98 protein-coding genes, 4 tRNA genes and 2 pseudogenes are annotated in these 113,943 nt (G+C 65.8%); 41 read left to right on the top strand and 63 right to left on the bottom strand.

The annotated features are described in order from the left end of the window. The 10 genes and pseudogenes from XcuCFBP2542_RS00005 to XcuCFBP2542_RS00050 all read right to left on the bottom strand — a co-directional run. Nucleotides 1–341, bottom strand: a pseudogene (locus XcuCFBP2542_RS00005) (xylose isomerase); the annotation flags it as partial. Nucleotides 342–377: 36 nt separating this feature from the next. Next, the gene (gene xylB, locus XcuCFBP2542_RS00010) at nt 378–1,871 is read right to left on the bottom strand and encodes a xylulokinase (RefSeq protein WP_104601604.1); all 1,494 of its coding nucleotides are present in this window, start codon (nt 1,869–1,871) and stop codon (nt 378–380) included. Then, nucleotides 1,868–4,240, bottom strand: coding sequence for a glycoside hydrolase family 95 protein (locus XcuCFBP2542_RS00015; RefSeq protein WP_170066929.1), 2,373 nt, complete (start codon nt 4,238–4,240; stop codon nt 1,868–1,870). Before XcuCFBP2542_RS00015 ends, xylB begins: the two co-directional genes overlap by 4 nt. A 91-nt stretch (nt 4,241–4,331) precedes the next feature. Further along, nucleotides 4,332–7,235 (bottom strand): TIM-barrel domain-containing protein, encoded by a 2,904-nt coding sequence (locus XcuCFBP2542_RS00020; protein WP_104601606.1) that lies wholly within the window; start codon nt 7,233–7,235, stop codon nt 4,332–4,334. Between the two features lie 179 nt (nt 7,236–7,414). Then, a complete protein-coding gene (locus XcuCFBP2542_RS00025; protein ID WP_104601798.1) occupies nt 7,415–9,082 on the bottom strand; it encodes a DUF5597 domain-containing protein in 1,668 nt (555 codons plus the stop codon). A gap of 83 nt (nt 9,083–9,165) precedes the next feature. Beyond that, a complete protein-coding gene (locus XcuCFBP2542_RS00030) occupies nt 9,166–11,082 on the bottom strand; it encodes a sialate O-acetylesterase (RefSeq protein WP_104601607.1) in 1,917 nt (638 codons plus the stop codon). A 106-nt stretch (nt 11,083–11,188) separates the two neighbouring features. Then, nucleotides 11,189–13,447: a sialidase family protein gene (locus tag XcuCFBP2542_RS00035; RefSeq protein ID WP_104601608.1), complete on the bottom strand. Its 2,259-nt coding sequence runs from the start codon at nt 13,445–13,447 to the stop codon at nt 11,189–11,191. 111 nt (nt 13,448–13,558) lie between these two features. Continuing rightward, nucleotides 13,559–16,282 (bottom strand): TonB-dependent receptor, encoded by a 2,724-nt coding sequence (locus XcuCFBP2542_RS00040; protein ID WP_104601609.1) that lies wholly within the window; start codon nt 16,280–16,282, stop codon nt 13,559–13,561. A 333-nt stretch (nt 16,283–16,615) separates the two neighbouring features. Continuing rightward, nucleotides 16,616–19,549: a TonB-dependent receptor gene (locus tag XcuCFBP2542_RS00045; protein ID WP_104601610.1), complete on the bottom strand. Its 2,934-nt coding sequence runs from the start codon at nt 19,547–19,549 to the stop codon at nt 16,616–16,618. Between the two features lie 259 nt (nt 19,550–19,808). Further along, nucleotides 19,809–20,780, bottom strand: coding sequence for a LysR family transcriptional regulator (locus XcuCFBP2542_RS00050; protein ID WP_104601611.1), 972 nt, complete (start codon nt 20,778–20,780; stop codon nt 19,809–19,811). 415 nt (nt 20,781–21,195) lie between these two features. Here XcuCFBP2542_RS00050 and XcuCFBP2542_RS00060 point away from each other — a divergent pair, with 415 nt between their 5' ends. The 5 genes from XcuCFBP2542_RS00060 to fdxA all read left to right on the top strand — a co-directional run bounded on the left by XcuCFBP2542_RS00060 (nt 21,196) and on the right by fdxA (nt 25,294). Beyond that, complete coding sequence (locus XcuCFBP2542_RS00060) at nt 21,196–21,828, top strand: 2-dehydro-3-deoxy-6-phosphogalactonate aldolase (RefSeq protein WP_104601613.1); 633 nt, start codon at nt 21,196–21,198, stop codon at nt 21,826–21,828. After that, complete coding sequence (gene dgoD / locus XcuCFBP2542_RS00065) at nt 21,825–22,973, top strand: galactonate dehydratase (protein WP_104601614.1); 1,149 nt, start codon at nt 21,825–21,827, stop codon at nt 22,971–22,973. Before XcuCFBP2542_RS00060 ends, dgoD begins: the two co-directional genes overlap by 4 nt. Further along, nucleotides 22,967–23,878 carry an SMP-30/gluconolactonase/LRE family protein gene (locus tag XcuCFBP2542_RS00070; RefSeq protein WP_104601615.1) on the top strand — a complete coding sequence of 304 codons (912 nt, stop codon included), beginning with the start codon at nt 22,967–22,969 and terminating at the stop codon, nt 23,876–23,878. Before dgoD ends, XcuCFBP2542_RS00070 begins: the two co-directional genes overlap by 7 nt. Beyond that, nucleotides 23,875–24,753 (top strand): 2-dehydro-3-deoxygalactonokinase, encoded by an 879-nt coding sequence (locus XcuCFBP2542_RS00075; RefSeq protein WP_104601616.1) that lies wholly within the window; start codon nt 23,875–23,877, stop codon nt 24,751–24,753. Before XcuCFBP2542_RS00070 ends, XcuCFBP2542_RS00075 begins: the two co-directional genes overlap by 4 nt. Before the next feature lie 217 nt (nt 24,754–24,970). Then, nucleotides 24,971–25,294 carry a ferredoxin FdxA gene (gene fdxA, locus XcuCFBP2542_RS00080; RefSeq protein WP_006453280.1) on the top strand — a complete coding sequence of 108 codons (324 nt, stop codon included), beginning with the start codon at nt 24,971–24,973 and terminating at the stop codon, nt 25,292–25,294. 106 nt (nt 25,295–25,400) lie between these two features. Here fdxA and XcuCFBP2542_RS00085 read toward each other — a convergent pair whose 3' ends face one another. Both XcuCFBP2542_RS00085 and dapA read right to left on the bottom strand, forming a co-directional pair. Beyond that, nucleotides 25,401–25,919, bottom strand: a complete 519-nt coding sequence (locus XcuCFBP2542_RS00085; protein ID WP_104601617.1) for a hypothetical protein — start codon at nt 25,917–25,919, stop codon at nt 25,401–25,403. A 16-nt stretch (nt 25,920–25,935) separates the two neighbouring features. Continuing rightward, the gene (gene dapA, locus XcuCFBP2542_RS00090) at nt 25,936–26,844 is read right to left on the bottom strand and encodes a 4-hydroxy-tetrahydrodipicolinate synthase (protein WP_104601618.1); all 909 of its coding nucleotides are present in this window, start codon (nt 26,842–26,844) and stop codon (nt 25,936–25,938) included. Between the two features lie 92 nt (nt 26,845–26,936). Between dapA and XcuCFBP2542_RS00095 the strand changes: the two genes are divergently transcribed. From XcuCFBP2542_RS00095 to XcuCFBP2542_RS00135, 9 genes are all read left to right on the top strand, one after another. After that, nucleotides 26,937–27,563 (top strand): glycine cleavage system transcriptional repressor, encoded by a 627-nt coding sequence (locus XcuCFBP2542_RS00095; RefSeq protein ID WP_104601619.1) that lies wholly within the window; start codon nt 26,937–26,939, stop codon nt 27,561–27,563. A gap of 14 nt (nt 27,564–27,577) precedes the next feature. Beyond that, nucleotides 27,578–27,928: a ribonuclease E inhibitor RraB gene (locus tag XcuCFBP2542_RS00100; protein WP_104601620.1), complete on the top strand. Its 351-nt coding sequence runs from the start codon at nt 27,578–27,580 to the stop codon at nt 27,926–27,928. A gap of 41 nt (nt 27,929–27,969) precedes the next feature. Next, nucleotides 27,970–28,452, top strand: coding sequence for a peroxiredoxin (locus XcuCFBP2542_RS00105; protein ID WP_104601621.1), 483 nt, complete (start codon nt 27,970–27,972; stop codon nt 28,450–28,452). Nucleotides 28,453–28,534: 82 nt separating this feature from the next. Then, a complete protein-coding gene (locus tag XcuCFBP2542_RS00110; protein WP_104601622.1) occupies nt 28,535–29,932 on the top strand; it encodes a PhoH family protein in 1,398 nt (465 codons plus the stop codon). Next, complete coding sequence (locus XcuCFBP2542_RS00115; RefSeq protein WP_104601623.1) at nt 29,932–30,414, top strand: hypothetical protein; 483 nt, start codon at nt 29,932–29,934, stop codon at nt 30,412–30,414. The genes XcuCFBP2542_RS00110 and XcuCFBP2542_RS00115 overlap by 1 nt, the downstream gene beginning before the upstream one ends. A gap of 82 nt (nt 30,415–30,496) precedes the next feature. Beyond that, a complete protein-coding gene (thiD, locus tag XcuCFBP2542_RS00120) occupies nt 30,497–31,306 on the top strand; it encodes a bifunctional hydroxymethylpyrimidine kinase/phosphomethylpyrimidine kinase (RefSeq protein WP_170066924.1) in 810 nt (269 codons plus the stop codon). Next, nucleotides 31,303–32,184 carry an alpha/beta hydrolase family protein gene (locus XcuCFBP2542_RS00125; RefSeq protein ID WP_104601625.1) on the top strand — a complete coding sequence of 294 codons (882 nt, stop codon included), beginning with the start codon at nt 31,303–31,305 and terminating at the stop codon, nt 32,182–32,184. The genes thiD and XcuCFBP2542_RS00125 overlap by 4 nt, the downstream gene beginning before the upstream one ends. 40 nt (nt 32,185–32,224) lie before the next feature. Next, nucleotides 32,225–32,301 (top strand) — tRNA-Arg (locus XcuCFBP2542_RS00130). A 98-nt stretch (nt 32,302–32,399) separates the two neighbouring features. After that, a tRNA-Arg gene (locus tag XcuCFBP2542_RS00135) sits at nt 32,400–32,476 on the top strand. 163 nt (nt 32,477–32,639) lie between these two features. Here XcuCFBP2542_RS00135 and XcuCFBP2542_RS00140 read toward each other — a convergent pair. Together XcuCFBP2542_RS00140 and XcuCFBP2542_RS00145 are read right to left on the bottom strand one after the other, a co-directional pair. Continuing rightward, complete coding sequence (locus tag XcuCFBP2542_RS00140) at nt 32,640–33,632, bottom strand: DedA family protein/thiosulfate sulfurtransferase GlpE (RefSeq protein WP_104601626.1); 993 nt, start codon at nt 33,630–33,632, stop codon at nt 32,640–32,642. Next, nucleotides 33,620–34,621 carry a LysR substrate-binding domain-containing protein gene (locus tag XcuCFBP2542_RS00145; RefSeq protein WP_249027587.1) on the bottom strand — a complete coding sequence of 334 codons (1,002 nt, stop codon included), beginning with the start codon at nt 34,619–34,621 and terminating at the stop codon, nt 33,620–33,622. Before XcuCFBP2542_RS00145 ends, XcuCFBP2542_RS00140 begins: the two co-directional genes overlap by 13 nt. Nucleotides 34,622–34,757: 136 nt before the next feature. On the opposite strand from XcuCFBP2542_RS00145, the gene XcuCFBP2542_RS00150 reads away from it, so the two are divergent. Next, complete coding sequence (locus XcuCFBP2542_RS00150; protein WP_104601627.1) at nt 34,758–35,459, top strand: pirin family protein; 702 nt, start codon at nt 34,758–34,760, stop codon at nt 35,457–35,459. Between the two features lie 60 nt (nt 35,460–35,519). Here XcuCFBP2542_RS00150 and XcuCFBP2542_RS00155 read toward each other — a convergent pair whose 3' ends face one another. The 15 genes from XcuCFBP2542_RS00155 to rlmE all read right to left on the bottom strand — a co-directional run bounded on the left by XcuCFBP2542_RS00155 (nt 35,520) and on the right by rlmE (nt 52,981). Further along, a complete protein-coding gene (locus tag XcuCFBP2542_RS00155) occupies nt 35,520–37,463 on the bottom strand; it encodes a methyl-accepting chemotaxis protein (RefSeq protein WP_104601628.1) in 1,944 nt (647 codons plus the stop codon). A gap of 290 nt (nt 37,464–37,753) precedes the next feature. Beyond that, nucleotides 37,754–37,846, bottom strand: a tRNA-Ser gene (locus tag XcuCFBP2542_RS00160). A gap of 83 nt (nt 37,847–37,929) precedes the next feature. Further along, nucleotides 37,930–38,142, bottom strand: a complete 213-nt coding sequence (gene csrA / locus XcuCFBP2542_RS00165; RefSeq protein WP_003481884.1) for a carbon storage regulator CsrA — start codon at nt 38,140–38,142, stop codon at nt 37,930–37,932. Between the two features lie 139 nt (nt 38,143–38,281). Continuing rightward, complete coding sequence (gene alaS / locus XcuCFBP2542_RS00170; RefSeq protein ID WP_104601629.1) at nt 38,282–40,930, bottom strand: alanine--tRNA ligase; 2,649 nt, start codon at nt 40,928–40,930, stop codon at nt 38,282–38,284. A 101-nt stretch (nt 40,931–41,031) separates the two neighbouring features. After that, nucleotides 41,032–41,520 (bottom strand): recombination regulator RecX, encoded by a 489-nt coding sequence (gene recX, locus XcuCFBP2542_RS00175; RefSeq protein ID WP_104601630.1) that lies wholly within the window; start codon nt 41,518–41,520, stop codon nt 41,032–41,034. A 258-nt stretch (nt 41,521–41,778) separates the two neighbouring features. Then, nucleotides 41,779–42,813 (bottom strand): recombinase RecA, encoded by a 1,035-nt coding sequence (recA, locus tag XcuCFBP2542_RS00180; protein ID WP_104601631.1) that lies wholly within the window; start codon nt 42,811–42,813, stop codon nt 41,779–41,781. Between the two features lie 172 nt (nt 42,814–42,985). Further along, a complete protein-coding gene (lexA, locus tag XcuCFBP2542_RS00185) occupies nt 42,986–43,630 on the bottom strand; it encodes a transcriptional repressor LexA (protein WP_104601632.1) in 645 nt (214 codons plus the stop codon). A gap of 79 nt (nt 43,631–43,709) precedes the next feature. Beyond that, complete coding sequence (ubiB, locus tag XcuCFBP2542_RS00190; RefSeq protein ID WP_104601799.1) at nt 43,710–45,386, bottom strand: 2-polyprenylphenol 6-hydroxylase; 1,677 nt, start codon at nt 45,384–45,386, stop codon at nt 43,710–43,712. A gap of 514 nt (nt 45,387–45,900) precedes the next feature. Continuing rightward, the gene (locus tag XcuCFBP2542_RS00195; protein ID WP_104601633.1) at nt 45,901–46,395 is read right to left on the bottom strand and encodes a CinA family protein; all 495 of its coding nucleotides are present in this window, start codon (nt 46,393–46,395) and stop codon (nt 45,901–45,903) included. 233 nt (nt 46,396–46,628) lie between these two features. Beyond that, nucleotides 46,629–47,948: a ribosome rescue GTPase HflX gene (gene hflX / locus XcuCFBP2542_RS00200; RefSeq protein WP_104601634.1), complete on the bottom strand. Its 1,320-nt coding sequence runs from the start codon at nt 47,946–47,948 to the stop codon at nt 46,629–46,631. A gap of 11 nt (nt 47,949–47,959) precedes the next feature. After that, entirely contained in the window at nt 47,960–48,238 is a 279-nt protein-coding gene (hfq, locus tag XcuCFBP2542_RS00205; RefSeq protein WP_005915027.1) for an RNA chaperone Hfq, read from the bottom strand. A gap of 77 nt (nt 48,239–48,315) precedes the next feature. Continuing rightward, nucleotides 48,316–49,299, bottom strand: a complete 984-nt coding sequence (gene miaA, locus XcuCFBP2542_RS00210) for a tRNA (adenosine(37)-N6)-dimethylallyltransferase MiaA (protein WP_104601635.1) — start codon at nt 49,297–49,299, stop codon at nt 48,316–48,318. Next, nucleotides 49,299–50,201, bottom strand: a complete 903-nt coding sequence (gene folP, locus XcuCFBP2542_RS00215; RefSeq protein WP_104601636.1) for a dihydropteroate synthase — start codon at nt 50,199–50,201, stop codon at nt 49,299–49,301. The genes miaA and folP overlap by 1 nt, the downstream gene beginning before the upstream one ends. A gap of 146 nt (nt 50,202–50,347) precedes the next feature. Further along, entirely contained in the window at nt 50,348–52,288 is a 1,941-nt protein-coding gene (gene ftsH, locus XcuCFBP2542_RS00220; protein ID WP_014089977.1) for an ATP-dependent zinc metalloprotease FtsH, read from the bottom strand. 60 nt (nt 52,289–52,348) lie between these two features. Then, entirely contained in the window at nt 52,349–52,981 is a 633-nt protein-coding gene (rlmE, locus tag XcuCFBP2542_RS00225; protein WP_104601637.1) for a 23S rRNA (uridine(2552)-2'-O)-methyltransferase RlmE, read from the bottom strand. A gap of 65 nt (nt 52,982–53,046) precedes the next feature. Here rlmE and yhbY point away from each other — a divergent pair, with 65 nt between their 5' ends. Further along, the gene (gene yhbY, locus XcuCFBP2542_RS00230) at nt 53,047–53,352 is read left to right on the top strand and encodes a ribosome assembly RNA-binding protein YhbY (protein ID WP_104601638.1); all 306 of its coding nucleotides are present in this window, start codon (nt 53,047–53,049) and stop codon (nt 53,350–53,352) included. Between the two features lie 16 nt (nt 53,353–53,368). Next, nucleotides 53,369–53,743, top strand: a complete 375-nt coding sequence (locus XcuCFBP2542_RS00235; RefSeq protein ID WP_104601639.1) for an Mth938-like domain-containing protein — start codon at nt 53,369–53,371, stop codon at nt 53,741–53,743. Nucleotides 53,744–53,962: 219 nt separating this feature from the next. Here XcuCFBP2542_RS00235 and XcuCFBP2542_RS00240 read toward each other — a convergent pair whose 3' ends face one another. From XcuCFBP2542_RS00240 to surE, 4 genes are read right to left on the bottom strand one after another with little or no spacing between them, the layout of a single operon-like run. After that, nucleotides 53,963–54,736, bottom strand: a complete 774-nt coding sequence (locus XcuCFBP2542_RS00240) for a peptidoglycan DD-metalloendopeptidase family protein (protein WP_167526861.1) — start codon at nt 54,734–54,736, stop codon at nt 53,963–53,965. After that, nucleotides 54,733–55,347, bottom strand: coding sequence for a YqaA family protein (locus tag XcuCFBP2542_RS00245; protein ID WP_104601641.1), 615 nt, complete (start codon nt 55,345–55,347; stop codon nt 54,733–54,735). The genes XcuCFBP2542_RS00240 and XcuCFBP2542_RS00245 overlap by 4 nt, the downstream gene beginning before the upstream one ends. Before the next feature lie 18 nt (nt 55,348–55,365). Next, nucleotides 55,366–56,043, bottom strand: a complete 678-nt coding sequence (locus XcuCFBP2542_RS00250; RefSeq protein ID WP_104601642.1) for a protein-L-isoaspartate(D-aspartate) O-methyltransferase — start codon at nt 56,041–56,043, stop codon at nt 55,366–55,368. Beyond that, entirely contained in the window at nt 56,040–56,819 is a 780-nt protein-coding gene (gene surE / locus XcuCFBP2542_RS00255; RefSeq protein WP_104601643.1) for a 5'/3'-nucleotidase SurE, read from the bottom strand. The genes XcuCFBP2542_RS00250 and surE overlap by 4 nt, the downstream gene beginning before the upstream one ends. A gap of 99 nt (nt 56,820–56,918) precedes the next feature. On the opposite strand from surE, the gene XcuCFBP2542_RS00260 reads away from it, so the two are divergent. Further along, nucleotides 56,919–57,458, top strand: coding sequence for a Smr/MutS family protein (locus XcuCFBP2542_RS00260; protein ID WP_167526860.1), 540 nt, complete (start codon nt 56,919–56,921; stop codon nt 57,456–57,458). Nucleotides 57,459–57,507: 49 nt separating this feature from the next. Next, nucleotides 57,508–57,738, top strand: a complete 231-nt coding sequence (locus tag XcuCFBP2542_RS00265; RefSeq protein WP_425477971.1) for a Smr/MutS family protein — start codon at nt 57,508–57,510, stop codon at nt 57,736–57,738. A gap of 90 nt (nt 57,739–57,828) precedes the next feature. Here XcuCFBP2542_RS00265 and truD read toward each other — a convergent pair whose 3' ends face one another. The 8 genes from truD to XcuCFBP2542_RS00305 form a co-directional block, all read right to left on the bottom strand. Then, nucleotides 57,829–58,935, bottom strand: coding sequence for a tRNA pseudouridine(13) synthase TruD (gene truD, locus XcuCFBP2542_RS00270; protein ID WP_104601645.1), 1,107 nt, complete (start codon nt 58,933–58,935; stop codon nt 57,829–57,831). A 102-nt stretch (nt 58,936–59,037) separates the two neighbouring features. Then, the gene (ispF, locus tag XcuCFBP2542_RS00275; protein WP_104601646.1) at nt 59,038–59,529 is read right to left on the bottom strand and encodes a 2-C-methyl-D-erythritol 2,4-cyclodiphosphate synthase; all 492 of its coding nucleotides are present in this window, start codon (nt 59,527–59,529) and stop codon (nt 59,038–59,040) included. Nucleotides 59,530–59,536: 7 nt separating this feature from the next. Continuing rightward, nucleotides 59,537–60,349: a 2-C-methyl-D-erythritol 4-phosphate cytidylyltransferase gene (gene ispD, locus XcuCFBP2542_RS00280; RefSeq protein ID WP_104601647.1), complete on the bottom strand. Its 813-nt coding sequence runs from the start codon at nt 60,347–60,349 to the stop codon at nt 59,537–59,539. After that, the gene (gene ftsB, locus XcuCFBP2542_RS00285) at nt 60,346–60,711 is read right to left on the bottom strand and encodes a cell division protein FtsB (protein WP_104601648.1); all 366 of its coding nucleotides are present in this window, start codon (nt 60,709–60,711) and stop codon (nt 60,346–60,348) included. The genes ispD and ftsB overlap by 4 nt, the downstream gene beginning before the upstream one ends. Before the next feature lie 3 nt (nt 60,712–60,714). Then, on the bottom strand, nt 60,715–62,007 hold the full coding sequence (gene eno, locus XcuCFBP2542_RS00290; RefSeq protein ID WP_104601649.1) for a phosphopyruvate hydratase: 1,293 nt from the start codon (nt 62,005–62,007) through the stop codon (nt 60,715–60,717). A gap of 94 nt (nt 62,008–62,101) precedes the next feature. Next, nucleotides 62,102–62,935, bottom strand: a complete 834-nt coding sequence (kdsA, locus tag XcuCFBP2542_RS00295) for a 3-deoxy-8-phosphooctulonate synthase (protein ID WP_104601650.1) — start codon at nt 62,933–62,935, stop codon at nt 62,102–62,104. Nucleotides 62,936–63,154: 219 nt separating this feature from the next. Further along, nucleotides 63,155–64,819 carry a CTP synthase gene (gene pyrG, locus XcuCFBP2542_RS00300; RefSeq protein ID WP_104601651.1) on the bottom strand — a complete coding sequence of 555 codons (1,665 nt, stop codon included), beginning with the start codon at nt 64,817–64,819 and terminating at the stop codon, nt 63,155–63,157. 172 nt (nt 64,820–64,991) lie between these two features. Next, nucleotides 64,992–65,234 carry a hypothetical protein gene (locus XcuCFBP2542_RS00305; protein ID WP_170066925.1) on the bottom strand — a complete coding sequence of 81 codons (243 nt, stop codon included), beginning with the start codon at nt 65,232–65,234 and terminating at the stop codon, nt 64,992–64,994. 162 nt (nt 65,235–65,396) lie between these two features. Between XcuCFBP2542_RS00305 and parE the strand changes: the two genes are divergently transcribed. Further along, on the top strand, nt 65,397–67,286 hold the full coding sequence (parE, locus tag XcuCFBP2542_RS00310) for a DNA topoisomerase IV subunit B (RefSeq protein ID WP_104601652.1): 1,890 nt from the start codon (nt 65,397–65,399) through the stop codon (nt 67,284–67,286). 414 nt (nt 67,287–67,700) lie between these two features. Beyond that, complete coding sequence (locus XcuCFBP2542_RS00315) at nt 67,701–69,215, top strand: S10 family peptidase (RefSeq protein ID WP_104601653.1); 1,515 nt, start codon at nt 67,701–67,703, stop codon at nt 69,213–69,215. Between the two features lie 77 nt (nt 69,216–69,292). On the opposite strand, the gene XcuCFBP2542_RS00320 is transcribed toward XcuCFBP2542_RS00315, so the two are convergent. The 3 genes from XcuCFBP2542_RS00320 to XcuCFBP2542_RS00330 all read right to left on the bottom strand — a co-directional run bounded on the left by XcuCFBP2542_RS00320 (nt 69,293) and on the right by XcuCFBP2542_RS00330 (nt 71,925). Continuing rightward, a complete protein-coding gene (locus tag XcuCFBP2542_RS00320) occupies nt 69,293–70,054 on the bottom strand; it encodes a YdcF family protein (RefSeq protein WP_104601654.1) in 762 nt (253 codons plus the stop codon). A 107-nt stretch (nt 70,055–70,161) separates the two neighbouring features. Then, entirely contained in the window at nt 70,162–71,289 is a 1,128-nt protein-coding gene (locus XcuCFBP2542_RS00325) for an inorganic phosphate transporter (protein ID WP_064508361.1), read from the bottom strand. Nucleotides 71,290–71,298: 9 nt separating this feature from the next. Further along, a complete protein-coding gene (locus XcuCFBP2542_RS00330; RefSeq protein ID WP_104588294.1) occupies nt 71,299–71,925 on the bottom strand; it encodes a DUF47 domain-containing protein in 627 nt (208 codons plus the stop codon). 274 nt (nt 71,926–72,199) lie between these two features. On the opposite strand from XcuCFBP2542_RS00330, the gene XcuCFBP2542_RS00340 reads away from it, so the two are divergent. Together XcuCFBP2542_RS00340 and XcuCFBP2542_RS00345 are read left to right on the top strand one after the other, a co-directional pair. Continuing rightward, nucleotides 72,200–73,540 carry a hemolysin family protein gene (locus XcuCFBP2542_RS00340; protein ID WP_104601800.1) on the top strand — a complete coding sequence of 447 codons (1,341 nt, stop codon included), beginning with the start codon at nt 72,200–72,202 and terminating at the stop codon, nt 73,538–73,540. Continuing rightward, complete coding sequence (locus XcuCFBP2542_RS00345; protein WP_167526859.1) at nt 73,524–74,195, top strand: exopolysaccharide biosynthesis protein; 672 nt, start codon at nt 73,524–73,526, stop codon at nt 74,193–74,195. The genes XcuCFBP2542_RS00340 and XcuCFBP2542_RS00345 overlap by 17 nt, the downstream gene beginning before the upstream one ends. Before the next feature lie 236 nt (nt 74,196–74,431). On the opposite strand, the gene XcuCFBP2542_RS00350 is transcribed toward XcuCFBP2542_RS00345, so the two are convergent. Together XcuCFBP2542_RS00350 and XcuCFBP2542_RS00355 are read right to left on the bottom strand one after the other, a co-directional pair. Next, nucleotides 74,432–74,932 carry a pyridoxamine 5'-phosphate oxidase family protein gene (locus XcuCFBP2542_RS00350; protein ID WP_104601656.1) on the bottom strand — a complete coding sequence of 167 codons (501 nt, stop codon included), beginning with the start codon at nt 74,930–74,932 and terminating at the stop codon, nt 74,432–74,434. Nucleotides 74,933–74,992: 60 nt separating this feature from the next. Beyond that, complete coding sequence (locus XcuCFBP2542_RS00355) at nt 74,993–75,994, bottom strand: LLM class flavin-dependent oxidoreductase (protein WP_104601657.1); 1,002 nt, start codon at nt 75,992–75,994, stop codon at nt 74,993–74,995. Nucleotides 75,995–76,291: 297 nt separating this feature from the next. Here XcuCFBP2542_RS00355 and XcuCFBP2542_RS00360 point away from each other — a divergent pair, with 297 nt between their 5' ends. Next, nucleotides 76,292–77,695: an MFS transporter gene (locus XcuCFBP2542_RS00360; protein ID WP_104601801.1), complete on the top strand. Its 1,404-nt coding sequence runs from the start codon at nt 76,292–76,294 to the stop codon at nt 77,693–77,695. 25 nt (nt 77,696–77,720) lie between these two features. Here the strand turns inward: XcuCFBP2542_RS00360 and XcuCFBP2542_RS00365 are convergent, their stop codons facing one another. Next, nucleotides 77,721–79,445 carry an ATP-binding cassette domain-containing protein gene (locus tag XcuCFBP2542_RS00365; protein WP_104601658.1) on the bottom strand — a complete coding sequence of 575 codons (1,725 nt, stop codon included), beginning with the start codon at nt 79,443–79,445 and terminating at the stop codon, nt 77,721–77,723. 55 nt (nt 79,446–79,500) lie between these two features. After that, on the bottom strand, nt 79,501–80,556 hold the full coding sequence (locus XcuCFBP2542_RS00370; protein ID WP_104601803.1) for a phosphoenolpyruvate carboxykinase (ATP): 1,056 nt from the start codon (nt 80,554–80,556) through the stop codon (nt 79,501–79,503). 209 nt (nt 80,557–80,765) lie between these two features. Here XcuCFBP2542_RS00370 and XcuCFBP2542_RS00375 point away from each other — a divergent pair, with 209 nt between their 5' ends. After that, nucleotides 80,766–82,256 (top strand): B12-binding domain-containing radical SAM protein, encoded by a 1,491-nt coding sequence (locus tag XcuCFBP2542_RS00375; RefSeq protein ID WP_167526999.1) that lies wholly within the window; start codon nt 80,766–80,768, stop codon nt 82,254–82,256. A 109-nt stretch (nt 82,257–82,365) separates the two neighbouring features. After that, on the top strand, nt 82,366–83,580 hold the full coding sequence (locus tag XcuCFBP2542_RS00380) for a nucleotidyltransferase family protein (protein WP_104601659.1): 1,215 nt from the start codon (nt 82,366–82,368) through the stop codon (nt 83,578–83,580). Nucleotides 83,581–83,792: 212 nt separating this feature from the next. Here XcuCFBP2542_RS00380 and XcuCFBP2542_RS00385 read toward each other — a convergent pair whose 3' ends face one another. The 11 genes from XcuCFBP2542_RS00385 to XcuCFBP2542_RS00435 all read right to left on the bottom strand — a co-directional run bounded on the left by XcuCFBP2542_RS00385 (nt 83,793) and on the right by XcuCFBP2542_RS00435 (nt 95,142). Then, nucleotides 83,793–84,905 carry a glycosyltransferase family 4 protein gene (locus XcuCFBP2542_RS00385; protein ID WP_104601660.1) on the bottom strand — a complete coding sequence of 371 codons (1,113 nt, stop codon included), beginning with the start codon at nt 84,903–84,905 and terminating at the stop codon, nt 83,793–83,795. Further along, nucleotides 84,902–86,032 carry a glycosyltransferase family 4 protein gene (locus XcuCFBP2542_RS00390; RefSeq protein WP_104601661.1) on the bottom strand — a complete coding sequence of 377 codons (1,131 nt, stop codon included), beginning with the start codon at nt 86,030–86,032 and terminating at the stop codon, nt 84,902–84,904. Before XcuCFBP2542_RS00390 ends, XcuCFBP2542_RS00385 begins: the two co-directional genes overlap by 4 nt. A 133-nt stretch (nt 86,033–86,165) precedes the next feature. Further along, nucleotides 86,166–86,864 (bottom strand): class I SAM-dependent methyltransferase, encoded by a 699-nt coding sequence (locus tag XcuCFBP2542_RS00395; RefSeq protein ID WP_104601662.1) that lies wholly within the window; start codon nt 86,862–86,864, stop codon nt 86,166–86,168. Beyond that, nucleotides 86,861–88,081 carry an amidohydrolase family protein gene (locus XcuCFBP2542_RS00400; RefSeq protein WP_104601804.1) on the bottom strand — a complete coding sequence of 407 codons (1,221 nt, stop codon included), beginning with the start codon at nt 88,079–88,081 and terminating at the stop codon, nt 86,861–86,863. The genes XcuCFBP2542_RS00395 and XcuCFBP2542_RS00400 overlap by 4 nt, the downstream gene beginning before the upstream one ends. Before the next feature lie 12 nt (nt 88,082–88,093). Continuing rightward, nucleotides 88,094–88,936 (bottom strand): class I SAM-dependent methyltransferase, encoded by an 843-nt coding sequence (locus XcuCFBP2542_RS00405; protein ID WP_104601663.1) that lies wholly within the window; start codon nt 88,934–88,936, stop codon nt 88,094–88,096. A gap of 270 nt (nt 88,937–89,206) precedes the next feature. Further along, nucleotides 89,207–90,061, bottom strand: coding sequence for a Wzz/FepE/Etk N-terminal domain-containing protein (locus XcuCFBP2542_RS00410; RefSeq protein WP_104601664.1), 855 nt, complete (start codon nt 90,059–90,061; stop codon nt 89,207–89,209). Nucleotides 90,062–90,104: 43 nt separating this feature from the next. Then, nucleotides 90,105–91,238, bottom strand: a complete 1,134-nt coding sequence (locus XcuCFBP2542_RS00415; RefSeq protein ID WP_104601665.1) for a hypothetical protein — start codon at nt 91,236–91,238, stop codon at nt 90,105–90,107. Continuing rightward, on the bottom strand, nt 91,231–92,184 hold the full coding sequence (locus XcuCFBP2542_RS00420; RefSeq protein ID WP_104601666.1) for a glycosyltransferase: 954 nt from the start codon (nt 92,182–92,184) through the stop codon (nt 91,231–91,233). The genes XcuCFBP2542_RS00415 and XcuCFBP2542_RS00420 overlap by 8 nt, the downstream gene beginning before the upstream one ends. After that, the gene (locus XcuCFBP2542_RS00425; RefSeq protein ID WP_104601667.1) at nt 92,181–93,434 is read right to left on the bottom strand and encodes an O-antigen translocase; all 1,254 of its coding nucleotides are present in this window, start codon (nt 93,432–93,434) and stop codon (nt 92,181–92,183) included. The genes XcuCFBP2542_RS00420 and XcuCFBP2542_RS00425 overlap by 4 nt, the downstream gene beginning before the upstream one ends. Beyond that, a complete protein-coding gene (locus XcuCFBP2542_RS00430; RefSeq protein ID WP_104601668.1) occupies nt 93,434–94,558 on the bottom strand; it encodes a DegT/DnrJ/EryC1/StrS family aminotransferase in 1,125 nt (374 codons plus the stop codon). Before XcuCFBP2542_RS00430 ends, XcuCFBP2542_RS00425 begins: the two co-directional genes overlap by 1 nt. Nucleotides 94,559–94,719: 161 nt before the next feature. Beyond that, nucleotides 94,720–95,142 (bottom strand): sugar 3,4-ketoisomerase, encoded by a 423-nt coding sequence (locus XcuCFBP2542_RS00435; RefSeq protein ID WP_104601669.1) that lies wholly within the window; start codon nt 95,140–95,142, stop codon nt 94,720–94,722. A gap of 307 nt (nt 95,143–95,449) precedes the next feature. Between XcuCFBP2542_RS00435 and XcuCFBP2542_RS00440 the strand changes: the two genes are divergently transcribed. The 14 genes from XcuCFBP2542_RS00440 to XcuCFBP2542_RS00505 all read left to right on the top strand — a co-directional run bounded on the left by XcuCFBP2542_RS00440 (nt 95,450) and on the right by XcuCFBP2542_RS00505 (nt 106,775). Then, on the top strand, nt 95,450–96,070 hold the full coding sequence (locus XcuCFBP2542_RS00440) for a cytochrome b (protein ID WP_104601805.1): 621 nt from the start codon (nt 95,450–95,452) through the stop codon (nt 96,068–96,070). A 72-nt stretch (nt 96,071–96,142) separates the two neighbouring features. Continuing rightward, on the top strand, nt 96,143–97,495 hold the full coding sequence (locus XcuCFBP2542_RS00445) for a cytochrome C (RefSeq protein ID WP_104601670.1): 1,353 nt from the start codon (nt 96,143–96,145) through the stop codon (nt 97,493–97,495). 25 nt (nt 97,496–97,520) lie between these two features. Further along, on the top strand, nt 97,521–97,910 hold the full coding sequence (locus XcuCFBP2542_RS00450; RefSeq protein WP_167526857.1) for a c-type cytochrome: 390 nt from the start codon (nt 97,521–97,523) through the stop codon (nt 97,908–97,910). Nucleotides 97,911–98,229: 319 nt separating this feature from the next. Beyond that, nucleotides 98,230–98,961: a hypothetical protein gene (locus XcuCFBP2542_RS00455; RefSeq protein ID WP_104601672.1), complete on the top strand. Its 732-nt coding sequence runs from the start codon at nt 98,230–98,232 to the stop codon at nt 98,959–98,961. A gap of 51 nt (nt 98,962–99,012) precedes the next feature. Then, nucleotides 99,013–99,606 carry an RNA polymerase sigma factor gene (locus XcuCFBP2542_RS00460; protein ID WP_208800538.1) on the top strand — a complete coding sequence of 198 codons (594 nt, stop codon included), beginning with the start codon at nt 99,013–99,015 and terminating at the stop codon, nt 99,604–99,606. Further along, nucleotides 99,603–100,250, top strand: a complete 648-nt coding sequence (locus tag XcuCFBP2542_RS00465; RefSeq protein ID WP_167526856.1) for an anti-sigma factor — start codon at nt 99,603–99,605, stop codon at nt 100,248–100,250. Before XcuCFBP2542_RS00460 ends, XcuCFBP2542_RS00465 begins: the two co-directional genes overlap by 4 nt. Then, on the top strand, nt 100,247–101,566 hold the full coding sequence (locus XcuCFBP2542_RS00470; RefSeq protein ID WP_104601674.1) for a S8 family serine peptidase: 1,320 nt from the start codon (nt 100,247–100,249) through the stop codon (nt 101,564–101,566). Before XcuCFBP2542_RS00465 ends, XcuCFBP2542_RS00470 begins: the two co-directional genes overlap by 4 nt. 13 nt (nt 101,567–101,579) lie before the next feature. Next, a complete protein-coding gene (ccmC, locus tag XcuCFBP2542_RS00475) occupies nt 101,580–102,338 on the top strand; it encodes a heme ABC transporter permease CcmC (protein ID WP_104601675.1) in 759 nt (252 codons plus the stop codon). Further along, nucleotides 102,335–102,535 (top strand): heme exporter protein CcmD, encoded by a 201-nt coding sequence (ccmD, locus tag XcuCFBP2542_RS00480; protein ID WP_104601676.1) that lies wholly within the window; start codon nt 102,335–102,337, stop codon nt 102,533–102,535. Before ccmC ends, ccmD begins: the two co-directional genes overlap by 4 nt. Further along, on the top strand, nt 102,532–103,002 hold the full coding sequence (gene ccmE, locus XcuCFBP2542_RS00485; protein ID WP_104601677.1) for a cytochrome c maturation protein CcmE: 471 nt from the start codon (nt 102,532–102,534) through the stop codon (nt 103,000–103,002). Before ccmD ends, ccmE begins: the two co-directional genes overlap by 4 nt. Nucleotides 103,003–103,058: 56 nt before the next feature. Further along, nucleotides 103,059–105,047 carry a heme lyase CcmF/NrfE family subunit gene (locus tag XcuCFBP2542_RS00490; RefSeq protein ID WP_104601678.1) on the top strand — a complete coding sequence of 663 codons (1,989 nt, stop codon included), beginning with the start codon at nt 103,059–103,061 and terminating at the stop codon, nt 105,045–105,047. Beyond that, nucleotides 105,044–105,586: a DsbE family thiol:disulfide interchange protein gene (locus XcuCFBP2542_RS00495; RefSeq protein ID WP_104601679.1), complete on the top strand. Its 543-nt coding sequence runs from the start codon at nt 105,044–105,046 to the stop codon at nt 105,584–105,586. Before XcuCFBP2542_RS00490 ends, XcuCFBP2542_RS00495 begins: the two co-directional genes overlap by 4 nt. Nucleotides 105,587–105,666: 80 nt before the next feature. Beyond that, complete coding sequence (locus XcuCFBP2542_RS00500) at nt 105,667–106,068, top strand: cytochrome c-type biogenesis protein (protein WP_104601807.1); 402 nt, start codon at nt 105,667–105,669, stop codon at nt 106,066–106,068. Next, entirely contained in the window at nt 106,068–106,775 is a 708-nt protein-coding gene (locus tag XcuCFBP2542_RS00505) for a tetratricopeptide repeat protein (protein WP_104601808.1), read from the top strand. Before XcuCFBP2542_RS00500 ends, XcuCFBP2542_RS00505 begins: the two co-directional genes overlap by 1 nt. Nucleotides 106,776–106,843: 68 nt before the next feature. Here XcuCFBP2542_RS00505 and XcuCFBP2542_RS20265 read toward each other — a convergent pair whose 3' ends face one another. Together XcuCFBP2542_RS20265 and XcuCFBP2542_RS00510 are read right to left on the bottom strand one after the other, a co-directional pair. Next, nucleotides 106,844–107,305: a response regulator gene (locus tag XcuCFBP2542_RS20265; RefSeq protein ID WP_425477972.1), complete on the bottom strand. Its 462-nt coding sequence runs from the start codon at nt 107,303–107,305 to the stop codon at nt 106,844–106,846. Next, nucleotides 107,282–109,708 (bottom strand): annotated as a pseudogene (locus XcuCFBP2542_RS00510) (hybrid sensor histidine kinase/response regulator); the annotation flags it as partial. The pseudogene XcuCFBP2542_RS00510 and the gene XcuCFBP2542_RS20265, both read right to left, overlap by 24 nt. A gap of 497 nt (nt 109,709–110,205) precedes the next feature. Between XcuCFBP2542_RS00510 and XcuCFBP2542_RS00515 the strand changes: the two are divergent. Next, a complete protein-coding gene (locus tag XcuCFBP2542_RS00515) occupies nt 110,206–112,317 on the top strand; it encodes a methyl-accepting chemotaxis protein (RefSeq protein WP_104601681.1) in 2,112 nt (703 codons plus the stop codon). Between the two features lie 114 nt (nt 112,318–112,431). Here XcuCFBP2542_RS00515 and XcuCFBP2542_RS00520 read toward each other — a convergent pair. Together XcuCFBP2542_RS00520 and XcuCFBP2542_RS00525 are read right to left on the bottom strand one after the other, a co-directional pair. Further along, nucleotides 112,432–112,521 (bottom strand) — tRNA-Ser (locus XcuCFBP2542_RS00520). Nucleotides 112,522–112,906: 385 nt separating this feature from the next. Then, nucleotides 112,907–113,929 carry a LysR family transcriptional regulator gene (locus tag XcuCFBP2542_RS00525; protein WP_104601682.1) on the bottom strand — a complete coding sequence of 341 codons (1,023 nt, stop codon included), beginning with the start codon at nt 113,927–113,929 and terminating at the stop codon, nt 112,907–112,909. Nucleotides 113,930–113,943 lie beyond the last annotated feature (14 nt).

The raw sequence follows: 113,943 nt of genomic DNA on the forward strand, positions 1-113,943 counted from the left end.
GCCAGATCGATATCGTGGAAACAGTAGTACGGCACGCCGAGCTTGGTGAAGAATTCGAAGGCGGCGTCGGACTTGGCTTCGGCACGATTGAGTGCGGTGTTGCCTACATCCCACGGATACGCGCGCGTGCCCGGGCCGAACGGATCGGCGCCATTGCCACAGAAGCTGTGCCAGTAGGCCACGGCAAAACGCAGATGCTCGGCCATGGTCTTGTCGCCGATCTTTTTGTTGGCGTCGTAGACCTTGAAGGCGAGCGGATTGTCGGAGTCGCGGCCTTCGAAGCCGATCTTGCCGATGCCGGGAAAGTATTCCTTCGCGCCGATGTAAACGGTGTTGCTCATGGGGTGTGATGTCCTTGGTTCTGGGGGAGTGGTGAATCAGTCAGCGTAGAGCGGGCTGACGACCTGCAGGTGCTTGAGGAAGGTCTGGTAATGCTGTTGGTAGCGGGCCACGCGCTGCGGATCCGGCTGCGCGGCCAGTGCGTCGTCCACCTGCAGGTGTTCGAGCACCACATCCGACAACGCCTCGGTGCCGCCATCGTCGCGGTCGCAGGCCCAGAGCGCTTGCAAGGCAGCACCGAAGGCGGCGCCTTCGGGCTGGGTCGGCACCACGACCGGCAGGTTGAACACGTCGGCGACCATCTGCCGCCACTGCGCGCTCTTGCTGCCACCGCCGGTGAGCAGGATGGTATCGAACTGCAGACCAGCCGCGACGAAGGCATCGAAGCCGTTGCGCAGGCTATAGGTCGCACCTTCCATCGCGGCGCGATAGAAATGCGCGGCAGTGGTGTTGTGCAGGTCCATGCCGAACAGGCAGCCGCGCGCATCCGGCAGATTGGGCGTACGCTCGCCATTGAAGAACGGCAGCAACACCAGCCCGTCGGCGCCCGGCGCGGTATCGGCAATCATTGCCTCGGTCTGCTCGCGGGTGATGGAGAACATGCGCATCACCGCTTCGGTGGCGACGGTGCAGTTCATGGTGCAGATCAGCGGCAGCCAGCCGCCACTGGACGAACAGAACGCGGCCCAGCGTGCGTCATCGTCCACCACCGGGTGATCGGCGTAGGCGAACAAGGTGCCGCTGGTGCCCAGGCTCATGGTCAGCCGGCCTGGCACCACGTTGCCGGTGCCGATGGCGGCCATCATGTTGTCACCGCCACCGGTAGTGACACGTACGCCGGCCGGCAGGTTCAACGCGTCGGCCGCGGCATCGGACAATGCGTAGACCGCGCCGGTTTCCACCAGCGGCGGCAACGCCCCGCGCAGATCGCGCTGCGCATCCACCGCGCCGAGCATGCGCTCGGACCACTGGCGCGTGCGCACATCCAGCCAGCCGGTGCCGGAGGCATCGCCCACTTCTGCAAAGCGCTCGCCGGTGAGCCAGAAATTGATGTAGTCGTGCGGCAGCATCACCGTGGTCATGGCCGCATATGCGTCCGGGCGATGCTTGCGCGTCCACGGCAGTTTGGACGCGGTGTAGCCAGCCAGGATCGGGTTGCCTGCAGCCGCCACGCTGCCGGCGGCGCCGCCGACCGCGTCCATGATCTGCTCGCATTCCAGCGCGGTGCTGGTGTCGCACCACAGCTTCACCGGCGCGGTGACGCTGCCGTCGGCAGCCACCGGCACGAAGCCGTGCTGCTGGCCGGAGACCGAGATGCCGCGCACCCGCGCGCGTTGCTCGCCATCGAGCTGCGCGAAGCAGTGCACGATGCCATCGATCCACCACTGCGCCTGTTGCTCGCGGGTGCCGTCGTCGCGGCTGATGAGCTCCATCGGCGCGGCGATGGTGGCAACCACGGCGCGGTCCTGCGCGTCGTAGGCCACCAGCTTGACGCTCTGCGTGCCCACGTCCAGTCCTACGTACAAGCTCATTGCTTCACCAATCGGTTGTTGTGGAGTCCCACCTGCTGGGTGCGGCCTGCGCCCAGTTCCAGGTCCAGGGTCTGCCCGGCGTAGGACAGTTGATAACGCCCGCCACGATCGCTGTGCAGGCGTGCCTGCTGCAAGCGACCGCCGTCCCATTCCATGTCGATGCTGGCGCCACCACGCACGCGCAGGCCGCGCACGCTGCCGCGCGGCCAGGCGCTGGGCAAGGCCGGCAGCAGGAACACGCTGCCACCCCAGCTTTGCAGCAGCATTTCGGTGATGCCGGCGGTGCCGCCGAAGTTGCCATCGATCTGGAACGGCGGATGCGCGTCGAACAGATTCGGATAGGTGCGTTCGGGCGAGATCAGCAATTGCAGGATGCGATACGCATGCTCGCCATCGGCAAGCCGCGCCCACAGATTCAAGCGCCAGCCGATGCCCCAGCCGGTGGTGTTGTCGCCACGGATCTCCAGCGTGCGTTTGGCTGCGGCCGCCAGCTCGGGCGTATCGCGCAGATTGATCTGGCTGGAAGGATGCAGCGCGTACAGATGCGAAACATGCCGGTGCTGCATCTCCGGCGCGTCCATATCCCAATCCTGCTGCCACTCCTGCAATTGCCCGGCCTTGCCGATGCGGTTGGGCGGCAATTGCTCGCGCAGGGTCGCCAACTGTTGGGCGAGGTCCGCATCCACGTCGAGCAGCTTGCTCATGGCGATGCACTGCGCGAACAGGTCGCGCAGCAGTTGCGCATCCATGGTGGGGCCTGCACACACCGCCGCACCGAACGGATGCTGGTTTTCCGGCGAGATCGAGGGGTTGGTGACCATCGCACCGGTGTGCGGGTCGCGCACCAGGGTGGCGACGAAGAACTGCGCCGCGCCCTTGAACAAGGGATAGATCTTGCCCAGGTAGGCGCGGTCGCGGCCATAGTCCCAACGGTCCCACAGCTGCTGCAGCAGCCAGACGCCGCCCATCGGCCACAGGCTCCACTTGGCTCCATCGATCGGGCCGGCCTGGCGCCACAGGTCGGTGTTGTTGTGCACCACCCAACCGGGCGCGTCGTAGAGCGCCTTTGCGGTGTGCGCGCCGGTCTGGGCCAGATCGAACAGCATGGATTCCAGCGGCTCCACGCACTCGTGCAGTGCGTTGGCTTCGCTGGGCCAGTAGTTCATCTCGGTGTTGACGTTGATGGTGTACTTGCTTTCCCACGGCGGCTGCATCAGGTCGTTCCAGATGCCCTGCAGATTGGCCGGCTGGGTGCCTGGCCGTGAGCTGCAGATCAGCAAGTAACGGCCGTACTGGTGATACAGCGCCGCCAGTGCCGGATCGTTGCCGCTGGCGAAGCGTTGCACGCGTTCGCCGGTGGGCAGGCTTGCCGCGTCGCTGCTGCCCAGGTCGATCGCCACGCGCCGGAACAGGCGCTGATGATCGGCCAGATGGGCGCGCAGCAATGCGGGGTAATCGAACTTGGCGGCCTTCCGCAGGCTTGCCAAAGTGGATGCAAGCGGATCGCCATCGACCGCATCAAAGCGTTGGTAACTGGTGGCGGCCGTCAGCAGCAGCACCACTTCGTCGGCGCCTTCGATGCGCAGACGGTCGCGCAACACGGTGACCGTGCCGCCTTTCACCTGCGGCAACACCCGCACTGCAAAGCGCAGCTTGCCCTCGATACCGGCAAAGCTGCCGTTGCGGCCACTGAACAACAAACCGCCCTGCTCCGCGGTGACCTCGCCGCTTTGCGGGCTGTCGATGCCCACTCGCAGGGAAATGGCGCGTGGCCGGTCGCACGACAAGCGCACCACGATGCTTTGCGATTGCGCCGAGACGAACACCTCGCGCCGGTGCACCGCGCCGCCGGAACGGAACGTGGTGGTGGCCACTGCGGTATCGAGATCGAGCTGACGACGGTACTCGCTGATGCCGTCGGCACGATCGAAATCCAGCAGCAGATCGCCCAATGGTTGATACGGCATCTGCTTGAGCGGGCGCGAAAGCAGCTTGGCATCGGCCAATTGTTCGGCCTGCGCATAGCGGCCGGCGAAGATCAGCGCGCGCACCTGGGGCAACGCGGCCAATCCATCCGGGCTGGTGGCGTCGTAGGGGCCGCCCGCATACAACGTGTCTTCGTTGAGTTGCAGGCGCTCATGGGCAATACCGCCCCACACCATCGCACCCAGGCGGCCATTGCCGACCGGCAAGGCCTCCACCCATTCACTGGCCGGTTCGCGATACCACAGCTGCAAGGCATCGGCAGGCGCCACCGCTGGCAAACCGCCGGCCTTTGCAGAGTGCGCTGCTTGTGCAGCCACCGGTGCGCCCCCCAGGACCGCGAGCGCGGCCCCGGTGGCCTTGCACAGTTCGCGGCGGGTCAGCACGGCCACCGCCGTACTGCCTCGCCGGAACCGCCCGCGACTGCCTTGCGGCGTTCCGGCATCTGCTCGCTCATCGACTGAAGACAGCCTGCGATCATCGACGACGCACTTTGCCGGAAGCAATCTTGCGCTGCAACACGCTGACCGGCTTGCCGTCGTACTGGATGGTGGTGTCGGACTTGGGTTCCAGCGCACCGGCATCGACGCGCGGACCATCGACGAAACGCACATGGATGGTGCGCTTGGCCTGCATGCCGGTCCAGCTGCCTTCGCGCTTGCCGATGCTCAGCTCGCCCTTGGCCTGGTTCCACACCAGCGGGATGCGGCTGAACTCGCCCTTCTCGTAGCCATAGCCCTTGCCATCGTCCTCGTACAGCGAGAACGCACCGTCGGCACCGGTGTAGACCACCACGGTGAGCGGCGCATCCGGGATCTGGTCTACGTATTCCTGCACCGGGCCGGTCGGCACGATGGAGCCGGCCCGCACGAACAGCGGCATGCGTTCGATCGGCGCGGCCGCTTCGATGGTCTGGCCGCCTTCATAGCGCTTGCCAGTGGCGAAATCCAGCCAGCTGGCGCCGGCCGGCAGGTACACCTGGCGCGAGGTGGCGCCGAAGCGGGTCACCGGTGCAACCAGGAACGCCGGTCCGAACAAGTACTGGTCGTTGATGTCGCGCGCCTTCGCGTCATCCGGGAAGTCCATCATCATGCCGCGCATGATGATGCCGTCGCGCTGATAGGTGTCGCCGGCCAGGCTGTAGATGTACGGCAGCAAGGCGTAACGCAGGCGGTTGTAGTAGGCCATGCTCTCGTAGAACGGCGTGCCTTCCGGTGCGATGTTCCAGATTTCGCGGTACGGAAACTGGCCGTGCGAGCGGAAGATCGGCACGAACGCACCGAACTGGAACCAGCGCGTATTGAGCTCGCGCCATTCCGGCAGATGCGCCGGGTCCTGGCTTTCGTAACGCTTCTCCACCGCAAAGCCGCCGATGTCGAAGGTCCAGTTGGGCAGGCCCGACAGCGCCATGTTGACGCCACCGGAGATCTGGTCGCGCATGTCATCCCAACGCGACACGATGTCGCCGCTCCACACCGCCACCGCATTGCGCTGGGTACCGGCGTAGCCCTTGCGCGAGAGGATGAACACGCGCTTGTCGTCGGCCGCACGGTCGCCTACGTAGACGCCGTGGGTATGCGGCAGCGGATATGAATTGAAATACTCGGTGGACGTGCCCAGCGCATTGGGCGTGGTGCGCGCCTTGCGCTCGGCGATGTCCAGGTTGGAATGCACGTCCGGTTCGTCGGCGTCCATCCACCAGGCATCGAAGCCCTTGCTGTTGAGCTTTTCGTTGACCTGGCGCCAGAAGATGGCCTGCGCCTTCTCCGAGTACGGGTCGTAGAACGAGTTCTTGTAGCCCTTGCCGATCCAGTCCAGTTCACCCACTTCCACATTGCGCTTGTACATGAAACCGGCGGCATCCAGTTCCTTGTAGTTGGCAGTGGTGGGATAGAACTTGGGCCAGATCGAAATCATAATCTGCGCGTGCATATCGTGCACGGCCTTGACCATGCCGTCCGGATCCGGGAAATGCTTGGGATCGAAATCATGCGAACCCCAGGCGTTTTCCGGCCAGTACGACCAATCGAGGACGATGTTGTCCAGCGACAGCTTGCGCTTGCGGTATTCGGCCACCGCGCCCACCAGCTCATCCTGGGTCTTGTAGCGCTCGCGGCTCTGCCAGAAGCCATAGGCCCACTTGGGCAGCATCACCGACTTGCCGGTGAGTTCGCGGTAGCCGGCCACGGCCTGGTCGTATGAATCGGCCGAGACGAAGTAGTAGTCGATCATCTGCCCGGCTTCGGACCAGAGCGACAGGTCACGCGCTTCGGCAGCCGGTAGCGGGTCGCGGTCCAGCAGCGCGATGTAGCTGGGGTCGATCAGATCCCATTCGATCTTGACCGTATGACGCTGACCCGGTTCCAGGTCGAGGGTGAACTCGTGATTCCACGGATTCCAGTTCTGGCGCCAGCGGTCGATCACCAGCTTGCCGTCCACGTACAGCTTGGCGTATTCGCTCGAGTACAGCGAGAAGGTGTGTTCGCCGCCGGTGAGCGCTTCGATCTGCCCCTCCCAGCTGACCTGCATGCGGCTGTCCTTGTCCTTGGTGATCGCTTTCTTGGGGAACTTGGTCAGGTCGCTGAGGTATTGATAGTTCACCTCGCTCTCGCGGCGCTCCAGTACATGCTTGCCGTTGATCGCATAGCGTGCGGTCAACGCGCCGACCTTGCCCTTGGCGTCGTACAGCTTCAGCGACTTCGGCAGCGGCTGCAGGCCGCGCGGGTCGCCCAGGCGGGTGATCGAGTTGTTGTCCCACAGCAGACCGTAGTTGCGGCTGGATACCAGGTACGGCACCGCCATGTCGATGTTGTTCTGTTGCAGCTCGACGTTGCGGCCCTTCTGGTTCATCCAGCCCTGCTGGTGCTGGCCGAAGCCGTACAGACCCTCGTCATCGGGCGATTGAAAACGCTGGCGCACGCTCAGGTACTGCTTGCCCTCCGCTTTCAGCGGCGCAAAGCTGCGCCCGCCGGCCACTTCGGCCAGCACTGGCTTGCCATTGGCATCGGCAAAACTGACATGGCCATCGACAGTGGAGACAGTGGCGGTGACCTTGCCGGTCTTCAGCTGCACGCTGTCGCCCTGCTCGGCCAGCTGGAACGTGGTGTTGCCCTGCACCGGCACGCGCATCAGGCTGGGGCTGCGCGCGAAATCGCCGTCCGGGTCCGCGCTGACGCGGATGATGCCGGCATCGACCACCTGCAGGCGCACCGGTGCGGCGCCCTTGGCGCTCGGCACCACGGTGACGCCATCGGCGGCCTTGCGCACGTCCTGCGCGTGCGCGGCATTGGCCAGCAGGGCCAGCGACAACGCCAGGCAATGGGCGAGCGGTGTACGTCGGTTGGCAGGCGCGGGGCCGGCGGAACGGATGGTGGTTTGCATGGTCACTCCCTTTGAATGTCGAATCGCTGCCGCGGGGGCGGCAGCGCATGGGTTTCATTTATGAAGCAGCACGCAAGGCGGCGATGGTCGGGCAAGCCCTGTTGACGCGACGAAATCGACGTGCAGCATGTCGATTCCGCGCACCGCCCGCCCGAAGGCGGCGCCGTCTCGCGTGGCGATTACTTGTAGGTGGCGAGCTTGATCTTCAGCAATTGCGGCACGCTGGAGAAATTGACCCCGTAGTCGGTCTGGTCGCCGTTCCAGTTGCGCTGGAACTGCCACTGCGTGCCCTCGTACACGCCTTCCTCGACGCGGTCGTAGACCATGTTGGCGGTGGCATCGCTGGCCGGGTGCAGGGTCACGCGGGCGTGCCGGGCGGTGACCAGGAACTCGTCCGGGCCCAGCTCGGCGATCAGGGCGGCGCCGATCGGCTCGGGGTTACCCGGCGGCTTGCCCTGGAACCAGAACTGCGGCACGCCGTAGGTGATGGTGGCGCTCCAGCGGTCGTTGAGCGTGAGTTCCTGCACGGCCTGGCCGGGTTCTTCGGCGGTGCCGTGCAACTTGCCTTCGGACGCGGCCTTGGCGAACGGGCGCATACCCATGCTCACCGCCTGGAAGCCCTGCGCGAACGGCGCCAGCGTTTCTGCGTCGACCTGCTTGGCGCCCAGCGGGTAGTTGGAATAGTGGGTGAAGTCGATGCCGAAGGCCGACCAGCCGATACCGTCATGGCCCAGCGTGGGGAACAGGTAGCGCGCGTATTCCGGGCGGTTGCCGGTTTCGGCCACGAACAAGGCATTGTCCGGGCGCGCGTAGCGCTCCAGCACCGTGGTGTACATGCGGTATTCGGGCATGTAGATGTCCGGCGCCAGCAGGTCGATATGCGGGCCGGCGGCCTTCCAGACATCCAGCACGTTGTCGGTGGGGCCACCGCTGGCGTACTGGCCGGGCTGGCCCGGATTGAACGGACCGCGCAGCGCCGCATTGACATACATCGGCAACGCATATTCGGCCTTGCCGGCTTCGGCCACCTGGTCGATGTAACGGCCGATCGACCACGCGTGGAAGACTTCGTCGGCATTGGTGCCGAACACCTGTACCCAGCTGCCCGGCGGCTTGTTCATGCGCTTGAGCAAGTCATCCGGCACGGGTCCGTCGAACAGCTGCTGCGCCATCGGCGAAAAATCGCGCACGCTGCCATAGGTGCCCGGCTCGTTCTCCGGCTGGACCATGATGACGGTGTGCTGCGGGTCCACCTGCTTCAGGTGCTGCATGAAGGCAACGAATGCCTTGCGATCGGCATCCAGGGTGGCCTGCGCATGTGGCGACAACGAGCCGATCGCCTTGCCCTCGCGGGTGATGACGCGCGGGAAGCGCTGGTTGTCGGCTTTGACCCACAGCGGCGCGTAGGCCGGGCCGTTGTTCTTCCAGGTGGCGAACCACAGCAGCACCAGCCGCACCTTGTGTTCGCGCGCCTGGCTGAGCAGCGTATCGACGAAGGAGAAGTCGAACTTGCCTTCTTCCGGTTCCACCTGTTCCCAGGCAATCGGCACCTGCACGGTGTTGGGGCCCATCAGCTTGATCGCCGGCCACACCTTGTCCATCACGCCGGGATAGTTGCTGGAGTTGTTGACCTGCGCGCCCAGGATCAGGAACGGCGCGCCATCGACCAGTAACGCATGCTTGCCGTCCTTGCTGACGAACTGCGGCATCGGCGTCTGCGCAGAAGTCTGTGTGGTGGCCGGCGCTGCCGCTGCAGGAGTGACGGCAGGCGCGGAGGCGGCAGGCTTGGCTGCCTGGCCCTGCTCGCCGGACTGGCAGGCAGCCACTGCAAGCGTCAGTGCGGACAGCAGCAACGGACGCAGGCAACGCCGCGGGTTGGAACCAGCGATGGCGCGTGCAACGGGGGAATGCATGGTCATAAGACTCCGTGTCACCAGGTATCGGTGCGGAAGGGGGAAACGGGCAACTGCTCACGATTGATGAGGTTGGCGTCGTCGGGGTTCTCGCTCCAGCCATAGCGCACGGCAACCGGCGCATTGACGGCCTCGCTACGCACGGTCATGCGATCGCCATCGATCTGCGCGGTGGCAGGATGGAAGCGCTGATCGGCGCCAGCAATTTGCAAACCCTGCACCGCACCACCGCCACGCACCTGCAGCGCACTGCCCTGCAGATCGAACGTCAGCACGGCCTTGTCGCCGTCGAAACGCGCGCGTTTGAATACCGGCGCGCTGTAGACCAGTGTTTCGTCATAGGCCACGTGCCGTGCCGCCAGCGCCAGGCGATGCCCGACATCGCGCTTGTTGGTGGGATGGATGTCGCTGGGGTTGCCGATATCGATGATGACCGCCTGCCCGGTCGCCGGCAGTGCCAGCGTCTTGGACTGCGACTCACGCAGCAATGCCCACGGGCTCAGCTCGCCCTTGTCGCCGCCGGCCTTGAAGTTGGCCAGCTGCACCCATAGAAACGGCAGCGTCTTCTGGCCGCGTTCGGCGCGCCACTGCTGGATCATCGCGGCGAACTGTTCGCGATACTTCACTGCCCCGCTCGCGTTGGCATTGGTTTCGCCCTGGTACCAGAGCACGCCCTTGACCGGAAACGGCTGCAGCGGGTGGATCATCTGGTTGTACAGCAGCGTGGGCAGCTGGTTCTTGTTGTCGGTGAGTGAAACGCGCACAGCCGCAGGGCGGAACTTCCAGCCGCTCAATGCACGCTTGGCGCCATCGTTGGTCTGCACGAAGCGCTGCGCGTCCGGGCCATGCATGCCGCCACCGCCGCTGAGATCTTCCACGCGTACCGCGATGTGGTTGACACCGGCCTTGAGCGCCGCCGCCGGCACCTGGTAGATGCGTGGCAGGTTCCACTGCTTTTCGGTGCTGCCGACCTGCTGGCCGTTGACGTAGGTGATGTCCGAGTCGTCGATCTGGCCCACGCCCAGCGCGATGCCGGCCTTGGCTTGCGCAGCCGTCAAGGTGAAGGTGGTGCGGTACCAGGCAATGCCGTCCATGCCATCGAAGCCGCTGGCCTCCCATTGCTGGCTGGTCGGGATGCTGTCCCAATCGCGGTCGTCGAAGTCCGGCTCACGCCATTGCGGCATGTCGCCATCGACCCTCGGCCAGCGCGCGATGCGCTTGCCTGTGGCGGCCTGCGCCGCGGCATCGCGCTGCTGGATCGCCTTGATCGCGCCCTGGTTCTGGGTGGCGTTCAAACCCAACGAGGCGGCGTCCATCCACGCTTCGATCGCGCTGCCGCCCCAGCTACTGTTGATGATGCCGATCGGCACGCCGGTGCTGGCGCGCAGCTCCTTGGCGAAGAAGTAGCCCACCGCGGTGAACTCGCCGGCGTTGGCAGGCGTAGCGGCCTTCCAGTCGCCCCCGCTCAGGCGCGCCTCTGGCTGCACCGACCACGACTTGGGCACCTTGAAGTGACGCAGCTGCGGATCGTTGGCCGCCGCCACCGCCTGCGGGCCATCGCTGGCCTGCGCCAATGGCCATTCCATGTTCGATTGCCCGCTGGCCAACCACACATCGCCGACCAGCACGTCGCGCACCTGCAACTCGCCACCGTCGCCCTGCACGCTCAGCACGTAGGGGCCGCCCGCAGTGTGCGCCGGCAGGCTGAGCCTCCAGGCTCCCTGCGCATCGGCCTGGGTGGTGGCGCGCTTGCCGTCGAAGCTGACGGTGATGGATGCCTTGGGTGTGGACCAACCCCACACCGGCATCGGCTGGTCGCGCTGCAGCACTGCGCCATCGCCGAACAACAGGGGCAGGGTCGGCTGCGCCGCTGCAAGCGGGCTGACCAGCGCCAGGCCCAGCAGGCAGGCGCGGCGAACGAAGGTGACGGTCATGCAGTGATCTCCAGGGTCGGCGCGGCCAGTCGGCGCGCAACGAGGCAACGGGGGACGAAGATGGACACGGTAGAACAGCGCGATGACACGCGCACGGACGGCGCGCTCATCGTGGGTCGCCGTAGAAGATGCCACGTCCACCGGTCGCGAAATACACCCGACCGGGAAGTCGTGGGTCGCCGGTGACGCTATACGGCTTGCCGAAGCGATGCGCGTCGTCGTTGATGCGTTGCCAGTGCGCACCTTCGTCGTCGGAGCGGAACACCCCGTCCACCCCATCCACGCGACCGGCCAGATACAGCGCCGGTGGCGCGCCATCACGCAACGGCTTGCCGATGCCCAGCGAGCGTGCCTCGTCCAGTGTCGACAGGGTGCGCAGGCGGCCGTCCTGCCAACGCATCACGCCACGCGCGGGGCTGGCCAGATACACCACCCCGGCGCGCCATGGATCGGGCCGCAGCTGTGGACGCACGCGCTCATCGCGCGCCGGCGTGCCCAGCGACTGCCCGGTATCGCGGAAACTGGCCGCACCATCGGTGCTTTCGTACAGGCGCCCGCTGAGCGAATCGGCGGCATACCAACGCTGCGCATCCACGCGGTCGGCCACCACCACGGCAGTCTCGGGCAGACCCTGCACGCGCTGCCAGTGCGTACCGAAATCCGCCGTGCGCCAGTTGCCGCCCTGCTCAGGCGCCCACACCACCTGCGCCGCATCGGCGCCGATGGCGATTGTGCCGGCGCCCTGCCCGGCCGGCGGTTCGCTGGCGAACGCGCGCCAGTGCGTGCCGCCATCGCGCGAGTACAGCGCGCGGATGTCGTTGTTGCGGCGATTGCGCACGGTGCCGCTGCGGACCACCGTCAACGGTACCTGACCGGCAGCATCGATGCTCTCGCCATTGGTCAGGCGCGGGCCGGCGTATTGCAGTTGTGCGCTGTCCAGATCGTCATGGCGAAAGCCATCGATATCGCCCAACGCACTGAGCAGGTGCGCACCGGCCATCGGGCTGAGCAGATCCAGCGGCACGGTTTCCTCCAGCCCGCGATCCTGGAACCACCAATGCAACGGCTGTTGCCTGCGTGCGGCATCGCGCAGATTGCGCGAGGCCCAGATGCCGTAGCCGGTGACGAACAGCGCGTGGTTGCTGTCGAACGGATCGATCGCCAGCGCGCCCATCCAGTGCGGCGTTGCCTGCGCGGTCCACGGTGCGGCGCTGTGGTCGAACACCGCATCGGCCAATAGCGGCGTCCAATGCTTGCCGCCATCGACACTACGAAACAGCTCATCGCGCGGCGTGCGGCGGCGAAAGGTACTGGCCAGGATGACCTGCGGCTGCTGCGGATCCACCGCCACCGCGCCCCAGCCGAAACCATCGCCGTCGGCCGGCTGCGGAATCGGGCTGATCTGCTCCCAGCGCGCCTGCGCGGGTGTGTATTTCCACAGCGCACCGCCGGCCATCAGGTCTGGACCGGGCTGGTCGCCGTAGCTCAGATACCAGTGCCCGTCGCTGCCGCCGGCCAGATGGCTGGGACGCAGGCCCTTGGGCTGCCCGGGCACCGCAGACCAGCTGCGGCCCGCATCCTCGGACACATACAGGCTGGTCTGTTGGGTGGACATGCCGACATAGATGCGCGGTGTCGCTGCGCCCTTCTTGCCACTGGTCGCATCGAACACCACGAATGCGACGCCCACCTTTTGTTCGCGTCCAACGTGGTTGCGTGCGGTCGCGCCAGCAAATGCATCGGCGGGAAAACCGGTAACACGCGACCAATGCGCACCGCGATCCGCACTGCGCCACAGGCCGGCATCGCGCGAACCCAGCAGCAGCACCCGGCCATCGTGCGGGTCCACTGCCAGCCGCTCGCCATTGGCCCGCCCCAGCTGGTTGCCCCCCAGCTTGAACGGCAGGTCGGCACGCTCGAAGCGGCGGCCACGGTCGAACGAGCGCAGCACCGCCGCATTGCCGGCGCGCTCGTGCAGATAGGTGCCCGCTGCCAGGTAGATGGCCTCGGGGTTGGCAGGGTCGATGGCGAATGCATCGATGCCCATCAGGTTCCAGTCGTCCACACCCAGCCAGTCGGTCAGGGCAATCCACTGCTGCGCACGCGCATCCCAGCGATACGCGCCACCGACATCGGTGCGTGCATAGGCAAGCTCGCGCTCGGCGGGATGGAACAGCACGCCGGTGACGAAGCCGCCACCGCCGATGGCGACACTGCGCCAGTGATACGACCCTGGCGTGCCGGGCTCGGCCGCAGACACGTGGGGCGTCATGAAGGGCAACACCAGCGTCAGGCAAACAGCAGTCAACCATTCGTGTGCTGCGAAAAGGCGGCGCTTAGTAGGCGGATCGATCATGGCGATCATTCCTCCGGCTCCCCTCGCGATCGACGGCAGCGCCATCGATCGAAAAAACACCGTTCCAACGAGCTGCCTGCACAGCTCGCCGGACCGGAGACGCACTTCCTACGGCGCGTTCTACAGGCTGGCCCGCAAGGTCAGGCCATACCGACGATCGTTGATGACGAAATCACGGTAGCGCGACTCGTTGCCCAGGTAGCTTTCGCGACGGGTATCGAGCAGGTTCACGCCATCCAGCGAAATCAACCACACCTCATTGAGGTTGAAACGCAGCGAGGCATCCAGCTGGCCGAAGCCCTTGTTGTAGACCGGCAGGTTGCCGGTGCCGTTGCCTGCGGTGGTCACCAGCCAGTCGCTGCGCCAGTTGTAGGCCACACGGCCCTGGAAGCGCGCCGTCTCATAGCTGAGGATCGCGTTGTAGCTGTTCTTGGACAGGCCTTCCAGCGGCACCGTCAACGACTGGCCGTTGGTGTCGGTGGCGGTGGGGCTGGGCGCCTCGCTGTCGACGTAGGTGTAGTTGGTCTGCAGGCCGAAGCCGCTCAGCCAGCCCGGCAGGAAGTCGAAGAACTGCGTGTAGCCCAGTTCCGCACCACGGATCCTGCCCGAATCGCCGTTGACTGGACGGGTGATCTGCCACACCTGGCCGTCGTACACCTCGTTGAAGACAGCGTTGGCGATGAAGCCTTCCACCTTCTTGTAGAACACCGTGCCATACATCATCGAGCCCTGGCCGAAATACCACTCCAGCGCGGTATCGAACTGATCGGCCTTCACTGCCTCCAGGTCCGGGTTGCCTGCCGCACCGGTACGCGTGGCGGTGCCGGTGTTGGAAGTGCCGGTGCTCAGGGTCAGGTTGGGATTGAGGCGGTCGAAAGTGGGACGCGAAATACCACGCGAGGCCGCAAAGCGCCACTGCAACTGGTCGCTCAACATCCAGCGTAGATTCAAGCTCGGCAACACATCGGTATAGGTCTGCTGCGCATCCACCGGAATCAGACCACCGCCTTCGGCGTCGGTAGCGGTACGCACGCCCTGCGAGGCCACTTCGGTCCGCACCACGCGCATGCCGATATTGCCGTCAAACGGAATGTCGCCATCCACGCCAAAGCGCAGCACGCCGTAGGCCGCGTAGGTCTTCTCGTTCTGCGTGTTGATGTTGTTGGGCGCAAACACCAGCGGCGTGCCACCGAAAGTGGCAAGCGTCTGCTCGTAGTTGGCCACGGCCGCGTCCGATGCCGTCAGCGTCGGACCGAAGGTGCTGCTCTTGCCGCGGAAGAAATCGGTGATCGGGTTGGTCACCACACCCACGCTGGGGAATTGCGAGAACGGCGTGCCGGCACATCCGTTGATGCACATGAAGCGGAACACGCCACCCTTGGTTTCGGCATCGCGGTCTGTGTAGCGCACACCAGCCTTGAAGCTGCGCACGAAATCGCTGTCGAACGCCAGGTCCATGTCCGAGCGCCACGCGAACTCGGTGCCGGTGTTGTCGTCCTTATTGTCCAGGTGCCAGCGCCAGCCGTTGTAGTTGTTCTGGTTGGCCAGGAAACCTTCGGCACCACTGGCGTCGGTCACCGACAACGTGGGCAGATCGCCACGGAAATCCACGTTGAAGAACGGTGTGTTGTTCAAGCCGGTGGCCACGATATAGCGCGTGCCGGTGGTGGTCGCATCGACGTACTGGAAGTCGGTGCTCAAGGTCAGTTTTTCATTGACCGTCCACTTGCCGCCCAGCGAGTAGTCGGTAGTCACCGAATGCCGCTCGGTCAGGCTGGTGTTGGAGTCGGCCGGCACGTTCTGGAAGGTACCGTTGACGAACTCGTTGCGGCTGTTGACCTGGATGCCGGGGGTCCCCTGCATCGGGTTGGCACCGGTCAGCGCGAAGAACGAATAGTCGTGCCAGCTGAAGTCGTAGTCCGACCGCAGCACCTGCGTATACACCTCGACCGCATCGTTGGGCCGCCACTGCATCGCAAATGCACCGGTCTTGCGCTCGCGCTCACCCACGGTGGTGTTGATACCGGCGCCATGCGGCACCGAGATTTCCCGGCCTTCGTAGCCCGGCAGATCGGTTTGGGTGTACCACGGCTCGATGGAAATGGTGTCCTGGCGGAACGGGCTCTTCTGCTGCGAGTAGTTCACCAGGATGCCGATCTCGCCGATCCCGGTCTGCCAGCGGTCGCTGAACAGGCCAGAGAACGCCGGCTTGCCCTCATCGGCCAGGTCGTAATAGTTGTACTGCACGCTGCCGGCGATCTTGCGGCCTTCGTAATCGAACGGCAGGCGCGTGCGCAGGTCCACGGTGCCGCCCAGGCCACCTTCGATCATGTCGGCAGACGGGTTTTTGTAGACGTTGACGCCGCCAAGCAACTCGGCGGACACGTCTTCGAAGCTCAGGCCACGGCCGTCGTTGGCGGTGAAGATGTCGCGGCCATTGAGCTCGGTACGCACCTGGGTCAGGCCGCGGATGGCGATGGAGCTGCCTTCGCCGTAGTTGCGCGAAATCTGGATGCCGGAGATGCGCTGCAGCGCTTCGGCGACGTTGTTGTCGGGCAGCTTGCCGATGTCTTCGGCGACGATGGAATCGACGATCTGCTCGGCGTTCTGCTTGACCAGCTGCGCCTTGGTGACGCTGCTGCGGGTTCCGGTGACCTGCACCGTGTCCAGCTGCTGGGTGGTCGCTTCCGACGCCGGGGCGGCCGTGGTGGTCGCATCCTGCGCATAGGCCTGCGCGCTCAGCAGCGTGGCCACACTGATGGCCATCACCGAGCGGCGGAAATCACGGATCGAACGCTGACCCACAGCCCGGACTGCCGGAATGTGGCGATGTTGCACTGACATGGTGCTCCCTCCCAGGACGCATGTACTGCTGTTTTAGCAGGCCGGTGCGCGAACGCCCGGCCCGTCGTCATTGCTGTCGGAGCCGCCCCAGGCCTAGAGCATGAGTGCACCGACGCGAGGTAAACCTTGCAAGGCCTACCTGGCGCTAGCGGCGGGAGCATAGGGCGCGGCTGTCATGCCACACCAATGAAATATTCCTGCGGAGGTATTCGTTAAAGATATATCAATAACGCGAAACCCGATTCCCCAGGCATTGCCTGCCAACGAAACCGGGTTTCACGGCGCGCGCCAGCATCTGCGAAGGCGCGCACACTGCAACAGTGACCGACTGCACTACCAATTCATGCGCAATACCAACGAGTAGCGGCGGTCGTTGACGAACGAGGAACGGGTATACAACCGGGTATCCACTTCGCCGCCCTCGTACGAGGTGGGGCCCATCAGCACCTTGGTCACGGTGTTGGTCAGGTTGTTGGCCTGTACGCCGAGCTGCAGATGCGCGTTGAAGCGGTAGAAGAACGAGCCATCGAGCTGACCGTAGTCGTCTGCCCAGGTCGGCAGCCGGGTGGCCGCGTCGCTGGTGGTCAACAGGTAGCGCGAGCGCCAGTTATAGGCCAGGCGCAACGACAACGGACCCTTCTCGTAGATGCCGGCCAGGTTGTAGCTGCGCCGCGACAGACCTTCCAGCGGCAGCTCGACGCCGTCCACGGTGGTGCGGGTGTAGGGATCGATGGCGGTGTTGGCGCCGCCCTTGCTGTCGACAAAAGTGAAGTTGGCATTGACGCCGAACCCGCTCATCCAGCCCGGCAGTTCGTCGAAGAACTGCGTATAGCCCACTTCGGCGCCACGGATGATGCCTTCGTCGGTGTTGTAGGGCCGGGTCACCAGCCACTGCCGGTTGTCGTAGGTCTCGCTGCGGGTCTGGGTGGAGAAGTAATCCTTCACCTTCTTGTAGAACAACGTGGCGTACAGCATGTCGCTGGTGTCGAAGTACCACTCCAGTGCGGTATCGAACTGGTTGGCGGTCATCGGCTTGAGGTTGGGATTACCCGCCGTGCCGACGAAGTTGGTGGCGTTGCCGGCATCGTCGGTCTCCACGTTCAGCAGCACATAGGGCTGCAACTGGGTGTAGTCCGGACGCGCCATCGCCTTGGAGGCGGCAATACGCCACTGCAAGGTGTCGGTGAAGCGCAAGCGCATGTTCAGGCTCGGCAGCACGTTGGTATAGCTACCCTGCGCGTTGTTGTCGAAGTACTGGCCGGTATACCGCGCCCGCAACTCCGGCGAGACGTTCAGACCGGACAGATCCTGGAACTGCCCAAACCCTTCGGCCTGGGTCTTGGTCTGCACGATGCGCACGCCCACATTGCCGTCCACCGGCACGCCCCAGGCCTCGTCGTTGCCAAAGTACAGCGCCGCGTAGGCGGCCTGGGTACGCTCGAACTGACGATTGGTGTCCTGCGGCTGGTAGGTGTCCGGTGCCCAGCCCCACCCACGCAGTGCGACGATCTGCTGCTGCAGCAGCTCCGATGCACGCCCGTAGTTCCTAACCAACCCGCTGTTGGGCACCACCAGGGTGGTCGGCACATTCACCCCACCGCGGAAGAAGTTGGAGAAGGTGAACTGCGAGGACTCGTCGGGCAGGAACTGCGACATGGTGGCCAGGCCGTTGGGACTGCCGGGAATGGCCGCCCAGTTGTCCGACAGCACGCCCCAGTTGTAGCCGGAGTTCTTGTTGATCTGGTTGCGGTCGGTGGCGCGCATGCCGAAGCGCGCAAAGCGCAGCCAGCTGCTGTCCTGGAAGGTGTATTCCAGGTCAACGCGGGTGGACAGCTGGCGCCCGCGGTTGTTGCCCAGGTGATCCATCGCTGCGGCCCAGAAATAATTGGACGGGTCCTGGGTGAAGCCCTGGTTGGCGATCTGCACGCTCGGATACTTGCCCGACACGTCATAGGTCAGCCCGGGCAGATAGGTCGCGCTGAACACGGTGAAGTCCAGCTGGTCGTTTTCCGACTGCACCAGTTGCACGTCGCCCTTGATCTGCAGATTGTCGTTGAAGTAATGGCTGAACCCCACCGACAGGTCCGAAGTGGTGGTCTGCTGATCCGAATAGCGGTTATCGGTGTTGAAGCGCACGCCGTCGCCGGTCAGCTGGCCGCGCCAGGAGTTGGACACCGGCGAACCGCGCTGGAACACGCCATTCTGGTCGTACTGGAAGGTGGTGCCCGGCGCCGGGCTGATGCTGTTGTTGCTGTCGTTGAAGAACGCCGCGCGCTCCTGCCAGTTCATGTCGTACTGCGAACGCAGGTACTGCGCGTAGATCTCGGTCTGGTCGCTGGGCCGCCACTGGAAGGCAGCGGCAATGCCGTCGCGCTTGCGTTCGAAATCCAGCTGGCGCCAGTTGACCCCGCCCGGCACGAACACTTCGCTGCGGCCGCTGCCCACCAGCACCGCCGCGTCGGTGCGGCGCACGTATGGCTCGACCTGGATGCCATCCGAGCGCGTCGCCAGTTCGGAATGGGCGATATCGATCATGAAGCCCATTTCGCCGATACCGGTCTGCCAGCGATCGCTGAACAGGAACGACGCCGAAGGCTTGTACTTCTTGCTCATATCGCCGTAGTTGACGTCGACGTTGCCGCCGACGATGCGGCCCGGGTTGTCAAACGGCATGCGCGTGCGCAGGTTGACCGTGCCGCCCAGGCCGCCTTCGATGATCTGCGCGGAAGGGTTCTTGTACACGTCCACGCCGGCCATCAGCTCGGCCGGCACGTCTTCAAAGCTCAGGCCGCGGCCGCTGGCGGCACTGAAGATGTCGCGCCCGTTGAGCTCGCCGCGCACCTGGGTCAGGCCGCGGATCATCACGCCACTGCCTTCGGCCGAGAAGTGATCCGGGTCGCTGCGCGCGGCGAAGTGATCGATGGTCACGCCGCTGACGCGCTGCAGGGTTTCGGTGACGCTGCGGTCGGGCAGCGCGCCGATGTCTTCGGCACTGACCGAATCCACGATCTGCGCCGCATCGCGCTTGATGACCTGCGACTTGATCAAGCTGGCGCGCACGCCACGCACTTCCACCGTGTCCAGGTCCACTGCTGTGCTGCCGGCCTTGCCCGAGGCGGCGTCCGGCGACGACGGCGCCTGTTGCGCATAGACCGGCGCGGCGAGCAGTAAACCGATGCTGACGGCCATGGCCGAGTGGCGCAAACGTGGGGTACGACGCGCACGCACGCCCGTACCTGCCGAGGCATGGCTTGAAAACTTGTACATCTGAATCCCTCCCAGGACGCGAGACGACTGAAGACTGGTTGTCGCGGCGCAACACGCCCCGCGTGATCGTGCGGAGACGGACGCTGGCGCCGGCTCCACGTTGTTGCTACATGGCGGCTAGACCGCCGATCACTTGCCCGACTTCACGTACGCTTCAGCATGGGATCTGGCGCACAGATATAGGCGCGTGCGCCACCGCCAACCAATGAAAATTTCACAGGGTGATATCACCCCACAGAATACCAATGGAAGAGCTTGCTCAGCCAAGGGATTCCGGCCCGCGCAGACCTGGGTATAACCGGCGCGCCGTGGTGCGCAGCGCCTGCAGGATGCGTTCGGCGCCCGGAGGCAGCACGTAATCGCGCCGCCGGATGATGCCGAACGACTCCATCCGCACCCCCAGTTCAATCGGCAGCACCGTCAGCAGCTTGGCCTGGATCAGTGGCGCCACCGACTCCACCGGCAAGGCGGTCAGCATGTCGGTGCCGCGCAGCAGGGTCGAGGTGACCGGCAGGGACGAGGTTTCGATGGCATTGGTCGGCGTCTGCACGCCGTGCTCCATGAACATCGAGTCCAGCCGCGCGCGCAGCACGCTGTCGGCCGGCGGCAGGATCCAGCCATGTCGCACCAGGTCCGCATGCTGCAGGCCGGCGCGGCTGGCCAGCGGGTGGCCGGCGCGGGCGATCACCGAATGCGGCTCGTCGGCCAGCGGCTCGAACTCCAGCTCGCCCACCCCTTCCGGCCCCAGGATGCGGCCAATCACGATATCGAGCTGGCCATCCAGCAACTTGGCCACCAGCGGACGGCTGTAGTCCATCTCCACCCGCACCAGGATGTCCGGAAACTCGCGTTTGACCTCGGCAATGGCCTGCGGCACCAGGTTGGTGCCCGGGTTGACCACGGTGCCGATCGAGGCCTGCCCCATCCGCCCGGCACGCAGGGCGGCAATTTCTTCCTGCGCGCGGCCGATCTCCGACATGGCCGCGCGGGCGCGCCGGATCAGCACATGCCCATACCAGGTCGGCTCGACACCGCGCGCGTGCCGTTCGAATAGTTTCACCCCCAGCATGTCTTCCATTTCGGCCAGCAGCTTGGAAGCGGCCGGCTGGGTCATGCTGGCGGCCTCGGCCGCACGCAGCACCGAGCGTTGTTCATGCAGATGCAGCAGCAGCAACAGTTGGCGTGTCTTGAGCCGGGCGGCGTTGAACCAGGGAGTCGCGGAATTTGCCATGGGATGCGATTACGGCCGTGTATTCATCGAGGGAATAGAATATGCCGAAAATTTCATTTGCCGCACATATCTCACCGCGCGAGGCTAGCGCTCGCCGCAGCAGGAGCCCCCTACCTCCCGGGCGCGGCCAGAACAGACGTGACCCGCCTCGACCAAGCGGCAACACGCATGCCATGACCGTGGAGGTGGACGACGATGACCGCAACTTGCCGGCCACTTGCACGCCGTAGCAGCCGGCATGCGCTTGCCGCGCCTGGTCGTGTGCGCGTTGGCGCAGCGCCTCCCCGCATTGCGTTTTTGACACCGGATTGCGCATTGGCGGCAATCTTCTGCCCGCGCAGTCGCGCACGCTCCTCAAACGTTGTCGGCCGCTCGGCCGCCAACGGCCGCTTTCCGCTCTACCGCGAGTAACCGCATGACCTCAGACACCACCGCCAGCCTGTTCGCCCTGCCGCTGATCGCCATCCTGCGTGGCATCACCCCGGAAGAGACGCCCGACCATGTCGGCGCGCTGATCGACGCCGGCTTCGATGCGATCGAGATCCCGCTCAATTCGCCGCGCTGGGAGCAGAGCATTGCACTGGCCCAGCAGACCTATGGCGAGCGCGCCTGGATCGGTGCCGGCACCGTGCTGCGCAACGACGACGTGGACACCCTGGCCGAGATCGGTGCGCGCTTCATCGTCACCCCGAATACGCGCCCCAGCCTGATCCGCCATGCAGTGGCGCGCGGCCTGACCGTGGTGGCCGGCTTTGCCACCGCCAGCGAGGCATTCGACGCCATCGATGCCGGCGCAACGATCCTGAAACTGTTCCCGGCGGCGACTTATGGCGCGGCGCATGTGCGCGCGCTGCGCTCGGTGCTGCCCCCCCACATCCCGGTCTACGTGGTCGGCGGCGTCAGCCCGCAGACCCTGGCCGGTTTCATCGCCCAGGGCGCCGCTGGCGCCGGTATCGGCGGCGAACTGTACAAACCCGGCCAATCCCTCGAAACAACCCAGACGCATGCACGCGCGTTCGTGCAGGCCTACCAGGAACTGCAAGGATGAAGATCACCCGCCTCACCACCTACCACGCCGCACCGCGCTGGCTGTTCCTCAAGGTCGAGACCGACGAAGGCATCACCGGTTGGGGCGAGCCGGTCATCGAAGGCCGCGCGCGCAGCGTGGAAGCGGCCGTGCACGAACTGGCCGGCTACATCGTCGGCAAGGACCCGGCGCGTATCAACGACCTGTGGCAGACCATGTACCGCGCCGGTTTCTATCGCGGCGGTGCCATCCTGATGAGCGCCATCGCCGGCATCGACCAGGCGCTGTGGGACATCAAGGGCAAGGCGCTGGGCGTGCCGGTGTACGAGCTGCTGGGCGGGCTGGTACGCGATCGCATGAAGACCTACCGCTGGGTCGGCGGCGACCGCCCCGGGGCCATCATCCAGCAGATCACCGACTACCGTGCGTTGGGCTTTGACACCTTCAAGTTCAACGGCACCGAGGAAATGAAGCTGATCGACAGCGCGCGCGCGGTCGATGCGGCGGTGGTCAAGGTGGCCGAGATCCGCGAAACCTTCGGCAACGCCATCGATTTCGGCATCGACTTCCATGGCCGCGTCGGCGCGCCGATGGCCAAGGCACTGCTGCGCGAGCTCGAACCGTTCAAGCCCTTGTTCGTCGAAGAACCGGTGCTGGCCGAACAAGCCGAGTACTACCCGCGCCTGGCCGCAAGCACCTCGATTCCGTTGGCGGCCGGCGAGCGCATGTTCTCGCGCTTCGAGTTCAAGAACGTGCTGTGCGCCGGTGGCATCGGCATGGTGCAGCCGGATCTCTCGCATGCTGGCGGCATCACCGAATGCGTCAAGATCGCCGCGATGGCCGAAGCCTACGATGTCGGCTTCGCCCCGCACTGCCCGCTCGGCCCGATTGCCTTGGCCGCCTGCCTGCACGTGGACTTCGTCTCGCACAACGCGGTGCTGCAGGAACAGAGCATCGGCATCCACTACAACGAAGGCGCCGACCTGCTCGATTACGTCCTCAACAAAGACGATTTTCAGTGTATCGATGGCAGCATCGCCGCGTTGCCCAAGCCCGGGCTGGGTGTGGAGATCGACGAAGCCATGCTCAAGCGCGCCAACGAAACTCCGCCGGACTGGCGTAACCCGGTGTGGCGCCACAGCGATGGCAGTATCGCCGAATGGTGAGCATGCCCGAACACACCGCCGTGCTGGCGCTCGACAGCCGCTGCACGCACGGCGAAGGCGTGCTGTGGTGCGAGCAGCGCCAGGCGCTGTACTGGGTCGACATCAGCGAGAAGCGCCTGTGGCGGCATCATCCGGCCACGGCGCAATCGCGCTACTGGACGCTGCCCGATCGCCCCGGATGCCTGGGCCTGATGGACGATGGCCGCGTGCTGGTCGCGCTGGCCAAGGCGATTGGCGTGGTCGATCCGGACAACACCGACGCCGACGCGCTGCCGTTCGAAACGCTGGCCGACTTCGAAACCGGCAACCCGCACACGCGCAGCAACGATGGCCGCGTCGATCGGCACGGCAATCTGGTGTTCGGCACCATGGACGAACACGCCACCAAGGCCGCACGCGGCGCGCTGTATCAGTTCTCGCTGGCGCATGGCTTGCGTGCGTTGCCGCTGCCGGGCGTGTCGATCCCCAACTCGATCTGCTTCAGCCTGGACGGCCGCACCCTGTACTACTGCGACTCGGTACGCCCGCAGATCCTGTGCTGCGATTACGATCCGGAGACCGCGCAGACCAGCAACACGCGGGTGTTCACCACCCTGGATCGTGACGACGCCGAACCGGACGGCTCCATCATCGACAGCCAGGGCCACCTGTGGAATGCGCAATGGCGCGCCTCGCGCGTGGTGCGCTATCGCCCCGATGGCAGCGTGGAGCGCATCGTGCAGCTGCCGGTCAAGCACCCCACCTGCAGCGCCTTCGGCGGCGCGGCACTGGATCGCCTGTACGTGATTTCCTCGCGTCTGGACCAGAGCGCCGAAGAACTCGCCCGCATGCCCGACGCCGGCAGCCTGTTCGTCTGCGATCTCGCCATCGCCGGCCTGCCCGAAAGCCGGGTGGCCAGCGCATGATCGCCGTCGACTGGGGCACCAGCAGCCTGCGCGCCTACCTGCTCGACGCCAGCGGCGCCGTGCTCGACCAACGTCGCAGCAGCGACGGCATCCTGGCCTGCCAGGGCCGCTTTGCCGACGTGCTGAGCGCATTGATCGACGGCTGGGACGGCCCGGTACTGCTCTCGGGCATGATAGGCAGCCGCAATGGCTGGGTCGAACAGGCCTACCTGCCCTGCCCCACCGACACCGCTGCGCTGGCAGCGGCCATGCGCCGCTACCAGGACCTGCTGCCCGGCCGCACGCTGTGGTTCGTGCCCGGCGTCAGCACCGGCGAGCGGCGCGGCGTGCCCGACGTGATGCGTGGCGAGGAAACCCAGCTGGTCGGCCTGCTCGCCAGCCTGGGCCAGGGGGAGCATGTGGCCTGCCTGCCGGGCACGCACAGCAAATGGGCCACGCTCGGCAATGGCCGGCTGACCGACTTCGCCACCGTCATGACCGGCGAGCTGTACGCGGTGCTGTGCCAGCACAGCATCCTCGGCAAGCTGATCCCCGACCCCCACGCCGAACTCGACGAGCGCGCGTTCCTGCTCGGTATCGCGCGCAGCGCCGAACCGGGCGGGCTCAGCCATCACCTGTTCGGCACCCGTACGCTGGGCCTGTTCGACCGCCTGGACGCGCAGGCGCTGCCCTCGTACCTGTCCGGCCTGTTGATCGGCCACGAACTGCGCGAGCACCGCGGCACGCACGCCACCGTGCATCTGGTCGGCAGCCCCGCGCTGGCGCAGCGCTACGCGCTGGCGTTGACGCATCTGGGTGTCCAGACCCAGCACCACCCGGAGGACTTGGCCGCCGCCGGCCTGTACGCCCTGGCCCAGCAACGCGCTTTGGCCTGAATTCTGGGTGCAGACAGGACAAAAAGCCCCTCTCCCCCCGGGAGAGGGGTTGGGGTGAGGGTACGGCGGAAGGCAGCCATCTCACCAGGCAAGGCGTTCGTGCAGGCAAAACTTGCAGCGCGCGCAGCAAAACAGCCAGCTCCACGCAACAGCGCAGCAACCTCACACCCGCCACCAGACTGCTTTAGAATTGACAGGCTAAACGCCGGATTCCGCCATGCCTTTTGTTGTCACCGAAAACTGCATCAAGTGCAAATACACCGACTGCGTCGAAGTCTGCCCGGTGGATTGCTTCCACGTTGGCCCGAACTTTCTGGTCATCGACCCGGACGAGTGCATCGATTGCACCTTGTGCGAACCGGAATGCCCGGCCAATGCGATCTACCCGGAAGACGACGTGCCGGCTGGCCAGGAAGGCTTCGTTGCGCTCAACGCCGAGCTAGCCAAGGCCTGGCCGGTGCTGACCGTGCGCCAGGAACCGCTGCCCGATGCCGCCGAATGGGACGGCAAGCCGAACAAGCTGCCGCTGCTGCAACGCTGAGGCCGCCTTCGGCGAGCGCACCCCGCCAGCCCCTCACCGCGAGCACTGCAAAACAAAACGGGCGCCTCAGGCGCCCGTTTCGCTATCCGGCCATGCTGACAACCACTCAGCCGCCCAGCTTGCTCTTCAGCGAGGAGATCACCGCCACCGGCGCGGCCGCCGTGGCCGGCATGCCGCGCGGGTCCACTGCCGACACGTAGCTGCCCGCCTCGACCTTGACCACGCGCACCAGGAAGCTGGAACCCTCGTAGCTCACGTCGTAGGAGCCAAGCATCTGCGCCTTGCTGGCGATGGTCAGGCCGGGGATATCGGCCAGCGCTGCACCCACCTTGGCGAACACCTCGTCGCGCTCGCCCGCCACGTTGAAGCCACTGTTGGCGCTCGCCGACGGCGGCGTGTTGGTGTTCTGCTGCGTGGCCGAGGCCAGGGTCGGAACCTTCATGGCACCGGAGGTGTCGGGCAGATTCAGGTCTGGCGGCACTTCCAGCGGGCGAGACTCCGGCGCCAGCGCATAATCGCCGCGCGCGCCCTTCTTGAACCAGCTGCAACCGCTCGTGGCAGCGACGGTGGCGGTCGCCAGCAACGCGAGCGACAGCACGCGGACGGGGGAAACGGAAGGACGCATCGATAGATCTCCTGGGTCAGGCCGCGAGCATTTCGCGGCTGGAAAGCGCTTCCAACGCGATGGCGTCGGCGGCAAGGCGGTCGGCGGCAGGCTGGTGCGCCGGGGAAAGTGGCAGTAGCGGCAGGCGCAGGCCATGCCCGATCCCGGCGCGCTGCAGCAGCGCCTTGACCGGGATGGGATTGGATTCGATCCCGCAGAAGCTGTGGTACTCGCGCAGGCGTGCGTCCCAGGCCAGCGCCGCTTCGCGCTGGCCGGCACGCGACAGGTCGCACAGGCGCCGATACGCCGATGGCAAGGCGTTGGACGCCACCGAGACCAGACCATCGGCGCCGGCCAGCATCGCCTGCGCGGCACTGCCGTCGTCGCCGCTGAGTATCGCAAAGGTGGCGCTGCGCAGCGTCACCAGCGCGGCCAAGCGCTCGGATTCGCTGCGGGCTTCCTTGATGCCGACGATGTTCGGGTGACCGACCAGCTCGGCCACCGTCTCGGGCAGCAGGTCGCAACCAGTACGACCCGGCACGTTGTACAGCACCACCGGCAACCCGCCCTGGTCGGCGACTGCCTGAAAATGCGCCTTCAACCCCGCCTGGGTCGGCCGCACGTACGGTGGCGTGACCACCAGCGCGTACTGCGCACCCAGGGCGGCGACGCGGCGCGTCTGCACGATGGTCTTGGCGGTGCCGGACAGGCCGGTCCCGGCCAGCACCGGCACACGGCCGGCCACCTGCGCCACCGCCGCACGCAGCAGCGTGTCGTATTCGTCGTCGCTGAGGGTCGCCGCTTCGCCGGTGGAGCCGGCAACCACGATTCCCTGCACACCGCCGCGCAGTTGCTGCTCCAGCAACCGCCGCCAGGCATCCAGGTCGAGTGCGCCGTCGGGACCGAAGGGGGTCGCCAGCGCGGTGATGATGCCGGAAAGGGACAAGATTCTGCTGCTCTTACGTGACAGGAGAGGCCCGCGCGAGCGCAGGTTGAGACCAGCTGCATGTTACTTGCGGCGCGAAACCACGGGCAAGTATGCTGGTCACCGCCAGGGCGCCTGCCCGGGCGGCCATTCAGCCTGATGCAACGCCGGAAGCCCCTTTGACCGACTCGACTCCCCGGCCTTCGCCGACCGAAAACCACCTCCTGATTAACGCCTACACGACGCATCCGGAGTCCCCCCTGTTGCCCGTCACCCGCCGCATCGCCGACAGCGGCTGCAATCTCGTCGACGCCCGCCTGGCCACGGTGGGGCGCGATGTCTCGGTCACCGCACTGGCCACCGGCTCCTGGGACTCGGTCGCCAAGCTCGAAGCCATGCTGACCCGCCTGGAACGCGAGGAAGGCCTGAAGCTGGTGTGGTACCGCACCGGCCCCAAGCAGGCGCAGTCCAACCTGCTGCCATACATCGTCGAGGTGATTGCCGCCGACAAGCCCGGCATCCTGTTCCAGCTGGCCGATTTCTTCGACCGCCAGGGCATCACCATCGAAAACCTGCAGAGCACCCGCTACCGCGCCATGCAGACCGGTGCGGAGATGTTCTCGGCGCAGGTGACCATCGGCGTGCCGGCCAACATGCACATCGCCGCCTTGCGCGATGATTTCCTGGAATTCTGTGATCACCTCAATCTCGACGCGATCATGGACCCGATGAAGTTCTGAGGCAGGAGCACCCCATGGCCATCGCGCTGTCCGCGCTGAAACAGATGTTCGACCACATCCGCTCGGAAACCGACTGGGATCTGGATGGCCCGCTGCGCTGGGAATATTTCTTCGCCGACCCGGCGCAACAGCCGCTGCAACGGCTCGCCGAACAATTGACCCAGGATGGCTACCGGGTCATCGACATCTTCCTCGGCGAACGCGACGAAGACGATGGCGACGACGAGCAGTCGTATTTCCTGCATGTAGACAAGCGCGAGCATCACACGCTGGAGTCGCTGAATCAGCGCAATGCGCAGTTCGATGCGCTTGCCAAACGTTTCCATGTCGCTGCTTATGATGGGATGGACGTCGGGCCGGCCTGATCGGCCGCCGACCACATCCTCCCTTCACAGGCCGAGCAACGATGACCGACGCTGCCACCCAACTTCCTGCCGCCACCCTCGACCTGCCGCTGGCGCTGTCCGGCGGCACCCAGACCAACCTGCGCGACCATGCCGGCCAGTGGCTGGTGATCTACTTCTATCCCAAGGACAGCACCCCCGGCTGCACCACCGAAGGCCTGGACTTCAACGCACTGTTGCCGCAGTTCAAGAAAGCCGGCGCCGCCGTGCTGGGCGTCTCGCGCGATTCGGTGAAGTCGCACGACAATTTCTGCGCCAAGCAGGGGTTTGCCTTCCCGCTGGTCAGCGATGGCGACGAGGCCCTGTGCCGCGCCTTCGACGTCATTAAGGAAAAGAACATGTATGGCAAGCAGGTGCTCGGCATCGAGCGCAGCACCTTCCTGCTCTCGCCCGAGGGGCGCATCGTGCAGGAATGGCGCAAGGTCAAGGTGGCCGGCCATGCCGAGGCCGTGCTGGCCGCGTTGAAGGCGCACGCCAAACAGTGACACCCCTCGCTTCCCGCGTCCTCCATCACCCTGCCCCGGCAGGCGTGATGGCTCGCCCCTGCTTCATCACCTGGAAGACCCAATGACCCGAGGCAAGCGCATCTACGTGCTGGACACCAACGTGCTGATGCACGATCCCACCGCGCTGTTCAAGTTCGAGGAGCACGATGTCTTCCTGCCGATGCAGGTGATCGAGGAGCTGGACAACGCCAAGAAGGGCACCTCCGAAGTCAGCCGCAACGCGCGCCAGGTCAGCCGCTTCCTGGATGAGCTGCTGGAGAACACCAACGCCGAGCAGATCCAGGCCGGCATCGTGCTGAGCCACCCGCAGGGCATCCAGCTCAAGGGCCAGGCCGCGATCGGTCGGCTGTACTTCCAGATCCACCCGATCGACCCGGGCCGCACCTTCGGCGCGATGCTGCCGGACAACAAGATCCTGGCCTCGGTGCTGGCGTTGCGCGAAGAAAATCCGGAGGTGCCGGTCATCCTGGTGTCCAAGGACATCAACCTGCGCATCAAGGCCTACATCAGCGGCCTGGTCGCCGAGGACTACCAGAACGACCGCGCGCTGGACGATTTCAGCCTGCTGTTCACCGGTGCGATCGAACTGCCGGAAGATTTCTGGCAGAAGCACAACCAGGACCTGCGCAGTTGGAACGAGCGCGGCCGCACCCACTACGAAATCGTGCCGACCGCCGACGAGGACTGGTACCCCAACCAGTACCTGTACCTGCCAGGCGAGGACGAGGTGGAACTGCGCGTGGCGCGGGTCGGCGGCGGCAAGGCCACGCTGTGCCTGGTCGATGACTTCCGCACCGCCCAGCACGCGGTCTGGGGCATCGCGGCGCGTAACCGCGAGCAGAATTTCGCGCTCAACGCCTTGATGGACCCGGAGATCGACTTCGTCACCCTGCTCGGCACCGCCGGTACCGGCAAGACGCTGCTCGCGCTCGCTGCCGGCCTGGCCCAGACGATGGACCAGCAGCGCTACCGCGAGATCATCATGACCCGCGCCACCGTCAGCGTGGGCGAGGATATCGGCTTTCTGCCCGGTACCGAAGAAGAGAAGATGACCCCGTGGATGGGCGCGCTGACCGACAACCTGGAAGTGCTCACGCATAACCAGGAAGGCGGCTCGTGGGGCCGCGCGGCCACCAACGACCTGCTCGCCAGCCGCATCAAGATCCGCTCGATGAACTTCATGCGCGGGCGCACCTTCCTGTCGCGCTATCTGATCCTGGACGAGGCACAGAACCTCACCCCGAAGCAGATGAAGACGCTCATCACCCGCGCCGGCCCCGGCACCAAGATCGTGTGCCTGGGCAACGTCGAGCAGATCGACACGCCCTACCTCACCGAAACCACCTCGGGCCTGACCTACGCGGTAGACCGCTTCAAGGCCTGGCCGCACAGCGCGCACATCACCTTGCGCCGTGGCGAGCGCTCGCGCCTGGCCGACTTCGCCTCGGAGGTATTGTGATGCGCAGCCTGCACGGCGCGCTGGCGCTTGCGGTGATCGCACTGGCCGGCTGCGCCACCACGCAGCAGCCGTCCAGCGTGCCGACCAACCTCAAGAGCGGGCAGTCGTGGATCATCACCCGGCAGGGCATCGCCGAGCAGGTGCTGGACACCTGCTCGCGCGACAGCCCCGCCCGCCAACCCGGGCGCATCAGCGGCTATTGGGCCCCCACCCAGCAGCAGGTCGAATTGCTGGAGTCGCGCCAGGATGCGCTGACCCCGGCCATCGCCGAACCGCGCGAATACGACCGCCAGTATGTCGGCGTGGTGATCCAGGGCCAGCAGCTGATCTACATCAACGCCTTCAAGCTGCCCAATGCCCCACCGGTCAGACCGGCACGCGAGGCGATCCGGGTCTGCGACGGTGGCAGCGCGTTCTGGGGCGCGCTGTACGACCCGCAGACCGGGGCATTTTCGGAAATCGCTATCAACGGCAGCCCCTGAGGCAACCCTGCTTCACGCCAGCGGGCGCACGCGCTGCATCCGCTTCTGCACAGCCGCCGCCCGGGCAGTGCAGAATCGGCGCATGACCACGCCCAGCACGCTGTCCGCATTGACCATCGCCGGCTCCGATTCCGGCGGTGGTGCCGGTATCCAGGCCGACCTGAAGACCTTCGCCGCCCATCGCGTGCATGGCCTGTCTGCCATCGCGGCGCTGACTGCGCAAAATACCCGTGCGGTGACGGCGGTGCACATCCCGCCGATCACGTTTCTTCGGGCGCAGGTAGAGGCCTGTTTCGACGACTTCCAGATCCAGGCAGTCAAGTTGGGCATGCTGGCCAATGCCGAGGTCATCCACTGCGTGGCCGACCTGCTCCAAGCGCATCGTCCCCCGTTCGTGGTGCTGGACCCGGTGATGGTGTCCACCAGCGGCGCGCGCTTGCTCGAAGACGCCGCGCTGGACGCGCTACGCAGCCGCCTGCTGCCGCTGGCAACGCTGGTTACGCCCAATACGCCCGAAGCCGAGCTGCTCACCGGCCGCCGCATCGACGATGCCGATGCGGCCGAGCATGCCACCGCGGCCCTGCTCGACCTCGGCGCGCAGGCGGTGTTGCTCAAGGGTGGCCATCTGCATGAAGGCGCGCGCGTGGTCGATCGCTTCGACGACGGCGTCACCCAGGACGTGTTCCTGCACCCGCGCCTGCAGGTGGACGCGCACGGCACCGGCTGCAGCCTGTCGGCGGCGATCGCCGCGCAACTGTGCCAGGGCCTGTCGCTGCTCAATGCCTGCGAAGCGGGTATCGACTACGTGGCGCGCGCCATCCGCCATGGCCAGCGCCCAGGCCGTGGCCAGGTGCTGGTGCTCGACCACTTCGGTGCGGCGCCCGGCGCATGAACCTACACAGCGATACCTTGACTGCCAACGCAGCCGATGGACACGCCTGGCAAGTGATTCGCTGCGCGCCCGTGCAGCCGGTCGCCTCGCTGCTGTGGCTCCCGGCACTGGGCGTGGCGGCACGGCATTACCTGCCATTGGCAACAGCGCTGGCGTCCGCCGGCATCGCGGTGTATCTGCACGAATGGCGCGGCAACGGCAGCAGCACGCTGCGCCCATCGCGCCAGCATGACTGGGGCTTTCGCAGCTTGCTGGCCGACGATATTCCGGCCAGCCATGCACTGATGGCGCGGCACGCTCCGCAGCGGCCCCACCTCGTCGGCGGTCACAGCCTGGGCGGACAACTGGCCTGCTGCCACGCCGCCTTGCAGCCGGCGCGCATCGCGCGGTTGTGGCTGGTCGCCAGCGGCTCGCCGTACTGGCGAGAGTTTCCGCGCCCCATGCGGTACGGGCTACCGTTGGCCTATCGCCTCCTGCCCTGGCTGGCGCGCGTGCAGGGCGTGCTGCACGGTCGCTCGCTGCGCTTTGCCGGCACCGAGGCACGCAGCTTGATTAGCGACTGGGCATGGGTCGGTCGCAGCAATCGCTATCGCGCCGCCGGCACCGCCTGGGACCTGGAACGCGCACTGGGTGCGCTCAGCGTGCCGATCACGGCGGTGACCTTCGCCCGCGACCACTTCGGCCCGCCCGCAGCGTTGCAGTCATTGCTGCGCAAGATGCCGCACGCACCAGTCGATGTGCAGCCGCTGGACGATGCGCAACTGGGCGTGCGCAGCGATCATTTCGCCTGGATGAAAACCCCTGACGCCGTGGCTGCGGTGCTGAAACGCACGCATTGCGCCACAGTCGATGACACTGGAATTTCACAAAGGGATTGACGGCCCGTGCGTGCATCCGCATAATTCCGCTCCTGACGAGGCGCCCGTAGCTCAGTTGGATAGAGTACCTGGCTACGAACCAGGCGGTCGGGAGTTCGAATCTCTCCGGGCGCACCATCTTCAGAAGAAGTACAAAAAGACAGCATTGAACCGCTGTTTTTTCAGTTAAACGTCCGCTTGCACTGCATCGGATGCGCAAGACAAACACAAGACATGCGCCCGTAGCTCAGTTGGATAGAGTACCTGGCTACGAACCAGGCGGTCGGGAGTTCGAATCTCTCCGGGCGCACCAATCTTGAAGAAAACGACCAGCTTGCTGGTCTTTTTTTTGCCTGATCTCCCAGCCTGGATTGAGCGATGCCGGCAATGCGGCCGCCGATCGCGGCACCCGCGTGGATCGCATCACGGTCAGCCGTTGATCGCCACACCTCTCTCATGCAGGCGCGCGCCGGTCCTCATACCGTTGCACCTCGCACGTCCACGCCTGCAGCCGCCACTAGCGGCAGCAACGACGTCACCGGATAACCGGCGGCGTGCCACGCATCCAACCCACCCCGCAATGGCCGCACATCGCGATAACCCCGCGCGCGCAGGCGCCCGGCCAGCCATGCGGCGGAGACTTCGCCCGGGCACGCGCAATAGATCACGACCGCACGTTCGCGCGGCACGTCGGCAAGGATGTGCGCAAGCTGTCGTTCGTCGGCAAACACGGCACCCGGGATCGTATAGGGCTGCAGATCGCGATAGCCGGGCGCACGAATGTCCAGCACCGTGGGGCGCTGCTGCTCATCGCCGTCCAGCAACGGCAGCAGTTCGTCCACCGCGATGCGCGCCTGCTCCAGCGACCGCAGCAAGGCATGCCGCCGCCACCAGCGCCAGCCGACATAGCCGGCCAGCAGCGCCACCAGCACCACCACCGCACCGGACCCCAGTTCGGACAGGAATGCCAGCACGTCCTGCACCTGATCGGCGAACACCGCTCCCAGGCCCAGGCCGGCCAGCGCCCACAGCGCAGCACCCAACGCGTCGTAGCGCAGGAAGGCCGCCAACCGCACCTGGCTGGCACCGGCCATCGGCACCGACACCATCGACAGGCCGGGCACGAACTTGGCCACCGCCAGCACGCGCACGCCCCAGCGCGAAAAAAACCGCTCGGTCTGCTTCATGCAGGTATCGCGCGACAGCGACAGGCGGCACAGCGACCGCAAGGTGCCGTTGCCGAAGCGGCGGCCGGCCAGATACCAGGCCAGGTCGCCCAGCAGGCTGGCCAGCACCGCCACGCCCCACGCCGCCAGACCGGCCAGCCAGGCATCGCTGCCGCCCGCCAGCGCGTAGCCTGCGCCCACCAGCACCAGCGTCGGCAATGCCGGCACCGGCAGCCCGAGCGACAACGCCAGCACGTTGGCGAACACCAGCGCCAATCCGTACTGTTCGATCAAGCCTTGCATGCGGGGATCCTGCGCGACGGCAAGCCGGCATTATCCGCGCTCGCGTGGCCGCACGACTGCCCGGCGGCAACGCAACGATACGTTGCGGCCAGCGACTGCGACCAGCGCTCGAACAGCCCCTCGCTGCGCAGCGCCTGGCGCCACCAGTTCAGGGCCTCGCCCTCCTCGCCCGGCCGCCACGCCAGGTAGAAGGTTTCGTCGGCCTTGCGCGTTTCCACCGGCACCTCCTGCAAGCGGCCATCCTGCAATGCACCGCGCGCGTAAGGCTCGGGCAGGAAGCCATAGCCCACACCGGCCAGTTGCAGCAGCAGCTTGGTGTGCATGTCCGGTACGGTCAGCACATCGCGGCCGGACAACAGGCCCACGGTGCGCGGCAGCAAACGCCGCGCCGAATCGGCCACCGCGATCGCACTGTGGTCGGCCAGCTCGGCCGCCCCCGGCAGGGCGGCGCCCGCCAGCGGATGAGTGCAGGCCACCGCGAACACGAACTGCACGCTGCCGATCGGCTCGGCGACATAGCCGCCGCCACTCGGCCCCTCGCCCGCCGCCACGATCAGGTCCACCCGCCGATCCAGCAAGGCCTCCCAACTGCCGGACAGCGATTCGCTCAGCACGCGCAGCCGGGTACTGTCGGCCACGCGGTAGAACGCCAGGATTTGATCCTGCAGCAACGCCGCCTGCAGGATCGCATCCAGCCCGATCGCAAAGTCCGATTCCCAGCCCGAAGCCACCCGCCGCACCCGCACTTCCAGTTCCTGTGCCGCACGCAGCAGATGGCGGCCTTCGCGCAGCAGTTCGCGCCCGGCCTGGGTGGGGGTCGCCTTCGGCCCGAAGCGCTCGAACAGCTGCACGCCCAGGTCCTCTTCGAGCCTGGCCACCGTGTAGGAGATGGTCGATGGCACCTTGAACAACACCTTGGCGGCGGCGGCGAATGAACCACGACGGTCGATCGCATCCAGGATCTGCAGCGCTTCCAGGCTGATCTTCATTGTTCGATTTTTTCGATGATAGCAGCCAAATCTACTCGCTTTTTCTTCCTCTCGCAGAGGCGGAGACTCTCCATCAAGGCGCTGGCACACCGATCCACAGACCGGCGCCAATTCGAATCTACCCTGGAGCAGCAGCATGTTGAATGTCCGCAAAAGTGAAACCCGTGGCCGCGCCGAGCATGGCTGGCTGTCCTCGCGCCATACCTTTTCCTTCGCCAGCTACCACGACCCGCGCCACATGGGCATCGGCCCGCTGCGGGTCATCAACGAGGACAAGGTGCAGCCGGGTGAAGGCTTCGGCACCCACGGCCATCGCGACATGGAGATCATTTCCTACGTCCTGGGCGGGGCGCTGGAACACAAGGACAGCATGGGCACTGGGTCAGTCCTGCACTACGGCGATGTGCAGCGCATGAGCGCCGGCAGCGGCGTCACCCACAGCGAGTTCAATCATTCGGCCAGCGAGCCGGTGCATTTCCTGCAGATCTGGGTGATGCCCGAACGCGCCGGGATCGAGCCGAGCTACGAAGAGAAGCACTTCGATGCCGACAGCAAGCACAACCAGCTGCGCCTGATCGCCTCGCCGGGCGGTGAGAACGGCTCGCTGCGCCTGCATCAGGACGCACGCCTGTACGCCACCATCCTGGACGGCGCGGTGCGCCTGCAGCAGCCGCTGGCCGAGGGCCGCATCGGTTACGTGCAGGTGGCCCGCGGCAGCCTGAGCGTGAACGGGCAGGCGCTGTCGGCCGGCGATGCGGTACAGCTCATCGGCGAGCCGGAGATCGTGCTGGCCGATGCACGCGATGCAGAAGTGCTGGTGTTCGATCTGCCAAGGTAATTCGGCACGGGCCTGATGCGGCGCGGCGCGCCGAAGTCGCCGCAGCGGCGCAGTGCGCGGTCAGGCAGCCTGCGCACTGGCGCGCCGCAGGAGGGCGGCGTCCTGCGGCGTAGATTCCTCGGCGTCGCCATTGACCAGTTCGAACAACGCATCGGCGTCTGCCTCCAGCACGCGTGCCGAGCGCGCCAGGTCGTCGACCATCTGCGCCTGGTCGCGCGCCTGCACGCCGATCGATTGCAATGCCGCATTGGCGGTGGAGATACCCTGCGCCTGCTCGCGGCTGGCACTGGCGATCTGCTCGACGGTGGCGGTGACACGCAGCACCGAACCCACCATGTCCTGCATCACCACGCCGGCCTGTTCGGCCAGGCGCGAGCCATCGCCGACCTGATCGGTCGCATTGTCGATCAACGCGCGGATCTCCCGCGCCGACACGCTGCAGCGCTGCGCCAGATTGCGCACTTCGGTGGCCACCACCGCGAATCCGCGCCCCTGCTCGCCGGCACGCGCCGCTTCCACCGCTGCATTCAATGCCAACAAATTGGTCTGGAAGGCAATGCCATCGATGACCTCGATGATCTGGCCGATCCGATCTGTCGCAGAACGAATCCCGGCCGTGGTCTCGACCACCTTGGCGATGACCTCCGCACCACGACGTGCCACCGCCGCCGATTCCTCGGCCATCTGCCGCGCCGAACCCGCACTCTCGGAATTGGCCTGTACCGTGACGGCCAGCTGATCGATCGTGCCCGCGGTCTGCGCCACTGCCAGGGACTGGCTGGACGCGCGGCTGACCAGTTCCTGGTTGCTGACGGAAATGTGGTGCGACTCGCGCTGCACGTTCTGCGCGATGCCCAGGGTCTGCCGCACCAGCTCGTGCATGCGCTCGGCCGAACGCACCTGGTCGGTGACATCGGTGGCGTACTTGACCACCTTGTACGGGCGGCCGGATACGTCCAGGATCGGGTTGTAGGAGGCCTGGATCCACACCGCACTGCCATCCTTGCGCAATCGGCAATAACGCCCCGCATCGAACTGGCCGCGCGCCAGCTTGGCCCAGAAATGGCGGTAATCCTCCGATGCGCGGTAGGCCGCATCGACGAACATCCCGTGATGCCGGCCGATGGCCTCCTCCGGCGTATAGCCCAGGATCGCCAGGAAATTGGCGTTGGCGCCCAATACGTGGCCCTCCAGATCGAACTCGATCACCCCCATCACCTTGTCGATGGCCTGGATGCGGCCATCCGCATCGGCCGAATCGACCACCTGGCGGGTCACATCGGTGGCGTACTTGACCACCTTGTACGGGCGCCCATGCGCGTCCAGCACCGGGTTGTAGGACGCCTGGATCCACACTTCACGCCCATCCTTGCCGATGCGCCTGTAGCGACCGGCGTTGAATGTGCCGCGCCCAAGCGACTCCCAGAACGCACGATAGGGAGCGGACTGGCGCGTAGCGGCATCCACGAACATGCCGTGATGCTTGCCGCGAATCTCATCGAGCCGGTATCCCATCACCTGCAGGAAATTCTGGTTGGCATCGAGCACCGTGCCATCGAGCGAGAACTCGATGACCGCCATCACCTTGTCGATCGCATCGATCCGCCCTTCGAAATCGACGGTCTGACGCACCTGCTGGGTAATGTCGGTGGCGTACTTCACCACCCGATACGCCTTGCCGGCACGATCGAGCAACGGGTTGTAGGAGGCATTGATCCACACCTCGCGTCCATGCTTGTCCAGTCGACAGAAACGCCCGGCATTGAAGTCGCCGCGACGCAACGCCTCCCAGAACTGGCGATAACTCTCGCTATCGCGGTCGCTGGCGGTGACGAACATGCGGTGATGCTGGCCGACCACTTCGTCACGCCGATAGCCCATCAGCGACAGGAAGTTCTGGTTCACCTCCAGGATGCGGCCATCCAGATCGAACTCGATCACGGCCATCACCCGGTCCACCGCGTTGGCCTTGTGCTGCAGCCCACTGTTCCCGAACGAGAACAAGCGCCTCAATAGCGGCAATCGATACATCACGTCGAATCCGGGATTTAGTCCACAGTATTAGCGGCGCACTGATGCCGGACTTGATCTGCGCGCGGACCGTCAGACCCACCCGCGCAATGGCCGTGAGCGATCGGGCGCCTGGCCTGCGCTGCAAGATGGCCCGCGCACTCACCGCCCCCGGTCCTTCATCATCCGGATCACTGACCAGCCTTTGCCGCAGCCGCCCCGTCACCACCGACCGATTAAACAAAAACGCCTGCAAATCAGCGATTTGCAGGCGTCTGGAACACTGGCGGAGCGAGAGGGATTCGAACCCTCGATAGAGCTTTTGACCCTATACTCCCTTAGCAGGGGAGCCCCTTCAGCCACTCGGGCATCGCTCCAGTTTTTTCGTCCTGCCGCACTGTCTGTGGCAGGCCGCGAAGAATACCGGGTAAGAGGGGCTAACGTAAACCCTTTATGACGATCAATTCGAAGAATCGTCGCCGTGATGCGCGCCGGAGGCCACCGGCTCGTCTCCACGTTGGATGCGCTGATAGATTTCTTCACGATGCACAGCCACATCCTTGGGTGCGGTAATACCAATACGCACCTGATTACCCTTGACGCCGAGCACAGTGACGGTGACCGAGTCGCCGATCATCAAGGTTTCGCCTACCCGGCGAGTGAGGATCAACATTTTGCAAATCTCCTGGAACTGGTGGGCTTCCCACCAGCATCGACGGTCTCCTGAGTGAGACGCGCCCTAGGTAAAGGGAATAGACGATAAATGGTAGCGGCACATCCCGCTGACCATCAAGGCATAGCAGGACAAGTGTTCAGCCCAAGTGTTGCTTGACCCAGGAGGTCACACCGTCGAGTGCGGTCGCAAGAGCGGGACCGTCCTCGCCACCACCCTGGGCGAGATCCGGACGGCCGCCGCCCTTGCCTCCGATCTGACTGGCGATATGGCCAAGCAGTTCCCCCGCCTTCACCTTGCCGGTTGGCTTGCCGTTCACTCCGGCCACCAACGCGACCTTGCCGGCCGATGCACCAGCCAGCACGATCACCGAGTCGCCCAATTGCTGCTTCAGGCGATCCATCGCCTCGCGCAAGGCCTTCGCATCGAAGCCTTCCAGACGCACGGCGACGACCTTCACCCCGGCAACATCCACGGCGCTCGCGCCCAGATCTGCGGTCGCACCGGATGCCAGCTTGGCCTTCAATGCGTCCAGCTCACGCTCCAGGCGCTTCTGACGTTCGGTCAGCACGCGCACCTTGTCGACCACTTCGCCGGCATTGCCACCCAGCAGGCCGGCCGCCTCGGACAAGCGTCGCTCCTGGTCGGCAACATGATCCAGCGCGCCCTGCCCGGTCACCGCCTCGATGCGACGCACGCCCGAGGACACACCGCCTTCGGAGGTGATCTTGAACAGGCCGATGTCGCCGGTGCGGCTCACATGGGTGCCGCCACACAGCTCGGTGGAATAGCCGCCCATCTTCAGCACCCGCACGCGCTCGCCGTACTTCTCGCCGAACAGCGCCATCGCGCCGAAATCCAGCGCTTCCTGCATGGCCATGTTGTGCACTTCGACGGCATGGTTGGCGCGCACCTCGGCGTTGACCTTGCGCTCGATCACCGCCAGTTCGTCGGCGGTGATCGGCTGGAAATGCGAGAAGTCGAAACGCAGCCGGTCCGGCGCCACCAGCGAGCCCTTCTGCTGCACATGCGTGCCCAGCACCTCGCGCAACGCGGCATGCAGCAGGTGCGTGGCCGAGTGGTTGAGGATGGTCTTGCCGCGGCGCTGCACATCGATGCCGCCCGCCAGCACGTCGCCCAGCGCGAGCGCACCCTCGGTGATGCGCCCTACGTGTCCGTGGAACTGGCCGGCGAACTTCTGGGTGTCGGTGATGTCGATCGATACGTGGGTGTTGCTCAACTGCCCGCTGTCGCCGACCTGACCGCCGGATTCGGCGTAGAACGGCGTGCGATCGGTGAACACCATGACCTCCTCGCCGGCCTCCGCACGCTCGACCGTGCGGCCCTGCTTGAGCAGGGCGACGACCTTGAGGGTATCGGCGTCGTGCGCCTTATAGCCCAGGAACACGGTCGGCGACATGGTGGCGACCAGGTCGGCCGGCAACGCAACGCCACCGCCGAACTTGCCGGCGGCACGCGCGGTCTCGCGCTGGCGCTCCATGGAGAACTCGAAGCCCTCCATGTCCACCCGCATGCCGCGCTCGCGCGCGATATCGGCCGTCAGATCGACCGGGAACCCGTAGGTGTCGTAGAGACGGAACGCGTCCGCCCCCGGAATGACGTCCTGCGACCGCGCCGCCACGTCGTCGAAGATCTTCATGCCGGCGTCCAGCGTCTCGGCAAAGCGCTCCTCTTCGGCCAACAAGGCGCGGGCGACGGTATCCCTGGCCACCACCAGCTCGGGATAGGCCTCGCCCATCAGCTCGACCAGGGTGGGCACCATCTTGCTGAAGAACGACTGGCGCACGCCCAGCATCCAGCCATGCCGCAGCGCACGCCGGATGATCCGGCGCAGCACGTAGCCGCGCCCTTCGTTGGAGGGCAACACGCCGTCGACGATCAGGAACGAACAGGCGCGGATGTGATCGGCGATGACCCGCAGCGACTTGTTTTCCAGATCGCTGACACCGGTCAGCGCGCTGGCCTTGCCGATCAGCGCCTGGAACACGTCGATTTCGTAGTTGGTGTGGACGTGCTGCAGGATTGCAGCCAACCGTTCCAGACCCATGCCGGTGTCCACGCAGGGGGCCGGCAGGGGCACCAGGGTGCCATCCGGCTGGCGGTCGAACTGCATGAAGACCAGGTTCCAGATCTCGATGTAACGATCGCCGTCTTCGTCCGGCGAACCCGGCGGGCCACCGGCGATATGGTCGCCATGGTCGAAGAAGATCTCGGTGCAGGGGCCGCAGGGGCCGGTATCGGCCATCTGCCAGAAGTTGTCCGAGGCGTAAGGGGCGCCCTTGTTGTCGCCGATGCGTACGATGCGGCTCTCGGGAATGCCGATCATGTCGCGCCACAGTGCGAAAGCTTCTTCGTCGGTGTGATAGACGGTGACCAGCAGGCGCTCGGCCGGCAGTTTCCAGACCTGGGTCAACAGTTCCCAGGCCCAGGCGATGGCATCCTTCTTGAAGTAATCGCCGAACGACCAGTTGCCCAGCATCTCGAAGAAGGTATGGTGACGCGCGGTATAGCCCACCGAATCCAGGTCGTTGTGCTTGCCGCCGGCACGCAGGCAGCGCTGCACGTCTGCGGCGCGCACGTAACTGCGCTTCTCTGCGCCAAGAAAGACGTCCTTGAACTGGACCATGCCGGAATTGGTGAACAGCAGGGTCGGGTCATTGCCCGGCACCAGCGGTGCGGATGGCACGATGGTGTGGCCCTTGCCCTCGAAAAACGCAAGGAAGTCGCGGCGGATCTGGGAAGTGCTAAATTTGGCAGGTGCGTTCATGTGCTGGCATTGGGCGGGCGGCAGTCCCGGTCACCCAATGAGATATGGGCGCAGATGAGCGGAACAACCTGAAACCACCAAGGGTAGCAGGCCTGACGCCCTCAGTCCTCAAGGTCGAAGCGCGTGGCGCTGCGAATGCTGTTGCCGTCGAAACCACGCCGGGCCAGCAGCTCGGCGGCCTTGCGCCGCTGCGGCAAATCCACCGGCCCTTGCTCGCCGAAACGGCGGCAGACCAGATCGCGCGCATTCTCGGTCCAATCGCCCTCGAAGGTGGCCATTGCGGCACTGATGGCCTCGCTGTCCAGCCCATGGGTGCCGAGTTCGGCGCGGATGTGCAGGGGGCCGTAGCCCGAACCGGCGCGGTTTCGCACCACCGAGGCGGCAAACCGGGTGTCATCCTGCCACCCCTCGCCCGCCAGGCGCTCGACGGCCGCCTGCGCGGCGTCCGGCTCGATCCCGCGCGCCAGCAACTTGCGATTCAATTCCTTGCGCGAGTGCTCGCGCCGCACCAGTAGCCCCAATGCACGTTGGACCGGCGTCTGCTCCTTGAACCGGCGGCCCCGCTTGGGGGCGGATTCTTGCTCGTCCATCGTGACGTGTCCCTCGATTGCTGCATCAATGCGCCGTCCCTGGCGCCCGCCCTCCTGGCCCTCGATAGATCTACCGCGAGAAGCAGCAGCACTGACTCCACCGTTCCCGCGATAGAAAAACTTGAAACGACATCACCAGCGAACTACGTCAGAAGGGGGGGGAAGCGGCTGAGACTGCCACGCCCCCCGGGACACCAACCCCATCACGGCACGCCGGTCGCGCCAGCCTGGCCAACGCCTTCCGGCTACCAGTGCTGCTTATTCCTTCTCGGCGTCGTCGCCTGCTTCGCGCGGCGCCTCGGCGGGCTGGAACTTCTCGCGCAGCTCCGCTTCCAGCTTGACCGCCACCTGCGGGTTATCGCGCAGGTAACCACGCGCGTTGTCCTTGCCCTGACCGATGCGCTCGTCGCCGTAGCTGTACCAGGCGCCGGCCTTGTCCACCAGCTTGGCTTCCACACCCATGTCGATCAACTCGCCCTCGCGGCTGATGCCCTCGCCGTAGAGAATTTCGGTGACCACCTGCTTGAACGGAGGCGCCAGCTTGTTCTTGACCACCTTGATCTTGGTCTGGTTGCCGATGATCTCGTCGCCCTTCTTGATCGCGCCGATGCGGCGGATGTCCAGGCGCACCGAGGCGTAGAACTTCAGGGCATTGCCGCCGGTGGTCACTTCCGGGCTCTGGCCCGGCATCATGACGCCGATCTTCATGCGCAGCTGGTTGATGAACACCACCAGCGTGTTGGAGCGCTTGATGTTGCCGGTGAGCTTACGCAGCGCCTGGCTCATCAGGCGGGCCTGCAGGCCCGGCAGCTGGTCGCCCATCTCGCCTTCGATTTCCGCCTTGGGCGTCAACGCCGCCACCGAGTCGACCACCACGATGTCGACCGAGCCCGAACGCACCAGCATGTCGGCGATTTCCAATGCCTGCTCACCGGTATCCGGCTGCGACAGCAGCAGGTCATCCACATTGACGCCCAACTTGGCGGCGTAGATCGGATCCAGCGCGTGCTCGGCATCGATGAAGGCCGCCGTGCCGCCCTTCTTCTGGCATTCGGCAATCGCCTGCAGGGTCAAGGTGGTCTTGCCCGAGGATTCAGGGCCGTAGATTTCCACTACGCGGCCCTTGGGCAGGCCGCCGATTCCCAGTGCGATGTCCAACATCAGCGAGCCGGTCGGAATGACCTCGACCGCCTCGATCACGCGGTCGCCCATGCGCATGACCGACCCCTTGCCGAATTGCTTTTCGATCTGGCTCAGTGCGGCGGAAAGGGCGCGCTTCTTGTTCTCGTCCATCTGGGTGATCCTTGTCAGTGATTTCGGTGTGGAGCCAATGTAGCGGTGGTGTATCGCAAAGGCTGAGACTGGCGGCGACACACTCAGGTTAACGATGCGGTCGGTGCCCGGGCAGCGGACAATGCGGCGATGCCGACTGGGAAAACGCCCCGCGCAGGCATCGGTACAGCCCTCAGCGATTGGGCCTCAGCAGCCCGCAATACAGGCCTTCGATGGCGAAATCCTGATCGGGCTGCACTTCGATCGGGGCGTAGTCCGGATTGCGCGGCAGCAGCCGGATCCGGTCCTTGCCGATCTTCAACAGCTTGACGGTGATCTCTTCGTCGATCCGCGCCACCACGATCTGCCCGGAGCGCGCGTCGCGGGTGCGGTGCACACCGATCAGGTCGCCGTTGAAGATGCCTTCGTCGCGCATGGAATCGCCTTGCACCTTGAGCAGGTAATCCGGCGATGGCGAAAAGAACACCCGGTCCAGCACCACGAAGTCGTCCGAACCGATGTCGGCACCGATCGGCAGGCCGGCGGCCACCCGGCCCAGCACCGGCAGCCGCAGCACATCGTCGCGGTTCGATTCGCCGCCCGCCGGTGCGCGCGGCTGCGCGCTGCCCTGGCCAGCCAGGCGGATGCCGCGTGCCTGCCCGGGCACGCGCCGGATCGCACCGGCCTGCTCCAGGGCCTCCAGGTGATACTGCGCCGCGCGCACGCCTTTGAATCCGAAGGCGCGCGCGATCTCGGTCTGTGACGGCGGAACGCCGTCGGTCTCGATGCGCTCGGCGATCAGGGCCAGGATGGCGTGTTGGGTATCGGTCAGGTCCATGGTTAGTAGTATTACTACTAACGCAGCGGCGTGCAAGCCCTGCGCACGGCAGCACGTCGTTGGCAACCGGAATGCGGCGCTAGCGCCGACTGCGCCAGATCGAAAACAGGATCCAGATGCCGCACAGCCCAGCGCCGATGAAACCGCTCACGCCCAGGCCAAGCAGCCAGCGGCTGGCGCTGCCGCCGACACTATTCATCACGATCGAGGAGCCGATCACCAGCGCGGCGGTGACGATGCCCATGGTCAATCGGTTGGCCGCGCGGTCGACCTGTTCGCCGAATTCGCGCAATGCGCGCGTTTCCACCTGCAACTGCAGCTTGCCGCGCCGCGCGGCCTGGATCAGCCGCTTGAGATCACGCGGCAGATCGCCAATCAGGTCGATCGCGCCGGTCACGGTGCGGCGGCCACGGCGCAGCATGGCGTTGGGCGCATAACGCTGCAGGACCACGCGCTCCAGATACGGCTGCGCTTCGGTGGCCATGTCGAAATCCGGATCGAGCTGACGCCCCATGCCTTCCAGCGTGAGAAAAGCCTTGATCATCAGCGCCAGATCCGACGGGAGCGGCAAGCTGTGGTCGCGCAGAATTGCGGTGACATCGCCCAGCATGGCACCGATGCGCAGTTCCTTCAGCGGCACGCCCCGGTATTGGTCGATAAACGCGCCGATGTCCTGCTGCAGGCGCGGCTCATCGATCTCGAGGCTGGCACCGGCCCATTCCAGCAGCACATCGATGACGGCTTCGGCGTCCTGGCTCACCATGCCGTGCAACAGCTGCGCAACCTGGAAGCGCCGCTGCTCGGAGACACGCCCGACCATGCCAAAGTCGATGACGGCGATGCGCCCGTCGCGCAGGTAGAAGATATTGCCCGGATGCGGATCGGCGTGGAAACACCCGTTCTGCAACACCATCTTGAGCACGATGCCGGCACCGGCGCGCGCGAGCGCCTTGCGATCCAGCCCGGCCGCGTCCACCGCCTGCAGGTCGCGTCCGGGAATGCCGTCGATGAAGTCCTGCACGTTGAGCGATTCGCAGGTCCACTGCCAATACACCGCCGGCACCACGACCTGCGGGTCGTGAGCGAAGTCGGCCGCGATGCGTTCGGCATTGCGGCACTCGGCGGCGAAATCCAGTTCGCGCCGCAGCGACACGGTGAACTGCTGCACCACCTCGGCCGGGCGGTAGCGCTTGAGATCCGGTGCGCGGGTCTCGACGATGTCGGCCAGCCGCGCCAGCAGGCGCAGATCCGCTTCGATGGTGTCGCCGATCCCGGGGCGACGGATCTTCAACACCACCGGGGTGCCGTCGGCCAGCCAGGCGCGGTGGGTCTGCGCCAGCGAGGCGGCGGCCAGCGGTTGCTCGTCGAGGCGGGCGAACACGCTATCGGGCTCGGCACCGAGCGCGGCGACCAGTTGCGGCAGGACCTGCGCGAAGGGCAAGGCCGGCACGGCATTCTGCAGTTCGCTCAGTTCGTCGATCCAGTCCGGCGGCAGCAGGTCAACGCGCGTGGCCAGCACCTGACCCAGCTTGACGAAGGTGGGGCCCAGTTCCTCCAACGCACGTCGCACGCGCATCGCGGCGGACATGCGCAGGCGGCCTTCGGCATTGCCCCACTGCAATAGCTTGCCGGCCCGCTCCAACACGTCCGCCAGCCCGATCCGGCGCACGATATCGCCGAATCCATAGCGGATCAGCACGGCGGCAATTTCCTGCAGCCGCCCCAGGTCGCGCACGGTGCCAAGTGCCTCCCACATCAGCGCACCGCCTGGCATGGCTGGACCGCACAGCGCTGCCGCAGGCCTGCCGGTGCAGGAGCGAAGCGGTGGACGCGCACGCCGCCGCACCAGGGGGGCGCGTGCGGGGGTGTCGCGCTGGACTGCTGCAGGCCCTGGGCGATTGCAGCAACGCATCGCCGCGCGAACTGCGCACTCCACCGGCACGCAGCAGGCGGGAACGGCGACGAGGAAACGATTTCGACAGCGGAGAACGCGGGCATCGGCACACAGGTCGGCAAGCAGAGCCTGGGTTGTAGCCCATCTGCCACCCGTTGTCGCGCGCCCGATGCTGCCGGCCGGCCATGCCAGGTTTGTGCAGGCCTGGCGTGCGACCGGTCGATTGCACAGGCGCTGGCGCGACGCGCGGGCCACTGGCGCAACGAGGCATGCGGCCCAGCGGCCGGCTGGCAGCAGCGTGTGATGACGATCTGGCGGACGCTATCGGTGATCGCGCACGCGCTGTAAACGACAACCGCTGGTGCGCGCGCTTGCCCTATAGCAGCGCGCTCAATCCACCGAGCGCAGCCACCACGGTCTGTCGGCGCACGGCATCGCGGTCGCCATCGAACTGGCACAGCTGCGCGGTGGCATAGCCGCCCCGTCGCTTCCACCCAATCCAGACCGTGCCGACCGGCTTGCCTTCGCTGCCGCCACCCGGACCGGCGATTCCCGTCACCGCCACCGCAATGCTGCCGCCGGAGCCGACCAAGGCACCGGAGACCATCTCGATGACGGTTTCCCGACTGACCGCCCCGTGGACTTCCAGGGTCTGCGGCCGCACCCGCAACAAGGCCTGCTTGGCTTCGTAGCTGTAAGCAACGATGCCGCAATCGAACCAGTCCGACGAGCCGGCAATGTCGGTCATCGCCTTGGCAATCCAGCCGCCGGTGCAGCTTTCCGCCGTCACCAGCCGTTCGCGCGCGGCACGCAACTGCGTACTCAGCGCGTGGGCAAGCTGCTGGAGATCGTGGTCGGTCGGAAACGTCATTGCGGGGTTCGGCTTGGACAGCGCCCACTTTTATCCGAATTCGCCGGCCGTGTCTTGCGCTGCAGTGCCGGTGCCCTGGCCGCGAGCAGCGCCTCAGGTCCGGGGAGGCCAGCAGCGTGGTGGTCGTGGCGCGGCGCAAGGCTCAGGGAAGGCGAGCGGCCGGCGTGGGCGAGCAACCGCACGCCCATCGCCACCCCCGTCCTCTCATGCGCCGGCACTGATGCTGGCGTGCATCAGGTTTCCCAGTCTTCGCGGCGATCGGGCAACATCGCGCGCAACGGCGCACCGTCGTCGCCCGCAGCCAGACGCTCGGCCTCGACCATCGGCAGATCGACTTCGAGCAGCCAACCGTCTTCGTCACCCTGCTCCTGGCGCACCACTTCCAGCTGATGCAACTTGGAGCGCAGGCGGCCGGCCGAGGGCGGCAGCCGCAGCTGGCCGGTCACATGGCGTAGATCCAGGCGCTGGCCGAGTGCGCGTTGCAGTTCTTCCAGCCCGCGGCCATCGCGTGCGGAAATCCACACGCGCTCGCGGCGCGCCGGATCGGGAATCCCGTCCTGCGCGTCGTGACGCACTTGCGCGCCTTCGATCCTGTCGATCTTGTTGAATACCAGCAGCTGCGGCAGCTCGCCGGCACCCACCGCATGCAGCACCTCGTCCACCTGCAGGATACGTTCTTCGCGCAGCGGGTCGGCGGCATCGACGATATGCAACAGCAGATCGGCCTCGCGTGCCTCGGACAGGGTCGAACGGAACGCGGCCACCAATTCGTGCGGCAGATCGCGCACGAAGCCGACCGTATCGGCCAGGATCGCGCTGCCACCCGGCAAGGCGATGCGCCGCACGGTAGGATCGAGGGTGGCGAACAACTGGTCGGCCGCATACGCATCGGCACCGGTCAGCGCATTGAACAACGTGGACTTGCCGGCATTGGTATAGCCAACCAGCGCGATGCGCGGCAGCTCGCTGCGCAGCCGCGCGCGGCGCATCTGGTTGCGCTGCACCTCGACCTTTTCCAGCCGCTTCTGCAACTGTTCCACCCGTTTCTGCAGCAGGCGGCGGTCGGTTTCCAGCTGGGTTTCGCCAGGGCCGCGCAGGCCGATCGCACCACCGCGCTGACGCTCAAGGTGGGTCCAGCCGCGCACCAGCCGTGTGGCCATATGCCGCAGCTGCGCCAGCTCCACCTGCAACTTGCCTTCGTGGCTGCGCGCACGTTGCGCGAAGATATCCAGGATCAGCCCGGTGCGATCGATCACGCGCCGCTCCAGATAGCGCTCCAGGTTGCGTTCCTGGCCAGGCGACAAGGTGTGGTTGACCAGCACCAGATCCGCGCCGGTGGCCTCGGCCGCCGCCTTGACCTCTTCGAGCTTGCCACTACCGATCAGGGTGGACGGGCTGGGTTTGTCGATGCGCGCGGTGAGCGTGGCCGCCACCGTGGCGCCCGCCGACCTTGCAAGGTCGGCGAACTCCTCCAGCACATCTTCTTCGGCAGGCCCACCGGCGTGGGTCTGGATCAACAACGCGTGTTCACCCTTGCGTGAGCGATCAAACACGCACTACTCCATTACTGCTCGACGTCGTCATCTTCCGCCTGATTGCCTTCATTGGATTGCACATACCCGCCACCCGGCCCCACGCGCACATTGCGCGCCGGCACGACCGTGGAGATGGCGTGCTTGTAGACCATCTGACTCACGGTGTTGCGCAGCAGGACCACGAACTGGTCGAACGACTCGATCGTGCCCTGCAGCTTGATGCCGTTGACCAGATACACAGACACCGGCACCCGCTCGCGCCGCAGCGCGTTGAGGAACGGGTCCTGTAAAGATTGCCCCTTAGCCATCGAAAAAACTCCTTCATTATTGTTCTTATTGTCCCGGTCGATACCTGCCATCCCCAGCAGGCCCCGGAAACACGATGTTACACGCCTGAAGGCGGCCGTACAGCGGGACGATGGGCGAGGAAGCCGGCAAGTGCGTCATCCAATCGATGCCGGTCATGCTGCGGGTCGAACCAGCGTGCGTCGCGTTCGCCGCGCAGCCAGGTGAGCTGGCGTTTGGCCAGTTGCCGGGTCGCCTGCACCGCCTTGTCGCGAAACTCGGCCAGGCTGCCGGCGCCGTCCAGATATTCCCAGGCCTGGCGGTAGCCCACTGCGCGCACCGCCGGCAGATCCAGCGGCGCGACCACCGCACGCATCTGCGGCAGCGCGCGCAGGACTTCCACTTCGCCAAGGAACTCCTGCGCCAGCATCTGCTCCAGCCGCTGCGCGATCCGCGCATGCAGCACGGCCCGCTCGCGCGGGGCCAGGACCAGCTTCAGCACCCGCACCGGCAGCCGTGGCGGCGCCGGCAGGCCCTGCCAGTAGCTGATCGGCCGGCCGCTGATGCGATACACCTCCAGCGCGCGCTGGATGCGTTGCGGGTCGGTGGCATGAATGCGCGCCGCGGCGACGGGATCGATCTGCGCCAGCTGCGCGTGCAGGGCCGCCCATCCGAGCTGTTCGGCCTGCGCGGCAATCGCCGCGCGCACAGCCGGGTCGGCCTCGGGCAGTGGCGACAGGCCTTCCAGCAACGCGCGGAAGTACAACCCGGTGCCACCGGCCAGGATCGGCAGCTTGCCGCGCGCAACGATGTCGTCGATCGCACGCCGCGCATCGCTGGCGAACTCGGCGGCCGAATAGGTCTGCCAGGGATCGCGCAGGTCGATCAGATGGTGCGGCACCGCCGCGCGCATCGCCACATCCGGCTTGGCCGCACCGATATCCAGCCCGCGATAGACCAGCGCCGAATCGACGCTGACGATCTCGCCATTCCAGCGCTGCGCCGCCTCCAGCGCCAGCGCGGTCTTGCCGCTGGCGGTGGGGCCCATCAGCGCGATCGCCAGCGGGCGGCGGTCTGCTGGCATCAGTCCTCGTCCGGCCAACGGATCGTCGGCGCAGCCGGTGCCGTCACCCGTGGCACCGGGATCGCCGCGACCGCGCTCCAGACCTTCAGTGCATCCACGGTCGCGGCCACATCGTGCACACGCAACAACAGCGCGCCGTGCTGGGCGGCGATCAGATGCGCGGCCACCGAGCCATGCACCCGCTCGGCGGCCACTTCGCGCCCGGTCAACTCGCCGATGCTGCGCTTGCGCGACAGCCCGGCCAGCACCGGCAGGCCGAACTCCTGCAGGCGCTGCAACTGCGCCAGCAAGGTGAGGTTATGTGCGGTGGTCTTGTCGAAACCGAAGCCGGGGTCGAGCACCAGCCGACGTTTGTCGATGCCGGCCATTTCGGCGGCGAAGATGCGCTCGGCGAGAAACCGATGCACCTCGCCCACCACATCGTCGTAGTGCGGCGACTGCTCCATCGCATGCGGCGCGTTGCGCGCGTGCATCAACACCACCGGCACCTGCAGTTCGGCGGCGGCCTGCAACGCGCCGGGCGAACGCAGGGCGTACACATCGTTGATGACGCCGGCACCAGCCGCGACGGCCGCGCGCATGACCTCCGGCTTGAACGTATCGATGCTGATCGGCACCGTCGTCCGATGCGCCAACGCCTGGATCACCGGAATCACGCGCTGCAGTTCATCGTCCAGCGACACCGGCGCTGCCCCGGGACGGGTGGATTCGCCCCCGATATCCAGCACCGCCGCGCCCTGCTCCACCAGCCGCAGGCCGTGGGCGATGGCCGCCTCGCAGGTGGCGTGCTGGCCGCCGTCGGAGAACGAGTCGGGCGTGACATTGACGATGCCCATCACCTGCGGCGCATCCAGTCGCAGGCTGCGACCGGCGCAATCCAGCTTGAGGGCGGTGTCGAACATCGGAAGTCTCCTGAATCGGTTGGACGAGGGGGTGGACGACGCGTTTTGCTGGCGTGCGTCGCGCTGCATCGAAGGCCACAACGCATCGGGGCCAGGAATCGCTTCCTGGCCCCGACACTTCTTGCATCACGCTGGTCGGCGGCAGCTTACAACTGCTCGGCCGGTCCTGCGATGGGCGGCAGCGGACGCGGGCTGCCCTTGTCGTTGTTGTTGCCACCATCCTTGTCCGATTTGCCCCAGCCTGCCGGCGGCGGCGGCTCGCGGCCTTCCATGATGGCGTCGATCTGCGGCACGTCGATGGTTTCGTACTGCAACAGCAACTGCGACATGGCGTGCAGCTTGTCCAGATTCTCGGTGAGAATGGTCTTGGTCTTGCTGTAGGCCTTGTCCAGGATCGAGCGCACTACTTCGTCGATCTTGCGCGCCGTCTCGTCGGACACGTTCTTGTGCTGGGTCACCGAACGACCCAGGAACACTTCGTCTTCCTCTTCGCCGTACGCGACCGGGCCGAGTTCGTCGGACAGACCCCACTTGGTGACCATGTTGCGGGCCATCTTGGTGGCACGTTCGATGTCGTTCGATGCGCCGGTGGTGACCTTGTCGCCACCAAAGATCAGTTCTTCGGCGACGCGACCGCCATATAGCGAACACAGCTGCGATTCGATCGCTACGCGATTCATCGAGTAACGGTCGCCTTCGGGCAGATACATGGTGACGCCCAACGCGCGACCGCGCGGGATGATGGTGACCTTGTAGACCGGGTCGTGCTCCGGCACCAGCCGGCCGACGATGGCATGGCCGGCTTCGTGGTAGGCGGTCAGGGTCTTCTCGTCCTCGCTCATGGCCATCGAACGACGTTCGGCACCCATCAGGATCTTGTCGCGGGCACGGTCGAAGTGATCCATGCGGACCTCCTTCTCGCTGCCGCGTGCAGCAAACAACGCCGCCTCGTTACACAGGTTGGCCAGGTCCGCGCCGGAGAAGCCCGGGGTGCCGCGCGCGATGACCATGGGCACCACGTCCTCGGCCAGCGGCAGCTTGCGCATGTGCACGCGCAGGATCTGCTCGCGGCCCTTGACGTCTGGCAGGCCGACCACCACCTGGCGGTCGAAACGACCCGGGCGCAGCAGCGCCGGGTCCAACACGTCGGGACGGTTGGTGGCAGCGATCACGATCACGCCTTCACCGCCCTCGAACCCGTCCATCTCCACCAGCAACTGGTTCAGGGTCTGCTCGCGCTCGTCATGACCGCCGCCCAGGCCGGCACCACGATGACGGCCCACCGCATCGATTTCGTCGATGAAGATGATGCACGGCGCATGCTTCTTGGCCTGCTCGAACATGTCGCGCACGCGGCTGGCGCCGACACCGACGAACATTTCCACGAAATCCGAGCCGGAGATGCTGAAGAACGGCACCTTGGCCTCGCCGGCGATCGCCTTGGCAAGCAGGGTCTTGCCGGTACCCGGCGGACCCACCATCAACACGCCGCGCGGAATCTTGCCGCCCAGCTTGGTGAACTTGGTCGGGTCACGCAGGAAATCGACCAGCTCGCCCACTTCTTCCTTGGCCTCGTCGCAACCGGCGACATCGGCGAAGGTGATCTTGATCTGGTCCTCGCCCTGCAATTTGGCGCGCGACTTGCCAAAGCTCATCGCCCCCTTGGCGCCGCCGCCACCGCCCTGCATCTGGCGCATGATGAACAGCCAGAAGCCGATGATGAGGATGACCGGCAGGAAATTCAGCACCAGCGACCAGAACCCGGGGCCGGTGGACGGCTTCTGCCGGGTCATTTCGATGTTCTTGCTGTACAGCACGTCGACCAGCTTGTCGTCGCGCGGACCGTAGACGGTGGCTTCGCTGCCGTCGGTGCGCTTGAAGCGGATCGCGTTGACAGCCAGGTTGGTCTCGTCGGTGTAATCCACCGATTTGACGCGTCCGGAGTCCACTTCCTTCAGGAATTGGGTGTAGGTGATCGAGTCGGCACCGACACCACCCGCCATCCGCGGCGAGAAGCTCTGGAAGACGACCATCAGCACAACCGCGACGACCACCCACAGCAGCAGATTCTTGGTCAAGTCGTTCATCCTCATTGGCTCCGGTGCCCTCTACTCTTCAATTCTTGAAACACGGTGGTCATTGGCAGCTTACTTGATCTGGACACGCTTGCCCTGACCGAGCACATAAACTTCCGGGGAGCGCTTGCGCGAGGCCGCCGGCTTGCGAATCGTCACCTTGTCATAGCGGCGGCGAAGCTCGCGAATGTAGTCGTCGGACCCCACACCCTGGAACAGCTTGATGAGGAACGCCCCACCCGGCTTGAGATGGGTGTCGGCAAATTCCATCGCCAGTTCCGCCAGGTGCATCATCCGCGGTTGGTCGACCGCATCCATGCCACTCTTATTGGGGGCCATATCCGACAGCACAAGGTCTACCGGCACATCGCCCAGCATCGCCTCGAATTGCGATAGGACGTCCTGCTCCCTGAAATCACCGTGAAGGAACTCCACGCCCGCCAGGGCCGGCATGTCCAGGATGTCCAGCGCCACCACCCGGCCGCTGTTGCCCATCGACTTGCGCACCTGTTGCGACCAGCCACCCGGCGCGGCGCCCAGGTCCACCACCACCATGCCCGGCTTGAGCAGGCGATCGCGCTGCAGCAGCTCTTCCAATTTATAGGCCGCGCGCGAGCGCATGCCTTCGGCTTGGGCCTTCTTCACGTAAGGGTCGGCGAAGTGTTCCTTGAGCCAGCGCTGGCTGCTTTTACTGCGGGAAGGCATTGGCAAAGGGGTCCGAACGGGCCGCCATGATACCCTGAACACCCTTTGCTGCCTTTCGATCCTGCATGTCCATTGTTCTCACCTCCGCCCAGAACCGTTTCCTGCGCGGCCAGGCCCACGACCTCAAGGCCCTGCTGCAGACCGGCGGCAAGGGGGTCACGCCGGCATTCCTGGCCGAACTCGAGGACGTGCTCGAGCGCCACGAACTGGTCAAGGTGAAGGTGGCTTCCGAGGACCGTGAGACCCGCGATGCATTGATAGCCGAACTGGTCGAGCAGACCGGCAGTGCCCTGGTGCAGCGGATCGGCCATGTTGCCATCCTGTACCGCCCCAGCAAGGAAAAGCGCCAGATCGTGCTGCCGCGCGGCTGAACCTGCGAGTGCCTTCATGCCTTTGAGCCAGGAACACCCCGATTACACCTATGCCTTGCGTGCGGCCGATGGCCGTCACGCCAAGGTGAACGAGCAGATCCTGCAACACAGCTTCATCCTGATGCCGGACGAACTGGTGGACCACTGGCCGGTGCAGGACCTGGCGCAGCTGCAGGCCAGCGATCTGGATGCAATCCTGGCGCTGTCCCCGGCGGTGATCCTGCTGGGCACGGGCGAGCGCCAGCAATTTCCCAATGCGCAGGTGCTGGCCGCCTGCCTGACCCGCGGCATCGGCCTGGAAGCGATGACCAACGCCGCCGCCGCCCGCACCTACAACGTGCTGGCCAGCGAAGGCCGCCGGGTGGCCTTGGCAATGATTTTGCCTGGCTGAATCGGGAATCGGGAATCGGGAATCGGGAATCGGGAATCGGGAATCGGGAATCGGGAATCGGGAATCGGGAATCGGGAATCGGGAATCGGGAAAAGCAAGCTGGACTAAGCTTCTTCTGTCAAGCACCCGCTCGACCAATCTCTTAGCTGCAGTATTTGCCGATCGTCAAACTATCGACCAGCCCAACGCTGTTGCGATTCCCCATTCCCGATTCCCGATTCACTTCTTCGGCAAATACAACAACGGGTCCACCGGCTTACCGTTGTAGCGGATCTCGAAGTGCAGCATGTCGCGCGCGGCGCCGCTGCGGCCCATTTCGGCGATCTGCTGGCCGGCCTTGACGTTCTGGCCTTCGTTGAGCAGGCGCTTGCGGTTGTGGCCGTAGGCCGACAGCCACTGGTCGTTGTGCTTGATGATGATGAGCTCGCCGTAGCCGACCAGGCCGGCACCGGAGTACACCACCACGCCATCGGCCGCGGCACGCACGGCCTGCCCGCTGGCGCCGGCGATATCCACGCCCTGCTTGGTGGTCTCTCCGCTCACGAACGTCCCGACCACCACGCCATCGGCGGGCCAGCGCCATGCAAAACCGCTGCTGACCGGCGCGGCGACCGGCGCCGCCGGGCGCGCCGGGACCACGCTGCCGCCGGCCACCGGCGCGCTGCTGCCGGGCTTGCTCGCCCCACCGGGATACAGCTTGAGCGTCTGGCCGGGATAGATCGTGTTCGGAGACGACAGGCCATTCCAGGCCGCCAGGTCCGCAGCGGTGATATTGGTCCGGCGCGAGATCGCGTACAGGGTGTCGCCACGCTGCACGGTGACGGTGGCACCGGGACGCGGCACCGACGGCCGCTGCGCCGCCGCAGGGCGCGACGACGAAGATCCGCCGCCGGGCGAACGCACCACCGTGGCGCTGCTGCAGGCGGCCAGCCCGATGGCGACCATGAGCAGGACTGCTGTCTTGCGTACCGAATTCATCTGCGTCTTGCTCATCCGTTGGTTGTCTTCCACACCAGCCAGCCGGCGCCGGCCGCGAGCACCACCATCGCCATCCAGCCCAGCGGCTCGATCCACTTATGCAACGCCGCCTCTGCCCGCGCACCGCCCAGGCGGATGGCACCGGCCACCAGATACACGCGCTTGCCGCGCCCGACCAGCATGCTGGCGATGAAGGGCAACAACGGCACACCGACCACGCCGGAGGCCCAGGTGAAGATCTTCAGCGGGATCGGGGTGAAGCCCACCAGCACCAGCGCCCAGAACGCCTTCCACGGCGACTCGGCCACCAGCACGCGCAGGGTCTCGATCTGCTGCTGGATCTTCGCACTCCAGCCCAGCCATTCGATCAACGGTTGCAGGGCGGCAAAGGCGAAGTGGCCCAGCAGGTAGCCGACCAGCGCGCCGCAGATCGAACCGATCAGGCTCAAGGTGGCGAACCAGAGTGAGCGCTTGGGCTCGGCCAACGACATCGGCGCCAGCATCACTTCCGGCGGCACCGGAAAGATGAAGCCCTCCACGAAGCTCAGGCCGGTCAGCAGCGCGGGGGCGCGGCGATGGCGCGACCAACGGATGGCCACGTCGTACAACGGCCCGAAAATCTTCATCGTGGAACTCTCATGAGGTCAATCCAGCATGCCCGACAACAGCGGGACGAACGTGACCGGGGCCAGAACCTGGTGTTCGATCGCACCGTCGGCCGCGCGGGTGAGTTGCACCAGCGACTGCGAGGACGCACCACCGACCGGGGCGACCAGCCGCCCGCCGACCGCGAGTTGATCGACCAACGCATCCACCAGCGCCGGCGCGGCAGCGGTGACCACGATGGCATCGTAGGGACCGTGTTCGGGCCAGCCGATGCGACCGTCGTCGTGCTTGCTGCGCACATTCATGCCCAGGTGGCGGAAGCGCTTGCGCGCCTGCCGCAGCAGATCGCCGATGCGTTCGACCGTATAGACCTCCAGTCCCAGCGCGGCGAGGATCGCGCCCTGGTAGCCAGAACCGGTGCCCACTTCGAGCACCTTGGTCGGCGCCACCTGCAGCACCGCTTCGGTCATGCGCGCCACTACCCAGGGCTGGGAAATGGTCTGGCCATGACCAATCGGCAAGGCAGTGTCTTCGTAGGCGCGCGAGGCCAGCGCTTCATCGATGAACAGATGCCGCGGCACAGTGCGCACCGCATTGAGCGTGGCTTCGTCCTGGATGCCGGCCTCGCGCAGGCGCTCGACCAGGCGGTCGCGCACGCGCTGCGAGGTCATGCCGATTCCCACCGACTCCGGTTGCAGGCGCAGCCTCGGCGTCATGCCGACGCGTCCAGCGCGGCGGTCAGTCCGCCGACCCAGCCGGCCACGGTCTCCAGCGCCTGGTAGCGGGTGAGATCGACATGGATCGGGGTGATCGAAATCCGCCCGGTGCGCACGGCATGGAAGTCGGTGCCGGCGCCGGCATCCTGCTCGGGACCGGCCGGACCGATCCAGTACACGGTGCGGCCGCGCGGGTCGCGCTGCGGCACGCACGGCTCGGAACGGTGGCGGTTGCCGAGCCGGGTGACCTCGAAACCAAGCACATCCGACCAGGGCAGATCCGGAACGTTGACGTTGAGGATGGTGTCGGCCGGCAACGGATCGGCCTTCAGCCGCGCAACGATCTCCACCGCTGCGCGCGCGGCGGTTTCGTAGTTGTGCGCCTCGTGGTTGTGCGTGACCAGCGACACCGCCACCGCGGGCAGGCCCAGGAAGCGGCCCTCCATCGCAGCGGAGACAGTACCGGAGTAAATCACGTCATCGCCCAGATTGGCCGAGTTGTTGATACCCGAGACCACGATGTCCGGCTCGTACTCCAGCATGCCGGTGAGCGCCAGATGCACGCAGTCGGTTGGCGTGCCGGCCACCGCGCAGGTCTGTGCGTCGATACGGCGGGTACGGATGGGCACATCCAGCGTCAGCGAATTGCTGGCGCCGGAGCGGTCGCGATCGGGCGCGACCACCATCACTTCATGACCGGCACTCCGCAGTGCCTCGGCCAGGATCTGGATGCCGGGGGCGTCGACACCGTCGTCGTTGCTAACCAGTACGCGCATGGGACTCCTCGGAAAACCCGGCCATGATACCGGATGCGTCCACGGGCTTGCCGCTTGATCTTCGCGTCTGCCTGAGGTTGGAACGGTTACGCTGTGCCCATGTCGCATCCCGAAGACGAAGACGACGGCGCGCTGTTCCGTGCCGCCATTGGCGCGGTCCAGCCGCTGCGCGAGGTCGCGCCGCCGGCCAATGCCAAGCCGCGCCCGAAGCCGCGCGCACGCATGGCCGAGCGCGACGAGGCGCAGGCGCAGACTGAATTCGCCCGCCTGCTGCGCGACAGTGCGCCGCTGGAAGCCGGCGATACCGCCAGCTACCGCCGCGACACGCTGCCTGCGAGGCTGTTCCAGCGGCTCAAGCGCGGGCAGTTTTCAGTGCAGGACGAGCTGGATCTGCATGGTGCCACCGCTGCACAGGCCGAGGCCTTGCTGCGCCAGTTCCTGCTGGAGGCGCATGCGCACGAACATGGCTGCGTGCGCATCATCCATGGCAAGGGCCTGCAGTCGGACAACGGTGCGCCGGTGCTGAAGAACCTGGTGGACCGCTTGCTGCGCCAGCGCAACGACGTGCTGGCGTTTCATTCCGCACCACCCACGCAAGGCGGGACCGGGGCATTGTTGGTATTGCTGGCGCGGAAGTAGTCGCAGCATCCTGTAGGAGCGGCCCCGGCCGCGAGAGGCGCTACCGGCAATGCCTGTCGCGGCCGGGGCCGCTCCTACACAGAATTACGCTGATGCGTCGAAACATGGCTGCGTGCGCATCATCCATGGCAAGGGACTGCAATCGGACAACGGTGCGCCGGTACTGGAGAACCTGATGGACCGCCTGCTGCGCCAGCGCAACGACGTGCTGGCGTTTCATTCCGCACCGCCCACGCAAGGCGGGACCGGGGCTTTACTGGTGTTGTTGGCGCGGAAGTAGTCGCAGCATCCTGTAGGAGCGGCCCCGGCCGCGAGAGGCGCTACCGGCAATGCCTGTCGCGGCCGGGGCCGCTCCTGTACAGAATTACGCTCAGGCGTCGGAACCCAGCGGCGCGGCGCGGCCTTCGTCGCTGACATCGCCCAGCTCCCACAGCACTGCGGTGGCATAGCAGCCTGGCGGCAATGCGAATTCCACCTGCAGGGTCTGCGCATCCAGCCAGCGGTAGCCAAGGTCTTGCGGACGCAAGCGCAATGCGCGGCGCTCCTGCTTCAATCCTGCGGCCTCCAGGCCTTGCCGCAGCGCCTGCGATGGCAGGTCCGAAAGTGCACCCTGCTCCATCGTGGCCGCCTGATCGGTGGGGCGTAACTCCCCCGCGCCCCACAATGGGCCGCTGGGATGGATGTCGAAGCGCGCCAGCCGCTCGGCCAGCACCTCGCTCCACGGCTCGGGACCGAACACGCTGCGCGAGCCATCCAGCATCCAGGCCTCACCCTCCAGCGCGCTATCCCAGCTGCCCTGCTGCACGCGGGCGGCCAGCACGCGATTGAACAGCGCCGAGCGCGCTGCCGACAGCAGGATCGAGCGCTGGTCGTTGCGCAGCCGCCGTTTCGATGCCGGCGCCGGCGCCAGGCTGCCGTCAGCTTGCTGCACATGGCCAAACATCGCCAGCGCCGACGCCACGTTGCCGCCGTCGCGGCCAAAACGCTGTTCGCCGAACCAGTTGGGAATGCCGCGCGCAGCGATCGCCTGCAGGCGCTGCTCGATGGCCTCGCGCTCGCCCTGCACCTGGCGCAGGGTCAGCACGAAGCGGTTGCCCAGCAGCGCGCCGCGCTGCAGCTTACGGTTGTGCCAGGTGCTGTCGATCACCTGCAGCTGTGCGTCGTCGAGCGTGGCCAGATCCGGGGCGACGCGCTTGGGTAGGTGCACGCTGAAACGCTGCGTGGTGACTGCATGGCGATCCTTCAGGCCGGCGTAGCTCACCCCCATTTCGGCGATGCCCGCCCAACGCGCAAGCGCCTTGGCGACATAGGCGGTGTTCTGCCCACGCTTGCGGATGGTGAGCAACAGATGTTCGCCTTCGCCGGAAGGCTCGAATGCCGGCAACTCATCCACCTGGAAGTCGTCCGGCGTGCAGCGCATGGCCGCACGCAGCACGGCCGCGCCGTGCGCGCGTGGAAGAACGGAGGTGTGACTCATGCTGTGGTTTACCTTCGCGCCGACGCATCGTGCGCTGTGGGCCGATGGCTCGGCGCGGAATGTCACCTCGCCCGCCGGACAGGCCCGGCAGGCAGGAGTGAATCAGGTAGCGATCTTGCCCAGCAGCACCGCCGCCTGTGCAGCAATGCCTTCGCCGCGGCCGGTGAAGCCGAGCTGTTCGCTGGTGGTGGCCTTGACGCTGACCGCATCGCATTCGATCGCCAGCAAGCCGGCAATACGTTCGCGCATTGCCAGCGCGTGCGGGCCGACCTTGGGACGCTCGCAGATCACGGTGACATCGGCATTGCCGACCCGCCAACCGCGCTCACGCAGCAACTGATCGCAATGCTCCAGGAATTGCGCACTGTCGGCGTCCTTCCAGCGCGCATCGCTGGGCGGAAAGTGCTGACCGATGTCGCCCAGCGCCAGCGCGCCCAGCATGGCATCGCACAACGCGTGCAGCACCACGTCGCCATCGCTGTGTGCGAGCACGCCGTGGCGATGCGCCACGCGCACGCCGCCGAGCATCACGTGGTCGCCAGGGCCGAATGCATGGACGTCGTAGCCTTGGCCGATGCGGAAATTGAAGGACATGCAGACCCTATGGTGATTGAGTGACGTCGTTGCCGTGTCCGGCAGTGACCGACTGGGCAGCGGCGTTGCGCGCGGTGGTCGGCACCTCGGTGGCCTGCGCAACTGACGACTCGGCATCGACCGTCACGCCGCGGCGCGCCAGTTCGAATTCAAACCGTGCCAGATCCGTCGGCGTGGTGACCTTGAAGTTGTCTTCGGCCCCTTCCACCAGCAAGGGGCGCAATCCCAGCCGCTCCATCGCCATTGCCTCGTCGGTCACGTCTACCCCGGCGGCCGCGGCCTCGGTGAGGCCGCGAATCAGTTGATGCCGGCGAAACAGCTGCGGAGTGAGCGCGCGCCATAGACGTTCGCGCGGCTCGGTGCCATCGATGCCGCCATCGTCGCCGGCACGCTTGAGCGTGTCGCGCACCGGTGCCGCCAGGATGGCGCCCACCGGATCGCCGCGACCGATTTCCAGCAATCGGTCCAGATCGGCCAAGGCCAGATTCGGACGCGCCGCATCGTGCACCAGCACGAAATCGTCTGCACGCACGCTGTCGGGCAATGCCAGCAACCCGGCCAGGACGGAGGCAGCGCGCGTCGCACCGCCCACGCAATGCAGTACCGGCTTGGACTGCACCGCCGTCCAACCGGGCCAATCAACATCATCGGCAGCGATCGCCACCAGGATGCCGGCCACCGCCGGATGTGCGGCCAGTGCGGCCAGGGTGTAGGCCATCAGCGGCTGCCCGGCCGCGTGCAGGTATTGCTTGGGCGTGGGCCCACCGAACCGCGTGCCGCGCCCGGCGGCCGGCACGATGGCCCAGATGGAGCCGGTCATGGATGACCCACCGGGTCGGTGGAGGCCGGCGCCTGCTGCGCAGGAGCAGGCGCCTCGGTCGACGTAGGTGACGGCAGCGGTGCATCCTCGACCACGCGATAGAACGTTTCGCCCGGCTTGATCATGCCCAGCTCACTGCGTGCGCGCTCTTCGATTGCCGCCTCGCCATCCTTCAAGTCCTTGACCTCTGCGGCCAACGCCTGGTTGCGCTGGCGCAGACCGTCGTTGTCCTGTGTCTGATGCGCGACCTGGGCTTCCAGCATCATGACTTCGCCAGAATTCCCAGGCCCGAACCAAAAGCGGTACTGCAGCCAAGCCAGCAACACCGCCAGCACCAGCAGTAGCCAGCGCCAGTTGCGCACGGCTTAGCGCTTGAGGGAGACGAACGCGTCGCGGCCGGCGTAACGCGCGCCGGCCCCCAACGCCTGCTCGATGCGCAGCAGCTGGTTGTACTTGGCCACGCGGTCGCTGCGGCACAGCGAGCCGGTCTTGATCTGGGTGGCAGTGGTGGCCACGGCGATGTCGGCGATGGTGGTGTCTTCGGTTTCGCCGGAGCGGTGCGAGACGATGGAGGCATAGTTGGCCGCATGCGCCATCGCGATGGCTTCCAGCGTTTCGGTCAGCGTGCCGATCTGGTTGACCTTGATGAGGATGGCGTTGGCGGTGCCCGAGTCGATGCCCTGCTTGAAGATCTTCGGGTTGGTGACGAACAGATCGTCGCCCACCAGCTGCACCTTCTTGCCCACGCGGTCGGTCAGCAGCTTCCAGCCGGCCCAGTCGTCTTCGGCCAGGCCGTCTTCGATGCTGATGATCGGATACTGCGCGACCCAGTCGGCCAGGAAGTCGACGAACTGCTCGCTGGTCAGGCGCTTGTTTTCGCCAACCAGGTTGTACTTGCCGTTGTCGTAGAACTCCGAAGAGGCCACGTCCAGGCCCAGCAGGATGTCTTCACCGGCGGTGTAGCCGGCCTTGCCGATCGCTTCGAGAATGGTGTCCAGCGCTTCGACGTTGCTGCGGAAATCCGGCGCGAAGCCGCCCTCGTCGCCCACCGCCGTGCTCAGGCCATGACCCTTGAGCACCGACTTGAGCGAATGGAAGATTTCGGTGCCGGCGCGCAGCGCTTCGGAGAACGAGCCGCAGCCGACCGGCAGCACCATGAACTCCTGGAAGTCGACATTGTTGTCGGCGTGCGCACCACCGTTGATGATGTTCATCATCGGCACCGGCAGCGATACGTCCGATTCGGTGATGGTGGACAGGTACTGCCACAGCGGCTGCTTGCGCGAAGCGGCCACCGCATGCGCGGCAGCGAGCGAGACGCCCAGCAACGCATTGGCACCCAGGCGGCCCTTGTTCTCGGTGCCGTCCAGATCGATCAAGCGACGGTCCAGGCCCTGCTGGTCGGCCGCATCGAAGCCCTTGAGCGCTTCGGCAATGGTGCCGTTGACGTTGTCCACCGCATGGCGCACGCCCTTGCCCAGGTACCGGGTCTTGTCGCCATCGCGCAGTTCCACTGCTTCCTTGGTGCCGGTCGAGGCGCCCGAGGGCACCGCCGCGCGGCCGAACGCGCCATCTGCCAGCGTGACTTCCGCCTCCAGCGTGGGATTGCCGCGGGAGTCGAGGATTTCGCGGGCGAGGATCTTGGCGATAGTGGTCATAGGTCCGTTCGGTTACCAGTAAGGGGGGAAGTACACCGGAAACAAGCTGCCGGATTATCGCCGCAGGATGCCGGCTTGCCAAATGCCAGGGCGATCAGACACCGTGTTCGAGGAAGCCGTTGCGCTTGGTGATGGTATCCAGTGCAAGCAGCGTCTCAAGCAAGGCTTCCATCTTGTCCAGCGGCCACGCATTGGGTCCATCGGACAGCGCCTTGGACGGATCCGGATGGGTTTCGGCAAACAGGCCGGAGATACCGACTGCCACCGCCGCGCGCGCAAGCACCGGCACAAATTCGCGCTGGCCACCGGAGCTGCTGCCCTGCCCGCCCGGCAACTGCACCGAATGGGTGGCGTCGAACACCACCGGGCAGCCGGTGTCGCGCATCACGCTCAACGAGCGCATGTCGCTGACCAGGTTGTTGTAGCCGAACGAGGCGCCACGCTCGCAGACCATGATCTGTTCGTTGCCGGTGGACTTGGCCTTGTCCACCACCGGCTTCATGTCCCACGGCGCCAGGAACTGGCCCTTCTTGATGTTCACCGGCTTGCCGGCCGCGCAGACGTTCTTGATGAAGTCGGTCTGGCGTACCAGAAACGCCGGGGTCTGCAGCACATCGACCACGGCGGCCACTTCGTTCATCGGGGTGTATTCGTGCACGTCGGTGAGCACCGGCACGCCAATCTGCCGCTTCACCTCGGCCAGCACCTTCAGGCCTTCTTCCAGGCCGGGGCCACGGAAGCTGGTGCCGGAGGTCCGGTTGGCCTTGTCGAAGCTCGACTTGAAGATGAAGTTGATCCCCAGCTTGCCGGTGATCTCCTTGAGCTTGCCGGCGACATCGAGCTGCAGCTGCATCGACTCGATCACGCAGGGGCCGGCAATCAGGAACAACGGCTGGTCGAGGCCGACTTCGAAGTCACACAGTTTCATCAGATCACCTGTTGATTAAAGCCCCTCTCCCGCCGGGAGAGGGGTAGGGGTGAGGGTGCGAAGTACTGCTGAAGCAAAATGGTTTGCCCTGGCTGGCGCGTAGCGACGCGTTCGTCATGGCTGCCATCTTCCAGTGCGTTGCGGCGCACCCTCATCCGCCCCTTCAGGGCACCTTCTCCCCATAAAGGGGACCGAGGTCCCAAGGGGAGAAGGGACTGCTCACGCACGCGCTTCCTTGAGCAGCTTGCCGCCCGCCTTCTTCTCGCGCGCGGCTCGCACGAAGCCAATGAACAGTGGATGCCCGTCGCGCGGGGTGGACAGGAACTCCGGGTGCGCCTGGCAGGCCAGGAACCACGGATGCGTGTCGCGCGGCAGTTCCACCACTTCCACCAGCGTGTCGTCCATCGACTTGCCGGAAATCACCAGGCCGGCATCTTCCAGCTGGGTGCGGTAGCGGTTGTTGAACTCATAGCGATGACGGTGACGCTCGGCCACCACGTCCTTGCCGTAGACCTCGCGCGCCAGCGTACCCGGCTTCAGCCGTTGCTCCTGCAGGCCAAGGCGCATGGTGCCGCCCAGATCCGACTTTTCGTCGCGCTTCTCGACTTCGCCACTGGCGGTGCGCCACTCGGTAATCAGGCCGATCACCGGATGCGGCGACTGGCGATCATTCTCCGTGCTATTGGCGGCGTCCAGCGCGGCAACGTGGCGGGCATAGTCCACCACTGCGGCCTGCATGCCATAGCAGATGCCGAAGTACGGCACCTTGTGCTCACGCGCAAACCTGGAGGTCAGCACCTTGCCTTCGAAGCCGCGGTCGCCGAATCCACCCGGCACCAGGATGCCGTCGATGTCCTGCAGGGCGGCCATGTCGCTGCCTTCCAGGTCTTGGGCTTCCAGCCACTTCAGGTTGACCTTGGTGCGCTGGCGCAAGCCGCCGTGACGCAGCGCTTCGGCCACCGACTTGTAGGCGTCCTGGTGATCGACGTACTTGCCGACCACTGCAATGGTGACCTCATCCAGCGGGTGCTTGACCGCATCCACCACCGCCGTCCATTCGGATAGATCGGCCGCGGCCACCTTGTCGTGCAGCTTGAACTGGTCGATGACCAGCTCGTCCAGGCCCTGGCGCAGCAGTTCCAGCGGCATGCCATACAGCACGTCGATGTCCGGGCAGCTGATGACCGCGCGCTCGGACACGTTGGTGAACAGCGCGATCTTGCGACGCTCCGAATCCGGCACGGCCTGTTCGGAACGGCACAGCAGCACGTCAGGCTGGATACCGATCGAGCGCAGCTCCTTAACCGAATGCTGGGTCGGCTTGGTCTTCAGCTCACCGGCCGCCGCGATATACGGCACCAGGGTGAGATGCATGAACATGGCCTTCTCGGCGCCGCGCTCGGTACGCACCTGGCGGATGGCCTCCAGGAACGGCAGCGATTCGATGTCGCCGACGGTGCCGCCGATCTCGATCAACGCCACGTCGAAGCCAGCCGTGGCCTCGTCGATGCAACGGCGGATCTCGTCGGTGATATGCGGAATCACCTGCACGGTGGCACCCAGGTAGTCGCCGCGACGCTCCTTGCGGATCACGTTCTCGTAGATCCGGCCCGTGGTGACCGAGTTCTTGCGCGACAGCCGCGTGCGCACGTAGCGCTCGTAGTGGCCCAGGTCCAGGTCGGTTTCGGCACCGTCGTCGGTGACGTAGACCTCGCCATGCTGGAACGGGCTCATCGTGCCCGGGTCCACGTTGATGTAAGGGTCAAGCTTCATCATCGTGACCTTCAGGCCACGCGCTTCGAGAATGGACGCAAGCGAAGCAGCGGCGATGCCCTTGCCTAGCGAGGACACTACACCGCCTGTTACGAAAATCAGGGGAGTCATGGGGCTCAAGGCCTCCCGGAAAGCCATAGTTTAACGGGTGACGGGCGAATGCCCAAGGGTTGCGTGATGACCAGGTCATCCCGCGCGGCTGGAGCAGCGACAAACAACCGCAAATGCAGACGCCCCGGCCTGAGCCGGGGCGTCGATGGTGCAAGGTGCCGGTGCGCGTGGATCAGGGCGCCGGCTTTTCCTCTTCTTCTTCCTCGCGCGGGGCGCTGTCGGCCTTGGGCTTCTGCGCGGCGGCGGCGGCGCGGCGCTCGGCCTTGCGCTCGGCTTCGGTCTTGGCCTTGGCGTCGTCGGCCTTTTGCGCGGTAGCGCCCTGCCCGGTCTGCTGCGGGGCGGCCTGGGCCAGCGCGGGCAATGCCGCCACGGCGGCCGCACCCAGGGTGAGCATCAGCATCTGTTTGAACTTCATGGTGTCCTCCGGTTCGGTCACATCCCTAAGGTGGGGACGTTCGGCTCCGAAACCAACGCCAGGGTAGCCACGCGCACCCAGCCCTGCACTGAACGCCTGCCACGTGCAAAAAGTCGCCCCAGCCCGCACACTTGCGCGTCGTTTCACGTGCCAACGAGATGCATGAACACCCGTTATAACGCCGCCGATATTGAAGTGCTGTCGGGCCTGGACCCGGTCAAACGCCGCCCGGGCATGTACACCGACACCGCGCGCCCGAACCATCTGGCGCAGGAAGTCATCGACAACTCCGTCGACGAGGCGCTCGCTGGCCACGCCAGGCAGGTCGAAGTCACCCTGTACAAGGATGGCAGCTGCGAGGTGTCCGACGACGGCCGCGGCATGCCGGTGGACATCCATCCGGAAGAGAAGATTCCGGGCGTGGAACTGATCCTGACCCGCCTGCATGCCGGCGGCAAGTTCAACAACCGTAACTACACCTTCTCCGGCGGCCTGCACGGCGTGGGCGTGAGCGTGGTCAATGCGCTCTCGACCAAGGTCGAGCTGTTCATCAAGCGCGAAGGCAGCGAGCACCGCATGGAGTTCCGCGATGGCAACGCCGCCTCCAAGCTCGAAGTGGTCGGCACCGTCGGCAAGAAGAACACCGGCACGCGGCTGCGCTTCTGGGCCGACCCGAAGTATTTCGATACGCCCAAATTCAATGTGCGCGCACTGCGCCACCTGTTGCGCGCCAAGGCCGTGCTGTGCCCCGGCCTGACCGTCAAGCTGCATGACGAGGCCACCGGCGAGCAGGACAGCTGGTATTTCGAGAACGGTCTGCGTGACTACCTCAAGGGCGAGATGGCCCAGCACGAGTTGCTGCCGGCCGAGCTGTTCGTGGGCAGCCTGAAGAAGGACACCGAGATCGTCGACTGGGCCGCAGCCTGGGTGCCGGAAGGCGAGCTGGTGCAGGAAAGCTACGTCAACCTGATTCCCACCGCGCAGCACGGCACCCACGTCAACGGCCTGCGTTCGGGCCTGACCGATGCGCTGCGCGAGTTCTGCGACTTCCGCAACCTGCTGCCGCGCGGAGTCAAGCTGGCGCCGGAAGATGTGTGGGACCGGGTCACTTTCGTGCTCAGCCTGAAGATGACCGACCCGCAGTTCTCCGGGCAGACCAAGGAGCGGCTGTCCTCGCGCCAGGCCGCCGGCTTCATCGAAGGCGCCGCACACGATGCCTTCAGCCTGTATCTCAACCAGAACGTGGAGATCGGCGAGAAGATCGCGCAGATCGCCATCGACCGCGCCAGTGCGCGCCTGAAGACCGAAAAGCAGATCGTCCGCAAGAAGGTCACCCAGGGCCCGGCCCTGCCCGGCAAGCTGGCCGACTGCATCAGCCAGGACCTGTCGCGCACCGAGCTGTTCCTGGTGGAAGGCGATTCGGCCGGCGGCTCGGCCAAGCAGGCGCGCGACAAGGACTTCCAGGCGATCCTGCCGCTGCGCGGCAAGATCCTCAACACCTGGGAAGTGGCCTCAGGCAGCGTGCTGGCCTCGGAGGAAGTGCACAACCTGGCGATCGCGATCGGCTGCGATCCGGGCAAGGACGACATTACCGGGCTGCGCTACGGCAAGGTGGTGATCCTGGCCGACGCCGACTCCGATGGCCTGCATATCGCCACGCTGCTGACCGCGCTGTTCCTGCAGCATTTCCCCGCCCTGGTGGCGGCCGGCCACGTGTTCGTGGCGATGCCGCCGCTGTTCCGCGTGGACGTGGGCAAGCAGGTGTTCTACGCGCTGGACGAAGAAGAAAAGACCACGCTGCTGGACAAGATCGCGCGCGAAAAAATGAAGGGCCAGATCAGCGTCACCCGCTTCAAGGGCCTGGGCGAGATGAACCCGCAGCAGCTGCGCGAATCCACCATCCACCCGGATACGCGCCGGCTGGTGCAGCTGACCATCGACGATGGCGAGCAGACCCGTTCGCTGATGGACATGCTGCTGGCCAAGAAGCGCGCGGGCGACCGCAAGCAGTGGCTGGAGAGCAAGGGCGATCTAGCTTCGTTGGAAGTTTGAGGACACCGGAAGTTTTAAACGCCCGAGTAGCAAAAGCCCTTCCCCCAATGGGGCGAGAAGGCACGGGTTGCGCGCCACTGGCGCGCGTGCCTTGGAGCGCCCGCGCTGCGAGCGCTGGCCGGGGCGCGGAGCGGGGGTTGGGGTGAGGGGACGGGCGTAGCCACTCGTGAAGTGGGGAGCACGAGGCTTCGCCCATCCCCTCATCCGCCCCCGCGGGGCACCTTCTCCTCCATAAAGGAGGACAACGTCCCGAGAGGGAGAAGGACGTACTGTCGGTCGGCACTCACTTCAGCGGATCGCAGAAATCCGCCTCGCTTACCACCTCGTTGCACGCGACACCCCTGCCTTTCTGCACATTGACCAGGCTCTGCCGTGGACTAGCATCAGCACTCCCCTGTTCCGGCGTCGACACCCATGCCCTTCTTTCTCCGCGCCAGCCTGCTGGCCTGCGTCCTGCTTAGCGGGGCGGCGCTGGCGTCCGCGCCAGATAAAGACGATCGTAAAAGCGACTCCAACAGCGAGGCGAAACCCGATGCATCGGCGTCCAGGCCTGCGCCGTTGCCGGCCGATGCCAGCGTGCGCCAGAGCACGCGTGTGGCCGGCCGGACGCTGAATTACACCGCCACCGTCGGCACGCTGCCGGTACGCGATGCACAGGGCAAGACCACCGGCGAGGTGGTCTTTACCGCCTACACCGTGGATGGCAAGGATCGCCCGGTGACCTTTGCATTGAATGGCGGTCCGGGCGCGGCGTCGGTGTATTTGAATCTGGGTGCGATCGGACCGAAGGTGGTCGGGTTCGGTGCCGAAGGCAACAGCGCCTCCGCACCGGCCACCTTGCGTGACAACCCGGGCACCTGGCTGGATTTCACCGACCTGGTGTTCATCGACCCGGTCGGCACCGGCTTCAGCCGCGCGCTGATCGGTGACGACGCGGCCAAGAAGCAGTTTTACAACCCGCAGGCGGATGTGGAATACCTCTCGCGCGTGATCTACGACTGGCTGCTCAAGAATCGCCGCCTGCAGACGCGCAAGTATCTGGTCGGCGAAAGCTATGGCGGCTTCCGCGGCCCGCGCATCACCCACTTTCTGCAGACCCGCCTGGGCGTGGCGATGAATGGCGTGGTGCTGGTCTCGCCGTATCTGAATCCGACGCTGGACGACAACGGCGATGTCTCGCCGCTGGCGTGGATGCTGACGCTGCCCTCGATCGCTGCTGCACACCTGGAGCGTCAGGGTCAGCTCAGTGACAGCGCAATGCACCAGGTCATCGACTACACGCGCGGTGACTACGCGGTGACGCTGATGAAGGGCCGTACCGATCCACAGGCCACCGAGGCCATGCTGCAACAGGTCACGCGCATGACCGGACTGGATCCAGCCTATGTGCGCCGCTCCGGTGGCAGGCTGGAAACCCAGGCGTATCTGCGCGAGGTGTTTCGCGACAAGGGCGAGCTGGGCAGCCGCTACGATTCCAACGTGACCGCGTTCGATCCGTTCCCCAACGACCCGGCGCAGCGCGCCAACGACCCGTTGCTGGATAGTGTCATTGCCCCGACCACCACCGCGATGGTGGACTTCGTCACCCGCGTGGTCGGCTGGAAGATCGATGCGCGCTATCAAGCCCTCAATTACGACATCAATGCCTTGTGGAATTGGGAAGACGAACAACGCAAGGGCGCGGTCACCCAGTTGCGCCAGTCGGTGGCGATCGACCCCCAGCTGCGCGTGCTGATCGCGCATGGATGGAACGATCTCTCCTGCCCGTTCATGGGTTCGGTGCTCACCGTGGACCAGATGCCGGTCATGGGCAGCGATCCCACACGCGTGCAGGTGCGCGAGTATCCGGGTGGCCATATGTTCTACAGCCGCGCAGCCAGCCAGGCCGCGTTCCGCAACGACGTCAAGGCGATGTACGAAACGCGCTGAGCGTAGCCATCGCCGGCCGCACACGCGGCTGGCGACGCATCACGACGCACCAGCCGTTACGAATCCCCAATCCCGAATCACAACGCACCAGGCTCGCTCGCCTTCACGTTCCAGCCCAGCCATTGGTAAAGCTGATAGCGCGCGATGCCCAGGTACTCGTGCAGGGCCACATCGGCCAGGGTGAAGTTGTAGCTCTGCGGCAGGATCGACCACGAGGCGGTCAGCCAATCGGCGCGTACCGGAACCGCATCGATGCCGAAGTGGCGGAAGTACAGCGCGGCGCGACGCAAATGGGTGGCCGAGGACACCAGCACGATGCGATCGGGCCGATACGCGCGCAGCAGCGGTTGACTGAACTGGGCGTTCTGCCAGGTGTTCATACTGGACGGCTCCATGATGAGGTCCGCGCGGTCGATCCCCAGCCCGATCAGCACGCGCTGGTACACCACCGCCTCCGATAGGCCCAGGCCGCGCGCATCGCCGCCACTGATCTCGATCTTGCAGTCGCCACCGCCGTGGCGGCACTGCTGGTACAGCCGCGCCGCCTCGACGATGCGGCCATAGGCGAACAGATTGGCCTCGGCCACCGCATCCCTGCCCTCCGGCCGCACCGTACCGGCGCCGAGCAGCACAATGACGTTGCGCGCACCCCAGTCATTGAAATCGTTGACTCCGGTGCGCTGCAGGTGTTGCAGCATCCACGATGGCAGCGGACCGCAGCCCACCGCCAACACCAGCACCAGTGCAATCGCGCCCAGCGCGCGGGAAAACCGCCTGAGGCCGCGGCGATCGATCCACCAGCCGAGCCCGAACAACACGCATACCAATGCCAGCATCATCAAGAAGGGTCTCGCTCAAAGCGCGCCGGCTGTCCCGCCCACACGCAGGGTCTACACCAGATATCGCCACAGGGTGATCGCGGCGCATGACCGCACCGCGACACCACTCAGGTCCAGCCGAACAGCTCGAAGGCACGCAGGATCAGGTACGCCACGCCGCCGGCAGCGGGAATGGTGAGGATCCACGCCCAGACGATGCGCTCGATCACGCCCAGGCGCAGCGAGCGCGGATTCTTGGCAAAGCCCACACCCATGATGGCAGTGGAGATGCTGTGGGTGGTGGACACCGGCATGCCGAAATGCGCCGCCATGGTCAGCACGGTGGCCGAGCTGGTTTCGGCGGCGAAGCCATGGATGGGATGCAGTTTGACCATCTTGTGGCCGAGCGTCTTGATGATCTTCCAGCCGCCGGACGCGGTACCGGCGGCCATCACCACCGCGCAGGTCAACACGATCCACATCGGGATGCCGTCGCCGGCCGCCAGGCCGGTGCCCGGATGCAGGAAGGCCAGCCAGCTGGGCAGATTGTCCAGCGCACCGGCCGACTGCGCGCCGATCAGGGTCATGGCGATGATGCCCATGGTCTTCTGCGCATCGTTATGGCCGTGCGCGTAGCCCATGTATGCAGCCGAAGCGATCTGTGCCTTGCCGAAGAAGGCGTTGACCCAGCGCGGCCGTGCCAGCCGCCCGATCGGGCCGCCCAGCCTGGACATGCCGGCGATGATCGCCCACAGCAGCACCATCACCACGATGCCGAGCAGGAAACCGGCGATCGGCGAGGTAATCATCGGCACGAACACCTTCCACAACAGGCCCTTGTTCTTGGCCCAGTTGCCGATGTTCTCCGACCAGATCAACGCATCCCAGTTGTTGTGCGCAGCGGCCAGCCCGGCGCCGCACAGGCCACCGATCAGGGCATGCGAGGACGAGGACGGCAAGCCTTTCCACCAGGTGATGAGGTTCCAGATGATGCCGCCCAACAGCGCGCACAGGATCACCTGTGGAGTGACATCCACCACGTTGGTGTTGAGCAGCCCCGAGGCGATGGTCAGCGCCACCGCCGTGCCGGTGAGGGCGCCGATCAGGTTCATGCCAGCGGCCAGCATCACCGCCCAGCCCGGCGAGAGCACCTTGGTGGCGACCACGGTGGCGATGGAGTTGGCGGTGTCGTGGAAGCCGTTGATGAACTCGAACACCAACGCGGCCAGGATCACCACCAGGACAAGGGTAAGCACGCGGCGGCCTCAGCTGTTCTTCAACACGATCTGGTACACCACCACCCCTGCCTCGCGGCAACGGTCGATGGCTTTTTCCAGGATCTCGAAGAACTCCTTGAGCAGGAACATCTGCAGGGTGTCCAGCCGGCCGGAATAGATGTCGCGGTACAGCTCCAGCATCAGCCGGTCGGCTTCGTTCTCGAGCATGCGCAGCTTGTCGTTGAGCGCGGTCATGCGATCGATGTTCATGCGCGGCAGCTCGTCGACCATCTCCACCACCACCGCGGCCGCCTGCTCCAGCATCGCTGCGCGCGGGGCGAAATCGATGTGTTCCAGGTGCTTGGTCGCCAGCGAATAGCGATCGGCGAACTTTTCGACCTGCTTGGGAATCTTGTACAGCGCCGAACCCAGCGCTTCGATGTCTTCGCGCTCGATCGGGGTCATGAAGCTGTCTACCAGGGCCTGGCCGATCTTGTCGGAGGCCGCGCGTTCGCGCAGGCGGGCGAGCTTGAAGGCGTCCAGCGCGGGCTGCCGGTCGGACTCGCGCATCATGGCGTGCAAGGCCTTGGTGCTGTCGTAGGCGGCCTGCGCCGCTTCGTTCAGGAGCGAATAGAACTGCTTGCCGGAACCGAAGATGGTCTGCAACGAGAACATGGGTGGAGAACTTCCTGCCGTCGAGGGAGGACGGCACCAAGGGCGAATTATGACCGTTCCATGACCTGTCTGGGTATCTCGATGCCGCCGAGCGCCTTCACACCGGCATTTCCCGGCGCCAACCACCCTGTGGTTTGCTACCATGCCCCCGCGCCTCGACAGGCGCACCCTATGGACGACGACCCTAATCCCCCCGCTTGCCGCCCCGCCCCAGCGCGCGCCGGCCATCGCCGTGCACCCCCGCCCTCCTCTTCACTGACCGGGGACTGTGCCCGTGGTTGAGTTTTTGATCGTCATCGCCCTGATCGTGTTGAACGGCTTCTTCGCCATGTCGGAGATGTCGCTGATGACCTCGCGCAAGAGCCGCCTGAAGCAGATGGCCGGCTCCAGCAAGCGCGCGGCGCGGGCATTGGCGCTGGCAGAGAGCCCCGAGAATTTTCTGTCCACGGTGCAGATCGGCATCACCTTGATCGGCATCCTGACCGGCGTGTTCGGTGGCGAGGCGATCGGCGAGGCGATCAGCAACTGGCTGCAGGGGCTGTTCCCGGCGTTATCGGCCACCTTTGAGCTGGTCGGCAAGCCACGCCCATATTCGGTGGTGATCGGCAGCACCCTGGCGGTGGCGCTGATTACCTTCCTGACGCTGATTTTCGGCGAACTGGTGCCCAAGCGGCTGGCGCTGCGCAATTCCGAGGACATCGCAGGCTTCGTCGCGGTGCCGATGGCCTGGCTGGCCAAGATTGCTGCGCCCGGGGTGTGGGTGTTGGCGCGCTCCACCCGGCTGGTACTGCGCCTGCTGGGCATGGGCAAGGACGAATCGGCCTCGGTGACCGAAGAAGAGATCCGCATGCTGGTGGCCGAAAGCCACGAGGCCGGGGTGATCGACGCGCACGAGCGCGACATGATGAACCGCGTGATGCGGCTGGGCGACCGCACCGCCGACAGCCTGATGACGCCACGTAACCGCATCGCCTGGCTGGATGCCAACGCCGAGCCGGAACGCAACCTGGCGGTCATGCGCGAACACGAATTCTCGCGGTATCCGGTGTATCGCGGCAGCGACCAGGACATCGCCGGCGTGCTGGAGGTGAAGTCGCTGGTCACCCGCATGGATGGCCACGGCGCGCACCTGTTCCAGGCGCTGCGCGACACTTTGTTCGTGTCCGAATCCACGCATGCGATGAAGCTGCTGGAGATCTTCCGCGAAGAACAGCAGTCGATGGCGCTGGTGGTGGACGAATACGGCGAGATCCGTGGCCTGGTGACCATCAGCGACCTGATGGGCGCGGTGGTCGGCCGCCTGCAGGCGGTGGAAAACACCGACGAGGATGCGTTGGTGGTGACCCGCGCCGATGGCTCGCTGCTGATCGACGGCTCGCTGCCGGTGGAAGAGCTGCGCGAAGTGCTGGGCGCCGAGTTGCCGGACGCCGAAGATGGCGATTACCACACGCTGGCCGGGCTGTGCATCTACTACTTCGGGCGGATTCCGCAGGCCGGCGAGTTCTTCGACTGGGCCGGCTGGCGCATCGAGATCGTGGACCTGGACGGCGCGCGCGTGGACAAGCTGTTGCTGAGCCGGATCGGCGACGAGGACAGCGATGACATCGTCGGCTGAGGGCGGGCCGCCGCCCGGGGACGCGGACCAGCAGCAGATGCGGTATCGCAACGAGGGCATTCGCAGCCTGTTGGCGGCCTTCAGCGATGGCGACCCGGAACAGGTGCTGCGTGTGCGCGAAATCCTGGCCGACCTGCAGCAGAGCGCGTTTGGCGTGTTTCTGTTCCTGGCGATCCTGCCTGCGTTCATTCCCATTCCCGGCGTGGCCGGCGGCATCAGCGGCCCACTGACGGTACTGATCGGGCTACAGACGATGTGCTGCCTGCGCAAGCCGTGGGTGCCGGCCTTCATCGGCGAACGCGGGCCGCGGCGGCGCACCAGCCAGCGCTTCGTCGCCAAACTCGCGCCCACCCTGCGGCGGCTAGACCGCCTGCTCAAGCCACGCCTGCATGGGGTGCTGGACCGGATGCCGGCACAGATGTTCACCGGCCTGCTGCTGGTGCTGGTGGGCATCCTGCTGACCTTGCCGATCCCGTTCACCAACTATCTTTTCGGGCTGATCCTGCTGTTGTTCGCGCTGGCGTTGCTGGAACGCGACGGCGCCTTGCTGCTGGCTGCCTGGGCGGCGGCGCTGATCTCGGTGGCGGTGTTCGGCGTGACCTCGGATCAGCTGGTGGACCTGATTCGCGGTTGGTGGCCGGTGGCCTGGCGGTAAAGCCGGACAGGGCGCGTAGTCGTAGCGTCTTTGCTTACGCGTTCCTTGGCGCTGCGAGTGTCGGGGTTACCCGGTGCTGAGCTGTACGCCGGGCCGACGGCCGGGCGTGTAGGTCATTGCGTCAGGACTGGCCAGTCTTGAAGCGCAGGCGTTTGTAGCTTGCAGCAGTCCCGTACCCTCACCCCAACCCCTCTCCCGCAGGCAGAGGGGCTGACAACCAGTGGCCCATTGGGGCTTTACTTCAGATCGACCACGCGGTTGTCGGACAGGCTACCGGGGTCGTCGGTCACGGCGGTCATGACGAAATACAACGCCTTGCCGAGCAGTCCACTCGGGCCATCCCAATACTCCGCCGACTCGGCGCGCACATGGATCAGGCGCAGGTTCGGATCGTCCTTGCCGCCGGGGAAGAACACCTTCATCGTCGGCGACCACAGTTGCTCGATCTTGGCGCGGTCGTGTACCAGCTGCGCAGTGCCGGCCACCGACACATAGGTGTTCTTCGATGCCGAGGCGTAGGCCACGTTGACACGCGGGTCGGCGGCGATTTCCGCCACCTTCGGGCTGTCGGCAGCGGTGGCGAACCACAGGTCACCGTCGAACTCGACTTCCTGCGTGCCCAGCGGGCGGCTCACTAACTTGCCGTCGGCCGAGACGGTGGTGAACATGGCGATGTCCACCCCGCGGATCAATTCGGCCAACTGCTTGATGCTCTCGCTGCGTTCGTGAAGTTGCATGCGTGCCTTCCCAATGGATATGCACGCATCTGAGCGGATTGCCGTGCAAAGCGACGTGAATCACGCCGTGGTCACGTCCAGCTCGCGCATCGCGGCGGCGGCAATTTCGAACGAACGCAAACGTGCGCGGTGCTCGTAGATGTTGGCGGTGAACAGCAACTCATCGGGCGCATGCCGCTCGATGAAGGCCGCCACGCCCTGCGCCACCTGCTCGGCGTCGCCCAGCACCGTGCACGCAAGCGCGCGTTCCACACCGGCACGCTCGTGCGGCTGCCAGAAACTGTCGATATCGTCGATCGGCGCTGGAATCTTGCCCGGCGTGCCGCGCCGCAGATTGACGAAGCTCTGCTGCTGGGTGGTGAACAGCCGGCGTGCCTGCGCCTGTGTTTCGGCGGCCACCACGTTCAAGGCCAGCATGACATGCGGCTTGGACAACTGCGCGGACGGGCGGAATTCGCGGCGGTAGATCGCCACCGCTTCCTCCATCGCATCGGGAGCGAAATGCGAGGCGAAGGCGAACGACAAGCCCATGGCCGCCGCCAGCCGTGCACTGAACAGGCTCGAGCCCAGCAGCCACACCGGCACGTCGAGGCCGGCACCGGGGACGGCCTGCACCAGCTGCCCCGGCACGGCCGGCGCGAAGTAGCGCAGCAACTCGGCCACGTCCTGCGGGAACTGGTCGGCGCTGTCGAAATAACGACGCAGCGCGCGCGCAGTGGGCTGGTCGGTGCCGGGCGCGCGCCCTAGGCCCAGGTCGATACGCTGCGGATACAGCGAGGCCAGCGTGCCGAACTGTTCGGCCACCTGCAGCGGTGCGTGGTTGGGCAGCATGATGCCGCCTGCACCGACGCGAATGGTCTTGGTGCCGCCGGCCACATGGCCGATCAGCACCGCAGTGGCGGCGCTGGCGATGCCCGGCATGTTGTGATGTTCGGCCAACCAGTAGCGCTGGTAGCCCCAACGCTCGGCGTGCTGCGCCAGATCCAGCATGTTGGCAAAGGCGTGGGTGGTGTCGCTGCCTTCGCAGACCGGCGCCAGATCGAGCACGGAAATGGGGGTCATGGAATGACTCCGAATCAAAGTGGATGTGCCAGAGATGGGGCTGACCGGTGGCTTTGCCAGTCGCCTTGCCGCCGCCGCGCAGGATTACAGCATTCCAGCCATCGAACACCGGGTCGGTAAAGCAGCGGCCTCGGCCATGCACGGGCGGGCGTCCAATGCGTCTGCGGCCCCTTTCCAGCGCAGGCACCTGGTCCACACGCACGGCGTTACGAACCCATCGAGCAGCCGACGAAGCACCGGCCGGGCCGCATGCCGCCGCTGGCTATGCTGGCGTTCACTTGGCTGCCCGGTACGACCATGGTCTCTCCTACTGTCTCCGCGCAAGGTGCCGACGTTGCACGGATTGGCGCGCGCATCGATCGCCTGCCTGCCAGCGCCAGCGTGTGGCGGCTGGTCGGCCTGTTGGCATTGGGCGGCTTTTTCGAGCTGTACGACCTGTTCCAGACCGCCTATATCAGCCCGGGGCTGATCGCCGACGGTATCTTTGCCCAGGGCGCCGATGGTGCGTTCGGCATGCCCGACCAGGCCGCGTTTGCCGCCGCTACCTTTCTCGGGCTATTCGTCGGCGCCGCGCTGCTGAGTCCGTTCGCAGACCGCTTCGGTCGTCGTCCGGTGTTCACCTTCGCGCTGGTCTGGTACACCGCCGCCACGGTGATGATGGGACTGCAGGACACGGCCACCGGTGTGATCGTGCTGCGCTTCGTGGTTGGCATCGGGTTGGGCATCGAACTGGTGACCATCGACACCTATCTGTCCGAACTGGTGCCGCGGCACATGCGCAGCGCGGCGTTCGCGTTTGCGTTCTTCGTGCAGTTCCTGGCGGTGCCGGCGGTGGCCCTGACCGCCTGGCTGTTGGTGCCACATGCGCCGCTGGGCGTGAGCGGTTGGCGCTGGGTGGTCTTGCTGAGCGGTGTCTTCGCACTGGCAATCTGGTGGCTGCGCAATCGGCTGCCGGAATCGGCACGCTGGCTGGTCACCCGCGGCCGCCACGCGGAAGCAGACGCAGTGCTGGCGCAATTGGAGGCGCGTTGCGCGCGCGACCTTGGTCGGCCGCTGGCTGAGCCGGAGCCGGCCACCATCGTGTCCGCCAGCCCGGCGCAGGCATCGTTGCTGTGGCGCCCGCCGTACCGGGGTCGCATCGGCATGCTGGTGGTCTTTCATGTCTTCCAGGCGATCGGCTTCTTCGGCTTCGGCAACTGGTTGCCGGCCCTGATCGCCGCGCAGGGCACCGGGGTGACCAAGAGTCTGGCCTATTCGTTCGCGATCTCGCTGGCTTACCCACTGGCCCCCCTCTTGTTGCTGCGCTTTGCGCAGCGCTGGGAAAACAAATGGCAGATCACCGCCTCGGCGCTGGGCGCGGTGCTGTTCGGCGTGCTGTTTTCGCTGCAACACCAGGCCGTTGGCATGGTGATGTGCGGGGCGATGATCGCGTTCTGCAATGCCTGGATGAGTTTTGCCTATCACGGCTACCAGGCCGAGCTGTTTCCCACCGGGCTGCGCGCGCGCGCAGTGGGGTTCTGCTATTCGTTCAGCCGCTTGTCCACAGCCGTGAGCAGCGTGCTGATCGGCTGGCTGCTGGCGCAGGTCGGCAGCCATGGCGTGCTGACCTTCATTGCCATCAGCCTGTCGATCGTGGCGAGCGTGATCGCGGTGTTCGGGCCACAGACGCGCAATCGAGCGCTGGAGGAAATCGCCGGGTGACCACCGTGCGCTAAGCCGGCGCGATTCATGCGCCGCAGCGCGTTGCCGCCACTGCGGCCTTGCCCTGGGGCGGCACGCCGGGCGCATGACCCAGCGCAACCGTGCGATCAGCCACGGCGGCCAGGCTGGTACGGTGCGACACCACCACCAAGGCGGTCTGCGGCAACCGCTGCCGCAGCGTTACCAGGACCTGCTGTTCGGCCTCTGCATCCAGGGCGCTGGTTGCCTCGTCCAGCACCGCCAGGGTCGGGGCGCGTAGCAATACCTGCGCCAGCAGCAGGCGTTGCAATTCACCGCCGGACAGGCGGCCCTCCGGGCCATGGATGACAGTCTCCAGCCCCTGCCCTTCGCGTTGCAGCCGTGCGCTCAGCCCGACATCGCACAACACGTCCCACATGCGGGCATCGGACGTCCCCGGCAGCGCCCAGTCCAGGCAATCGCGCACGCTGCGTTGCCAGGGCCGCACCGCCTGGCTGACGTAGGCGCTATGGCGGATCAGCTTTCGATACGCCGCAAAGTCCAGCCGGCGCCCGCTCATGTGCGCTTCGAACAGCAGCGGCGGCGTTTGCCCGGACAGGACATCCATCAGACTGCTCTTGCCGATGCCCGATGGGCCTACCACCAAGGTCATTTGCCCTGCCACCAGCAGCAAGCCGTCGATCGCCAGCGCGGGCAGCGGCGGTGCCAGATCGATGCGCTCCAGGTGCAGAACGGCCGGCAGTCGTGTGGCTTCCTCGTCGGGCGCATGCGTGCCCGCCGTGCCCAGATCCACGTAACGCCGCCACAACTGCAGGGCCGGCCAGGCCGATCGCAACTGCTGCACGCTTTGCCGCGTGGTAATCAGATACGGCAGCAGGCGGCCGAGCAACAGACTGACCGTGATGAGCGCCGCGCGGTCGGCACCCTGCCACAGGTTGGCGAGCACCAGAATGCCGGCGATGGCCGCCACGGCAGTCAGCTCCAGCACCATCCGGCTGGCCGCCACCAGTTCCTGCTGCTGCGCGTAGCCTTGCCCCAGGCGGGTAGACATGCGCTCGTACTGCCGGGTTTCCACTGCTTCGCGCTGAAACGATCGCACATGGCGCAGACGGCGCGGAAAGTCCTCGCTCAACCAGAACAGCTGGGTCATGTCGGCCACGTAGCCACGGCTGATGCGCGCCTGCGCATCGCTGCTGGAGATGCGCAGGCCCAGCCAGGCCAGCAGTACAAGCAGCGGTGTCGCAAGCAGCAGCTCAGGCACGATCAAGACCGCCACGCACACGCTGACCAGTGCAGTGATGCCGGCCACCAGCAGTTGCAACACCGCACTGAAGCCCTGCGTTGCAATTTCGATGTTGTAGGTCAGCACATTGGCGATCTCCGCCGAACTGGCGCCCGACAAGGCCGGTAGCGGCGCATCCATCAGCGCGGCGTGGACGCGGTGGCGCAAGCCGATCGCGTAGCGGCTGGTCAACCGCGCAGCCAGCCGCGCGCCGTACCAACGCAGCAGCGCGAACAGCACGCTGACGACCACGAACAGCCCGGCCTGCATCGGCAGGCCACCTGGCAAGGCCAGCCGATAGCCGGCCAGCTGCACGCTGTGCCCGGGTTGCACCAGCGGCAACAGGCACACCGCCACGATGCTGCCGACGAAGGCGGCCGCCAGCGACAACACCACATACGCCGCGACGGCCGGCCGGTCCGCCGGCACCAGCGTCTGGACGAAGCTGTGCAGCACCACCCGCATCCGCTTGCGTGCGTCCGGATCCATCAACCGCTCACATCGCCTGTGCCGACACGCGCATGCTGCCGGTTGCCTGGCGGCCTCATCGCAGCACCTGCAGCAAGGCATCCAGCGAGGCTTGCGGATGCGGGCCGCGGTGCAGGGTGAACATGCCGATGCGCTGCACCTGGGCCACAAAGCGTTGCCACCCCGGCTGGCCGGCGGCATAAGGCTGATCGCGCTGCAGGCACTCGGCGATCTGCGCAGCCGGCACCGGCACCAGCGCGTTGGCCGAAGTGCTGGCCGGCAACTTGGACAGCATCACCACGGCACACAGCTGCAAGGGCGTGGGTGCCAGCGTGGCATGGCCATGACGGATGTCGACTTCGAACTTTTCCACGCCACTGCGGCGACGAATGGTCGGTGACGCGCGAACCCATGCATGCGTTTGCGCATCGACCAGACCCAACGCCTCGGGCCGCAGATGCAGGAAGTTGGCAACACCGGTGGTCAGCAGGCTGTCCGGTGCCACGAAGACACCATCTTCGGCGATGAACTCCAGCCCGTGCAGCAGGCTGTGCAACGCCAGCGTGGATTTGCCCGCGCCGCTGGCGCCGAGCAACAGCACGCTGCGGCCGCGTCGGCCCACGCAGGCGCCATGCAGCGGCACCAGCCCCGTGCCACGCGCGGCCAGCAGGAATACCGCAAACTCGATCAGCTCGTAGCGCACATGATACGCATGCGCCAGCATGTCCTCGGAGACCACCAGCATGGCGCGGCGCTCCGAGATCGACAGCATCAGATGGTTGCAGGCATCCATCACGCCACAGACCAGCCCACCCACCGCGTGCGTGCGCACCGGCGGCGGCTCGGCGGCCACATTGCCCGACGCCCGCAGCACCAGGTCCAGGGTGAGATGGAACTGCGGCGCACCGGGCAGATGGTGCGCCGGCAAGCCGGCATAGGCGGCATCGACCAGGGCCAGCAGTGCCGGGCTGTCGCTATGAAAGTGGAACAGCGCACCGAGGATCTGCCGCTGCACACTCAAAGCGCGCGAGCGTTGCTCGCCGAACGGGTCCGCCGCCACGGCGACTGGCGCGGTGTCGCCTGCACGCTCGCCCAGCGGCGGGTATTGCGCCATCGCAGCCGACTGCGGCATGCCTGTCATCCATTGCACCAATCAGCCGGTGTGTGCCGATTGCGCGCGCAAAGGTTGCATCACTGCACGCGATGGACAGGCACCACCGTGCGCATCGCGACAGCGCAACCAAAAACACCTACAGGCGCACCTACTGCCGAGCCGAATGCCGGTGTCTGCGCACGCCGCCGTTGCGCGCCACCCGGCGACAGAACGAGAGCCTTGTGCAGATGCTAAAGATCCAGGTCAGTCATTCGTATTTCCTGCGTTACGACCCCAAACAATGGGAACGCGGCAAGCCGTACCCCCCGCTGGCCACCTTGCAGATCGCGGCATTGCTGCGCGAACGCGGGCATGTCCTGAGCCTGTTCGACGCCATGCTGGCCGACGATGTGCAGGACTACACCGGTGCGCTGCACGCTGCGCAGCCGGAGCTGGTGGTGTTCTACGAGGACAATTTCAACTTCCTCACCAAGATGTGCCTGAGCCGGATGCGCGAGGCGGCCTGCCGCATGATCGCTCAGGCGCGCGCAGCTGGCTGCCGGGTGCTGGTGGCCGGTTCCGATGCATCCGACAATCCGGACGTCTTCCTGGCCGCAGGCGCGCATGCGGTGCTGATCGGCGAAGGCATCGCACCGTTGCTGACGTTGATCGAGCGCCTCGAGGCCGACCCGCAACTGGAAGTTCCCACCTGGCTGGCAGACGTACCGCGCATCGCCACCAGCCAGCCCGGCGAGGCGCGCACGCATCCCGGCGCGCAACCACCGGACGCGCGCCTGAGCGGGCTGCCGGCCTGGGATCTGGTGGATATGGCGCGCTACCGGCAGTTCTGGAAGGAACGGCACGGCTACTTCAGCCTCAACATGGCCGCCTCGCGCGGCTGCCCGTTCCGCTGCAACTGGTGCGCCAAGCCGATCTGGGGCAACCACTATGCCCGTCGCGGTGCCGAGGACGTGGCGGCCGAGGTGATCCACCTCAAGCGCAGTTTCCAGCCGGATCATCTGTGGATGGCCGACGACATCTTCGGCTTCCATATCGACTGGGTGGAGACCTTCGCGCAACGGCTGGACGACGCCGATGGCGTCATCCCGTTCACCATCCAGACCCGTGCCGACCTGGCCAGCGACCGCATGGCGGCGGCCCTGGCACGCGCCGGGTGCGCCGAAGCCTGGATCGGCGCGGAAAGCGGCAGCCAGCGCATCCTGGACAAGATGACCAAGGGGACCGAGGTGGCCGAGGTGATCGCGGCACGCCAACGACTGGGGGCGCACGGTATCCGCGTGGGCTTCTTCATCCAGCTGGGCTATCTGGGCGAGGAGCTGGACGACATCCTGGCCACGCGCGCGTTGGTGACGCAGGCCAACCCGGACATCATCGGCGTCAGCGTCTCCTATCCCCTGCCCGGCACCAAATTTTACCAAGAGGTGAAGAATCAACTGGGCGGCAAGACGCACTGGCAGGACAGCGACGACCTGGCGATGATGTTCCATGGTGCCTACGACTCGGAGTTCTACCGCAGCGTGCGCGACCTGTTGCACACCCAGGTCGATCTGCAGCAGGCACGCGCGCGCATGAGCGCCGATGCGCTTGCGCAGGCCTGCGAGCAGTTGGAAGCGCGCTGGTCTGCGTTGATCGCCTCCGAACACCTGCACCGCACCGAGCCGCTGGTCAGCCCAGCCACGCGACCGCCGCGACAGCTGACGACCGTGCTGGTCGGCTGAGCATGCCGGGCGCGCGTAACCGGCGCCCGGCAACCGGCGCACAGATCCAGCCCAGCCAGGCATCTCGCAGCAGCCTTGTCACCCCTCTTCGATTCGTCGGGACACCCCCATGCAGCCTTCCCTCCGCGCCATCAAACATGGTCTGCGCACCACCACCGAACGGCTCGCGCACGAGCTGGCGCAACCCGGCGGCGACGCGCCACGCTGGGATCGCTTGCAATGGCAGCTGGCCGCCGCCGCCGCCGCTGCGCATGGCGTCTCGCCGCTGTTGCAGCGACGCTCGCTATGGCAGGACGCCGACTGGACCGACTTCCTGAGCGAACAACGCCGCCATGTCGAAGACCGGCATCGGCGCATCGCGCTGCTGCTGACCCGCATCGACAGTGCCGCGCGTAGCGCAGGCATCGCGCTGGTAGGCTTGAAAGGCACCGCGCTGCATCGGCTGGGGGTGTACCTGCCCGGCGACCGCCCGATGGCCGATATCGATTTGCTGGTGGCCCCGGACGATGCGCCGGCGGCCGCCGAACTGCTGTGCGCGCTCGGCTACGTGAACGCATTCGAACAGTGGAAGCACCAGGTGTTCACGCCGGTGGGCGGCGGTGCGGTCGCCGGCCTGGGTGAGCACCGCGACGCACCGATCAACATCGAACTGCACACCCGCATCCAGGAACGCCTGCCGGTGCACAGCGTGGATATCACTGCACATATCCAGCCCGAGCACCCGCAGCCGGGCCTGAACTCCTATCCCAGCATCGGCGCGCTGATGTGCCATCTGCTATTGCATGCCGCCGGCGGCATCTGCCACCGCAGTATCCGGCTGATGCATCTGCACGACCTTGCACTGCTGGCCACACGCATGGGACCACGCGACTGGGAACAGCTGTGGGAAGATCCTGCCGTGACACCGTGGTGGGCGTTGCCACCGCTGTTGCTGCTGCAGCGTTACTACCGCGCCGTGGTGCCCGCGGAAGTGATGATGCGCCTGCACGCACACTGCCCACGCCTGCTGCGGCTGCGTGCAGACCGCCAGACGCTCACCGCCGCATCGTGCTCCAACCTGTGGCTGTCCGCGCTGCCGGGCATCGCCTGGTGCGGCTCGCTGGCCGAGGCGCGGCAGTATCTGCGTCAACGTGTCGCGCCATCGGCCGAAAGCCGCAAGGAGCGCGCGGACATGTTGCAGACCCAGTTGTGGCTGCAGGATCAACCGTGGGTGCGCCAGACCCAGGCGCGCCGCCTGATGACGCGCCTGACACGGCCGGTACCGCGCACCGACATGCTCTACGTGGTTCGCGCGGCGCTGACGGGGTATCTGCGGCCGGCGTAACGCCTGGCACGGGACAGCGCACGAAACCTGCCGGGCCATCGCTGCCTGGCCGCCGCACATCTTCCAGCGCGGGCGCCGTGCTTCCTGCCGTACCGCGCGGGGTGCGGCCTGCGGCATCGGCGCATCCCTTGCGCATGCTGCGCTGCAAAGGATGACCGGGAATGACGGGGACGAATCGTCGATCAGCGGCAGGGTGACAGCAGTTCGCGCACTCAGCGCAGCGGACGCCGCTCGCACAGCTGCCGATAGAGTCGTTCGAACGCATGCGTGGTGAAGCCGGCATCCTCGCGTACCGCCCGGCATTGCGCTGCCCAGGCCAGGCGCAGGCGCAACTCGTCGTCGGCGATGACCTGACGGATCGCCTCGGCCATGCCGGCCCAGTCGCCCGGCGGCACCGCCAGTGCCGCGACCGGAGCCCATTCCAGCAGATGCCCGACGCCGGTGCCGACCGTCGGCACGCCGGCGACCGCCGCCTCCAGCAGCACCATCGGCCCGGCTTCGTGCAGCGACGAATGCACCAGCAGATCGGCCGCCAGCATGAGCGGGCGCAGCTCCCGCTGCGTCTTGAACCCCAAGAAGCGTACCTGTTGCTGCAGGCCCAGCTGCTGCACCAGCCGCTGGATCGCGCCATCCAGGGTGTCGACACCCACCATGTCCAGCGTGAAGGCCACCCCGGCGCGATTGAGCGCGGCCATTGCCTGCAGCAACGTGGCCTGGTCCTTGACCGGGTTGAGGCTGGCGACGTGCAACAGCCGCGCGACACCGCCGGCGCGCGCGCGCGGTGGCGCCACCGGCCATGCGCGCAGATCCACACCCAGCGGCACCCGCTGTGCGCCAATGCCCAGCGCCTGCAGCGAGGCGATGATGGGCGCACTGGCCGCCGTCACACAGTCGGCCATGCGCAGGGTCAGCGCCTCGCGCGCGCGTCCGCGCCACTTGCGACGGCCGCCATAGCCGATGGCATGCAGCGCCACCAGTTCGCCACCGGCGATGTGCACCATGCTGGGCCGACGCAGCAACGTGGCGGCAGCCACCGCCACCAGGCTGCAGTAGCCGGAGAAGATCGCCTGGATCACATCGAATGGCGCGCGCCCATGTTCACGGCCGATGGCGGTGATCGCCCGCCACCGCGTGCGCTGCTCGCCAATGTTGTGGATGGTGGCGCCCCGCAACATCCAGCTGGCCGGCAAGGGCTCCTGGTGCAGGACGAACACGTGCACCTCATGGTGGCGCGCCAAGCCTTCGATGAGCGTCAATATCACCGGGATCACTCGCCGGTCGCCGCTGCGGTCCACGCCACCGGGCACCACCAGGGCCAGCTTCATGCGCGATCGCCGGGCACGCGCTGCAGCAACCGTGCATACGCCTGTGCCCAGCGTTGCCCCACAGCCACAAATGACAGACGCGCATCGAAATGCGCGCGGACCTGCACCCGCCTGGGCGGTTGCCGCGCGACCCGCAACAACAGGCTCGCCAACGCCTGCGCATCGCCCACCGGCCACAGCTCGCCCATCGCGCCGGTATCGCTGAGCGCGCGAAAGGCCGGGATATCGGTGAGCAAGGGCAGCGTGCCACAGGCATAGGCTTCCAGGGCGGCGTAGCCACAGCTTTCGGTGTGGCTGGCAGACACGAACAGATCGCTGGCACGCATCAGTTCCTGCACCTGCGCATGCGCGACCTTGCCGAGCAGGTGAACGCGACCGGCCAGCAGCGGATCCTCGCGCAGACGCTGGCGGACCTGCTCCAGCAAGGGTGCCTGGTCGAATACGCACCAGAGCCGCGCGTCGGGCAACTGGCGCACGACGGTGGCGAACGCCTCCAGCACGCACAGCGGATCCTTGGCCGGGCTCAGGTGCCCGACCCACAGCACGCAGGGCTCGCCATGCAGCTGCGTATGCGCGCGCGCCGCCAGCCGCTCGCCAGCCGTGAAGCGGCTACTGGATTCGGGAATCGCAAATAGCGGCGTGTCTGCACGAAACAGCCGCGCGCGCTGGAACGGATGCGCCAGCGCCAACGACGTAAACGCGATACCGGCCACGGCGCGGTACCGGCCACGCCACAGCCATCGGCTCCACCAGCGCGGTGGTCGATTGGCATGGTCCTGCAGCAGGATCGGCGGCGTCGGCAGCAGCCGTGCCAGCCGCTGTGCATCGGTGGCAAATTCCAGCCCATGCACATGGATGACGTCGCAGTCGATCTGCCGCAGCAGCGTTGCCAGGGTTTCGGCGCGCACCTTGCTGCCACGCGCACCCAGATCGAGAAAGTGGTAATGCACGCCGCCGCGCACGCATTGCTGCGCGCGCCGGGAGGCCTGGATCACGGTGACGCGCACGCCGGCACTGGCCACCGCCTCGGCGATGTCGGCCAGCGAGGGCCACTGCGCGAATACTTCTTCCACGCTTGCACCGTCCGGGGTGACGACCAGGTTGAGCTGGGCGACATGCAGGCTCATGCAACGCCGCTCGCAGCCAACTGGCGCACGCGGTGCAGGCAACACGGCGCACGCACGCCTCGCGAGGGTGCACTCGCCTGGCTGCCTGCGCACCGTGCACGGCCGCCAGGCACGGCATGGAACGCGGCCCTGGTCACGCGATGCGCCGCAGCCGCAACACCAACGCCACCGGCACCTGCAGCGCGGTGCGGTCGAAGCGCGCGCCGGCGGGAATGTCGGCCGGGTCCAGCATGGGTTCGACCACCGCCTCGATGGCGAATCCCAGCGCGGTGCACGCGCAGTGCCAGTCACTGTAGAGATGTTGGGTATGGCGCACGGCGTAACGCTCGCCGCCAGCCTTGAAGTCACGGCGCCAGCCCAGCGCATGACCGATCGGATGCACGTCGCTGCACAACACGATGCCATTGATGCGCGTGACGCGATGCAACTCTTCCAACGCCGGCCAGAGCTGCTCCAGATGCCCGACCACCAGCCCGCAGATGCTCAGGTCGGCGACGGCGTCGCCCAGCGGAAGCTGGTCCAGGCGCCCCTGGCGCAGGCTGATGCGCTCGGCTGGCCATTGCTGTGTCAGTTCCGTCTGCGCACGCTGCAGCATCTGCGGTGACAGGTCCACGCCGGTCACATGCCAGGCGCCACGTTGCAAGGCATGCAGCATGTAGCGGCCGCTGCCGCAGCCGGCATCCACCACATGCTGGCAATGCAGGCTGGCCGGCAGCAGCCCAAGCATGGCGCGTTGCTCGGCCAGCATCACCGGATTGTGTGCATGCGGCGGATAGCTCTGTGCCCAGAGCGCGTAAGCCGCCGCTGGCTCCAGTAGCGCGACCTCGCTCACGATGCGGCCCCCATCGCGGCCCTGGCCGCGTGCGGCGCGCGCGTTGCAGCCGGCACGCAGTGCAGCCCGGGCTCCAACGCCAGCACGGCCGGGTCTGCGAGCGCGGCGTCCAGCAACTTGGGCCGGCCATCCAGCACCACCGAGACGGTACGCAGCCCGGCTGCCTCGAACCACGGGGCGAAATCCGGGTCGGCAATGCGCGGTCTACCGTCGCGGATCACCGCGCGTAGTTCGTTGCGTTCGCAGCCAACGATGCTGGCGGCGGGCTCGCCACCGCGGTCGCGCACGATGACCAGATCGGCCACTGCCCCCGGCGCGATGCGTCCGCGTGCCGGCAGACGCAGGATGCGCGCGCTGTGGTCGGTGACCAGGCCCAGCAACAGATCTGCGGCCAGACCGCTGTCGGCAGCGATACGCAGTTCCTCCAGCAGATCGCGTGCACCACTGATGCGCGAGTCGCTGCCGAGTGCCAGCCGCCCGGCCATGCACAGCCGCCATGGATCGAGCGTACGGCCCAGCAGTGCCAGGTTGCTGGACGGGCACCACACCACCGCTGCACCCCGCGCGATGATCCGCTCGACATCCTGCTCGCCCATTCCCACCCCATGGATCGCCACGGTGTTGGACGCAAGACAGCCGAGCCGATCGAGTTCGTCCAGCTCGGCACCCGCCACCGCATCGGTCCCCTCGGCCAGATGGATCATCCATGGATGGGCGGACGGGGTGGCGGCGAAGCTGCCCTGCACCGGGGGACCGTAACCGGTCCAGCCCAGCGCATAACTCCATCCGAAGTCGCGCAGCAATCCAACCGGAAAGCCTGGCTCGTCCAGGGTGGCGTGCCAGGGGTCGTGCTGCGCCACGCAGGTCACCCCGGCCAGCAGATTCTTCAGGCCGCCATGGCGCAGGCGCACCGCCTTGGGGATGCGCAGCGCGGCCGCCACGTCGGGATGCCGGAAGTGCGCCTGGAACGCCTCGATCCACGCGTAGCTGTTCGGAAAAGGCGCACCCTGCGGCAACGGGGGCACGCAGTTCACCTGCAGGTGATCGTGGGCGTTTATCAATCCTGGCAGCAGCACGTGGCCACGCAGATCCAGCCGCAGGGTGCCGGTGCCGAGCGTGCCACCGAAGCGGCCCGCACGCAGATGCAGCGGCGCGTGCGACGGACCGGCCAGGGTCAGCGAGCGCGCGCCCTGCAGGCAGACATCGGCCATGGACATCGACATGTTCACTCAGCGCTTGCGCATCACGATCAAGAAGTGGTCGCCCATCTCGCGCAAAAGGGGCCATCCGCCCAGACGGTCATCCAGCCACCCCAGGCCTGCCGACAGGCGCGGGTTGCGTTCGCAAACATCCACCAGGTACGGGGGCGGCAGGAACAGGCTCAATGCGCGGTAGCTTTCCAGCGCGAAATGCGGCGCGAACGCCCGGTAAAACTCGCGCGGCAGGTGGTACCAGGTCCAGATGGTATGGCCGTTCATACCGACCGCCGTCGCTCCCCGGGCAGCCCGCACCGCCGCGCGCTTGAAGCGTCCGCGCAGTGCATAGTGGCCCACTTCCCACGGGCAGATGCGCCCGATCACCGAAAACACCAGGCAGCCATCGGCACGCAGCAGGCGCGCGCACTGCGCCGCCACCGCCGGCAGATCCGGCGCGCAATTGAGCGGGCCGAAGTTGGAATACATGCCATCGAACGGACCTGCCAGCTGATCCAGTTGCTGGATGCCCACGTGCGCGGCGGCCAGCCGCGTTTCCAGTCCCAGCGCAACGGCACGCTCACGGGTGCGTTCGACCATGGCCGGCGACCAGTCGGTGGCCAGCACACGGTAGCCGCGACGGGCGAATTCCCCGGCATCCAGGCCAGTACCGCACCCCAGATCCACCAGCGAAGAGCCGACCGGCAGCTGCGCGGCCAGCGTGTCCCACAAGGTGGTGCGCATCCGCTGGATCAGCGCATTGTTTCCGCGCGGGCCATCGTAGTCGGGCGCCACGCTGTCGAAGGCGCGCTGGGTTTCCAGCAACTGCTCCGGCGCAACCGAGCCGCCGCGTGCCGCATGTTCACTGGCCAACGCCATGCACTCCCTTCCTCATCCATCTTGCTGACTTCACTGCACTCTCCAGGCGCGGTGCCGCCACTGCGGCATCGCTCGATAGGCAGGTATGTGCCACCTGCGGCCGGTTTGGTTGCAGCGCTGCGGCACCCATCCGTTGGACGACGATCGTGCGACGACCGGGCAACCATCGGCGCCCCTCGCCCAGCGCGCGCCGGCCGCAGAACACGCGTACCCAGAGACGTTGCCTCGTATCCCACCGTCTTTACACACGGCATCGTCTGGCGCAGGAAATCAGGCGGTGACGCTTCCGACACCGACCCGCGCGCGCCGACGCCAGGCATTGCGCATCACCGCCGCCAGCACACCCAGCCCCACCCCGGCGAGCAGGCCGGCCGCGCCGACCACGATCGCGTTCGGAAATGCCCGCTGCTCGGGCACGTACAACGGCCATGCCAGCGAGGTCTGGTAGGTGTAGCGCGCGGTGAGGCGTGCGATCAGATCGTCGCGCTCGGCCTTGATCGCGCGGATGGTGGTATTGCTGTCGGTCAGCAACACCCCTGCCAGCACCTGTCCAGGCGTGGCGGTAGCGCCACCGGTCACGGCCTGCAACTGCCGCTGCAGCTGCGCGCGATTGAGCAGGGCCACGCGCAGGTCTTCGTTCAGGCCCTGCAGGCGGGTCTGCGCCAGCGCCAGCGCCGCCGTATTGGTCTGGCCATGCAGGGTCTGCAGCTGGGTCAGTGTCGCCGTTGCCAGCACGCGCGCCTGCTGCGGCGACGCGGCGCGAATGGTGATGCCGATCAGGTTGGCATACGGGTCCGGATCCGGCTTCAGGCTGCCACGGTACAACTGCGCGGCACGGCTCTTGAGCGGCACCCCGGCCTGGCGCAACACCGCATCCTGGAACAGCCGGGTCTTCATGCGATCGATCACCCGTTGGAACGGTTCGACCTTGGGATCGCGCCCGGCCGGCGTCGGGCCGATCTCGCCCACCTGGATCCAGGCCGTGGCTTCCCATTGCGGCTGGGCCACGCGCAGGAACGCAAAGGTCATGCCCAGCACCAGCACCAGGGCGGCCAACGCCCAACGCCACTCGCGACGCAGGATGCGCCACAGGTCGATCAGGTAGATTTCATCGTGTTGGGTCATGGTGCGCAGGCTCGAAGACGGAATGGACGGAGAGTGGGCGTGGTCATGCGGCAGACCGCTGTGCCGTGTGGCGGTTCGGCAGCAGCAACGTGCAGGCGTGCAGCACCAGGCACAGCGCAATGAAGCCGAAGTTGGTCCAGGTGAATGCCTGTGGCGCAAACGGCGACATCAGGCAGGCGTAGGCCAGGCGCAAGAAGATCAGCACGTGGAAGATCGACAACGACCCATTGAGCCGGCGCACGCTCCACACCAGCCCGGCATACAGGGCCAGCAGCGCGATCACCGCGCCCGGTGCGCCCCAGGCCATCAGGAACGGAAAGAATTCGGTGCCCACGTTGATATTGGGCGCATCCAGCGGGATGCTGGTCCCGGCAGTGGCGATCGACCCGGTGAACGGCACGATCTGGTTGACCAAAAAGCTCGCGTTGACGTAGCCCTTTGCCAGGATCGCGCTGAAGTTGTAGGGCCCGGCACTGATATACAACAATAGCCACTGCACGCCCTGTGGCATGGCCCGGTAGAACGCACCGAACGGCAGCGCAACGCTGGCCAGGGAGCCGGAGCGCAACGCACCCAGCACCGAGAACACCGCGCCACCGGCCACCACCAACAGACCGATGCGCTTCCACGGCAGCTTGCGTCCTGGATCGCGCCGCAGCAGCATCACCAGCACGAAGGAGAACAGCCCGGCAAAGATGCGGTTGCGGTCGATCACCATGATCGGGAACACGAATCCCAGCACCACCATCGCCGTACGCAGCCCCCGGTGCCGCACGCACAGCAATGCGATCGGCGGCAGGATCCAGCACATATTGGAGACGTGCCGCACATGCGAGCGCAATGGACTCAAGCTCGCGTATGAAGACGGATCACTGAACAACGGAATCGGGAACAGCAGCAGGTCCACCATGCAGAACGCCGTCACCCCCGCCGCCAGCGCCAGCGCCAGAAACGCATCGCGCGTGCCGGCATAGTGGTAGTTGCGGAAGCGCTCGGCGGGAGGCAACCTTATACGCAGTAGAGTATCGAGAATGGGCGTCAACAGCGAGATAACGACCAACAATGCAACACCTTCGAGATAACCGACTGGCAACTCATAAATCAACCAGGTCACCGCGCAGCTGACCACCGTTGCTGGAAGCAGATAGAACGCAGGCCATCGCAAACATTCAGTCATGCACCGAAACTCCACGCATCAGACCTGATCGCGCCGCTACCGCCCAGAATCGCTTTAATGTGTAAAGCGTCATCCAGTAAACCACCTGAAGAGGCCGCCGCTGCAAGAATGCAATCTTTGCAGCAATGTAATCGGCTTGCGCATGCAACAGGCTCCGTTCCGGACTCCCGAACAGACCGCGATGACGCAGCGCGACCATCCTGGACTCGGAAAGGTTAGCAACCCGTCTTTGCACATCGCGGGTTTTACTGGCATTACTCCCGTGCAAGCGATAGGCACATACTGTAATGTCCACGAATGCCAGCGCGTCGCGCGAGACCAGCCTGAGAAAGAAATCCCAGTCCTCAATGCGTAAGGTTTCGTCCCAGGAGATGCGCGCATCAAAATCGCTAGCCTTGAGCATAGTGACTGCGCCGCTGACTGCCCATTGACTGATGACGGCGCGACGGATCCCGACGTTGGACAGATAGGGCTGCTTCCGTACGCCATGCAGCCCCACCATCGCACTGGCGTGCAGCAACCGACCATCCTGATCCACGACACACGCATCGCCAATCACAGCGCTCTTGGAGGGATTCGCAATGAGCACCGCAACCTGCACGGCTAATCCTCCAGGGATCAGATAATCGTCACTAGCCAGAACACGCAAAAACTGGCCCTGCGCGCGCCGCGCAAGCTCGTTCAAAGTCGCTGCAACACCTCGATTTCCGCGCCGCAGGAAATTCACAGCAATATCGCCACCACGCGCTGCGATCCATTGCTCTATCACGGCACCAGTCTCATCATTCGAACCATCATCAATGATGACGATCTCCTTCTCCGGATAAGGCTCTTCCAGAACACTATCCAGACAATTTGCAACAAACGCTGCATGATTGAAAGCAGGAATCAGAACCGAGACCAGAGGCCAGTGCACCAGTGCTTGATGGCAAGACAAATCATTCATTCCAGCCGCACCAGGTGACGCCGCACCACTACAAGATTGAACAGAAAGTACAATACGTAATTGACAATGAAAGCGTACACTGCCCCGATCACGCCAAAGTTTGCACTCATAATAAATACGAGAAAAATGTAACTTACAGCAAACACGCACTCCGAAATGACGAAAACACGCGTCATCGCCTTGGCCAACATTACATACGAAAGTAAAAAAGCTGCAATCTTTACCACATCACCAAACAGTTGCGCCCCATACAAGGGTACAGCCGCAGAAAATTCGGCATCGAAAAGCAACCAAGTCACCCACTCACGGCATATATAAACCGCGAGTGCAGCAAGGATCACCGACGGCATCAGATAACAATAAGCCCCCCACAGTTCGCGCGTGATGGCATTACGTCCGTGCAAAGACGCCAGCCTGGGGAGGTAGTACACGTTGATGACGGTAGTGAAGAACAGCAGATAGGCATCGGACACGCGACTGACAGCCTGCCAGTATCCGACTTGATGCCAGCCGAAGCCTTCAGCCAGGTGATCCCTCACCAACATGGTAGCCAGTTGCGGCACCAGCGTGGATGTCAGGGTCATGATCGAAAATGTGGCCAGCTTACGCACCATTATTGGGTCGTACCGGACACGCAGCATTGCGTTGGAAAAGTACGCACTGCGCGAGAGCACCAGCGCGCCTGACAGCAACCAAAACAGCTGACCCGACACCCACGCTATCAGCACACCGTGCAGGTGCCAGCGACCGGATGCGTACGCAACCAGCAATACACTCAGTACAGAGCCGCCCACCTGCACGATCGCCAAGCCACGGAAATCGCTGAAGCCGTTTATCACTGCCAGGATATAGTTCACCAAGGCGATACCCATCTGCGCCAGGGCAAGTGCGCAGATCACTGGCTGATAACTGCGATCTGCAAATAGCCAGTGGGCCAGTGGACCACTGAACAGCAGAACCAACATCGAGATGACTACCGAAGCGCATCCCGTGTACCAGAGGGACGTCCCGAACAGACGCCCTAGCGCTGCTGCATCATTGCGATACTCTGCGACGTACTTTACGACTCCCGTTGCAATACCGCCCCCGGCCAACACCGCCAGCACCGACATCAGCGCTAGGAACTGACCAAGCCGCCCGACGCCTTCAGGCCCTGCATAAAGCGCGACAAGCTTGAGCACCACTAACGCCGCAAGCAACTTAGTGAGCGTCGCAATGCTGGTATAAACGCTGCTACGCAGCACATTCATCACGGCGCCACGAACGCCTGGCAGGCGGCAATGACGCGCTCTATCGCTTCATCCTCTAACGTAGGCCCCATGGGCAGACTCAACACTTCGCGATGTAAAGACTCGCTGGTTGGCAAACAGGTAGCGGCCAGCATGGCATAAGCGGGCTGCTGGTGAGGCGGTACCGGATAATGAATCAGGGTCTGGATGCCATGCGCGGCCAGGTGCGCTTGCAGGGCGTCGCGAAAGGGGCTGCGGATAACAAAAAGATGCCAGACATGCTGGACTTCCGACATAGCCGTGGGTAGCGTGATTAAGGGGTGATCGATCCCATCCAGATAACGCTTTGCCACCTTACGTCGGCAATCGATCTCCTCATCAAGATGTTCAAGCTTCACCAGTAGCATTGCCGCCTGCAGCTCGTCGAGTCGAGAATTGACCCCCTGATATAGGTGTTGATACTTCAACTGCGACCCATAGTTGCGCAACGCGCGTAGACGCTCGGCCAAGGCGGCGTCGGAGGTCGTGATCGCCCCGCCATCGCCCAACGCCCCAAGATTCTTACTGGGAAAGAAACTAAACGCCGCGGCATCACCAAACGCCCCGGCCCGGACACCATTGCTACTCGCACCATGTGCCTGTGCAGCATCTTCGATCAGCAACAGGCCATAGCACCGCGCAAGCCTCTGCAGCGCAGCCATGTCAGCCAGCTGACCGTATAGATGCACGGCCAGTATCACGCGTGTCCGCGGTCCGATGGCCTTTTCGACGGCCAGCGGATCAATATTGAACGTAACCGGATCCGGCTCCACGGGTACCAGCACAAGATTGTTGTGGGTAATCGCCAGGAATGTGGCGATGAATGTATTGGCCGGGACAATGACTTCGTCGCCTTCGCGAAGGATGCCAAGCTCTCGATATCCTTTCAGGATCAGCGACAAGGCATCCAATCCGTTACCTGTTCCCAGGGAATATGCAGTGCCGCAGTAGGCGGCAAACTTCTGCTCGAACTGTTGCAGTTCCTGACCAAGTACATACATGCCTGAATCGATTACACGGGCTGCGGCCGCCTTGAGTGCGTCTGCATAACGGGCATTGACCGCACGCAGGTCCAGAAACTGGACATCCCCCACGGGGCTACTCATGCCTGATCTACTTAATTCTGCGCCGGCTTTATTGGCAACTTTGTCACCACCAGCCGGCGAGCAGGTATCGGAACGCGCACGGTCTTTTTCATCGGTGTGCAGAGAATCGTTCAACCTGCCATAACTCGTTACTGCGTCAATCTTTGGCGACTTGCTCACGATCAGGCCTCCAATCGGCTGAGGCCGTGGACTTCACTTAAAAACTGATCGTAGTCCACGATGTAATCAGCCGGATCATACAGCTGGTCGGCCAGCACCATCAGCACGCAGTCGGGGCTGAAGCGATGCAGGTCGCGCCAGACCATGCGCCCCAGCAACAGACCTTGCGAGGGATCGTCCAGCACCACTTCGGTCGGGCCCTCGCCCTTTCCCTCGTCCACCAGGATGGCCACCGACCCATGCAGCGCCACGGCCAGTTGATTGAGTTGGCGGTGGGCATGCTGGCCGCGATGGACACCGGCACGGGTTCCGAACAGGTAGTACACGCGGCGGATCTCAAACGGGACATTGCGCGCCTGCTCCAAGGAAATGAGCAGGCCACGATCGTCGCCGTGGGTATGCAACTGGATACGTTCGATGGCCATGATCGGTGAGGCGTTAGCGCTGACTGCACATAGTGCGACATGGCTGAGTGCGCCACGATGCGGGAAAGGTTGCACGGCCCCGCAACCCACGAAGCGGTGCACGTAAAAGCGCAGCAGCAGACCAATATCCCCCTCCAATCTCTCGACGACACCTGCGGGCATCACGAGGATGCAACCTTTCGCAGGCATTGCCGCACATATCCATGCACGTTCACCTGGCCGCTGTCCGGCCGGCGTGGGGAGCCAGGCCTGGCCGCGCATCGCGCGGCCGGAACCAACGATCACCACCGGTGAGGACACCGACGCAATGCATTCTTCCCCCCAGCCCCCCGAGGTGGTGGCCACCGTTGGCGCCACAACCACGCCAGCACCGCAGCAGGCCGACGCGCGTCCGCACGTCGTCCCCTTACCCAAGCCGATGCGCGTCCTGCACTGGCTTACCGTGGTCTGTCTGGTTATGGCAGCCACCTTGATCCTGCTGCGTGCCGAACTGGATGGACGCGCGTTGCGTCAGTGGCTACTGGAAGGGCATCGACACTTCGGCCTGATGGTTCTGCTGTTGTTCGTCCTGCGGGTTGGCCTTCGCCTGCGCTTGCGCAAGCTGCCGCCGGGCCCGCCATCGCCACTGCTGCTGCGATTGGCCGCCGGCGGCACCCACCTCGCCATGTACGGCTTGATGCTGGCCCTGCCACTGATCGGCTGGTCGCTCAGCAACGCCTACGCCAAACCGGTCTATCTATTCGGCGTGACCCTGCCGTCCCTGGTCGCGCCGGATGCAGATCTGGGCGACACCTTGGGCACCTGGCACCTGAATGCCGCCTGGGCGCTGCTGGCGCTGGTGCTGATGCACATCCTCGCTGCGCTATGGCACCACCTGGTGCTGCGCGACGGCCTGCTGCACCGCGTACTACCGCGCCGGCAACCGTAAGCGCCAGCGCCTCCCGTTCTCCCCGTTCGTTTCCACACCGTCGAAACCCGCACCGTCGAACAAGGACTTTACATGTCTACCTACCCGCCTGCCTCGCGCCGCGCCGCCCAATCCCGCACCGCATCCCTGACCTCGCTGTTATGCGTGTCCGGCCCCTTGCTGTTGCTGGCCAGTACGCAAGCGCAGGCGATCCCCTCCTTCGCACGCCAGACCGGCTCGTCCTGCGCTGACTGCCACATCGGCTCCTACGGTCCCTCGCTGACGCCATACGGCATGCGTTTCAAACTCGGCGGTTTTACCGACACCGACGGCGAAGGCACCAAGATTCCCGCCTCCGGCCAGCTCACCTGGTCGCGCCGCAATCCGAACCGTGGCGACAGTACCGCGCGGATCACCCAGGCCGATCTGTATCTGGCCGGCCGGGTCAACGACAACATCGGCGGTTACTCCAAGATCCGCTCCAACAACAGCGGCAACGCGACCTTCAACACGCAGCTGGACGATGTCGATCTGCGTTTTGTCAGCAAGCCGTTCCAGCTCGCCGGCAAGGACACCATGGTCGGCGTTAGCGTCAACAACAACCCCGGCATCTCCGACCCGATCCACGTGCTGCCGAACGCGTCCACCTTCACTCCGGCCACGGCGAGCAATGCCTCGGCCACCATGCTCAGCTCCTCCTCGCTATCGAATCGGGTGATCGGCGCCAGCGTGTATGGCCTGTACGACCGTAACTGGTACGGCGAAGTGGGAAGCTACAGCGCACTGTCGGTCGATGCGCAGGATCACCTGGGCTGGCAGCCCAATGGCGACCCGGGCAAGCTCAGCGACACCGGCTACGCACGGCTGGCCTACATGAAGGACATGAAGCGGCAGTTCTTCTCGGTCGGCATGACCGCCCTGACCACGCGCCGCCAGCGTCCGCGCATCGGTCCCAGCGACGAGTTCACCGACCTGGGCTACGACGTGACCTACCAGTTCCTGGGCACCCGCGAACATGTGCTGTCGCTGGCCTACGTCAACATCTACGAACGCCGCAACTACGGCAGCCCGCTGATGTCGAGCGACCCGACCATGGCCCCGCTCAGCCGCGGCAGCGTGCGCGATCAGACCATCAGCATGAACTATGCCTTCAAGCAGACCTATGGCGTGCTGGCGGCGCACATGATGAACACCGGTTCGTTCGACGCCGCGCGCTACCAGCCCTACGGCCTGCCGGACACCACCAGCAATCTGATCCTGCTGTACTGGACCCCGTTCGGCAAGGAAGGCAGCTACACCTCCATCGCCAACATGCGCCTGTCGGCCAGCTGGTTCCGCTTCGACAAGTTCAACGGCAGCACCACCAATGTCTTCGGTGGCGGCAACCCGATCACCAATCCGCGCGATCTCGACAGCTTTGCGTTGTCGTTGAACGTGTCGTTCTGATCCCCCAGCACGTCCAAGGACCTCCATGAAGTCATTCCACATCCGCTCGTTGTGCGCGCCGCTGGCCGGCCTGTTGCTGGCTGGCGCAATGCTGGCCCCGCCGGCCTGGGCGGCCGACGGCAAGGGCACCTTCCTCACCGAATGTGCCGAATGTCACAGCGCCGCACAGGGCAAGAACAAGAAAGGCCCGTCCATGTTTGGTGTGGCCGGGCGCCCCGCCGCCAGCGCACCGGGCTACAGCAACTACTCCGATGCACTCAAGGCCAGCAAGTGGCAGTGGACACCGGCGCAGTTGAAGGCCTATCTGTCGCAACCCTCGTCAAAGGCGCTGCCAGGCACCAAGATGAAGTACGACGGCCTGGACGACCCACAGGAACTCGATGCGCTGATCGCCTACCTCAACACCCTGCGCTGAGCGGGGTCGTTGCGGTTGCGCGGCCGCCGGACCGGCATACCGGCGGCCGCCCCGGCATGCCGGCCCGTAGTGCCTGAATGGGCACCTTCGCCTATACGGACGGAACCATCGCAGCGGCAGCGGTTCCGTTCTACGCTGCGGGGCACTATCGTGTCCCGCTTCGCGCTCGTGTTCCACGCCATTGCCGACAGTTCCTCTTGCCAGGCCAGTCCCCCTCCACCCGCCGCGCCATTGCGCTGACGGCGGCAAGGCGTGGGACGTTAGCCGCATTGCCGGCGTACGCCCCTGCCGCGCGCCCCTGCGCTTCCCCCTGCACATCATGCAGGTCGTCTTGCCTGCGCCACGGCGGCCCGGCCGGTTGCCGTGCTGGCTGCTGCTGGCGTTGGTCATGGCCCCTGGCAGCGCAGCCTCGGCCGATAACGCCGGTGGCACGGTGGCGGTGGCCTCGGCCCTGATCGACCGCGGCATCTCCATCGCCCCAGATCGCGTCACCCTGCAGGCAGCAGGCTACTGGCTCCCATCGCCCGGCTGGTCGGTGTCGGCCGCAGTGGCGGTGCAAGCGCCCTCGCTGAGCCAACCGGTCGCACTCACCGCACAGGCCGCACGCGCCTGGATGCTGGACGATCGCTGGCAGATGCAAGCCAGCGTGCTGTACTACGTCTACCCCGAGGACGGCCGCTCGCGCACCTTCAACCGGCAGGAAGCCAGCCTGGCCTGGTCGTACCGGGATGTCCTCACCTTCTCGCTGTCCACCTTCCGCTTCCCGCGTGCGCAGCAAGCGCCCTGGAATACGGCCATCGACATCACCGGCAACCTGCCTCTCTCGGCAGCGTTCAGCCTCACCGGCGGGGCCGGCGTGTCGGAATTTCCGGCCATGGCCTACGGGGCGGCCCGGGGCGGCCGCTATCAGTACGGGCAATTGGGCCTGAAGTGGAGCCGCGCGCGATGGACCGTGGAACTGCAGCGCGTCTTCACCAGCAGCAGCACCCCCCGTGCGCAGGGTGGACCAGGCCAGCTGCCATGGCTGGGCATGCTGTCCCGGACGTTCTGATTTTCCCGCAACCTTTTGCCCGTCCGCGGGCACTGACTAGCGTCCAATGCCATGTCCGATGCGATGAATGATTCCACCACCCTGGGTGACGCCACCGACCGGATGCTGCTGCGTCGCATGGCGGCAGGCGATCGCGATGCCCTGGCGAGCATGTACCACAGCTATCACGGGCGGCTGTGCCGGTTTCTGTCGCGGCTGACCCGGCGCCCGGACATCATCGAAGAAGCCATCAACGATTGTTTCTGGATCGCCTGGCAGAAGGCCGGCGACTTCCGGGGCGATTCGCAGGTTTCCACCTGGATCATGGGCATCGCCTACCGCTGCGGGCTCAAATGCCTGCGCCAGCACGACGGCGACAGCATCGACGACACCGCGCAGGTGGAAGACCATGCCCCCAGCGCCGACGACAATGACGACCGCGAGCTACGCGACTGGCTGGACAAGGGCATGGAGCGGCTGTCGCCGGACCAGCGCCTGGTCATCGAACTGGTCTACGGCGTTGGACACAAGCTGGAAGAAGTTGCCGACATCATGCAGTGCCCGCTGGGCACCATCAAAGCCCGGCTGTTCCATGCGCGGGTCAAATTACGCAATGTGCTGCCCGGACTGGCCGGCAGCGCCCCCTACACGGAGACACAGCTATGAAGACCCTCTTCATCGCACCTGGCAAGGAGTGCTCGCACGCCTGGGAGTTGATGCCAGCAGTGTTGCTGGATAACGCAACCGAGGAAGCAAGCAGCTGGCTGATCGCGCATGTGGCCAAGTGCGCCTCGTGCAGCGCCGAGTTTGCCCAACAAAGCCGTCTGCGCCAGGCATTGGCGCTGCCCTCGGCGGTGGCGGTGGATGCCGATGCCGGTCTGCAGCGCCTGCTCGGTCGCCTCGACACGGTGGAACGGCCGATGGCCGCAGCGCCGCTCGCGCGCCGCTCCGGCAGCTGGACGGTACGTGCGCTGGCTGCCGCGGCGCTGGTGCAGGCCATCGGCCTGGGCGTCATGGGCGTCAAGCTGGCCGCACCTGCGCCCTCGCAGGACTACCGCACGCTCAGCAGTGCCGCCGCCGTACCGGTGGCACAAGGCACCATCCGCGTGGTGCCCGATGCCAGCATGACCTTGGCCGACTGGGATCGGCTGCTGCAGGCGCAGCACTTGCAGGTCGTCGGCGGCCCCAACGCGATGGGTGCCTATACCGTGGTGCCCGCCGCACCGCAGCCCATGCAACCGCAGCAGACCCTGCAACAGCTACGCGCCAATCCGGGTATCCGGCTGGCCGAGATCGTGTCGGCTCCATGAAGCGCCTTCTCATCCTGGGCGGCCTCGCCGCACTGATCGGCCTGGGCGCGCAGACCCGTGCACAGGCCACAACGACCCTCCAGGCACCCGCGCAGCCCGCCGAATCCACGCAACCGGCAGCCGAAGCGATCACGCCGGACAGCAGTCGCGACATCCTGCTGGCGGTTGCCAATCCGCTCAGCGCACCGCCGGCGCGGGCGGGTTCCAGCCTGATCGGCTACGCCTCCAGCTACTACGGTGCGGGCCAGAAGGCGGCCGTGCGCATGCAGGCCATCAAGCAGCGCTACAACCTGCGCGAGGTGTCCAGCTGGCCGATCACCTCGCTGGGTCTGTACTGCGCCGTGCTGCAGCCCGCCCCCGGCGTGTCGCGCGACGAACTGGTCAGCGCGCTGGCCGACGATGACGGCGTGGAACTGGTGCAGCCGGTGCAGGAATTTTCGGTGTTCTCCGCCAATGCCGCAGACAAGCACACCCCGCTGTCGAGCTACAACGATCCGTACGTGGACATGCAGCGCGGCTTCATCGCCACCGATGCGGCCAGCGCGCAGGCCGTCACCCAGGGCCGCGGCGTGGTGGTGGCCGTGGTCGACACCGGCGTGGACACCCGCCATCCCGACCTGAAGGCACGCATTCTCGACGTGCACGACCTGGTCGGCGAGACCCAGGCCATGCCCGGCAGCGATTCGCATGGCACCGAAGTGGCCGGGATCATCGCCGCCGGCAGCAACAACCACCAGGGCATCGTCGGCATGGCGCCCAAGGCCATGCTGAGCATCTACAAGGCGTGCTGGTACGCCCCTACCGTCGGCGCCACCGCACGCTGTAACACCTTCACCCTGGCCAAGGCATTGGCAGCGATCAACAACAGCTCCGCGCGGGTGGTCAATCTGAGCCTCGGTGGCCCGGCCGACCCGTTGCTGAGCAAGATGCTGCTGCACCTGGTCAAGCAAGGCCGCATCGTGATTGCGGCGATGCCGCCGAACGGGCAGCTGGACGGCTTCCCCAACGATGTACCGGGCGTGCTGGTGGTCCGCAGCAGCGGCGCCGGCACCGTCATGCCCGGCGTACTGAGCGCGCCCGGCGACGACATTCTGACCACCCAGCCAAACGGCCGCTACGACTTCACCTCCGGCTCGTCGATGGCCACCGCGCATGTCAGCGGCACCGCCGCGCTGCTGTTGTCGTTGTCACCGTCGATGGATGCCGGCGCGCTGCGCGATCTCCTGCAGCGCACCAGCAAGGTCAGCGACGGCCAGCTGCAGGTCAATGCCGGCGCTGCGGTCGATGCGTTGTCGCCCTCCAGACGTTCCAACTGAGGACGACATCGGTATGGCCAAGTGGATCCCGTTATGGCTGCACAAGCTCAGTTCACCGCCGGTGTTCTACCGCGTCGCCGGCAAGGTGCGCCCCTGGGCGCTGGCGCTGGCATTGCTGCTGGGCGCAGTGGCCGCCTACGGCGGCTTGGTGCTGGCGCCGCCGGACTACCAGCAGCACGATGCCTATCGCATCATCTTCATCCATGTGCCCAGCGCCTGGATGAGTCTTTTCATCTACGCGGCGATGGGCGTGTCAGCGCTCATCGCGCTGGTGTGGCGGATCAAGCTGGCCGAGGTGGTGACCATGGCCTCGGCACCGATCGGCGCGGCCTTCACGTTCATCACCCTGTGCACCGGGTCGCTGTGGGGCAAGCCGATGTGGGGCACCTGGTGGACCTGGGATGCGCGGCTGACCTCGGAGTTACTGCTGTTGTTCCTGTACCTGGGCGTGCTCGGCCTGTATCACGCGGTGGAAGATCGCCGCCAGGCGATGCGTGCCGCCGGCTTGTTGGCGCTGGTCGGCTTGGTGAACCTGCCCATCGTGCATTACTCGGTGGTGTGGTGGAACACCCTGCATCAAGGCTCCACCGTGCGCCTGCTCGGTCCCTCCAAGATGAGCGCAGACATGTTGTGGCCACTGCTGACCATGACGCTGGCGACCAAGCTGTACTACATCGCCAGCCTGTTCGGACGCGTACGGGTGGAGTTGCTGGCGCTGGAAAGCGGCAAGGACTGGGCACGCCGCATCGTGTTGACCGAGCGCACCGCATGAGCAACTTCCTGGCGATGGGGGGATACGGGCAATACGTGTGGACGGCCTATGCCGTGTTCGTGCTGGTCTTGGGGGCCGACCTGGCATCCCCATGGCTGCGCCGGCGGCGGCTGCCGCGCGAGCTGCGCGGGCAATTGCAGCGGCAACAGCCGCGTGGCCGTCGCACACCGACGGCATTGGACCGGGACACGCCATGAACGCCACCCGCAAACAACGCCTCTGGCTGGTGATCGGTGTGCTGGCTGCCGCCGTACTGGCGGTGACCCTGATCGTGCTGGCGCTGCAGCGGAACATGAGCTACCTGTTCACGCCCAGCCAGGTACATGCTGGTCAGGCCGCTGGTTACCAGCAGTTTCGCCTCGGCGGCATGGTCAAGGCCGGCTCGATCCAGCGCGCCAACGACTCGCTGAAAGTCAGCTTCACCGTCATCGACAAGCATGCCGCCACCCAGGTCGATTACTCGGGCATCCTGCCGGACCTGTTTCGCGACAACCAATCGGTGATCGCCAACGGGCGCATGCAGGGCGAACGCTTCGTCGCCACCGAAGTGCTGGCCAAGCACGATGAGACCTACATGCCGAAAGAGCTGAAGGACGCGATGGCCGAGGGGCATGTCGGCAAGCCGATTCCCGCCGCTGCTGCGCCGCTGTCGGTGCCGCGCTAACCTGCGCCGCCGCACTCCCTTCCCGATGACGCCCCTGCCCTACGTGCCATTCGCCCATGACGCCTGAACTTGGCCAGATCGCATTGATCCTGGCACTGCTGCTGTCGCTTTGCCAGGGCGTGTTGCCACTGGTCGGGGCCTGGCGCGGCAATACCGCCTGGATGGACATCGCGCGGCCTGCCGCCGCCGGCCAGGCGGTATTCGTGTGGCTGGCGTTCGGGCTGTTGGCCTGGTCGCTACTGTCGTTGGATTTTTCGGTGGCCTATGTCGCCGCCAACGCCAACCACGCCCTGCCCTGGTATTACCGCTTTGCTGCAGTGTGGGGCGCACATGAAGGCTCGTTGCTGCTGTGGATTGCCATCCTTGCCACCTGGACGGTGCTGCTGGCCGCGTTCAGCCGGCATCTGCCGCAGCACTTCGCCGCGCGCGTGCTGGCGGTGCTGGGGCTGATCTCGGTGGGCTTTCTGGCCTTCATCCTGCTCACCTCCAATCCATTCGGACGGCTGTCGCCGATTCCGCTGGACGGCAACGAGCTCAATCCGGTGCTGCAGGATCCGGGCATGACCTTCCACCCACCGGTGCTGTACACCGGTTATGTGGGGTTCTCGGTGGCCTTCGCGTTCGCGGTCGCCGCGCTGCTCGGTGGCGAACTGGAACAGGCCTGGGTGCGCTGGGCACGGCCGTGGACCAACGTGGCCTGGGCCTGTCTCACCGCCGGCATCGTGGCCGGCAGCTGGTGGGCCTACGCGGAACTGGGCTGGGGCGGCTGGTGGTTCTGGGACCCGGTGGAAAACGCCAGCTTCATGCCGTGGCTGGTGGGCACCGCGCTGATCCACACCCAGGCGGTCACCGAAAAACGCGGCAGCCTGCGCGCCTGGACCATCCTATTGTCGATCCTGGCGTTCTCGCTGTCGCTGCTGGGCACCTTCCTGGTGCGCTCGGGCGTGCTGACGTCGGTGCATGCGTTCGCCGCCGACCCGCGGCGCGGGTTGTACATTTTGATCTTCCTGATCGCGGTGGTCGGCGGTTCGCTGCTGCTGTACGCCTTGCGCGCACCCAAGATCGCCAGTGGCAAACCCTTCGCCGCCGCCTCGCGCGAGACCGGCATCCTGATCGGCAACCTGCTGCTGACCGTGGCCGCAGCGATGGTGTTGCTGGGCACGCTGTTTCCGCTGATCGCCGATGCGTTCGGCATGGGCAAGGTCTCGGTTGGCACGCCTTACTTCGGCCTGCTGTTCCCGCTGCTGATGCTGCCGGTGGTGCTGGTGCTGCCGTTCGGCCCCTACCTGCGCTGGGGCAAGGCCGAGGCCGCACCGTTGAAGGCGCTGGGAACGCGTGCCGGCATCGCCGCGATCGCCTGTGCGCTGGCTGGCAGCCTGGTTGCCAACGGCCAGGCCAAGGCGATCGCCGGCATCGGTGTGGCCGCCTGGGTCGCCGCCGGCACCGCGTTGTACGTGGTCAAGCGCTGGCGCGAGCTGCCGCGCGGCCGGCGTTTCCCGGCCGAAATGGCCGGCATGCTGATCGCACACGCAGGGGTGGCGGTGTTCGTCGCTGGCGTGCTGGTGTCCGAAAGCCTGTCGGTCGAACGCGACGTCCGGCTGGCGCCGGGCCAAAGCGCCGACGTCGCCGGCTACCGCTTCCGCTTCGATGGCGTGCAACTGGTGGACGGGCCGAACTGGAAAGCCGAACAAGGCAGCGTGCAGGTCAGCCGCGACGGTCGGGTGGTGGCGCAGTTGCATCCGCAAAAACGCCTGTACAGCAGGGACCGCATCCAGACCGAGTCGGCAATCGACCCCGGCCTCACCCGCGACCTGTACGTGGCGCTGGGCGAGCCGCTGGACGATCAGCACATCGAATACGACTGGACCTTGCGGCTGTACTACAAACCGCTGATCCGCTGGATCTGGGCGGGCGGCCTGTTAATGATGCTGGGCGGTTTCGTCAGTGCCTGCGCCCGCCGCTTCCGCGCGCCGGCGCCCGCCGGCACGCCCGTTACCGCGCCAATTCCAGGTGGCCAGGTCATCGCGCAGGAGTCTTCCCCATGAATCGCATGCTGCCATTGCTGGCGTTTCTGCTGGTGGCCGGCCTGTTCGGCTTCGGCATCTACTGGACCACCCAGCACAATCCGCGCGAGGTTCCCTCTCCGTTGATCGGCAAGCCGGCGCCGGCATTTTCGTTGCCGCTGCTGGACCATCCCGAGCGCCGTGTCACCCGCGAGCAGCTGTTGGGTAAACCCTACGTCCTCAACGTGTTCGGCAGCTGGTGCGCCGAATGCGTGCACGAGCACCCGGTGCTGATGGCGCAGGCTGGCCGTCTCGGAGTGCCGCTGATCGGCTACAACTACAAGGACGCGCCGGCCGATGCCACCGCCTGGCTGGCGCAATACGGCAACCCCTATGCGCTGGTGATCGCCGACGAGCAAGGGCAGACCGCGATCGACTTCGGCGTCTATGGCGCACCGGAAAGCTTCCTGATCGATGCGCAGGGCAGGATTCGCTACAAGCACATCGGCGTGCTCACCCCCGAGATCATCGATAGCGAACTGCTGCCGGCCATCGCCGCGCTGCGCAAGGCCGCCCCGTGAGCGCGCAACATCGCGCTGTGCGCTGCTACTGGCAGCGGCAAGGCCGGCAATTGCGCCTGCTGTTGATCCTGCTGCTGGGCATGCTGCTGGCCCCCTCGCTATCGGCGCAGGCCGTGGACCCGCTGCCGTTCAAGAACCCCGCCGAGGAAGCACGCTTCCAGCGCCTGACCGCGCAACTGCGTTGCCTGGTATGCCAGAACGAGAACCTCGCCGATTCCAACGCCAGTCTCGCCCGTGACCTGCGCCATCAGGTGTTCGCGCAACTGCAGGCCGGCAGGAGCGATGCGCAGATCAAGCAGTACATGGTCGAACGCTACTCGGATTTCGTGCTGTACGACCCGCCGGTCAAGCGTGGTACCTGGCTGCTGTGGTTCGGGCCGCTGCTGCTGCTGGGCGCCGGCGCGGGCATGGTGATCCACACCGTGCGCCGGCGCGCACGCCTGGGCACCCCGGCGGCACCACAGGCGGAGGACGAATGGTGATGACCGGATTCTTGCTCGCCAGTGCCGCGCTGGTGGTCGTGGCGGTGCTGCTATTGCTGCTGCCACTGCTGCGCCATCGCGCCGGCAGCAGCGGCACCTCGCGCACCGCGCTGCCGTTGGTGCTGGCGCTGGGCCTGCCGCTGGCCACCGCCGGGTTGTATTGGCTGGTCGGCGCGCCGCAGGCGATCACCCAACCCATCGCCGCAGCGCCGGCGGCCCGCAGCGCCGCACCCGCTGACGCCGACGGCGCACCGGCAGCCGCACCAGACACGAGCGCGGCAGAACAGGCGCAATGGCAGGCACTGGAAGAATGGATGCAGCAGGCCAAGACGCACGAGCGCGACGGCCAGCCCGCGCAGGCGCGCGATGCCTATGCGCAGGCGCTCAAGATTGCGCCCGACACCAGCGCTGCCATCGTAGGCTGGATCGCGGCCGACATGGCCACCCGCAGCGACTTCGCCATCGACACCGACGCGCGCGCGCGCCTGCAACACGTAGTCGCGCAGGAACCGGACAACCAGCGCGGCTTGTGGCTGCTGGGCATCAGCGATTTCCAGCAGCACGACTACGCGGCCGCCACGGCGCACTGGCGCCACCTGCATGGTTTGCTGGACGCCGGCTCGGCGATGCAGCAAGCCGTGGCAGAAAAGATCGCCGTGGCCGAATCGATGGCACGTGCACGGCAATCGCCGCCTGCCAGGCGCTGACCGCGGCGAACGGGCACGCTACTGCGCCCGGAGCCTTGGCTTGTCGGCATCACCCGCACGGTGCGGCGTCACGTGGAGCGACGCTCCAGCAGCCGCGCCACGCGCCGCTTCAGCTCGGCGGCCTGGAACGGCTTGGTCAATACCTCCATGCCGGCGTCCAGTTGCCCCGCGCCTACTGCCGCACTGGCCGCGTAACCGGTCACGAACAGCACCGGAAGCGTGGGCCGCGACTGTCGGCCCGCATCGGCGATCTGGCGTCCGTTCAAGCCTCCGGTCAGCCCGACATCGGTGACCAACAGGTCAATTGCTTCCTGCGAGCGCAACCGCTCCATCGCCGCGCTGCCTTCGGCCGTCTCGATCACCCGGTAGCCGGCATCGCCCAGTACCTCACGGATGAGCGTGCGGATGGCGATCTCGTTCTCCACCAGCAGCACCGTGCAAGCGTGCACCGGCGACCGCGACGGCGGCTGCACGAGCGCAGGTACCGCCACTTCCTGCGACCGCGCACCGATCACACGCGGCAGATACACCGACATGGTGGTGCCCACGCCCACGACCGAGTCGATCCGCACATGCCCGCCGGATTGCCGGGTAAAGCCATAGATCATCGACAAGCCCAGGCCGGTACCCTGACCGATGGGCTTGGTGGTGAAAAAGGGTTCGAACACCTTGGCCATGACCTCGGCCGTCATTCCGGTCCCGGTGTCCTGCACGCACAGGCACACATAATCGCCCGCCGGCAGATCCAGCGGCGCGGCCGCGTCTGGATCCAGCGACAGGTTGTGCAGGCTGACGGTCAAGGTGCCGCCGTCGGGCATCGCATCGCGTGCGTTGAGGCATAGGTTGAGCAGCACGTTCTCCAGCTGCGGCGCGTCCACCAGCACCTTCCACGACGGCGGCGACGGCGCCACCTGCAGGCTGATCGAAGGCCCCAGCGTGCGCGCAATGATCTCGCGCATCCCCTCCACCAGCGCATCCACCGCCACTGCACTGGGTGCCAGTGTCTGCCTGCGCGAGAACGCCAACAGCCGCTGGGTCAATGCCGCCGCACGCCCTGCGCTGGCCTGTGCCATCTCCACATAGCGCTCCAGGCGCTCGTAACGGCCCTGCGCAACGCGTGCTTGCAGCAATTCCAGGCCCATCGTGATGGAGGTCAGCAGATTGTTGAAGTCGTGCGCCAGCCCGCCGGTCAGTTGCCCTACTGCTTCCATCTTCTGGCTCTGGCGCAGCTTCTCCTCGGCCAACAGCAACGCGGCGCTGCGCTCGCGCACGCGCTCTTCCAGGGTGTTGGTAAACAGCTGCAATTGTTCTTCGGCCTTGCGTCTGTCGGTGACGTCCGATGCAGTACCGAACCATTGCTCGATGGCGCCGTGCGCATCCAGCAGCGGCACCGCGCGCAGCAGCATCCAGCGCAGGCGCTGGTCGCTATGCCTCACGCGCACCTCCAACTCCAGGCTGGTCTTGCCATCGATCGCTGCGGTAATGGCATTGGCCAGCTGCGCGCGGTCGCCCGCATGGATCCATTCCTGCTGCCAGCCCACCTTTCCCGGCAGATCGCCGCCTTCCAGCAGGCCTTCGCCCACGTGCAGACGCAATGCACCCCAGTCGGCAGTGGCTGAGAAGATCGATTGCGAGGACGCACGCACCAGGGCATCCAGCCGGCGCTCGCTCTTCACCAGCGCCTCGCTGGCCAACCGCTCGGCCGTGCGGTCACGCAACACCTTGACGAACCCGATCGCCATGCCGGTCTCCTCGCGCAGCACCATCAGCGACCCATTGGCCCAGAAGCGCTCGCCAGACTTGCGCACGTGCCAGCGCTCGTCCATGCCACTGCCACTCTCCAGCGCCGCAGCCGCCTCGATCAACAGCTGGCCACGCGCGACGTCTTCAGGCGTGAACGCACGTTCCAGCGTCTGTCCCAGCATTTCGGCCTCGCTCCAGCCCAGCGTCCGCTGCGCCCCCTCGTTCCACAGGGTGACGCGCCCGTCCAGATCGGTGGCGACGATGGCGTAGTCCATCACGCTATCCAGGATCTGCCGGTTGCGTATCTCCGCCACGCGCACGGCGCGTTCAAGATTGATGCGCTCGGTGATGTCCAACCCCTGCACGAAGATACCGGACACAGCGCCGTCGGCACCGGCGATCGGCTGATAGAACAGGTCCAGCAACCGCCGCTGCGTCGGCCCGCCGGGCGTGACCTGCACGTGGTACTCCACCGCATTGGCCGCGTACGCCTGCCCGGAGCGATACACCTCGTCCAGGTGCCGCAGATGCCCCTGCTCCACCGCATCCGGCAACGCCTCGGCCAATGGCCGCCCAATCACACTGCGGTGGCCGATCAGGCGCGAATAACAGGGGTTGGCGAATTCCACACGATGCTGCGGCCCGCTCAGGAATGCCATGAACATCGGCGCCTGCTCGAACAGCCGGATCAGGCGTTCGTGCTCGTCCGCCAGCCGTGCCTGCGCCACCATGCGCGCGGTGACCTCGTTGGTGACGCAGAAGGCGCCGCCCACCTTGCCATCGTCAAGATAGATCGGAGAAAACGAAAACGTCCACCAAGTCTGCTCGGGCGTGCCATAGCGGTTCATGCCGATCGGCATTTCCTCGAAACGCGAGGCCCGCCCGGCGAACGCCGCCTCGATCGGCTCGCGCACCGCGTCCCAGGCATCGGCCCACAACGCCTTCAGCGGGGCGCCCAGCGCCTGTGCCCGGCGTGGCCCCAGGATCGGGGCGTACGCATCGTTATAGAAGAAGATCAGTGCATCGCCCCACACCACATACATGCTTTCCGGCGAGGAAAGCATCAGGTCGAGCGCATTACGCATGGCGGGAGGCCATTGCGCACTCGGCCCCAGCGGTGTGGAGTTCCAATCGTACGTGCGTATCGCATGGGCCATGGCACTGTCGCCGTGCGGGAAGGAGGCGCTCACGAAAGCGGCCTCCCCCAGATTCGCAGGTACGTGCGCGCCTTGCCGCGCGAGATCGCCGCATAGGCAGTGAGAACCCTACCAGTCATACACAGATGCATCGTTTCAAACCATGGAAAGAACTGAAAGACAGGGGCCCCCGCATTACGGCGGCGGGTGCCCGCAGGCGCCCATCATCTGGCGTGCTGCGGGTCGCGTCCAGCAGCACATTGCGCAGTCGCTGAATCGCGCTCCTCAACACCGCGCGTCGCCTACGACACCGGTTGGCAGGCTACAACTGTGTTGTACGGCACGAATCAGCGAGGACAGCCCCTTCCCGCCCCAAATGGACCCCTCCCAGCGAGTCAAGAATCGGCTGCCGAGGCCGCTAACCAACAAGTTGCCATCAGTCCCTTGCACGCGCCCCGCGTGTCAATGGCAGCATCATCTCGTGTGCGTCACGCCCTTGCCGCCGCCGGGGCGCCCTGCTCTCCCGTCAGCCGGATCGTGGATCACTCCCTATGCACTTCCTTTCGAATCTACGCATCGGCCAACGCCTGGCCCTTGGCTTTCTCACCATCATCGTGCTGATGGTGATCCTCACCGTGGTCGGCATCCAGCGCGTGCGAAGCATCGACCGGCAGCTCACCGCCATCAACGAAGTCAATAGCGTCAAACAACGCTATGCAATCAACTTCCGCGGCAGCGTGCACGATCGCGCGATCGCCTTACGCGACGTGGTCCTGCTGGACGACCCGGCAGAGCGCCACGCCGCCGAGCAGTTGATCGACAAGCTTGCCGCCGACTACGCACGCTCGGCGCAGCCGCTGGACGACATGCTGGCCGCCTCCACCGACACCAACGAAAAAGCCATCCTCCAGCGGATCAAGACCGTCGAACAACGCACCATGCCGTTGATCGCCCAGGTGCGTGGGTTTCGCGAAGCCGCCGACAAACCGCACGCCGAGCAGCAACTGCTGCAACAGGCACGCCCGGCCTTCATCGACTGGCTGGCCAGCATCAATGCCTTCATCGACCTGCAGGAGGCCAAGAACCGTGCGGCGGCCAAGGATGCCGTTGCCACCGCACGCGGTTTTGCGATGCTGATGGTGCTCTCCACCGTCGTCGCCCTGCTGCTCGGCGCCACCATTGCCCTCCTGCTGACCCGCAGCGTGGTGCTGCCGCTGCGCCAGTCGCTGCAGCTGGCACAACGCATCAGCCAAGGCGATTTGCGCAGTAAAGACGCCCAGGCCGGCAATGACGAGTCCGGCCAACTGCTGCGCGCGATGCAGCAGATGCAACTGCGCCTGCACGAAGTGATCTCGGCGCAACGCGACATGGCTGCCCGCCATGACGCCGGCCAGACCAGCTACCGTACCGACGCGCAGCGCTTTCCCGGCGAATACGGCCACATGGTGCAGGACACCAACGCACTGGTGGACGCGCATGTGCAGACCCAGCTGCGCATGACCGAGGTGATGGGTCGCTACGCGGTGGGCGACCTGACACCGGAGATCGAGCAGTACCCCGGCGAAAAGGCCGTCATCACCACCACCATGCAGCAGGTAAAACAGAACCTGCGCGCCATCAATGCGCAGATCCATGCTCTCACCCAGGCAGCCTGCGCCGGCAACTTCGCATTGCGTGGCCACCCAGACCACTTCGAGCACGACTTCCGCCTGATGGTGGAGAACCTCAACACCATGATGGCCACCGCCGACACCAACCTGGCCCGGTTCTCCGAGCTGCTGCGCGCCATCGCCGACGGCGACCTCACCGTGCGCATGTCCGGCAATTTCCACGGCGTGTTCGCCGCCATGCGCGACGATGCCAACAGCACCGTGCACCGGCTCACCGACATCGTCACCCAGATCCAGACCACCTCCAACAGTATTGGTTTTGCCGCCGAAGACATCGCCAGTGGCAATCAGGAACTGGCGCGCCGTAGCGAACAACAGGCCGCCAGCCTCGAAGAAACGGCGGCCTCGATGGAAGAGCTGACCTCCACCGTCAAGCAGAATGCCGAGCACGCCAGCCGCGCCAATCAGCTCGCGCTTGGTGCTGCCGCCATTGCCTCGCAAGGGCGCGATGTGGTCGACCAGGTCATCGACACCATGTCCGGCATCGAAGACGCCTCAAAGCGCATCGCCGACATCATCTCCGTCATCGACGGCATTGCCTTCCAGACCAACATCCTCGCCCTGAATGCCGCCGTCGAAGCCGCACGCGCAGGCGAACAAGGCCGCGGATTCGCCGTGGTTGCATCGGAAGTACGCACCCTCTCGCACCGCTCCTCCGATGCCGCCAAGGAAATCAAGCGACTGATCGACGACTCGGTACAACGCGTCACCGACGGCTCGGCACTGGTGCACACCGCCGGCACCACCATGGGCGAAGTCGTCACCAGCGTCCAGCACGTCACCGACATCATGGCCAACATCTCCGCCGCCTCGCAGGAACAGGCCGGCGGCATCGAACAGGTCAATCACACCATCGCCCAGATGGATGAAACCACCCAGCAGAATGTACGCCTGGTAGAAGCCGCGAGTACCGCCGCACATGCGCTGGAAGAACACTCCGTGCAACTCAACCGCGCGGTGGAAGTGTTCAAGGTCAATGCAGTGGTGATGTGACCCATGGAAGCGCTGCCTGCAGGCGATCATGCAGGCGCGTAAGTGAGAGGCATCAGATGCAACAGATGGACGAGACCTGAGGACAAGGGTGGTCTCGATGCCTTGCACTCCAGTTGGCGGAGAGAGTGGGATTCGAACCCACGGAAGGTTTGACCCTTCGCCGGTTTTCAAGACCGGTGCCTTAAACCGCTCGGCCATCTCTCCGATGCTGCTGTGCGTAACCGCCGAAGGCATCGGCTGTCACGCTGGCGGCCCGCGTTGCGCGGGTGACGCCTGACGGTAGCCGCACGGGCATCTTGTGCGGATCCACCACTCCCAGGATTGCTCCCGGGCGCGCATTCTCGCATGCCCGGGCGCGTTCTGCTTGGTGACGCCACTCGCTTCTGGGGCTGGCGCAGTCGCCGTGCGACGCGGCGCTGTTAGTAGCCGGCCGCTATACGTTGTGGTTGGCGGGCTGCATCTACGCACCCGTGCAGCCTGCCGAAGCCTGAAGCGAACTGACTGACGAGCAGCTCGCGGACTGCCGACTAACCGGTCCGCCAGCCGCGGCGGCCAAACACCGTGCTCAGCCGACTGCGGCCACCACTGCTCAGCCAGCCTCGGCCACGGCCACTGCCAAGCGCGGCGCAGTGCCGGCGGCACGCTTGAGCTTTTCCGCCAGTTCGGCGCAGTTGCCGCCGCAATCCAGGCGCGAGCGTTCGATCTCCTGCGGCAGGTGTTCGGCCAGGAAGTCGATGAACACTCGCACGGCCGGCAGCAGGCCGCGACGCGAGGCGAACACGGCGTGGCAGATGCCCTGCGGCAGCGACCAGTGCGGCAGCACCACTTCCAGTTCGCCACTGCGCACTGCTTCGGCGCAGACGGTTTCCGGCAGCATGGTGATGCCGAAGCCATCGCGCGCCATCGATTGCAGCAGCGGGAAGTCGAATCCGGCCAGCCGCGGCTGCAGGTCCACGCGGCGCATTTCGCCGTTGGGGCCGTGTAGTTCCCAGCGTTGGTGCGCTTCGTCCTCACTGGTGCTCATGGTGGTGTGGTTGGCCAGTTCGCTGGGGTCCTTGGGGCGCCCGGCGCGATCCAGGTACTTGGGACTGGCCACCAACAATTCCTGTACCTGGCCGAAGCTGCGCATCACCAGGCTGCCGTCGTCATCCAGGCGCGAACGCACGCGCAGGGCGATGTCGTAGCCTTCGTTGATGACATCCACACGGCGGTTGCTGATATTGAGCTGCAGCCGCACCTTGGGGTACTTGGCCAGGAATTCCGGCAGCAGCTTGGGCAACTGGATCTGCGCGAGCGAGACAGGAACGCTCACCCGGACAAGACCGCGCGGCTCGGCGCTGAGACGATCCACCACCTCGCGCGCGGCCTGGGCCTCGGCCAGCATGGTCTGGGCATGGCGGTGCACGCTGGTGCCCACGTCGGTCACCGCGAAGCGGCGCGTGGAGCGCTGCAGCAGGCGTACGCCCAGGTCGGTTTCGAGCTGGCTGATGCGCCGACTCAGGCGCGATTTGGGGATGCCGAGCGCGCGCTCGGCGGCGGCGAAGCCGCCGTGGTCCACCACCATCGCGAAGTAATACAAGTCATTCAGGTCGTGCATGGCGCAGACATCCATGGATAGAACGATAA

It is taken from the genome of Xanthomonas cucurbitae (assembly GCF_002939885.1).
Taxonomy (GTDB): domain Bacteria; phylum Pseudomonadota; class Gammaproteobacteria; order Xanthomonadales; family Xanthomonadaceae; genus Xanthomonas; species Xanthomonas cucurbitae.

Bases quoted from the DNA above. Each gene is read 5' to 3' on its own strand.
- xylB (WP_104601604.1), bottom strand. From the start codon at position 1,871: ATGAGCTTGTACGTAGGACTGGACGTGGGCACGCAGAGCGTCAAGCTG.
- XcuCFBP2542_RS00440 (WP_104601805.1), top strand. From the start codon at position 95,450: ATGCATTCTTCCCCCCAGCCCCCCGAGGTGGTGGCCACCGTTGGCGCC.
- XcuCFBP2542_RS00350 (WP_104601656.1), bottom strand. From the start codon at position 74,932: ATGCAACTTCACGAACGCAGCGAGAGCATCAAGCAGTTGGCCGAATTG.
- XcuCFBP2542_RS00400 (WP_104601804.1), bottom strand. From the start codon at position 88,081: ATGTCCATGGCCGATGTCTGCCTGCAGGGCGCGCGCTCGCTGACCCTG.
- XcuCFBP2542_RS00265 (WP_425477971.1), top strand. From the start codon at position 57,508: ATGCCTGTCGCGGCCGGGGCCGCTCCTACACAGAATTACGCTGATGCG.
- ispF (WP_104601646.1), bottom strand. From the start codon at position 59,529: ATGTCCTTCAATTTCCGCATCGGCCAAGGCTACGACGTCCATGCATTC.
- XcuCFBP2542_RS00125 (WP_104601625.1), top strand. From the start codon at position 31,303: ATGAACCTACACAGCGATACCTTGACTGCCAACGCAGCCGATGGACAC.
- XcuCFBP2542_RS00415 (WP_104601665.1), bottom strand. From the start codon at position 91,238: ATGACTGAATGTTTGCGATGGCCTGCGTTCTATCTGCTTCCAGCAACG.
- XcuCFBP2542_RS00360 (WP_104601801.1), top strand. From the start codon at position 76,292: ATGGTCTCTCCTACTGTCTCCGCGCAAGGTGCCGACGTTGCACGGATT.
- XcuCFBP2542_RS00045 (WP_104601610.1), bottom strand. From the start codon at position 19,549: ATGTACAAGTTTTCAAGCCATGCCTCGGCAGGTACGGGCGTGCGTGCG.
- XcuCFBP2542_RS00430 (WP_104601668.1), bottom strand. From the start codon at position 94,558: ATGAGTAGCCCCGTGGGGGATGTCCAGTTTCTGGACCTGCGTGCGGTC.
- XcuCFBP2542_RS00500 (WP_104601807.1), top strand. From the start codon at position 105,667: ATGCTGCTGGCCCCCTCGCTATCGGCGCAGGCCGTGGACCCGCTGCCG.
- XcuCFBP2542_RS00050 (WP_104601611.1), bottom strand. From the start codon at position 20,780: ATGGCAAATTCCGCGACTCCCTGGTTCAACGCCGCCCGGCTCAAGACA.
- XcuCFBP2542_RS00515 (WP_104601681.1), top strand. From the start codon at position 110,206: ATGCACTTCCTTTCGAATCTACGCATCGGCCAACGCCTGGCCCTTGGC.
- XcuCFBP2542_RS00330 (WP_104588294.1), bottom strand. From the start codon at position 71,925: ATGTTCTCGTTGCAGACCATCTTCGGTTCCGGCAAGCAGTTCTATTCG.
- dgoD (WP_104601614.1), top strand. From the start codon at position 21,825: ATGAAGATCACCCGCCTCACCACCTACCACGCCGCACCGCGCTGGCTG.
- XcuCFBP2542_RS00105 (WP_104601621.1), top strand. From the start codon at position 27,970: ATGACCGACGCTGCCACCCAACTTCCTGCCGCCACCCTCGACCTGCCG.
- alaS (WP_104601629.1), bottom strand. From the start codon at position 40,930: ATGAACGCACCTGCCAAATTTAGCACTTCCCAGATCCGCCGCGACTTC.
- ispD (WP_104601647.1), bottom strand. From the start codon at position 60,349: ATGACCGGCTCCATCTGGGCCATCGTGCCGGCCGCCGGGCGCGGCACG.
- recA (WP_104601631.1), bottom strand. From the start codon at position 42,813: ATGGACGAGAACAAGAAGCGCGCCCTTTCCGCCGCACTGAGCCAGATC.
- XcuCFBP2542_RS00235 (WP_104601639.1), top strand. From the start codon at position 53,369: ATGCCTTTGAGCCAGGAACACCCCGATTACACCTATGCCTTGCGTGCG.
- folP (WP_104601636.1), bottom strand. From the start codon at position 50,201: ATGTTCGACACCGCCCTCAAGCTGGATTGCGCCGGTCGCAGCCTGCGA.
- XcuCFBP2542_RS00040 (WP_104601609.1), bottom strand. From the start codon at position 16,282: ATGTCAGTGCAACATCGCCACATTCCGGCAGTCCGGGCTGTGGGTCAG.
- XcuCFBP2542_RS00150 (WP_104601627.1), top strand. From the start codon at position 34,758: ATGTTGAATGTCCGCAAAAGTGAAACCCGTGGCCGCGCCGAGCATGGC.
- XcuCFBP2542_RS00240 (WP_167526861.1), bottom strand. From the start codon at position 54,736: ATGAGCAAGACGCAGATGAATTCGGTACGCAAGACAGCAGTCCTGCTC.
- pyrG (WP_104601651.1), bottom strand. From the start codon at position 64,819: ATGACTCCCCTGATTTTCGTAACAGGCGGTGTAGTGTCCTCGCTAGGC.
- XcuCFBP2542_RS00525 (WP_104601682.1), bottom strand. From the start codon at position 113,929: ATGGATGTCTGCGCCATGCACGACCTGAATGACTTGTATTACTTCGCG.
- XcuCFBP2542_RS00075 (WP_104601616.1), top strand. From the start codon at position 23,875: ATGATCGCCGTCGACTGGGGCACCAGCAGCCTGCGCGCCTACCTGCTC.
- XcuCFBP2542_RS00320 (WP_104601654.1), bottom strand. From the start codon at position 70,054: ATGATGCTGGCATTGGTATGCGTGTTGTTCGGGCTCGGCTGGTGGATC.
- XcuCFBP2542_RS00145 (WP_249027587.1), bottom strand. From the start codon at position 34,621: ATGAAGATCAGCCTGGAAGCGCTGCAGATCCTGGATGCGATCGACCGT.
- XcuCFBP2542_RS00410 (WP_104601664.1), bottom strand. From the start codon at position 90,061: ATGACCCAACACGATGAAATCTACCTGATCGACCTGTGGCGCATCCTG.
- XcuCFBP2542_RS00095 (WP_104601619.1), top strand. From the start codon at position 26,937: ATGCTGGTCACCGCCAGGGCGCCTGCCCGGGCGGCCATTCAGCCTGAT.
- XcuCFBP2542_RS00195 (WP_104601633.1), bottom strand. From the start codon at position 46,395: ATGACGTTTCCGACCGACCACGATCTCCAGCAGCTTGCCCACGCGCTG.
- XcuCFBP2542_RS00425 (WP_104601667.1), bottom strand. From the start codon at position 93,434: ATGAATGTGCTGCGTAGCAGCGTTTATACCAGCATTGCGACGCTCACT.
- truD (WP_104601645.1), bottom strand. From the start codon at position 58,935: ATGAGTCACACCTCCGTTCTTCCACGCGCGCACGGCGCGGCCGTGCTG.
- lexA (WP_104601632.1), bottom strand. From the start codon at position 43,630: ATGGACCTGACCGATACCCAACACGCCATCCTGGCCCTGATCGCCGAG.
- XcuCFBP2542_RS00100 (WP_104601620.1), top strand. From the start codon at position 27,578: ATGGCCATCGCGCTGTCCGCGCTGAAACAGATGTTCGACCACATCCGC.
- XcuCFBP2542_RS00030 (WP_104601607.1), bottom strand. From the start codon at position 11,082: ATGACCGTCACCTTCGTTCGCCGCGCCTGCCTGCTGGGCCTGGCGCTG.
- yhbY (WP_104601638.1), top strand. From the start codon at position 53,047: ATGTCCATTGTTCTCACCTCCGCCCAGAACCGTTTCCTGCGCGGCCAG.
- XcuCFBP2542_RS00505 (WP_104601808.1), top strand. From the start codon at position 106,068: ATGACCGGATTCTTGCTCGCCAGTGCCGCGCTGGTGGTCGTGGCGGTG.
- XcuCFBP2542_RS00110 (WP_104601622.1), top strand. From the start codon at position 28,535: ATGACCCGAGGCAAGCGCATCTACGTGCTGGACACCAACGTGCTGATG.
- XcuCFBP2542_RS00260 (WP_167526860.1), top strand. From the start codon at position 56,919: ATGTCGCATCCCGAAGACGAAGACGACGGCGCGCTGTTCCGTGCCGCC.
- fdxA (WP_006453280.1), top strand. From the start codon at position 24,971: ATGCCTTTTGTTGTCACCGAAAACTGCATCAAGTGCAAATACACCGAC.
- XcuCFBP2542_RS00085 (WP_104601617.1), bottom strand. From the start codon at position 25,919: ATGCGTCCTTCCGTTTCCCCCGTCCGCGTGCTGTCGCTCGCGTTGCTG.
- XcuCFBP2542_RS00460 (WP_208800538.1), top strand. From the start codon at position 99,013: ATGTCCGATGCGATGAATGATTCCACCACCCTGGGTGACGCCACCGAC.
- XcuCFBP2542_RS00450 (WP_167526857.1), top strand. From the start codon at position 97,521: ATGAAGTCATTCCACATCCGCTCGTTGTGCGCGCCGCTGGCCGGCCTG.
- eno (WP_104601649.1), bottom strand. From the start codon at position 62,007: ATGACCACTATCGCCAAGATCCTCGCCCGCGAAATCCTCGACTCCCGC.
- XcuCFBP2542_RS00365 (WP_104601658.1), bottom strand. From the start codon at position 79,445: ATGGATCCGGACGCACGCAAGCGGATGCGGGTGGTGCTGCACAGCTTC.
- XcuCFBP2542_RS00455 (WP_104601672.1), top strand. From the start codon at position 98,230: ATGCAGGTCGTCTTGCCTGCGCCACGGCGGCCCGGCCGGTTGCCGTGC.
- ubiB (WP_104601799.1), bottom strand. From the start codon at position 45,386: ATGTGGGAGGCACTTGGCACCGTGCGCGACCTGGGGCGGCTGCAGGAA.
- kdsA (WP_104601650.1), bottom strand. From the start codon at position 62,935: ATGAAACTGTGTGACTTCGAAGTCGGCCTCGACCAGCCGTTGTTCCTG.
- ccmE (WP_104601677.1), top strand. From the start codon at position 102,532: ATGAACGCCACCCGCAAACAACGCCTCTGGCTGGTGATCGGTGTGCTG.
- ftsH (WP_014089977.1), bottom strand. From the start codon at position 52,288: ATGAACGACTTGACCAAGAATCTGCTGCTGTGGGTGGTCGTCGCGGTT.
- XcuCFBP2542_RS00380 (WP_104601659.1), top strand. From the start codon at position 82,366: ATGCAGCCTTCCCTCCGCGCCATCAAACATGGTCTGCGCACCACCACC.
- XcuCFBP2542_RS00470 (WP_104601674.1), top strand. From the start codon at position 100,247: ATGAAGCGCCTTCTCATCCTGGGCGGCCTCGCCGCACTGATCGGCCTG.
- XcuCFBP2542_RS00420 (WP_104601666.1), bottom strand. From the start codon at position 92,184: ATGAATGATTTGTCTTGCCATCAAGCACTGGTGCACTGGCCTCTGGTC.
- XcuCFBP2542_RS00060 (WP_104601613.1), top strand. From the start codon at position 21,196: ATGACCTCAGACACCACCGCCAGCCTGTTCGCCCTGCCGCTGATCGCC.
- XcuCFBP2542_RS00250 (WP_104601642.1), bottom strand. From the start codon at position 56,043: ATGACGCCGAGGCTGCGCCTGCAACCGGAGTCGGTGGGAATCGGCATG.
- csrA (WP_003481884.1), bottom strand. From the start codon at position 38,142: ATGTTGATCCTCACTCGCCGGGTAGGCGAAACCTTGATGATCGGCGAC.
- rlmE (WP_104601637.1), bottom strand. From the start codon at position 52,981: ATGCCTTCCCGCAGTAAAAGCAGCCAGCGCTGGCTCAAGGAACACTTC.
- XcuCFBP2542_RS00020 (WP_104601606.1), bottom strand. From the start codon at position 7,235: ATGCAAACCACCATCCGTTCCGCCGGCCCCGCGCCTGCCAACCGACGT.
- XcuCFBP2542_RS00245 (WP_104601641.1), bottom strand. From the start codon at position 55,347: ATGAAGATTTTCGGGCCGTTGTACGACGTGGCCATCCGTTGGTCGCGC.
- XcuCFBP2542_RS00115 (WP_104601623.1), top strand. From the start codon at position 29,932: ATGCGCAGCCTGCACGGCGCGCTGGCGCTTGCGGTGATCGCACTGGCC.
- XcuCFBP2542_RS00315 (WP_104601653.1), top strand. From the start codon at position 67,701: ATGCCCTTCTTTCTCCGCGCCAGCCTGCTGGCCTGCGTCCTGCTTAGC.
- XcuCFBP2542_RS00345 (WP_167526859.1), top strand. From the start codon at position 73,524: ATGACATCGTCGGCTGAGGGCGGGCCGCCGCCCGGGGACGCGGACCAG.
- XcuCFBP2542_RS00435 (WP_104601669.1), bottom strand. From the start codon at position 95,142: ATGGCCATCGAACGTATCCAGTTGCATACCCACGGCGACGATCGTGGC.
- XcuCFBP2542_RS00445 (WP_104601670.1), top strand. From the start codon at position 96,143: ATGTCTACCTACCCGCCTGCCTCGCGCCGCGCCGCCCAATCCCGCACC.
- XcuCFBP2542_RS00035 (WP_104601608.1), bottom strand. From the start codon at position 13,447: ATGATCGCCATGATCGATCCGCCTACTAAGCGCCGCCTTTTCGCAGCA.
- XcuCFBP2542_RS00465 (WP_167526856.1), top strand. From the start codon at position 99,603: ATGAAGACCCTCTTCATCGCACCTGGCAAGGAGTGCTCGCACGCCTGG.
- parE (WP_104601652.1), top strand. From the start codon at position 65,397: ATGAACACCCGTTATAACGCCGCCGATATTGAAGTGCTGTCGGGCCTG.
- XcuCFBP2542_RS00370 (WP_104601803.1), bottom strand. From the start codon at position 80,556: ATGCCGCAGTCGGCTGCGATGGCGCAATACCCGCCGCTGGGCGAGCGT.
- ccmC (WP_104601675.1), top strand. From the start codon at position 101,580: ATGGCCAAGTGGATCCCGTTATGGCTGCACAAGCTCAGTTCACCGCCG.
- miaA (WP_104601635.1), bottom strand. From the start codon at position 49,299: ATGCCAGCAGACCGCCGCCCGCTGGCGATCGCGCTGATGGGCCCCACC.
- XcuCFBP2542_RS00490 (WP_104601678.1), top strand. From the start codon at position 103,059: ATGACGCCTGAACTTGGCCAGATCGCATTGATCCTGGCACTGCTGCTG.
- XcuCFBP2542_RS00390 (WP_104601661.1), bottom strand. From the start codon at position 86,032: ATGAGCCTGCATGTCGCCCAGCTCAACCTGGTCGTCACCCCGGACGGT.
- XcuCFBP2542_RS00495 (WP_104601679.1), top strand. From the start codon at position 105,044: ATGAATCGCATGCTGCCATTGCTGGCGTTTCTGCTGGTGGCCGGCCTG.
- XcuCFBP2542_RS00405 (WP_104601663.1), bottom strand. From the start codon at position 88,936: ATGGCGTTGGCCAGTGAACATGCGGCACGCGGCGGCTCGGTTGCGCCG.
- ccmD (WP_104601676.1), top strand. From the start codon at position 102,335: ATGAGCAACTTCCTGGCGATGGGGGGATACGGGCAATACGTGTGGACG.
- XcuCFBP2542_RS00355 (WP_104601657.1), bottom strand. From the start codon at position 75,994: ATGACCCCCATTTCCGTGCTCGATCTGGCGCCGGTCTGCGAAGGCAGC.
- XcuCFBP2542_RS00385 (WP_104601660.1), bottom strand. From the start codon at position 84,905: ATGAAGCTGGCCCTGGTGGTGCCCGGTGGCGTGGACCGCAGCGGCGAC.
- thiD (WP_170066924.1), top strand. From the start codon at position 30,497: ATGACCACGCCCAGCACGCTGTCCGCATTGACCATCGCCGGCTCCGAT.
- surE (WP_104601643.1), bottom strand. From the start codon at position 56,819: ATGCGCGTACTGGTTAGCAACGACGACGGTGTCGACGCCCCCGGCATC.
- XcuCFBP2542_RS00070 (WP_104601615.1), top strand. From the start codon at position 22,967: ATGGTGAGCATGCCCGAACACACCGCCGTGCTGGCGCTCGACAGCCGC.
- XcuCFBP2542_RS00375 (WP_167526999.1), top strand. From the start codon at position 80,766: ATGCTAAAGATCCAGGTCAGTCATTCGTATTTCCTGCGTTACGACCCC.
- XcuCFBP2542_RS00140 (WP_104601626.1), bottom strand. From the start codon at position 33,632: ATGCAAGGCTTGATCGAACAGTACGGATTGGCGCTGGTGTTCGCCAAC.
- recX (WP_104601630.1), bottom strand. From the start codon at position 41,520: ATGGACGAGCAAGAATCCGCCCCCAAGCGGGGCCGCCGGTTCAAGGAG.
- XcuCFBP2542_RS00305 (WP_170066925.1), bottom strand. From the start codon at position 65,234: ATGAAGTTCAAACAGATGCTGATGCTCACCCTGGGTGCGGCCGCCGTG.
- hfq (WP_005915027.1), bottom strand. From the start codon at position 48,238: ATGGCTAAGGGGCAATCTTTACAGGACCCGTTCCTCAACGCGCTGCGG.